The 93,304-nt window shown below is 66.6% G+C and carries 79 protein-coding genes and 2 pseudogenes (1 of these 81 running past the window's edge); 40 read left to right on the top strand and 41 right to left on the bottom strand.

The window, feature by feature from the left end; genetic code table 11:
- The 7 genes from BN973_RS15265 to BN973_RS15235 form a co-directional block, all read right to left on the bottom strand.
- The coding region (locus tag BN973_RS15265) for a PPE family protein (protein WP_156959192.1) at positions 1-254 on the bottom strand (254 nt) is incomplete at its 3' end.
- Positions 255-351: 97 nt separating this feature from the next.
- Positions 352-1,557, bottom strand: coding sequence for a PPE family protein (locus tag BN973_RS15260; RefSeq protein WP_036469084.1), 1,206 nt, complete (start codon positions 1,555-1,557; stop codon positions 352-354).
- Between the two features lie 357 nt (positions 1,558-1,914).
- Positions 1,915-3,150, bottom strand: coding sequence for a PPE family protein (locus BN973_RS15255; RefSeq protein ID WP_036469083.1), 1,236 nt, complete (start codon positions 3,148-3,150; stop codon positions 1,915-1,917).
- Positions 3,151-3,493: 343 nt separating this feature from the next.
- Entirely contained in the window at positions 3,494-4,702 is a 1,209-nt protein-coding gene (locus BN973_RS15250) for a PPE family protein (RefSeq protein WP_036469082.1), read from the bottom strand.
- A gap of 10 nt (positions 4,703-4,712) precedes the next feature.
- Positions 4,713-5,012, bottom strand: a complete 300-nt coding sequence (locus tag BN973_RS15245; RefSeq protein ID WP_036469081.1) for a PE family protein — start codon at positions 5,010-5,012, stop codon at positions 4,713-4,715.
- A gap of 173 nt (positions 5,013-5,185) precedes the next feature.
- Complete coding sequence (locus tag BN973_RS15240; protein WP_036469080.1) at positions 5,186-6,421, bottom strand: PPE family protein; 1,236 nt, start codon at positions 6,419-6,421, stop codon at positions 5,186-5,188.
- A gap of 481 nt (positions 6,422-6,902) precedes the next feature.
- Positions 6,903-7,097 carry a ferredoxin gene (locus BN973_RS15235; RefSeq protein WP_036469079.1) on the bottom strand — a complete coding sequence of 65 codons (195 nt, stop codon included), beginning with the start codon at positions 7,095-7,097 and terminating at the stop codon, positions 6,903-6,905.
- A gap of 223 nt (positions 7,098-7,320) precedes the next feature.
- Between BN973_RS15235 and BN973_RS15230 the strand changes: the two genes are divergently transcribed.
- Entirely contained in the window at positions 7,321-8,496 is a 1,176-nt protein-coding gene (locus BN973_RS15230; RefSeq protein ID WP_036469078.1) for a cytochrome P450, read from the top strand.
- A 30-nt stretch (positions 8,497-8,526) separates the two neighbouring features.
- On the opposite strand, the gene BN973_RS15225 is transcribed toward BN973_RS15230, so the two are convergent.
- Positions 8,527-12,699, bottom strand: coding sequence for a type VII secretion protein EccC (locus BN973_RS15225; protein WP_036469077.1), 4,173 nt, complete (start codon positions 12,697-12,699; stop codon positions 8,527-8,529).
- A complete protein-coding gene (eccB, locus tag BN973_RS15220) occupies positions 12,696-14,216 on the bottom strand; it encodes a type VII secretion protein EccB (protein ID WP_036469076.1) in 1,521 nt (506 codons plus the stop codon). Before eccB ends, BN973_RS15225 begins: the two co-directional genes overlap by 4 nt.
- A gap of 359 nt (positions 14,217-14,575) precedes the next feature.
- Between eccB and malQ the strand changes: the two genes are divergently transcribed.
- Positions 14,576-16,717, top strand: coding sequence for a 4-alpha-glucanotransferase (gene malQ / locus BN973_RS15215; RefSeq protein ID WP_036472477.1), 2,142 nt, complete (start codon positions 14,576-14,578; stop codon positions 16,715-16,717).
- Positions 16,718-16,726: 9 nt separating this feature from the next.
- Complete coding sequence (locus BN973_RS15210; RefSeq protein ID WP_036469075.1) at positions 16,727-17,197, top strand: nuclear transport factor 2 family protein; 471 nt, start codon at positions 16,727-16,729, stop codon at positions 17,195-17,197.
- 38 nt (positions 17,198-17,235) lie between these two features.
- Here the strand turns inward: BN973_RS15210 and BN973_RS15205 are convergent, their stop codons facing one another.
- Complete coding sequence (locus tag BN973_RS15205) at positions 17,236-17,664, bottom strand: type II toxin-antitoxin system Rv0910 family toxin (protein WP_036469074.1); 429 nt, start codon at positions 17,662-17,664, stop codon at positions 17,236-17,238.
- Between the two features lie 141 nt (positions 17,665-17,805).
- Positions 17,806-18,363: a hypothetical protein gene (locus BN973_RS15200; RefSeq protein WP_036469073.1), complete on the bottom strand. Its 558-nt coding sequence runs from the start codon at positions 18,361-18,363 to the stop codon at positions 17,806-17,808.
- Positions 18,364-18,554: 191 nt separating this feature from the next.
- Here BN973_RS15200 and BN973_RS15195 point away from each other — a divergent pair, with 191 nt between their 5' ends.
- The gene (locus BN973_RS15195) at positions 18,555-20,336 is read left to right on the top strand and encodes a DUF4407 domain-containing protein (RefSeq protein WP_036469072.1); all 1,782 of its coding nucleotides are present in this window, start codon (positions 18,555-18,557) and stop codon (positions 20,334-20,336) included.
- A gap of 6 nt (positions 20,337-20,342) precedes the next feature.
- On the opposite strand, the gene BN973_RS15190 is transcribed toward BN973_RS15195, so the two are convergent.
- Positions 20,343-21,557, bottom strand: a complete 1,215-nt coding sequence (locus tag BN973_RS15190; RefSeq protein WP_051641279.1) for a cytochrome P450 — start codon at positions 21,555-21,557, stop codon at positions 20,343-20,345.
- A 191-nt stretch (positions 21,558-21,748) separates the two neighbouring features.
- Here BN973_RS15190 and BN973_RS15185 point away from each other — a divergent pair, with 191 nt between their 5' ends.
- Positions 21,749-22,297 (top strand): TetR/AcrR family transcriptional regulator, encoded by a 549-nt coding sequence (locus BN973_RS15185; RefSeq protein WP_036469071.1) that lies wholly within the window; start codon positions 21,749-21,751, stop codon positions 22,295-22,297.
- Here the strand turns inward: BN973_RS15185 and BN973_RS15180 are convergent, their stop codons facing one another.
- Entirely contained in the window at positions 22,298-23,119 is an 822-nt protein-coding gene (locus BN973_RS15180) for a DAPG hydrolase family protein (protein WP_036469070.1), read from the bottom strand.
- The gene (locus BN973_RS15175) at positions 23,119-24,459 is read right to left on the bottom strand and encodes an FAD-binding oxidoreductase (RefSeq protein WP_036469069.1); all 1,341 of its coding nucleotides are present in this window, start codon (positions 24,457-24,459) and stop codon (positions 23,119-23,121) included. Before BN973_RS15175 ends, BN973_RS15180 begins: the two co-directional genes overlap by 1 nt.
- A gap of 33 nt (positions 24,460-24,492) precedes the next feature.
- On the opposite strand from BN973_RS15175, the gene BN973_RS15170 reads away from it, so the two are divergent.
- The gene (locus BN973_RS15170; protein WP_051641278.1) at positions 24,493-25,272 is read left to right on the top strand and encodes an IclR family transcriptional regulator; all 780 of its coding nucleotides are present in this window, start codon (positions 24,493-24,495) and stop codon (positions 25,270-25,272) included.
- Between the two features lie 148 nt (positions 25,273-25,420).
- Here BN973_RS15170 and BN973_RS15165 read toward each other — a convergent pair whose 3' ends face one another.
- Complete coding sequence (locus BN973_RS15165; protein ID WP_036469067.1) at positions 25,421-25,708, bottom strand: ANTAR domain-containing protein; 288 nt, start codon at positions 25,706-25,708, stop codon at positions 25,421-25,423.
- A 683-nt stretch (positions 25,709-26,391) separates the two neighbouring features.
- On the opposite strand from BN973_RS15165, the gene BN973_RS15160 reads away from it, so the two are divergent.
- The 8 genes from BN973_RS15160 to BN973_RS15125 are packed head-to-tail and all read left to right on the top strand — an operon-like array spanning position 26,392 to position 34,968.
- A complete protein-coding gene (locus BN973_RS15160) occupies positions 26,392-27,255 on the top strand; it encodes a mycofactocin-coupled SDR family oxidoreductase (RefSeq protein WP_036469065.1) in 864 nt (287 codons plus the stop codon).
- Between the two features lie 35 nt (positions 27,256-27,290).
- Positions 27,291-28,229 (top strand): thiamine pyrophosphate-dependent dehydrogenase E1 component subunit alpha, encoded by a 939-nt coding sequence (locus BN973_RS15155; protein ID WP_084163620.1) that lies wholly within the window; start codon positions 27,291-27,293, stop codon positions 28,227-28,229.
- Between the two features lie 4 nt (positions 28,230-28,233).
- Complete coding sequence (locus tag BN973_RS15150) at positions 28,234-29,232, top strand: alpha-ketoacid dehydrogenase subunit beta (RefSeq protein ID WP_036469061.1); 999 nt, start codon at positions 28,234-28,236, stop codon at positions 29,230-29,232.
- Positions 29,225-29,461 (top strand): biotin/lipoyl-containing protein, encoded by a 237-nt coding sequence (locus tag BN973_RS15145; protein WP_036469059.1) that lies wholly within the window; start codon positions 29,225-29,227, stop codon positions 29,459-29,461. The genes BN973_RS15150 and BN973_RS15145 overlap by 8 nt, the downstream gene beginning before the upstream one ends.
- A 16-nt stretch (positions 29,462-29,477) precedes the next feature.
- The gene (locus BN973_RS15140) at positions 29,478-30,350 is read left to right on the top strand and encodes an enoyl-CoA hydratase-related protein (protein ID WP_036469058.1); all 873 of its coding nucleotides are present in this window, start codon (positions 29,478-29,480) and stop codon (positions 30,348-30,350) included.
- Between the two features lie 8 nt (positions 30,351-30,358).
- Positions 30,359-31,882, top strand: a complete 1,524-nt coding sequence (locus BN973_RS15135; RefSeq protein ID WP_036469056.1) for an acyl-CoA synthetase — start codon at positions 30,359-30,361, stop codon at positions 31,880-31,882.
- 21 nt (positions 31,883-31,903) lie between these two features.
- The gene (locus tag BN973_RS15130; RefSeq protein ID WP_051641277.1) at positions 31,904-33,271 is read left to right on the top strand and encodes an aromatic ring-hydroxylating oxygenase subunit alpha; all 1,368 of its coding nucleotides are present in this window, start codon (positions 31,904-31,906) and stop codon (positions 33,269-33,271) included.
- Positions 33,268-34,968 carry an FAD-binding protein gene (locus BN973_RS15125; protein ID WP_036469052.1) on the top strand — a complete coding sequence of 567 codons (1,701 nt, stop codon included), beginning with the start codon at positions 33,268-33,270 and terminating at the stop codon, positions 34,966-34,968. Before BN973_RS15130 ends, BN973_RS15125 begins: the two co-directional genes overlap by 4 nt.
- A gap of 80 nt (positions 34,969-35,048) precedes the next feature.
- Here BN973_RS15125 and BN973_RS15120 read toward each other — a convergent pair whose 3' ends face one another.
- Positions 35,049-35,891 (bottom strand): enoyl-CoA hydratase-related protein, encoded by an 843-nt coding sequence (locus tag BN973_RS15120; RefSeq protein WP_036469050.1) that lies wholly within the window; start codon positions 35,889-35,891, stop codon positions 35,049-35,051.
- A gap of 419 nt (positions 35,892-36,310) precedes the next feature.
- Here BN973_RS15120 and BN973_RS15115 point away from each other — a divergent pair, with 419 nt between their 5' ends.
- On the top strand, positions 36,311-37,669 hold the full coding sequence (locus BN973_RS15115) for a DEAD/DEAH box helicase (protein WP_036469049.1): 1,359 nt from the start codon (positions 36,311-36,313) through the stop codon (positions 37,667-37,669).
- Here BN973_RS15115 and BN973_RS15110 read toward each other — a convergent pair whose 3' ends face one another.
- Entirely contained in the window at positions 37,670-38,227 is a 558-nt protein-coding gene (locus BN973_RS15110) for a class I SAM-dependent methyltransferase (protein WP_036469048.1), read from the bottom strand.
- 191 nt (positions 38,228-38,418) lie between these two features.
- Here BN973_RS15110 and BN973_RS15105 point away from each other — a divergent pair, with 191 nt between their 5' ends.
- Together BN973_RS15105 and BN973_RS15100 are read left to right on the top strand one after the other, a co-directional pair.
- Positions 38,419-39,018: a TetR/AcrR family transcriptional regulator gene (locus tag BN973_RS15105; RefSeq protein ID WP_051641276.1), complete on the top strand. Its 600-nt coding sequence runs from the start codon at positions 38,419-38,421 to the stop codon at positions 39,016-39,018.
- A gap of 34 nt (positions 39,019-39,052) precedes the next feature.
- Complete coding sequence (locus BN973_RS15100; RefSeq protein WP_036469047.1) at positions 39,053-40,726, top strand: acyl-CoA synthetase; 1,674 nt, start codon at positions 39,053-39,055, stop codon at positions 40,724-40,726.
- Here BN973_RS15100 and BN973_RS15095 read toward each other — a convergent pair.
- Positions 40,723-42,483 carry an N-acyl-D-amino-acid deacylase family protein gene (locus BN973_RS15095; protein WP_036469046.1) on the bottom strand — a complete coding sequence of 587 codons (1,761 nt, stop codon included), beginning with the start codon at positions 42,481-42,483 and terminating at the stop codon, positions 40,723-40,725. The two genes, BN973_RS15100 and BN973_RS15095, sit on opposite strands and share 4 nt — an antisense overlap.
- 178 nt (positions 42,484-42,661) lie before the next feature.
- Here BN973_RS15095 and BN973_RS15090 point away from each other — a divergent pair, with 178 nt between their 5' ends.
- The 3 genes and pseudogenes from BN973_RS15090 to BN973_RS15080 form a co-directional block, all read left to right on the top strand.
- Positions 42,662-43,330, top strand: a complete 669-nt coding sequence (locus BN973_RS15090; protein WP_036469044.1) for a TetR/AcrR family transcriptional regulator — start codon at positions 42,662-42,664, stop codon at positions 43,328-43,330.
- Positions 43,331-43,361: 31 nt separating this feature from the next.
- Positions 43,362-43,835, top strand: coding sequence for a hypothetical protein (locus tag BN973_RS15085; RefSeq protein WP_036469043.1), 474 nt, complete (start codon positions 43,362-43,364; stop codon positions 43,833-43,835).
- Positions 43,836-43,934: 99 nt separating this feature from the next.
- Positions 43,935-44,600 (top strand): annotated as a pseudogene (locus BN973_RS15080) (cutinase family protein); the annotation flags it as partial.
- 216 nt (positions 44,601-44,816) lie between these two features.
- Here BN973_RS15080 and BN973_RS15075 read toward each other — a convergent pair.
- The 3 genes from BN973_RS15075 to BN973_RS15065 all read right to left on the bottom strand — a co-directional run bounded on the left by BN973_RS15075 (position 44,817) and on the right by BN973_RS15065 (position 47,525).
- The gene (locus tag BN973_RS15075) at positions 44,817-45,194 is read right to left on the bottom strand and encodes a DUF5073 family protein (RefSeq protein ID WP_036469040.1); all 378 of its coding nucleotides are present in this window, start codon (positions 45,192-45,194) and stop codon (positions 44,817-44,819) included.
- On the bottom strand, positions 45,194-45,979 hold the full coding sequence (locus tag BN973_RS15070; protein WP_036469039.1) for a heavy metal-binding domain-containing protein: 786 nt from the start codon (positions 45,977-45,979) through the stop codon (positions 45,194-45,196). Before BN973_RS15070 ends, BN973_RS15075 begins: the two co-directional genes overlap by 1 nt.
- A 142-nt stretch (positions 45,980-46,121) precedes the next feature.
- Positions 46,122-47,525, bottom strand: coding sequence for a WS/DGAT/MGAT family O-acyltransferase (locus BN973_RS15065; protein ID WP_036469038.1), 1,404 nt, complete (start codon positions 47,523-47,525; stop codon positions 46,122-46,124).
- Between the two features lie 307 nt (positions 47,526-47,832).
- Here BN973_RS15065 and BN973_RS15060 point away from each other — a divergent pair, with 307 nt between their 5' ends.
- Together BN973_RS15060 and BN973_RS15055 are read left to right on the top strand one after the other, a co-directional pair.
- The gene (locus BN973_RS15060) at positions 47,833-48,531 is read left to right on the top strand and encodes an ABC transporter ATP-binding protein (RefSeq protein ID WP_036472474.1); all 699 of its coding nucleotides are present in this window, start codon (positions 47,833-47,835) and stop codon (positions 48,529-48,531) included.
- Complete coding sequence (locus tag BN973_RS15055; protein ID WP_084163411.1) at positions 48,528-51,047, top strand: FtsX-like permease family protein; 2,520 nt, start codon at positions 48,528-48,530, stop codon at positions 51,045-51,047. The genes BN973_RS15060 and BN973_RS15055 overlap by 4 nt, the downstream gene beginning before the upstream one ends.
- A gap of 3 nt (positions 51,048-51,050) precedes the next feature.
- Here BN973_RS15055 and BN973_RS15050 read toward each other — a convergent pair whose 3' ends face one another.
- The 4 genes from BN973_RS15050 to BN973_RS15035 all read right to left on the bottom strand — a co-directional run bounded on the left by BN973_RS15050 (position 51,051) and on the right by BN973_RS15035 (position 54,572).
- Complete coding sequence (locus BN973_RS15050) at positions 51,051-51,656, bottom strand: class I SAM-dependent methyltransferase (RefSeq protein ID WP_036469036.1); 606 nt, start codon at positions 51,654-51,656, stop codon at positions 51,051-51,053.
- Between the two features lie 14 nt (positions 51,657-51,670).
- Positions 51,671-52,240, bottom strand: a complete 570-nt coding sequence (locus BN973_RS15045) for a DUF4389 domain-containing protein (RefSeq protein WP_036472473.1) — start codon at positions 52,238-52,240, stop codon at positions 51,671-51,673.
- Positions 52,241-52,296: 56 nt separating this feature from the next.
- Positions 52,297-53,481 (bottom strand): FAD-dependent oxidoreductase, encoded by a 1,185-nt coding sequence (locus BN973_RS15040; RefSeq protein WP_269147644.1) that lies wholly within the window; start codon positions 53,479-53,481, stop codon positions 52,297-52,299.
- Between the two features lie 185 nt (positions 53,482-53,666).
- Positions 53,667-54,572 carry an SDR family NAD(P)-dependent oxidoreductase gene (locus BN973_RS15035; protein WP_036472471.1) on the bottom strand — a complete coding sequence of 302 codons (906 nt, stop codon included), beginning with the start codon at positions 54,570-54,572 and terminating at the stop codon, positions 53,667-53,669.
- Between the two features lie 457 nt (positions 54,573-55,029).
- On the opposite strand from BN973_RS15035, the gene BN973_RS15030 reads away from it, so the two are divergent.
- From BN973_RS15030 to BN973_RS14985, 10 genes are all read left to right on the top strand, one after another.
- On the top strand, positions 55,030-55,839 hold the full coding sequence (locus BN973_RS15030; protein WP_036469034.1) for a SigB/SigF/SigG family RNA polymerase sigma factor: 810 nt from the start codon (positions 55,030-55,032) through the stop codon (positions 55,837-55,839).
- 106 nt (positions 55,840-55,945) lie between these two features.
- On the top strand, positions 55,946-56,569 hold the full coding sequence (locus BN973_RS15025; protein ID WP_036472470.1) for a hypothetical protein: 624 nt from the start codon (positions 55,946-55,948) through the stop codon (positions 56,567-56,569).
- A 134-nt stretch (positions 56,570-56,703) separates the two neighbouring features.
- A complete protein-coding gene (locus BN973_RS15020; protein WP_036469032.1) occupies positions 56,704-57,411 on the top strand; it encodes a TetR/AcrR family transcriptional regulator in 708 nt (235 codons plus the stop codon).
- Entirely contained in the window at positions 57,408-58,637 is a 1,230-nt protein-coding gene (locus tag BN973_RS15015; RefSeq protein WP_036469031.1) for a cytochrome P450, read from the top strand. The genes BN973_RS15020 and BN973_RS15015 overlap by 4 nt, the downstream gene beginning before the upstream one ends.
- Positions 58,631-59,578: an SDR family oxidoreductase gene (locus tag BN973_RS15010; RefSeq protein ID WP_036469030.1), complete on the top strand. Its 948-nt coding sequence runs from the start codon at positions 58,631-58,633 to the stop codon at positions 59,576-59,578. Before BN973_RS15015 ends, BN973_RS15010 begins: the two co-directional genes overlap by 7 nt.
- Positions 59,579-59,599: 21 nt before the next feature.
- Positions 59,600-63,097, top strand: a complete 3,498-nt coding sequence (car, locus tag BN973_RS15005; RefSeq protein WP_051641274.1) for a carboxylic acid reductase — start codon at positions 59,600-59,602, stop codon at positions 63,095-63,097.
- A 19-nt stretch (positions 63,098-63,116) separates the two neighbouring features.
- Complete coding sequence (locus BN973_RS15000; protein ID WP_036472468.1) at positions 63,117-64,289, top strand: amidohydrolase family protein; 1,173 nt, start codon at positions 63,117-63,119, stop codon at positions 64,287-64,289.
- Positions 64,286-65,518, top strand: coding sequence for a M24 family metallopeptidase (locus BN973_RS14995; RefSeq protein WP_036469028.1), 1,233 nt, complete (start codon positions 64,286-64,288; stop codon positions 65,516-65,518). The genes BN973_RS15000 and BN973_RS14995 overlap by 4 nt, the downstream gene beginning before the upstream one ends.
- The gene (locus BN973_RS14990; RefSeq protein WP_036469027.1) at positions 65,508-66,623 is read left to right on the top strand and encodes a M24 family metallopeptidase; all 1,116 of its coding nucleotides are present in this window, start codon (positions 65,508-65,510) and stop codon (positions 66,621-66,623) included. Before BN973_RS14995 ends, BN973_RS14990 begins: the two co-directional genes overlap by 11 nt.
- A 115-nt stretch (positions 66,624-66,738) precedes the next feature.
- The gene (locus tag BN973_RS14985; RefSeq protein WP_036469025.1) at positions 66,739-68,100 is read left to right on the top strand and encodes an HNH endonuclease signature motif containing protein; all 1,362 of its coding nucleotides are present in this window, start codon (positions 66,739-66,741) and stop codon (positions 68,098-68,100) included.
- On the opposite strand, the gene BN973_RS14980 is transcribed toward BN973_RS14985, so the two are convergent.
- The 7 genes from BN973_RS14980 to BN973_RS14950 form a co-directional block, all read right to left on the bottom strand.
- Positions 68,097-69,386: a hypothetical protein gene (locus tag BN973_RS14980; protein ID WP_036469024.1), complete on the bottom strand. Its 1,290-nt coding sequence runs from the start codon at positions 69,384-69,386 to the stop codon at positions 68,097-68,099. The two genes, BN973_RS14985 and BN973_RS14980, sit on opposite strands and share 4 nt — an antisense overlap.
- A gap of 4 nt (positions 69,387-69,390) precedes the next feature.
- A complete protein-coding gene (locus tag BN973_RS14975; protein WP_036469022.1) occupies positions 69,391-70,155 on the bottom strand; it encodes an SDR family NAD(P)-dependent oxidoreductase in 765 nt (254 codons plus the stop codon).
- The gene (locus tag BN973_RS14970) at positions 70,152-72,500 is read right to left on the bottom strand and encodes a CaiB/BaiF CoA-transferase family protein (protein WP_036469021.1); all 2,349 of its coding nucleotides are present in this window, start codon (positions 72,498-72,500) and stop codon (positions 70,152-70,154) included. The genes BN973_RS14975 and BN973_RS14970 overlap by 4 nt, the downstream gene beginning before the upstream one ends.
- 14 nt (positions 72,501-72,514) lie before the next feature.
- Positions 72,515-73,483, bottom strand: a complete 969-nt coding sequence (locus BN973_RS14965; protein WP_036469019.1) for an enoyl-CoA hydratase/isomerase family protein — start codon at positions 73,481-73,483, stop codon at positions 72,515-72,517.
- A 33-nt stretch (positions 73,484-73,516) separates the two neighbouring features.
- Positions 73,517-74,353 (bottom strand): mycofactocin-coupled SDR family oxidoreductase, encoded by an 837-nt coding sequence (locus BN973_RS14960; RefSeq protein WP_036469017.1) that lies wholly within the window; start codon positions 74,351-74,353, stop codon positions 73,517-73,519.
- On the bottom strand, positions 74,353-75,555 hold the full coding sequence (locus tag BN973_RS14955; protein WP_036469016.1) for a cytochrome P450: 1,203 nt from the start codon (positions 75,553-75,555) through the stop codon (positions 74,353-74,355). The genes BN973_RS14960 and BN973_RS14955 overlap by 1 nt, the downstream gene beginning before the upstream one ends.
- Positions 75,556-75,814: 259 nt before the next feature.
- Positions 75,815-76,522, bottom strand: a complete 708-nt coding sequence (locus tag BN973_RS14950) for a TetR/AcrR family transcriptional regulator (RefSeq protein WP_036472467.1) — start codon at positions 76,520-76,522, stop codon at positions 75,815-75,817.
- A 180-nt stretch (positions 76,523-76,702) separates the two neighbouring features.
- Here BN973_RS14950 and BN973_RS14945 point away from each other — a divergent pair, with 180 nt between their 5' ends.
- Together BN973_RS14945 and BN973_RS14940 are read left to right on the top strand one after the other, a co-directional pair.
- Positions 76,703-77,275: a SecDF P1 head subdomain-containing protein gene (locus BN973_RS14945; protein WP_036469014.1), complete on the top strand. Its 573-nt coding sequence runs from the start codon at positions 76,703-76,705 to the stop codon at positions 77,273-77,275.
- On the top strand, positions 77,272-78,090 hold the full coding sequence (locus tag BN973_RS14940) for a sugar phosphate isomerase/epimerase family protein (protein WP_036469013.1): 819 nt from the start codon (positions 77,272-77,274) through the stop codon (positions 78,088-78,090). Before BN973_RS14945 ends, BN973_RS14940 begins: the two co-directional genes overlap by 4 nt.
- 9 nt (positions 78,091-78,099) lie before the next feature.
- On the opposite strand, the gene BN973_RS14935 is transcribed toward BN973_RS14940, so the two are convergent.
- The 4 genes and pseudogenes from BN973_RS14935 to BN973_RS14920 all read right to left on the bottom strand — a co-directional run bounded on the left by BN973_RS14935 (position 78,100) and on the right by BN973_RS14920 (position 83,253).
- Positions 78,100-79,098, bottom strand: coding sequence for a Gfo/Idh/MocA family protein (locus BN973_RS14935; protein ID WP_036469012.1), 999 nt, complete (start codon positions 79,096-79,098; stop codon positions 78,100-78,102).
- Positions 79,099-79,112: 14 nt separating this feature from the next.
- A pseudogene (locus BN973_RS14930) lies at positions 79,113-80,184 on the bottom strand (IS110 family RNA-guided transposase).
- A gap of 216 nt (positions 80,185-80,400) precedes the next feature.
- Entirely contained in the window at positions 80,401-81,612 is a 1,212-nt protein-coding gene (locus BN973_RS14925; protein ID WP_084163409.1) for an FAD-dependent oxidoreductase, read from the bottom strand.
- A gap of 27 nt (positions 81,613-81,639) precedes the next feature.
- Positions 81,640-83,253, bottom strand: a complete 1,614-nt coding sequence (locus BN973_RS14920) for an arylsulfatase (RefSeq protein ID WP_036472465.1) — start codon at positions 83,251-83,253, stop codon at positions 81,640-81,642.
- Between the two features lie 94 nt (positions 83,254-83,347).
- On the opposite strand from BN973_RS14920, the gene BN973_RS14915 reads away from it, so the two are divergent.
- Positions 83,348-84,367, top strand: a complete 1,020-nt coding sequence (locus tag BN973_RS14915; RefSeq protein ID WP_036469010.1) for a nitronate monooxygenase — start codon at positions 83,348-83,350, stop codon at positions 84,365-84,367.
- A gap of 106 nt (positions 84,368-84,473) precedes the next feature.
- Positions 84,474-85,172 (top strand): hypothetical protein, encoded by a 699-nt coding sequence (locus BN973_RS14910; protein ID WP_036469008.1) that lies wholly within the window; start codon positions 84,474-84,476, stop codon positions 85,170-85,172.
- Here BN973_RS14910 and BN973_RS14905 read toward each other — a convergent pair.
- Positions 85,169-85,996 (bottom strand): class I SAM-dependent methyltransferase, encoded by an 828-nt coding sequence (locus BN973_RS14905; RefSeq protein WP_139830040.1) that lies wholly within the window; start codon positions 85,994-85,996, stop codon positions 85,169-85,171. The two genes, BN973_RS14910 and BN973_RS14905, sit on opposite strands and share 4 nt — an antisense overlap.
- Before the next feature lie 214 nt (positions 85,997-86,210).
- On the opposite strand from BN973_RS14905, the gene BN973_RS14900 reads away from it, so the two are divergent.
- Complete coding sequence (locus BN973_RS14900) at positions 86,211-86,561, top strand: hypothetical protein (RefSeq protein ID WP_036469006.1); 351 nt, start codon at positions 86,211-86,213, stop codon at positions 86,559-86,561.
- 3 nt (positions 86,562-86,564) lie between these two features.
- On the opposite strand, the gene BN973_RS14895 is transcribed toward BN973_RS14900, so the two are convergent.
- Genes BN973_RS14895 through BN973_RS14880 form a run of 4 tightly spaced genes read right to left on the bottom strand, consistent with a single transcriptional unit; the run spans position 86,565 to position 90,620 of the window.
- Entirely contained in the window at positions 86,565-87,833 is a 1,269-nt protein-coding gene (locus tag BN973_RS14895; RefSeq protein ID WP_036469005.1) for an amidohydrolase family protein, read from the bottom strand.
- Between the two features lie 51 nt (positions 87,834-87,884).
- Positions 87,885-88,658, bottom strand: coding sequence for a class II aldolase/adducin family protein (locus tag BN973_RS14890; protein WP_051641273.1), 774 nt, complete (start codon positions 88,656-88,658; stop codon positions 87,885-87,887).
- On the bottom strand, positions 88,645-90,267 hold the full coding sequence (locus tag BN973_RS14885) for a class I adenylate-forming enzyme family protein (protein ID WP_036469003.1): 1,623 nt from the start codon (positions 90,265-90,267) through the stop codon (positions 88,645-88,647). Before BN973_RS14885 ends, BN973_RS14890 begins: the two co-directional genes overlap by 14 nt.
- A gap of 47 nt (positions 90,268-90,314) precedes the next feature.
- Positions 90,315-90,620, bottom strand: coding sequence for a hypothetical protein (locus BN973_RS14880; protein WP_036469002.1), 306 nt, complete (start codon positions 90,618-90,620; stop codon positions 90,315-90,317).
- A gap of 426 nt (positions 90,621-91,046) precedes the next feature.
- Between BN973_RS14880 and BN973_RS14875 the strand changes: the two genes are divergently transcribed.
- From BN973_RS14875 to BN973_RS14865, 3 genes are all read left to right on the top strand, one after another.
- A complete protein-coding gene (locus BN973_RS14875) occupies positions 91,047-91,571 on the top strand; it encodes a hypothetical protein (protein WP_232232090.1) in 525 nt (174 codons plus the stop codon).
- Positions 91,572-91,610: 39 nt separating this feature from the next.
- Complete coding sequence (locus BN973_RS14870; protein ID WP_036469001.1) at positions 91,611-92,492, top strand: alpha/beta fold hydrolase; 882 nt, start codon at positions 91,611-91,613, stop codon at positions 92,490-92,492.
- A 197-nt stretch (positions 92,493-92,689) separates the two neighbouring features.
- Positions 92,690-93,304, top strand: partial view of a TetR/AcrR family transcriptional regulator gene (locus BN973_RS14865; RefSeq protein ID WP_051641272.1) — the 5' portion only. It continues 18 nt past the right edge of the window; only the first 615 of its 633 coding nucleotides appear in the window; the start codon lies at positions 92,690-92,692; its stop codon lies beyond the right edge, outside the window.

Here is a 93,304-nt window from a genome sequence, read left to right as displayed (position 1 = left end):
TCTTCGGCCTGGACCGCGGTGGTCTTCACCCAGGAGACATAGGGCGTCAGCGCCTGGACCGCGGCGGCCGAGGCCGGCCCCAGCCACTCCTCACTGGACAACTGTGAGATCACGCTCTCGTAGCCCAATGCGGCCGAATTCAGCTCCGCGGCGAGCGAACGCCAGGCCGAAGCCGCCGTCGTCATCGACGTCGAACCGGCGCCCGCGTATAGACGCGCGGAGTTGACCTCCGGCGGCAACGCCCCAAAATCAATCGACATGGCTGAGCTCCTGGATGTTGGGCGGACCGCCAAGGTGCCGCGAATCGGTGGTGGATAGCGAAACGAGTGTGGTCGCGGAAGCAGACACGGGTCATCCTGCCGAGGGGGGTCGGATGAGGACGTTGCGTTTGAAGCCGTATTTGTGGGTGAAGCCGGTGGCGGCGCGTCGTCCGGTGCCGGTCATGGGCATGCCCTGCAGGACTCCGTTGTTGGTGGGTCCGGTGGCGCTGGTGGCGTAGTTGACGGTGGTGGCGTGGATGGCTGGTTCCTCCACGGCGGCGGGTGCGGCGTTGGCCCAGGTGTTGGGGACCGACAGACCGCCGACTTTGATCGAGGAGGACAGGTGTGCGGTGGCCGCGATGCCGCCGGGGTGGCCACCGCCCAGGGCGGACAGGCCGGCGAACTGCGGCGTCGGATACCACGCACCACTGGCGCCGGCCGTCGTTCCCAAACCGAATGTCGTCTGTTGCTGAATGGAGTAACCGAAGGAACCGAGACCCGTTCCGAAGTAGGGAAAGCCGGTCAGCTGCTTGAAGAGAACCTGGGGAACATTGGAGCTCCACCCCATGGGGTTGTCCGGAGTGGGGATGGTGAACCACCCCGACCACCACGGCGAGTCCTGGGCGGCAGCCGGATCGCCAGCCGCGGCCGCGTTTGACGAAACCTGTTGCAGCGCTTGCGTGCCGGCGTTGGCCGCCGTCTGCCCGGACTGGCCTGCGGGCTCGGAAGCGGCTTTAGCCACCGCCTGGGCCTGGTTCGTCGTCCCGGCTGGGTCGGTGGTTTGCGGCGACGACGTGAACGGGGTCAATTCCGTGGCGAGCGCCGATGCGGCGGCATAGCCGAACATCGCGGCGGCGTCTTGGGCCCACATCTGCGCGTACTCGGCTTCGGTGGCCGCGATCGCCGGGGTGTTCTGGCCGAAGAAGTTGGTCGCGATCAGGGTCGCCAGCAACACGCGGTTGGCCGCGACCACCGGCGGCGGCACGGTCGCCATGAACGCCGCCTCGAACGCGCCGGCAGCGGCCCGCGCCTGCGCGGCGGTCTCCTCGGCCTGGGCGCCCACCGCACTCAGCCACGCCACATAGGGCGACACCGCTGACACCATCGACGCCGACGCCGGCCCGATCCACGGCGCGCCGCTCAGTTCGGAAACCACCGAGCTGTAGCCGCTGGCCGCGGTGGACAGTTCTGCCGCCAGCCCGTCCCAACCCGCGGCCGCGGCCATCAACGGACCCGACCCCGGACCCGCATACATCAGGGCCGAGGTGATCTCTGGCGGTACGGCACCGTAATCCATGGTCTAGGCGGCGCCCGGTTCGAACGGCATGTGTTCCTCGCAGCTGGAATTGGTCGACGACCTTCACCGAAATTGCTCGGTTGCGAGGCTAAGGTGCGCGGCTGTTCGCCTGTGGCCGCGTGATCCGACCGGGCGCGTGACGGCCGCGCCGACGCGTGCGGTTATCCGACAGAAGTACAAGATGGTGCGGGCGGTCTGCCGCTGCGCGAATTCACACCTTCAACTGCTGGAATGCGTGACCGCTGCGGCGCGGCGACGGCGTCGGCAGCGAGCACTCTCGACTTTTTGACGGGAGCGACGACTTCGCCGCCGGATAAAAATCCGCTCGCGGCTAAAACCGGCGGAGCCGACGTCGGGTCAGCCGGCGAAGGGTGGGCGGGCCATGACGGTGGGCTTGAAGCCGTAGCGGGGGCCGGCGGCGCCGACCCCGTGGGCGCCGCCCATGCCGGCCAACGGCATGCCGCCGAGCAGGTTGCCCGAACCCGCGGCTTCGGGGGCCGCGGTGACGGCGCTGACCGGTACGGCGGCGGCGTGGCTGACTGCGGGGGCCGCCCCGGACCAGACGGCCGGCACCGAGAGCCGGCCGACCGAGGCAGCGTTGCCCAGACCCGCGGCGACCGCCGGCGCCGCGTGGGTAGCACCGCCGCCGAGCATGCCGCCCAGACCGGCCAACCCCTTGGGGGCCGCCGACGCCGCGCTGGCGGTGGCCGAAACGATGCCGCCCGTACTCTTGGCGATCTGCACACCGCTGTTGCCCATACCGACGGAGAAGTACGGCAGACCCTCGGTGTTATAGGCGAAACCGGCGAACGGGCTAAAGCCGTTGACGAACGAGGCGAAGCTGTTGGGCAACGTGGTCTGCCCGGTCAGCAGGAACCACAGTTCGGTGAAGGGGTCGGTGGGCGTTGCGGCGGCGGCAGCGGCCTGCGCCGCGGGCGTCGCCGCGGACTGCAGCGTGCTGGGTGTCTGCTGGATCGCACTCGCTGTCGTGCTCGCGGCGTTGCCCGCCGCCGTGCCCGATGCCGCCGACGTCGCCGCACCCTGCTTGGCCTGGCCGGAGGGGTCGGTGACCTCGGGTGCCGACTTGAACGGGGTCACCTTGGTCGCCGAGGCCGACTGAGCCGCGTAGTTGTACATCGTGGTCGCGTCCTGGGCCCACATATGACCGTATTGCGACTCGAGCTGAGCGATGAGCCCGCTGTTTTGGCCCAGCGCGTTGCTTGCCATCGCCTGGGCAAGCAGGGCACGATTTTGCGCGACCATCGGCGGCGGAACGATCGAGGAAAACGCGGCTTCGAACGCCGCCGAGGCCGACGACAGCTGCTGGGCTGCGTGTTCAGCCTGAGCCGCAGTGGTTTTCACCCACGTCACATACGGAGTCAGGGCTTGGACTGCCTTCGCCGAGGCCGGCCCCAGCCACTCCTCACTAGACAACTGAGTGATCACGTTCTGGTAGCCCATCGCAGCCGAGTTCAGTTCGGCGGCAAGAGAATTCCACGCAGAGGCTGCCGTGATCATCGACGTCGCACCCGCGCCCGCGTACAGGCGCGCGGAGTTGACCTCCGGCGGCAACGCCCCAAAATCAATCGACATGCTTGAGCCTCCTGGATCCCGGTCGGATTGCGCGTGGTGACTAGATTCCATCGCGAATAGCCCTGCGGATCTACGAGTTTCGACTTTTGACGACGCCCGTTGTCGGGTGCCGGCATCCGTTGGCGACGTGCGGGTCGTCCTGGCAGTCTGGCAGCTGTGACTCCGAAGGCGAGCGAGCTCCGACGCCGGACACGACCCGCGGGGTCGAGTTTCCGGTATGTCACGGACAGCGTGAAATGCGCTCGACTACAGCGTTTTTCGACCCCTCAGGCCGGGTTGGGACAAACAAAATGCACGCATGACGGCGTGGCCGTCATGCGTGCATTCGAAGTGAATCCGATGGCTACCCGGCGAAGGGTGGGCGGGCCATCACCGTGGGGCGGAAGCCGTAGCGGGGGCCCGACGCGCCGAAGCCTCCCTGGCCGCCCATGCCGGCCAGCGGCATGCCACCGAGCAGGTTGCCCGAACCGGCCGCCTCGGGAGCCGCGGCGATGGCACTGACCGGTACGGCGGCGGCATGGCTGACCGCGGGGGCCGCCCCCGACCAGACGGCCGGCACCGACAGCCGCCCGACCGAGGCCGCATTGCCCAGACCCGCGGCCACCGCGGGCGCGGCATGCGCACCGCCGCCCAGCATGCCACCCAGACCGGCCAACCCCTTGGGCGCCGCCGCGGCCGCGCTGGCGGCCGCACCGCCGATCGCCCCGGTACTTTTGGCGATCTGCACACCACTGTTGCCCATACCGACCGAGAAGTACGGCAGACCCTCGGTGTTATAGGCAAAACCCGCGAACGGGCTCAGACCATTGATGAAGGTCGCAAAGCTGCTCGGCAACGTGGTCTGCCCGGTCAACAAGAACCACGCCTCGGTAAACGGATCCGTCGCCGTGGCCGCCGGGGCGGCCGCAGCCTTGATCGTGTTGGGCGTCTGCTCGATCGCATCCGCGGTGGTCTTGGCGGCATTGCCCGCCCCGGTGGCCGACGCTTGCGAGGTCGCCGCGCCCTGCTTGGCCCCGGCATCCTGGGTCGACACCTCCGGCGCGTCCTTGAACGGGGTCACCTTGGCCGCCGTCGCCGACTGCCCGGCGTAGGAGTACATCGTGGTCGCGTCCTGGGCCCACATCTGGCCATACTGCGACTCGAGCTGGGCGATGACCCCGGTGTTCTGACCCAGCACGTTGGTCTGCAACGCCTGGGTCAACAGCGCACGGTTCTGCGCGATCAGCGGCGGCGGCACCACCGAGGCGAACGCCGTCTCAAACGCCACCGCGGCCGAGTCGAGCTGTTGGGCAGCCTCTTCGGCCTGGACCGCGGTGGTCTTCATCCAGGAGACATAGGGCGTCAGCGCCTGGACCGCGGCGGCCGAGGCCGGCCCCAGCCACTCCTCACTGGACAACTGCGTGATCACGTTGTCGTAACCCAGCGCGGCCGAATTCAGCTCCGCGGCGAGCGAACGCCAGGCCGAAGCCGCCGTCGTCATCGACGTCGAACCGGCGCCGGCATACATCCGGGCGGAGTTCACTTCAGGAGGTAGCGCTCCAAAATCAATCATCGTGATCCCCTTAGCCGGCCGCGGCCGCGTTGGCCGCTTCTGTCAGCGCATATGACCCCGAGCTCATGCTCAAGGTGTTGACGAACTGCTCGTGAATCGCCGTTGCCTGGGCACTGACCGCCTGATACATCTGGGCGTGTGCAGCAAACTGCGCCGCCGTCAGCGCCGACACCTCGTCGGCAGCGGCCGGTACCACACCCGTTGTCGGGGCCGCGGCCGCAGCATTCTGGGCGGTCAGCGCCGAACCGATCCCCTGCAACGTGCTCGCCGCCGCCGCCAACGCCTCTGGCTGCGTTGTCACAAACGACATGTGATTCCCTCCTCAGTAACCGTCCGGTGCGAACACCGGCGGGTTTTCTTGATGATGACGTTAGTTCGCTCGTAGATGGACTTGCCCTGCCCCTACGAACTATTCAGATCCGGACAACCTCTGTTCATCTGGCAGACACTTCTGTTCCTCGGGATTCCAATTCCACTTCGCCCCTACCCTGCCGAGGGGGGTCGGATGAGGACGTTGCGTTTGAAGCCGTATTTGTGGGTGAAGCCGGTGGCGGCGCGTCGTCCGGTGCCGGTCATGGGCATGCCCTGCAGGACTCCGTTGTTGGTGGGTCCGGTGGCGCTGGTGGCGCTGGTGGCGTAGTTGACGGTGGTGGCGTGGATGGCTGGTTCCTCCACGGCGGCGGGTGCGGCGTTGGCCCAGGTGTTGGGGACCGACAGACCGCCGACTTTGATCGAGGAGGACAGGTGTGCGGTGGCCGCGATGCCGCCGGGGTGGCCACCGCCCAGGGCGGACAGACCGGCGAACTGAGGCGTCGGATACCACGCACCACTACCACCGGCGGTGGTACCGGTACCGAACGTCAACTGCTGCTGCATCTGATAACCGAAGGCGCCGAGACCCACGCCGAAGTAGGCCTGCAGGCCCTGCCGCAACGTGTTGAAGAAGCTCGGGTTCAGTCCCATCGGGTTGTCCGGAGTGGGAATGGTGAGCCACCCCGACCACCACGGCGGATCCTGCGCGGCGGCGTTCGGACCGGCCGCCGCGTTGACCGACACTTGCTGCAGCATCTGCGGCACCGTGCTGTTGGAGGCCAGCTGCGTGCCCGAGTTCGTCGCGGTCTGCCCGGTTTGACTGGCCGGCTCGGAGGCGGCCTTTGCCACCGCCTGGGCCTGGTTCGCCGTTCCGTCGGGGTTGGTGGTTTGCGGCGACGACGTGATCGGGGGCACTTCGGTCTCGATCGCCGATGCGGCCGCGTAGGCGTACATGGTCGCGGCGTCTTGGGCCCACATCTCCGCGTACTCGGCTTCGGTGGCCGCGATCGCCGGCAAGTTCTGCCCGAAGAAGTTGGTCGCGATCAGCGTCGCCAACTGCAAGCGGTTGGCCGCGATCACCGGCGGGGGCACGGTCGCCATGAACGCCGCCTCGAACGCGGCAGCGGCTCCCCGGGCCTGCATCGCGGTCTGCTCGGTGTCGGCAGCCATTGTGCTGAGCCAGGTCATGTACGGCACGACCGCGGCGAGCATCCGCTGCGATACGGGCCCCAACCACGGTCCGCTGGTCAACTCGGACACCACCGAGTTGTACCCACTGGCGGCCAGGGCCAACTCTGCCGAAAGCGCGTCCCAGCCTGCGGCCGCGGCCATCATCGGCCCCGATCCCGGGCCCGCGTACATGCGACCGGAATTGATTTCGGGCGGTAACGCTCCGAAGTCCAACACCGTGTCCTCCTCAATTGGCCGCGATTGCGGTGGCAATCTCGGCTATCGCGTAAGAACCTGTACAAACCATCAGTGGCCGCCTAAGCACCTGCTACCTCCGGACCGCCGACTCCTCGCAAGCCAGTCGCGTCCATATGTCAGCAAACTCAGAGAGCAAGCAATCCGGCAGGATCCGGTGCACCCGTTCGCCAACTTCGGCATGGTGGCGTACCACCATGGTTCCCGGACGATTGGTCAGGAACGTCATGCCCATCCCGCCTTGATTACCCCCGCTATCAGCAACCGAGCGACAGCTCACTTGGGCTGAACTGCCGCTCGAGAAAGACATTAATGGCTTATACCCGCGCCACCGACCGGCGAAGCCAACTATTCACACCAGGCCAACCATTGTTCACTCCCGGCCAACTCACGTTCATTTACGGCGCCCGGTTGTTCACCCTTGGTTCGCTTACCTGTTTCGGGTCGGTCGACACCCGCGGCGTCAGTCCTCGTCGAGGACGAGCGCCATTTCCGGACACGATGCCACCCCGTCGCGGGTCAGTTCCGCGTCCTCGGCGGACACCTCGTGTTCTTCAAGGATCGAATAACCCGACTCGTCGATGGGGAACAGCTTTGGATCGACGGCGTAGCACTGGGCGTGTCCCACGCACTTCGACTTCTCGAGACGAACCCTCACAAGGTTCCCTCCCCCGACGGCTGACGAATGGTAGTTCTGAATTCTAGAAGACCGTTCGACGCGCGGTCGGCCAGTTCCACGGTCCACCAGCCGGATTGGAGCATATGGGACACACGTGCGATATTGATGTGCCACCGGAAAACCAGTGACGGGACATTTCCCAACCTGGCCCGGCTGAGGGCTCCAGGGACGAAATAGCGGACGACAAGCGGAGATAGAGCGCATGAGCACCTCTGGCGAATACCAGCCAGGCGACTTCTATCTACCGCGGCTTGAATACGCCAACCTGCCCATGGCCGCGGACCGCGGTGTGGGATGGAAGGTGCTCCGCGACGCGGGCCCGGTGGTATTCATGAACGGCTTCTACTACATAACGCGGCGCGAGGACGTACTCGCCGCACTGCGCAATCCCAAGGTTTTCTCGTCGCGATTGGCGCTGCAGCCGCCCGGCTACCCGTTGCCGGTGGTGCCGTTGGCGTTCGACCCCCCCGAGCACACTCGCTACCGAAAGATCCTGCAGCCCTACTTCAGCCCGCATGCGCTGAGCAAGTCGCGGCCGGTGCTCGAGCGTCACGCCACCGAGATGATCGCCGCGTTCGCCGGCCAGGGCCAGTGCGAGGCAATGGCGGATTTCGCCAGCCTCTATCCCTTTCAGGTGTTCCTTGACCTCTACGGCCTGCCGCTTAAAGATCGCGACCTGCTGATCAGCTGGAAGGACGCCCTCATCGCGGACAATCCCTATCTGAGCCAGGAGGACCTCAACAAGGGCCACCTGCTGTTCAACTACCTCAGCGAGGTGATCGCCCAGCGCCGGCAGAACCCCGGCACCGACATGCTGTCCCAGGTGATGACGGGCGACGGCGAATTCAGCGATCTCGAACTGCTGGGGATGAGTCACCTGTTGATCCTTGCCGGGTTGGACACGGTGACGGCGGCGATCGGATACGCCCTATACGAGTTGGCGCGCCGGCCGCAACTGCGCGACATGCTTCGCGACAACCCAAGGCAGATCAGGGTTTTCATCGAAGAGATCGTCAGACTGGAGCCGTCGGCGCCGGTGGCTCCCCGGGTGACCACCGAGTTCGTCGAAATAGGCGGCATGACGTTGCCTCCGGGCACTCCGGTGCGGCTGTGCATGGCGGCGATCAATCGCGACGGCACCGACGCGGTGTCCACCGACGACATAGTGATGGACGGAAAGGTGCACCGGCACTGGGGATTCGGTGGTGGCCCGCACCGTTGCCTGGGTTCGCATCTGGCGCGCATCGAGCTGACCGTGATCGTCGCGGAGTGGCTGAAACAGATCCCCGACTTCGACGTGCCGCCGGACTACCAGCCCGAAATCAAGTTTCCGTCAAAGACATTCGCGCTCAAAGCATTGCCGCTGAGTTGGGATTGAACGCGCCAATCCCAACTCAGCGGTGCCGTCCTACTTGTTGACTTCGGTCGCGGCCACCTGGACGAATACACCGGTGTCCTCGGCCATCAGCAGGCCGCGACCACGGGGCAACGGGCCACCCTTCATCTTGCCGCGGATGAAGCCCTCGTCCGGGTCGGCGTCCATCACCAGCAGTGGCGTATTCGCCTGATGCAGGGCCCGCAGAATCGGGTCGCTGCCCGCCGAAGACCAACCGCCGAAGGTGCGGGTGACGAGGACATGCAGACCGACATCGGCGGCCCGGGTCACCCACGGAGCGATCTGGTGCAGCGGCGAATCGAAGCCCGGCGGCAGCTGCTGGACGTCGTCGACGATCAGGAAGATCTCCGGACCGCTCCACCACGACCGCGACAGCAACTCCTGGGCGGATAGACCGGGCGGAGGCTGGCGACCGGCCAGAACCGCCGCCAGCTCCCCCACCAGCGCCTGCACGCCGTCGAGGTTGTAGGCGAACTTCTCCACATACTCGGTGCCCAGTACGGTCAGCAGCTGACGACGCGGGTCGATCAGCCAGACCTGTGCCGAGGGCTGCCCCTCCGGCGGCGTCGGTGCGGTGCTCGATCCCGGGGCATACAGCCGACCGATCTCGGACATGATCGTGGCCAGCGTCGTGGTGCGCCCACATTCGCGTCGGCCGGTCACCATCAGGTGCGCGTTCTCGTTGAAGTTGAGGTACACCGGCGCCAAGTCCAATTCCGAGATGGCCCAGGCGATTCCGCCGACACCAACGCCCTGGCGGTGGTCTCGGGCAGCCAGCTCCCGCACCTGCTCCACGCCGAAGCGTGCCGGCAGCCGGCGCACCGGAGGTGCCTGGCCGCTCGCCAGCCGGCTGACGGCGGCGATCACACTGTCGGATTCGAAGATGTTGTCGGGGGTGCTGGCCAGCGCGGGACGGGCCACCAACGTGTGCAGACCCGCCTGCGGATCGCTGTCGAGTCGGACGTAGTTCACCGCGACCATGCCGCGTCCCGGCTTGACCGGAACATCCTTGGCGAACCGGGACCGCACCAGCTTGGCGTCTTCGACCGCGGCCAGCCGCAGCTCGATGCGGGAGCCGAATCCGCTACGCACCGGTGGCCGCAGCTCGGATTCGCGATCGGCGGTGACCACCACGTGCACCCCGAAGGAGGGGCCCTGGTTGATGATCTGGTTCACCTGCTCGATCAGCACCTCGTTTTCCTCGGCCAGCGCCCGGTAGTTGTCGACCACCAGGTAGACGTCGCCGAAGCCGTCGTTGGGCACCGGGCCGGCCTCGTCGCCGAACTTGCGGCGCCGGAACATGTCCATCGAGGCGATGCCGTACTCGAGGAAGCTGCGCTTGCGCTCGCGCACCAGCGCCAGCAGTTCGGCTACCGTGCGGCGGACGCCGTACGGGTCGGTCGGACCGGCGACCTCACCCACGTGCGGCAGCCGCGCGATCGTCGTCAGCGCGGTCCCGCTGTAGGCCAGGCAGTAGAACTGGATCTGCTCGGGCGTGTGGGTCAGCGCGGCCGCGCAGATCAGCGTCTGCAGGGCCGTGGTCTTGCCCGCACCACCGGCGCCGAGGATCAACACGTTGGCGCCCGGCCCGGAGGTGTCCACGGTCCACGGCGGCTGGTCGTGTTTGAACGGCCGGTCGATGATCCCGATCGGGAATGTCAGATCCCTGGCCGAGCCGTAGTCCTGGTCCCAGGGGCGGCCGAGGAACCGGTTGACCAATTCGTCGATCGCGATGGGCTGCGTCAGCGGCGGCTGCCACAAGCGGTACGGCTCGAAGTCGATCTTGCGCAGCTGGTTGATGATCTCGGTGCCGACCTTGGGCGTCCTGATGCCTTCGTCGTCTTCTTCGCTCTCGGCGCTCTCGGCCTCGAGCACCTCGCCGTTGCCGATGATGGGCGGCGGCTCGATGTCCGGCCCACCGACACTGACCTCGAGCGGGGTGAACGAATTGGTAAACAGCTGCGGTCGAATGTAATCGATGCTGTGTACCAGCACCGGCGCTTCTTCGCCGTCGACGGTGACACCGCGCGAGTAGTAGTCACGCCACAGGAACTCGGCCTGGAACCGGACGATGTCCTCAAGGCTGCGACGGAAGTAACCCAGACCGGCTTGCGCGGGCAGGTTCACGGCGTTGGGCACACCCGCGGCCTGCGCGGCGCCGGCGGTACGCGCTTTCAGCACCAACCGGTAACCCATGTTCTCCATGAGCTTTTCGGCGCGGCTCTCGATCGTCTGCGAGGCCATCATCAGGTGGATCCAGTAAGCGCGGCCCTGCCGGCCGATCGAGTCGAGGACGTCGACCGCGGTCGGCATGATGCGGAACCACTCGTAGAACTCGTCGATAACCACCACGAGCATCGGCAGCGGCGGCATGTCCTGGCCGCGGGCGCGCATCCTGGCCCGCACCGAGTTGTATTCCTTGGCGTCGTCGACTCCGGCGTTGTCACACACCGCCTTGCGCCGGGCGATCTCGCCCCACAGCGCGTCCAGGAAGCGCTCCATCAGCGCCTGGTCTTCTTCGAGGTCGGTGATGATCCGCGAGACGTGCGGCACCCCGGCGAACGGCTTGACCGCCGACCCACCCTTGAGGTCGGCCAGGACGAACTGCAGCTCCTCGGGCGGGTGCGCGAGCATCAGTGACTCGATCACGGTGCGCACCAGCGTCGACTTACCGGAACCCGTTGTTCCGGACATGACGCCGTGCGGGCCGTCGCCGCCTTCGTCCAGCGACTTCATGTCCAGGAAGAGCAGCTCCCCGTTGTCGGAACGATTGCCGAACGGCACCCGCAACCGGGAGCGGCCCATCGTGTCGGTGCGGGCACCCCAAAGCGCGTCGAAGTCGATGTCGCCGGGATCGTCGACGCCGTAGTAGGCCAAGATGTCCCGGGCGCCGATGTGCGCGACCCGCTGGCCGATCTCCTCATAGGCCTCCGCGAGACGCCAGTGCGCCAGCTTCTGGCTGAACTCTTCGGCTTCGGCTGCGCTGACCTGGTCGGTCAGCGCGAAGAACCACGGCTTGTCGTCGATCACCATCCAGGTGTCACGGTCGCGAGGCAGCGCCTCGATCACGCCCTTGTCGTCGAACCGCAGCGTCCGCTCCGGAACCGACGTCCACATCGAAGAACCGGTCAGATCGAAGAACGTGACGCCGTCCACGCCTTCGGCGCTGATCACGTACTCCCATTGGGGGTCGACAGCGTCGGCGATGATCACCGTGTGCGGCGTCGGGGTCTGCGCCGACGAGCTGGCGTGGCGAGGCGTGAACGACCCACGGCCGGCGAACAATTCGGCTTGCTCTGCGGCGAACTCGCGCACCGAGCTGTACACCATGCGGGCATTGCCCGCCGCATCCTGGCGCCGGGCGTCACCGAAGTGCGGCAGCCACTTGACCCAATCCCATTCGTCCAAGTCGGAGGTGACCACGACCATCTGTACGTGGTCGGGGCCGTGGGAGAACGCCAGCTGGCAGACGATCGCGCGCATCAACCCCAGCACCTGCGGGCGCTCACCGATCAGCGCATACCAGGGCTCCACCAGCAGGGAAACCATCTTGGGCAGGTTGTAGACCACGCTTTGGTAGCGACCGAATTCCTGAAGCGCCTTACCGGTTACCGGTTCCAGCTCGATGTCGGTCGGCATGTTCTGGGGTTCACCCCAGGTCACCTCGGGACGCGTCATACCCACGCCGACGCGGACGACACCGAAGTTGAGGTCCTTGCCGTCGGGCTTGCGCTCCCACATCCGCGCCGAGCCCACCGCGGCGGACAGCGTGTCGGGAGCCGGGTGGAACCACCGGTAGTTGGCGTCCATGCTGTCGGCCGACTCGTGGGCGGTCTCGCGCAGCATGTCCAGCATCAGCATGAACTGGGCGCGCATCGAGTCGAGCTTGGGGCGGCTCATCTGCTGCTGCTGACCGCCGAACCGGCCGCCGAACATCATCATCGCGACGCCGCCGATCATGAAGATCGGGAAGATCGCGCCGGCGCCGCCGAACACGTGGGAGCCGCTGCCGAAGACCATCGCGATCATGCCGATCAGCAAGCCGATCACCAGGACGCCGACGATGATCAGCCATACGGGTTTGCCCTCCGGCGGAGGAATGCTCAGCGGCGTCGGCAGGACGATGTTTTCCGGCTTGATTACCGGAGGCTTCTCCGGTGTAGGCCGGGCGAATCCACGCTTCACTTCGGTACCACCAACTCTGCAGGGGACATATCCATCGGGAGGGTGTCGTGCTCCACCAGCGCATCGGCCCGCGACAGCGTCGGGCCTTGCGGAAGGAGCCGCAGCGCCACCCACGGCGCCAGGCTCGCCTGAGTTTGCAGACCCAGCGCCTCGCGCACGTCGCGGGTGTCGTCCACCCCGAATCGCGCACCGGCATCCGTCACCCACCATAGCGATTCGGTGGTCTTGGCACCGGGATCGTTGCCGGTGACGGCGACGAAGTTCGCGAAGTTAGGACCGAAGTAGACCTGGTCGGCAGTGCGGCCGGTGGTGTCCGACTTCACCAGCGACACAACCTTTTTCGTCTCGGGTTGGGACACCGGGATGGTCGGTCCGGACACCACCTGGATACGGGCCCGGTTCTCGCCGCTGGTCTTCTGCCACCACCAGCAGGTCGCCGGGTTCTCCCGAAGGTCCGTGACGTTCAACGGGTTGTCCGGATACGACGACAGGTCCAGCTTGTTGACCACCGGCATCTTGGCCAGCGCCGCGGGTTCCACCGTCACCGGCTTGCTGTTGTTCGCACCGCCGGCGTTCTGCATGATCTGGGCGACCAGCGGCGGCAGTGTCTGCACGCCGTCGGGCAGCACCAGCGAATACTGTTGCGGCCCACTGATCTGCGGCGTGACGAGGATGGTCCCCACCGGGCCGGGAGCACCGGGGAAGGTTGCCGGGGTGCCGGCGTTCTGCACTTCGGGCACCGTCAGTTCGGGACCCACCGGCAACGCGTCGAACAGGGCGCGACTCATCGGCTTAGCCATGCTCACTTGTTCGGGCGTCAACCCGAGCGGCAACAGGACCGAACGGTTGGCCGCGTCGATGCGCGACCGGCGTCCTTCCCGGATCACCCAGGTGTCGCCGCTGTAGCTCAACACGACGGCGTCGGAACCGCTGAGTACATGCCGGCGGTTGCTGAGGTCGGGCGTGCCGTCGATCACCGTCACGGTCACACCCGACGGCGCGCCGACGCCGGTCGAGCCGGCCACGGCATCGCAGATCAGCCACGACGACGAGGGCGGGGTCTTCGCCCCGAAGTTGGACGGCGCACCCGGGATGCCCACCATCGGGCCGCGCGGGATGTTGGCGATCTGGCTGGCCCGGACCAGGTGCGGGTTGTCGGGTCGGCCCGTGATCAACCGGGCCGAGGCCAGGTTCAGTGCCGGGTAGAGCTTGTCGCCGACCCGGACGTACAACGCGCCGGAGTCGCGGTCGGCGATGATCGGGGAATCCCCGACCGTCCCGGCCGGGCTGATGAACGAGTACAGCAGGGCACCCAGGCAGATCACCACCGCCGCCGAGACCGACGCCACGATCGCCAAAGTCTGGCGCCGTCCCGGCTCGACCTCCATCCGGACCCGCCAGCGGGTCAGCGCCATCGAGGTCCGGCGAGCAAGGAACTGATAGCCGGTCACCTGCGTGCGCGTCGATAGCCCGAGGCCGTACCCCGAGCCGCGCTGCCCGCGACTCTCTTCCGCCACTAATTCACCATCCGGTCTGTTGGAACGCCTGGACACCGTCCAGCACGCGAATCACATCGATAACCGTAAGCCACCCGCAATGACCTCGCCATGTAACGCAATGCGGCGTTCACTTCCACGCCTCGTCGCGTCTATCAATCCGGCCGGCGCCAAACGGCAGCACCCGCCCGCACAGCGCCGGCAAGCGCCGCTGAGCTGGCAGTTTCCAAGTTCCCCACTGGATCCCCCGGCCGGACTGTTTCTCTCTCCTATGGGATCGTAGCCGCGCCCGGCCAACCCGTCCTGTCGAGCATTCGCCTGACCTGCTAAGTAATCGGCCCGCGTCGTGCCCGGCGGCGTTTGGCAGCAAGATGGGCGCCATGACTGAGCTCGCACCTTCGTTGGTCGAACTTGCCGGCCGATTCGGCATTGCCACTTGGTACGAGGACTGGACGGGCCGCCAGGTTCAGATATCGGAGAGCACGCTGGTGTCCGTGCTCGCGGCTCTCGATGTCCAGGCCGACACCGAGCAGGCCCGCAACGAGGCCTTGGCCGGTCAGTTGCGCACGTACTGGTCGCGTCAGCTGCCCGCGACCATCGTGGCGCGCACCGGCGCCCCGACCCGGTTCTGGGTGCACGTCACCCACGGTGATCCCGCCGAAGTGTTGTTGCGGCTCGAGGACGGCACCGTGCACGGCGGCGTGCAACAGGTCGACAACTTCACGCCCCCGTTCAACCTGGACGGACGCTGGGTAGGCGAGGCCAGTTTTGTCTTGCCCACCGATCTGCCGCTGGGGTACCACCGCTTGCATCTGCGGTCCAGGGGCATCGAAACCAGTGCGGCGCTGATCGTGACGCCCGACTGGCTCGGGTTACCGGAGCAACTCGGCGCGCGCCGGGCGTGGGGTCTGGCCACCCAGCTGTACAGCGTGCGGTCCGAGCAATCGTGGGGCGTCGGTGACCTCACCGACCTGACGGATCTGGCGGTCTGGTCGGCGTCCCGGCACGGCGCCGACTACCTGCTGGTCAATCCGCTGCATGCGGCCACCCCGACGATCCCGATGGAGCCGTCTCCGTATCTTCCGACGTCGCGGCGCTTCTTCAATCCGCTTTATCTTCGCGTCGAGTCCATCCCGGAGTTCGCCGGCCTGGCCAAGCGCGGCCGGCTGCGGCGGCTGCGCGACGATGTCCAACAGCGCGCCGGGAAGCTCGATGCGATCGACCGTGACAGTGCCTGGACGGCCAAGCGGGAGGCGCTCAAGCTGGTCTATCGAGCACCGCGGTCGGCGGGCCGGGAGCTGGCCTATGCCGCCTTCCGTGAGCGGGAAGGCAAAGCGCTCGACGACTTCGCCGTCTGGTGCGCGCTGGCCGAAAAGTATGGCGGCGACTGGCACTGCTGGCCCAATTTCCTGCAGCATCCCACCGCGATCGGTGTCGCACGGTTCGCCGAAAAGCACGCGGATGCGGTTGATTTCCATCGCTGGCTGCAATGGCAACTCGACGAGCAACTCGCCGCGGCCCAGTCACAGGCGGTCCGGGCGGGCATGTCGTTGGGGATCATGCACGATCTGGCGGTCGGTGTGCACCCGAACGGGGCCGACGCCTGGGCGCTGCAGGATGTGCTGGCGCTGGGAGTGACCGCGGGCGCGCCGCCCGACGAGTTCAATCAGCTCGGCCAGGACTGGTCGCAGCCGCCCTGGCGGCCCGATCGCCTGGAGGAGCAGGAGTACCGGCCGTTCCGGGCGCTGATCCGGGCCGTGCTGCGGCATGCCGGCGGCGTTCGTATCGACCACATCATCGGGTTGTTCCGGCTCTGGTGGATCCCCGAGGGCGCCCCGCCGACCGAGGGCACCTATGTGCGCTACGACCACGAAGCGATGATCGGCATCGTCGCGCTGGAAGCGCACCGCGCCGGTGCGCTGGTGGTCGGCGAGGATCTCGGCACGGTCGAACCGTGGGTCCGCGACTACCTGTTGTTACGAGGCTTGTTGGGCACCTCGCTGCTGTGGTTCGAGCTCGACCGCGACGGAACCGGAGGCCCCCTGCCCGCCGAGCGCTGGCGCGAGTACTGCCTGTCGTCGGTGACGACCCACGACCTGCCGCCGACCGCCGGGTATCTGGCCGGCGATCACGTCCGGCTGCGTGAGGAGCTGGGATTGCTGACCCGCCCGGTCGCCGAGGAACTCGAGTCCGACCGCGCGGAACTTGCGGCCTGGATGGCCGAGCTGCGCCGGGTGGGGCTGCTCGGCGAGCACGACGACGACGCGGAACACATCATCTCCGCGCTCTACCGCTACCTGGGCCGAACGCCGTCCCGATTGTTGGGCGTGGCGCTGACCGATGCGGTCGGCGATCGTCGAACCCAGAATCAGCCGGGCACCACCGACGAATATCCGAACTGGCGGGTTCCGCTGACCGGCCCCGACGGCAAACCGGTGATGCTCGAGGACGTCTTCACCAATCGCCGGGCCGCCGCGCTGGCCGAGGCGGTGCGGGCCACCCTCGCGCCGCCGACCATCTGACCGCGCGCCATGGCCCTCTCACCTAACGACCGAGCCGCCCTCAGCGATGTGGTGCACCGCTATGCGGCCGGCGTCGATGACCGCCAATTTGATTCTGTGGCAAAGCTTTTCACGGCAGAGGCCGAGCTGGTGGTGCCTGAGCCGCCGGCCGTGCTCACCCCGGTTCATTCGCATCGCGGGCGACCGGCCATCGCGACGGCGGTCGCGGCGGTGGCCGCGGTCGCGCGTACCGAGCACGCGATCATCGGTGAGGTGTACGACCAGGGGCCGCGGCCGGGGACGGCACGCGGTCGGATCGCGTGCGTCGCACATCACTGGACGCAGCGCGCCGATGGGGTGATCGATGCGGCTTGGCATGTGCGCTATGACGACGAGTACGAGTCAACGGAGGCGGGGTGGCGGATCGCGCGCCGGTCGTTGACGGTCAATGCGATCGAGACACGGCCGGTCCGTCGGCTGTTGTCGTGGGACCCGGAGTAAGCGCGGCCACTCCTGCGCGCGAGCGGGTTATCTCGCGGCTATTGCATCGCGGCGAGGTTTTCCACCGACCTGCGCACGTCGGACCGGAGCACTCTGGCCACGACCTTGCCGACCGGCCCGCTGAGCACGCCCCCGCGCAGGTCGGCGGTGAGGTCGAATGTCGATCCGGGGTGCATGTCGGTGACCGCCATCGTCACGGTGATCCGGATTCCACCGCGGCCGCGACCTTGCAGCTCAATCGAATTGGGCTCGTCGTAGCGGGTCACCGTCCAGTGGACGACGTTGCGGAACCCCTTCACCTTGATGCACGACGATACTTTGGTGCCCTGCTCGATCGTCGAGGGGAGCTCGCCGCGCCAACCGCCGAAGATCGTCATCCACTCGGCGAATCGAGCAAGATCGGACGCCAGTTTCCAGGCTGCGCTCGGCTCCAGGTCAGACCTGGTCGAAACATCCACTTGTGCCAAGGTTTGTCGCTCCTCTTGAAACCGTGCCGTGAGTCGGGTTCCCCACCGCGTACCCGCGGACGGTGACCCGATAAACCCGCGCGTTGCGTCCGGCTCGTTATTACCCTGTCGGTCAACGTGTTTCGGCTCGGCTCGGCTCGGCTACGGCCAGGCTTCGTTCAGCTTCTCCTCCACGTCGATGATCTGAGCGGCTTGCGATTGCGGTGCGTCGATTTCGTCGGCGACGTATTGGGCGATGAATCGGCGAATCTCGCCGTCTACGCCGGCCAGGATGCGCAGTATCTCGCCGCGGAACGACTGCGACGACACATTGACGGTGATATCGGAGGGCCGCGGCTTCGCGACGTCGACGATCAGCACCAGTGGTTCGGCGGCGCGGGCCGTCGCGCGCAACGCGATGTCCCCGGAGACCTGAAAACGCTGCTTGTCGAGTCGCAAATCCAGCAGCAGGTCGATTGACAGCGGAATGTGAATGACGAAAGTGATGCTGTCGCCCAACCGCCGTGTGACGCGCGGGTCTTGGATCTTGACGTTGGCGCTGACCTTCGCGATTCCGGCGGGTCCCTGCGCAATCGGTTCCATCGCGAATTCGTTGCCGGCGATATCGGCGAATGCGGCGGCGACACGCTCGGGAGTGACGGCGACTTCGAAGAATCGGCGTCCGAACTCCTCGTAGGTGACGTAGTCGTGGTTTTGCATAGGCTTATACCGTCTCACGCCACCTGCCGGAAACTTAGCTGATCTGTCCGCGTCGTAGGAATTTCACCTCGGTGCGGGACGGTCGCGTCGGCGAGGCGGCGACGTGTTGTGAACAACGCCACAGTCGGCGCTTCGATTCGGTGTGTCGACCGATCGCCTGGGAGGCTGGACGGCGGAGGTGTTGGAGTCTGATGGGCGCCCACGAATTGATTGAGCCGCGCTCAGCCGTCTCCCGGGTCGAGGGGGTACTCGCCTGGCTTGGCGGCGGACACTGGCGCGAATTGGGGGAACGTCACGAGCGGTCCACCCACGCCGTCGCGGGCGCGGTGGTGCTGCTCGGAGCCGTGTTGGCGTGGCTGGTCGCGGCCTTGGCCGTCGATGCATCGGCACGCTGGCCGCTGATCGCCGTAGTCGCGCTGACGCTGATCTTCGGTCTGCTGGTCGGGGCGGTGACGCGGGGCATCGCAAGCGGCCCTCACCGCGGTCGGCCCGGCATCGCGGGACGGATCGTCGTGGCGGTGGCGGTCGGCGTCGTCGTCGGCGAACTCGCCGCACTGGTCGTGTTCTCCCGCTCGATCGATCACCGCCTCGAGGATCGCGCGCTCAGTACCGCGGACTCGGCGCCGGCGGTCGCGCAGGCGTCGGCGGCGCTGCAACAGACTCGGTCCGCGCGCAGCGCGCTGGACGCCGCGGTCACCCAGGCCCGCAATGGTCAGGACGACGCGTTGGTCGTGGCGCGTTGCGAATACCACCCCAGCCCGGCGTGCCCGCAGACCCGCATCACCGGCGATCCCGGCGCCGGACCCGAAACCCGAACGGCGAATGAGCTTCTGGCTGATGCGCAGCGCGAGCTCGACACCGCGCTGGCGGCCCGCGACCGCCAGGCGCCCGAATTGGACGCCACGATTTCGCGTGAGCAGCGGGCCGTGGACGATGCCCGCCAACGCGTGCTGGCCGAGGCCGGCCCGGGTGGCGTCGGGGCGCGCTGGATCGCGATGAACGACCTGACGTTCGCCGGCGTCGGGGCGCTGATGCTGCGGTTGCTGACCATCGCGTTTTTCGTGCTGGTGTACTTGCTTCCGCTGATCCTGCGGACCTGGCGCGGTGAGACCACCCAGGATCGCCACGCGACGGCGCGCGCGGAGCGTGAGCGTGCCGAGCTCGATGCGGACACCGCGATCGCGATCAAGCGGGCCGAGGTTCGCCGTGAGGCCGAAATTCTTTGGGCCGAACACCAACTCACTCAGGCCCGCCTGGCCATCGAGGCGCAGACCGAGATCGACCGCGAGCAGCAACGCCGTCGAGTCACCGAAGCCATCGAGGGACCGCAGCCCGCGGCGTCGGTGCGGACTTTCGAACCCGTGCAGGAAGACATCTACCTGCCGATCGCCGCCGAGGCCGAGGCCGCCAGCCGGGCCGTGCCCGAATTGCCCGCCGCTGCAGCGGTTTCCCGCGAGGAGACAGCGCCGGAGGTGGACAACCTGCCCGCGCAGATCGAGCCGGCCGACGAGCGCGCCATGCCGTCGATCCCCTCGATTCCCGACGCGACCCGGGCCGCGGCACGCTGGATTCGTCCGCTGGTGCCGCCCTTCGTCGCGCGGGCCATCGACAACACCACCGCGCCGCTGCGCACCGCGCGCCAGGTGTTCGAAGAGGTCGAGGAGATCACCTTCGCGCTCAGGCGTACTCGCAAGGTGACTTTCGACTCCGAGAGCTCTGAGCCGAGCGAGCATCGGTCGTCGACGACCGATGCGGCACCCACCGGTCGGGTCGCGTCGTCGCGCACCCACCACGAGACGCACGATCACCCACAGGTGGGTCGGCACTCCTCGGTGCGGCTCTGCGTCAAAGACGCCGACGGCCTACCGCTGGGACCGGCGGACAGCGAGCACCCGCGGGAGCTGACGGAGCGCGACGGCCCGCGCGAACTTCGCCCGCCCCAAGGGCCGCGCCAACTTCCGCCCGGGAAGTAGCCGCGGTCAGCTGACGGCCAGCTCGAGTCGTTCGAGACGGCGCACCAGCAGGCTGGGCAGCCACCGCCCCACGTCGGCCTGCTCGATCGTCGTGGTCCGTTCCAGCAGCAGGCGCAATACGATGGTGGCTTCCAGGCGGGCCAGCGCCGCCCCGACACAGAAGTGTGCCCCCTTGCCAAAACTGATGTGTCCCTTGGCTTCGGCGCGATCGAGCAGGAACTCGCCGGGTCTCTCGAAATGGGCCGGGTCGCGGTTGGCCGCGCCCCACAACAGCAACAGGTGCGAGCCGGCGGGCAGCTCGACGCCGGCCAGCACGGTGTCGTTGCGCACGTGCCGGTAGTGGCCCCGGAAGGGTGGCTCGTAACGCAGCGTCTCCTCGATGAATGCCGGTAGCAGCGAAGGGTTTTCGCGCACCTGCTGCTGGATGTCAAGACGGTTCGCGAGTATCCAGGCCGCGCTGCCCAGCAGCGATGCCGTCGACTCTCCCCCGGCGGCGAACAGAATCACCATCATCACCTGGGCGCCGACGCTGTCCAGCTTGCCCGACGCGCAGGCCACCGCGAGCTCGCCCAGCAGATTGTCCTGGGGATCGGCGGCGGCGAGCCCGAACTGTTCGTTGATGTAACCGCCGAGTTCCATCACCGCGACACCCGCGGCGGCCAGCTGTTCCTCGCCGACCAGCCCTTCGACCGTTTGGGTGGCGGCGTAGCCCCATTTCATCAACTGTGCGGCGTCGGCGGTTGGCACCCCGATCAGCTCGGCCACCACCATCATCGGCAGCCGGTTGGCCATGGCGTCCATCCATTCGATGCGTCCGTCGCGCAGCCCCTGGTGCCACAACCGCCCCGCGGTGTCGGTGGCGAATTGTTCGATCGCGCGGATCCGCCTCGACGCCAACTGGCGCACCACCAGCTTGCGGTGCACGGCGTGGGCGGGGTCGTCGGCGGTCGCGAGCACGTGCGTTGGTCCGTCGAGCGCATCCATCTCGAATGGCCTGACGGCGCCCCCGCCGGTGTAGGTCATGGTGGCGGTCAGGTTCGACGAGAAGTCCTCGGGCCGGGCGATGACGTCGTTGACGGCGTCCCAGCCGCAGACGGCATAGAACTCCGAGCCGGCGATGCGGTGCACCGCCCCCTCCGCGCGCATCCGCTCGTACAGCGGGTAGGGATCCTGCAGAGATTCGGCGCCGAAGAACGTGTCGGCCTGGGCTATGACGGTCACGGGTTCAGCGTGAGCAACGGATATCCACACGTCAACGGCGATGCGGAAAATTGAACACGGCTTCCGGGTGATGCCGGCCGAACCGTCTCATCGGGGATTTCGGACCTGCGACGACCGTGAGATAACTGGCGAGTATTGTCTCACCCTGAGATAGCGCCGTTCCAGTTTCTCGCTTCCAAGGGTGGTGGCCGATGACGCGCGACGACTGGTTGGTCGGAGGCGATCGCCGCAAAATCGCCACCGAGCGCATTTATGCGGCCGCCACCGAGATGATCACCCGTGAGGGGACGGATGGCTTCGACATCGACGCATTGGCCAAGCGCGTCCATTGTTCGCGAGCCACCATCTACCGCTATGCCGGCGGCAAGGCCGAGATCCGCGACGCGGTCATCACCCGCACGGCCTCGCGCATCATCGAGACGGTGCGGCAGACCGTCGAGAACATGAGCGGTCCGGAGCGGGTTGTCACCGCGATCACCGTGGCGCTCAAGCTGATCCGGGCCGATCCCCTGTACCACCTGATGAGCAGTCCGGTCCGGGCCGGCGACATCGCCTGGCTGACGGCGTCACCGCTGCTGGCCGGGTTCGCCACGGAATTGACCGGGCTCACCAACGGCGATGCGCACGGCGCGCAATGGGTGGTCCGCGTTGTGCTGTCGCTGATGTACTGGCCCGTCGGCGACGACGAGGCCGAGCGTGACCTGGTGCAGCGTTTTGTCGCGCCCGCTTACGCCGGCTGATTACTCGTCGCCGAAGGCGCCGTAGAGCTCGGGTAAGAAGCCGGCCAGATGGTTCATCTCCTGCGCGCAGTGCACGAGCAGATTCCGGGCGTTGGCCTCCGGGTCGCCGAGTATGCGAGACGCGATGGGGCGCACCGCCATTGAGGCCACACTTGGAGCGTTGCGCACCGCGATATGCGGGCCGCCCATCCAAAACCGGGACCGCATTTCGGACCCGGTCGGTGTCGAGCGGACATGGTGGATGAACCAGCCGACATCGACCGGGGCGTCACTGGCGCCCAGCCGCGCGCAGATCGCCACCGCATCGTCGCTGTCGGGGGGGCAGTCCAGCTGCGCGGGTTCGACGAATTGGATTGCGCCGTTGAGCATGGTCGAACCGATGTACTCGCTGATCAACGACCAGCGGCCGATGTAGCGCCGCGCGCCTTGCAGTCCGGCGTCTTTATCGTCTTGCAAGCCGTCCTTCCAGGCCGCCGACAGATGCGCCCTGGGGTGCCACAGCTTGTAACGGCGGGTGTCGCTGCCATGCCAGCCGAACCACCAGGACCACATCGCCGGCGTGACGCCGGGCATGTCGGTGCGTACCGACACCTGATAGCTCCCGTCGTCGAGAACTCCGTAGCCGTTCTCGGTCTGCTGGTAGCCCGCCTCCGCAACGGTCGCGGCCTCGTCGAATGTCGGCAAGGCCATCCCGCCTTGCGGGCCGTGCTGCAGCGCCTCAACGACATGTGTTGGCAGCGCCGCCATTTCGGGATTGAAGAACTTACCGAACGGCGTTTTCACGTCGTCGTTGCGGTAGCCGAGGTACAGATCGCCGGCCATCAGAGTCGTCCCATCCACGCGTTGAACAGACCATCCGGGTCATAGGCCGCTCGTATCTTGTCCAGCCGGGCCATGGCTTCGTCGCTGGCGAATCGCGCCGGACGCTGACCGAGGTTCTCGTCGGCGAGCTGAATGCCGGTGGCCAGATGCGACATCGCGGCCATGTTGGAGCGCGCCCAGTCGCCGTACTTCGCGTCGTCGGATTCGTTCTTCCAGGCGCCGTAGAGCGCCAGGTAGACCTCGTCTTCGATGCTGTAGGCCATGTCCGGGCGGGCCGGTGACGGCCCCCAGTTCAGCCACAGGAAGTGCGACGGGTGGTCGGGGATCGTGTCGATGATGTCGTGAATGCCCGGCAGCAGGTCTTCGGCGGAGGCCGACGTCCACATGTTGTCGGCCGCGTAGCGGTGGTCGGAGAGATAGTTGCTCATCACGGCGGTATACCAGGTGGGCATATCGGTTGGCATGTAAGGGATTTTGACCAGTGCCTTGTCGACAACGGGCACGGTTCCGAAGATCGCCAGGGCCTGTTCGGCTTCCTTCTCGGTGTCGGCGAATGCCGGCGAGGCGAACGTGATGGCCGGGGTCTCGAGGTTCATGCTCGGGACGCTTCTGCTCGCCACGATTTGCATTTCGACGCGGCGGTCCACCTCAGCGCTGACGTTGCGCGCCCACGTGTAGATCTCGTCGGCGAGTTCGATCGGATAGACGTAGACGCTGGTGCCGCAGGCGCCGGGGCGAGGATACAGCTTGAGGTAGAACGAGGTGACCACGGCGAAGAAGCCGGGCCCGGCGCCACGCGCGGCCCAGTACAGGTCGGCGTGATTGTCTGCGTCGCAGTGGATCTGCTCACCGTCGGCGGTGATCACATCCAGCCCGATGACGTTCTCACAGGCCAGGCCCCAGACCCGGCTGTTCCAGCCGTAGCCGCCCTGCAGCAGGTATCCGCCGAGGCACACGCCCTTGCAGTGCCCGGCGGGAAAGAAGAAATTCTGCGCTTCCAGCTCACCCATCAGGATGCTGCCGCCCTTGCCGGGGCCGACGACGGCAATGCCCTTTTCGGCGTCGATCGTCGCGTGGTCGATCCGGCTCACGTCGAGCAGCACGGCCCCGTCGCGGAGGTGGTTGGCCGCCCAACTATGGCCTCCCGAGCGGATATTGACCTTGAGGCCGTTGGCTTTGGCGTAGCGCAGCCCGGCGACGATGTCGTCGGAATCGACGGCCTGAATGATCAGCTCCGGGTAGCGCCCGGGCACCCGCAGGTTCCATACGGTGCCGCTGCGGGCGGCTTCATACCCATCATCGGTGCGAAAAAAGTGCCGCCCTGCAGGTAGCGCACTCATTTGGAGCTCCTTTGATCCATATTACGGTTCTTGATGATCCGTAATGCGGAACACTATAGTGGAGGTGTGCCGCTCGGGGAACCCACACCGCCCACGAATCGCGACGAAGGCATCCAGGTGCTGCGCCGTGCCGCCGCCGCATTGGACGAGATCGCCGCCGAGCCGGGACGGCTGCGGTTGGTCGACCTCGGTGAGCGCCTCGGGCTGGCCAAATCGACGGCGCGGCGCCTGCTGGTCGGCCTGGTGGAAGTCGGGCTGGCCGGTGTGGATTCGCAGGGCCATTTCTCGCTGGGTGAGCGCTTGCTGGGTTTTGGCAGTGCCGCCGGGCCGCACGTCTCGGCGATGTTCCGGCCGACCATCGAGCGGGTTGCGCGCGCAACCGACGGTGAAACGGTCGACCTGTCCGTGTTGCGTGGCCAGCGGATGTGGTTTGTCGACCAGATCGAATCGTCGCACCGGCTGCGTGCGGTCTCGGCGGTCGGTGTCCGGTTCCCGCTGGAGGTGACCGCCAACGGCAAGGCGGCACTGGCAGCGCTGGGCGATGCCGAGGCCGAGGCGGTGATCTCCCGGTTCAGTTCGCCGGTGGCCGATCGGTTGCGCCGCGAGACCGCCGAGATCCGGCGGACGGGCATCGCGTTCGACCGGGGCGAACACACCCCCGGGATTTCGGCGGCCGCGATCGCGCGACGGACCTTGGGAGACAACGTCGTCGCCATCTCGGTGCCGGCACCCACCGAGCGCTTCCTGGAAAAGGAACAGCGCATCCTCGCAGCATTGCGCACGGCGGCCGACTCACCGGCGTGGACTCGTTGACGAGGCGTGAAGGGGCCGTGAAAACTCGCCGACGGACGGGCGCCGGGGCCGGGCGATTACGGCGTTAGCTCGGCCGATTCCCGGCATGGGTTGGCACGGCCGTGGTACCCCCCAGGGACCCCGGCCGCGCCAAGTTCGTGCTCACTTCTCAACAGCTCAGCGCTGCCGCTCCACTGAACAACTGGCCCCACTCGTGGCGTGCAGCCGACTGCGCCTCGATGAAGCTCGATGTCTTTTCGCCCTCGCCGGCAAGGTGGACGAGCGCCCATGCCATCGCGAACACCGGAACCTTGTGACGCAATGCGGCAGTGTGCAGTTCGTCGAACGCCGTGTCCGAACGGCACCGGCGAAGTCCGATGATGATCCCCCGCGCAGTGTCGAGAATGCGGCTGGAGTTCGGTCCGCACGAAGTCTGTGCGGGAACCCAGTTCGCCATACTCTTCAACCTCCTGTTGCGCCCCCGACGACATCCGCTACTCGCCGTAGCGAACGAGAATCCGGGCGAGAACGCATGACTCGCCATCGTGATTCTCAAAGGCGCACTGTGCCATGATTTGTGGAATGGCGCCGTTACGCCATACCGCCGTACACATCGATATGTGCTTGTGACCGTGTCGATACCGAATTCGACACCAATCGGATTGGGGCGTAACACGGCTCGCAGTTCCGCCCAAATGCTGTGTAAGTGCTAATCGCAGAACGCTTTTGGCGGGCCGAGTGACCCGACCGGATCGCGTTGCGGTCCTTCGAGCAAAAGCGCGCGCCGGGACGGCGGACGCGAGCGGGTCGCTTCGCGGATGAAGCCGCCAGGGCGGCTCCCGCCGACGGGACCTACGACCTTGATGAACAGCGACGCCAACTCGACTACTCGCACCCCTTCGAGGACGCGTCGGGTACGTCGACAACGCCAACCCCTCGGTCGCGACCTGTCCTTGCTATTTTAGATATTCTAGTTACTCTAAGGGATATTGATAGCCCGGCTACAGCCACGCGCAGGTTTTCGTGGAAGAGATGCGATGGAGCCGATCGTTGGTCAGATCCCGATCCCCGGTGTGACGAGCCCCCGACGAGGGTCTGTCGAATGCGCACGGCAATAGGCACCGGAACGAAGGGCGGGCGATGGGCAGGGTAACGGGCAAGGTGGCCGTGATCAGCGGCGCCGCGCGGGGCCAGGGACGGTCACACGCGCGGATGCTGGCCGCGGAGGGCGCCGACATCATCGCGGTGGATCTGTGCGCGGACATCGACACGAACGAATACCCGCTGGCGCGCCCGGAGGATCTGGACGAGACCGCGCGGCTCGTCGAAAAAGAGGGGCAGCGCGCCCACACCGCCATCGCCGACGTTCGCGACCGGGTGGCCCTGTCCGCCGCGATCGACGAGGGCGTCGCCGAACTCGGGCACCTCGACATCGTGGTCGCCAACGCGGGCATCTGCCCGCTGACCGCGGGTCTGCCGCCGAAGGCGTTCGCCGACGCCGTGGACGTGGACCTGGTCGGCGTGCTCAACCTCGTCCACGCGAGCCTCAAACACCTGCAGGCCGGCGCGTCGATCATCGTGATCGGTTCCAACGCGGCATTCATGTCGTCGATGAACACCACCGGCATCGACGGCGGCCCCGGCGGAGCGGGGTATGCCTTCGCGAAACTCGCTGCGGCACATTATGTTAACGACTTCGCTCGGGCACTGGCCCCGTTCTCCATCCGGATGAACGCGGTACATCCGACCAACGTCAACACCGACATGCTGCACAGCCCCCCGATGTATCGAGCGTTCCGGCCGGACTTGAAGGAGCCGACCCGCGAGGACGCCGAACCGATCTTCCCGTTGGTCCAGGCGATGCCAATCCCCTACGTCGAACCCGAAGACATCAGCGAGGCCGTGCTGTTCCTCGCCTCCGACGCCGCCCGCTACATCACCGGACAGCAATTGCGCGTCGACGGCGGCGGCTTCCTCAAGGTCAAGCCGTGGTCGGGCGCGTGAGCGACTCCCCCGATCGCAAGCGCCTCTACGCGCTGATGGTACTGATGAAGGCCGCCGACGACCGGCTGTCCAAGGGCATCGCCACCGGCGAGTTCATGTGCGTGTACTGGCCGTCGCGTGGCCAGGAAGCCATCGCCGCGGCGATGGGGGTGACGCTACGACCCGACGACCAGCTGGTGACCACCTACCGCGGGCTACACGATCTGATCGGCAAGGGGGTTCCGCTCGAGGAGATCTACGGCGAGATGATGGGCCGCACCGTCGGGGCCGGCCGCGGTAAAGGCGGCACCATGCACATCGCCAAACCCGAAGTGGGCGTGATGCTTTCGACCGGCATCGTCGGCGCCGGGCCGCCGGTGGCCGTCGGGCTGGCGATGGCCGCCAAACGCAAGGGCCTCGATCGGGTCACGGTGGTCAGCTTCGGTGACGGCGCCACCAACACCGGCTCCTTTCACGAGGCCGCGAACATGGCGGCGCTGTGGGATCTGCCGCTGGTCTTCGTCTGCCAGAACAACCTCTACGCCGAAATGACGCCGACCCACGACACCATGAAGCTCGAGCGGGTCGCCGACCGGGCGGCCGGCTACGGCATGCCCGGCGTCCGGGTCGACGGCAACGACCCGCTGGCGGTGACAGCCGCTCTCGCCGAGGCGCTGCGGCGGGCGCGCCGCGGCGCGGGCCCGACCTTCATCGAGTGCGTGACGTTCCGTTTCCGCGGCCACTATTTCGGCGATCGGATGCCTTACATCCCCAAGGAACAGCTGGACGCGGCGATGGCCGCCGACCCGGTGCCGCGTTTCCGCCGACATCTCGCCGAGGCCGGCATCTGCGACGAGCAGGAACTCGCCCGCATCGACGACGACGCGCTGGCCGCGGTCGAATCCGCCCTGCAGACCGTGCTGAACGCGGAGTCCCCGGCGGTCGACGAACTGGACCGTGATGTGTATGCCACCCCGATCAAGTTCCCGGTGTAGAGGCATGGACGAAAAAGAGATGACCATGCGCGAGGCACTGAACCTCGCGCTGGATCAGGCGCTGGCCGCCGACGACCGAGTGTTCTTGCTGGGCGAGGACATCGCGGATCCGGGTGCGTCGGGACCGACCGCGGGATTGTCGACGAAGCACGGCCAAGACCGGGTACTGGACACCCCGATCTCGGAGGCCGCGATCGTCGGCGCGGCGATCGGCGCGGCGATCGACGGGCTGTTGCCGGTGGCCGAGATCATGATCATGGACTTCATCGGTATCGCCGCCGACCAGCTGATCAACAACGCCGCCAAGCTGCGGTTCATGACCGCCGGCCGGACGACGGCGCCGATCACCATTCGCACCCAGGTGTATGCCGGGCTGGCCACCGGTGCCACGCACTCCCAGAGCCTGGAGGCGTGGTTCATGCACATCCCGGGAATGAAGCTGATCGTGCCGTCCACCCCGCGCGACGGCAAAGGCCTACTGACAGCGGCGATCTTCGACGAAGACCCCTGCCTGTTCGTCGAGACCATCCGCTTGCAGAGCAAGAAGGGGCCGGTCCCCGTCGACCCCGGGTTCTCGATTCCCTTGGGCCGGGCCGACATCAAGCGGCCGGGCACCGACGTGACGCTGATCAGCTACGGACGCAGCGTGCACGACGCGCTCGCGGCGGCCGCCACCCTGGCCACCCACGGCGTCAGCGCCGAAGTCGTCGACCTGCGCACGCTGGTGCCGCTGGACGTCGAGACCATCGTGGCATCCGCCCGCCGTACCCGTCGAGCCGTAATCGTCCATGACGCGGTCCAATTCGCCGGCCCCGGGGCGGAGATCGCCGCGATCCTGCAATCGGAGTTGTTCGGCGAACTCGCCGCTCCCGTCGAGCGGGTGGGCGCCCGGTTCGTCCCCAACCCGGCCGCCGCCGCGCTCGAGGCGCAGGTGTACCCGTCGCCGGCCCGGATTGTAGCGGCCGCGCAGCAAACCCTGGATAGGGCGGAAGCGCATGGCTGACTTCGTGATTCGGATTCCCCGGGTGTCGGTCGCGGTGGCCGAGGCCGAACTCACCGGCCTGCTCGTCGATGCCGGCGAGCACGTCGAGGCGGGTACGCCGATCTACGTGATCGCCACCGAGAAAGCCGAGCAGGAAATCGAGGCCGGAGCATCCGGCACCGTCCAGTGGACGGGCCAGGTCGGGACGATCTACGACATCGGCGCCGAAATCGGTGTGATCACGTCATAACGAAAGGGCAAAGCATATGGACCTCAACGAGACTCGCGAACGCATCATCTACCAGAAGGATGGTCCGATCGCGAAGATCACGCTCAACTGGCCGGAGAAGGCCAACGCGCAGGACCAGAAGCTGGCCGAGGAAGTCGATGCCGCGCTGGCCGACGCCGACCGCGACTACGACATCAAGGTGCTGGTGCTCAAGGCCAACGGCAAGGGCTTCTGCTCCGGGCATGCGATCGGAAACAACGCGGTCGACTATCCGTCGTTCGTGGAAAACGCGATGGTGACGGGCCACCCGTGGAAGGCGCAGGGGGATCTCTTCGTCAAGCCGACCCTGAACCTGTGGGAGTTCTCCAAGCCCACCATCGCGCAGGTGCACGGCTACTGCGTGGGCGGCGGGACGCACATGGGCCTGACCACCGACATCGTCATCGCCGCCGACGACGCCTACTTCTCTTACCCACCGCTGCAGGGGTTCGGTATGCCGTCCGGTGAATGTTCCATCGAGCCATGGGTGTTCATGAACTGGCGTCGTGCGGCCTACTACCTGTTCACCGCGGAGGTGATCGACGCCAAGAGGGCGCTGGAGGTGGGCCTGGTCAACGAGGTGGTCAAGCGCGAGGACCTGGACGCCCGCGTCGACGCAATCGCCCGCCACATCGCCCAGGCGCCGTTGACGACGCTGATGCTCACCAAGGCGAATCTGAAGCGAGCCTGGGAGCTGATGGGCATGCGGGTGCACTGGCAGAGCTCCAACGACCTCGTCGCGCTCGCCTCGATCAGCAAGGACGTGCAGCAGTTGATCCAGACCGTGTTCAAGGACAAGGTGCTGCCGTCCGAGCACGCCCGGCGCCAGGCCGCGGCCGCCGCCCAGACCGACGGCGCCGCGTCGACCTAGGTCTGCTGGTGAACATCGCCGACCACGCCGCACAGTCGCCGGCCCTGATCGCCGACGGCAGCGTGATCTCGTTCGGCGAGCTGTTCGAGCGGAGCCAACGGGTCGCCGCGGCGCTGCACGATGCGGGCCTGGGCCGCGGCGACGGAGTGGCACTGGTGCTGCCGAACCGTCCGGAATTCTTCGAAATCACCTGGGGCTGCCAGCTTTCCGGGCTCTACTACACCGCCGTCAACACTCACTTCACCGCCGAAGAGGTCGCCTACGTGATCGGTGACTCCGACGCCAAAGCGGTGTTCGTGGACGCGTCGATGCCCGAGATCGCCGCGCACGTACGCGAGGTGAACACCGCGGTCGACGTCCACATCAGCGTGGGCGGTGAGTTACCGGGCTGGGATCGGTACGAGCAGGCGCTGGCCGCCGCGGGCGATGCGCCGCCGATGTCGGACGGATCCGAGATGCTGTACTCGTCGGGCACCACGGGACGGCCCAAGGCGGTGCGCCGGCCGCTGCCCACCGACGGCAACGGCTCCTGGGCGCAGTCGGTGCTCGAGACGGCGCTGATCCACCGCTACGGTATGAACCAATCGAGTGTGTACCTGTCCCCCGCGCCGCTGTACCACGCGGCCGGCGTGAACTACACCATGGCGGCCAACCGGGTGGGCGCCACGTCGATCATCATGAAAAAGTTCGACGCCGAGGCGGTGTTGCGTCTGATCGAGACGCACCGGGTGACCCACGCCCAGTTCGTACCGACGATGTTCGTCCGGATGCTCAAACTGCCCGAGGCGGTGCGCCGCGGCTACAACGTCTCCAGCCTGCGCTGTGTGATCCACGCGGCCGCCCCCTGCCCGGTGGACGTCAAGCATCAGATGATGGACTGGTTCGGACCGATCATCCACGAATACTACGGCGGCACAGAAGGTTTCGCCGGAACCGTGATCGGCCCGCAGGAGTGGCTCGCCCACCCCGGCTCGGTGGGCATCCCGATGGCCCCGGTGCACGTGGTCGGCGACGACGGTCAAGAGCTTCCCATCGGCCAGGCTGGAGAGCTTTACTTCGAGGGTGGACCCGAGTTCGAGTACTTCAAGGATCCCGCCAAAACCGCGTCGGTGTACAACGACCGCGGCTGGCGTTCCTTGGGGGACATGGGATACGTCGATGAGGACGGCTACATGTACCTGACCGATCGCGCGACCTTCACGATCGTCTCCGGCGGGGTCAACATCTACCCGCAGGAGGCGGAGAACCTCCTGATCATGCATCCCAAACTGGTCGATGCCGCGGTCTTCGGCGTGCCCAACGCCGAGTTCGGCGAAGAGGTCAAGGCCGTCGTGCAGCCCGTGGCGGGCTTCGACCCCGGGCCCGACTTCGAGGCCGAGCTGATTGCGTACTGCCGAGCCCACCTGGCCGGCTACAAGTGCCCGCGCACAGTCGAATTCGACCCCGAATTGCCTCGCGATCCCAACGGGAAGCTCTACAAGAGGCGGATCCGCGAGCGGTACTGGCAGGGACGGGCATCACGGATCGTGTGAGCCGACACAAGGGATGACGAGATGGCTGTAGAGACAGGTTCGAGACGAGGCCAGGCGAACTGGTCGGCGTTGCCGGTGCCGTGGGCCGTGGCGGCCGCCGATCGAATTCCCAAGCAGCGCTATTACGACCCGGATTTCTACGCGCTCGAGGCGCAGATGTTGTGGCCGCGGGTGTGGCAGATGGCCTGCCGGCTCGAGGAGATTCCCAGGCCCGGGGACTACGTCACCTACGAGATTCTCCAAGACTCGATCATCGTGGTGCGCGTCGACGCCGAGAATGTGCGGGCCTATCACAACGCGTGCCGCCACCGCGGGGTAAAGCTGGTGGAAGGCAACGGTAATCGCCGCACCTTCGTCTGCCCGTTCCACGGCTGGTGCTGGGGCATCGACGGGCGCAATACGTTCGTGCTGCAGCCCGAGGCTTTCGCCGAAGGCAACATGCACCCGGACGACCTGCAGCTGGTTTCGGTCCGCTGCGAGCTGTGGGGCGGCTGCGCGTGGATCAACCTCGACGACGGGGCGCCGGCGCTGCGGGACTGCATGGAACCGTTCGCGTCAATCTATGACGCCTGGCACGTCGAAACGCTGCGCACCGAGTGGTGGCAATCGTGCCGGCTTCCGGTGAACTGGAAGCTGGCGACGGCGGCCTTCATGGAGGGCTACCACGTTCCGCAGACGCACCCGCAGCTGCTGCCGACGAGCATGCCGAGCTCCTCGAAGCCACCCGGGCTTGCCCGGACCAACCTGTACTTCATGCGCACGCTCGGCGAAGGCATGGCCGGGATGACGCACGCGAACGACATCCGGATCGCCGAGGGCCTACAGAACATCGAGCTGCCGGACGATCCGGCCGCGGCGATGGCCATCTGGCGCAGCACGCTCAACGATGCGATCGTCAGCTGGCATCGTGCCCGGGGCTGCGACATGCCCGACTTGAATGACCTTGCGCGGCGCGGGATCACCGAGGCGATCAATTTCGCCTTTCCGCATTACTTCCTGCTGCCGCAGTACAGCAGCGCCTCGTCCTACCGGATCCGGCCCCTGGGTCCGGAGGAGACGCTGTTCGAGATCTGGTCGCTCACCCGCATCCCACCGGATCAGGTCACGGGCAAGCCGACCCCGCCGGAACCGATGGCACCCGACGACCCGCGCTGGCCGCCGATTCCCGCCCAGGACTTCTCCAACCTGCCACGCCAGCAAAAAGGATTGCACTCCAAGGGGTTTGAGTTCATGCGATTATCCGACCAGATCGAAGGGCTGATCTCGAATTTCGAGCGGGTCATCGACGGGTTCCTCGCCGGCCTGCCCTACGACACGCTGGTTCCCGCTATCCGGAAGACCAACACCACCATCGACGTGCCCATCGCGGACCTCGGCTTCGGCTCATGAGCACTGCCTGGGACCGCTCGGTAGACCTGCTGATCGCGGGCAGCGGCGGGGGCGGCATGGTGGCGGGGCTGGCGGCGCTGGACAGCGGCCTGGAGCCGCTGATCGTCGAGAAGCAGGCCCTGGTCGGCGGATCCACCGGGCTGTCCGGCGGCATCGTCTGGCTGCCGAACAACCCGTTGATGCGCGCCGACGGCATCGCCGACTCACACGAAGACGGTTTGGCCTATCTGGCCGACGTGGTCGGCGACATCGGCGCGGCCTCCTCGCCGGCGCGCCGCGAGATGTTCCTCACGGCGGGCTACGAGATGATCAACTTCCTCGTCCGCAAGGGTGTCCGGCTGGTCCGCTGCGCGGGATGGAGCGACTACTACCCGAACCACAAGGGCGGCAACGAATCCGGCCGCGCCGTCGAGGGCATTCCCTTCGACGCCGCCGAGCTCGGCAGCTGGCACGACAAGGTGCAGCCGCCGCTGGCCAAGAACTACGGGTACGTGGTGCTGACCAACGAACTGCGATCGGTCCAGTACTTCAACCGTGCGCCGCGCGCGTTCGCCGTTGCCACCAAGGTGTTCCTGCGCACCGCCGCGGCGCGGGCACGCCGGGCCCAGATCCTCACCAACGGCTCCTCACTGATCGCGCAGATGCTCAAGGCGCTGATCGAAATCGGCGGCGATCAACCGCCGCTGTGGACGAACACCGCGATGGAGGACCTGATCGTCGAGGACGGCCGGGTCGCCGGCGCTCGCGTCAACCGGGACGGCGTCGCGCTGAACATCGAGGCGCGCAAGGGAGTTCTGTTGGCCGCCGGCGGCTTCGGCCACAACAAGCAGATGCGCCGCCGCTACAGCGGCGACCAGCCCAACGAAGGCCAGTGGTCGATCGCCAACGCCGGCGACACCGGCGAAGTGCTCGAGACGGCGATGCGGCTGGGCGCCAAGACCGATCTGCTCGACGAGGCGTGGTGGCTGCCTTCGGTTTTCATCGCCAACGGGGGCGCCGTCGCCTCGTCGCTGGGCTCGGGGCGACAGCGGCCCGGTGCCATCTACGTCGACTCCACCGGTCGGCGGTTCTGTAACGAGTCGAACTCCTACGTCGAGGTCGGCAAGGCGATGTACGCCAACAAGGCGGTGCCCTGCTGGATGATTTTCGACGACGGATACGTGCGCCGATACGTCACCAGTTCCAATCCGCTGAAACGCAATAAGCAGCTGCCCCCCGAGTTGATCGAAAAGGGTGCGGTGATGCGGGGTGTCACGATCGCCGACCTGGCCCGCCAGATCGATCTGCCCGCCGACGAGCTGTCGCGCACCATCGAACGGTTCAACCGGTATTCCGCCAAGGGCTTGGATCCCGACTTTTCGCGCGGCCAGTCGGCCTACAACGACTGTCTTGGCGATCCGGGATATCGGCCGAACGCCGCGATCGGCCCGCTGGATCGGGCGCCGTACTACGCGACCCGGGTGCTGCCGGCCGATGTCGGAACATGCGGGGGCGTGATCACCAACGAGCACGCCCAGGTACTCGATCAGCAGGACCAGGTGATCGACGGCCTGTACGCGACGGGCAACACCACCGCGACGGTGATGGGCCGCACGTATCCGGGTGCCGGCGCGAGCATCGCCAACTCGATGGTTTTCGGGTATGTCGCCGCACGGCATGCGGCCGGGCGCAAGATCGCCGGCCAGAAGAGCCGCTAGCGGGGAACAGCCGCAGCGGGCCGCCCACCTCACCGAGCGTGAAGCTGGTTTCACGCTCGTCGCCCAGCGTGAAACTAATTTCACGCCGGCGGGGAATCGCCGCGGTCGACGAAATCGCGTGGCTTCATGCCGGATTGCATCAGCTCGGCTCGGCGCGCCTGGACATCGCTTGCCGCGCCCACCATGTTGGTCAGGATGTGGCTGACCTGCAGGTGCACGCGCATCCCCATCAGTTCCCAGGCGCGCTTGACGTTGTTCTTCACCGCCATCAGTGTGGTCAGCGGGATTTGGGCGATCTTGCGCGCCATCTCCTCGACCGTATCCTCGAGGTCTTCTCGCGGCACCACCCTGTTCAGCAGACCCCAGTCGAGGGCTTGCCGTGCGGACAGGGTCGGCGCCAGCAGCAGCCAGTCCATGGTGCGATGCCAGTTCATCAGTAGCCACGGCTCAATCATGGTGTGCCCGCCGGGTTCTCCGAGGCTTTGGGCAAGCGGCATCTGGAAATAAGCATCGTCGGACGCCACACAGAAGTCGGTCAACAAGCCGAGATAGATCCCGCCACCCATGCAGTACCCGTGGATCTGCGAGATCGTCGGCTTGGGGAACTCCCACAAATACAGCGTCGGCCACAGAAATAAATCGGCGGTGCCCTTGTACAGGTCCTCGAACGTGTTTCCGAAATCTGGATAGGGGTTTTCGTCGGGCCCCCAGCGCGCCACATGTCCGCCGCAGAAGCCCTTGCCGTTGGCCTTGAGAATGACGACCTTGATCTCGCTGTCGCGGTCGGCCTCGTGCAGGCAATCGTCGACCTCGGTGACCAGGATCGCATCCTTGGTATTGGCTTTGTCGACCCGATTCAAGATGATCCGCGCAATCGGCGGCTCGCGTTCATAGATGACGGCTTTGAGGACGCGACGCTCCATCTTCGTGACACTACCGGGATACGGTAATACCTGAAACCCCAAAGACACGACCAACTTCTACAAGCAAGCCTGGCAAGCGCTCGACCAAAGTGCTTGTGGCGCAGGGGTACCCGATTCTGACGAACCGCCCGGCCGCAAACCTGAGTGACGGTGTTTAGGCATTTGCAGCCGGTTACGCTAGGCTGGTTGCAACGTTGGCCTCATCCCTTGAATGCCAACACCGTCGTGGAACGCTTCCTCATCCCCGGTGCCGGCCCGAAGCCGTGCTTGACACCGAATCCAGATGATCCGTGCATCCCGCACCAGCTTGTCTCGCGGCGATCGATATTGCCGACCGGCAATCTCGCCACCTAGTGCCTGGACCCCGCGACTCATCCGTCGCCAGCCCGGCACCACCGATGCCTGAAAGGCACCGAAAAGTGAACACCGACAAAACCTTTGCCGATCTCGGCGTGCGCAAAACACTCGTCAGCGCGCTCGCGCAGCGCGGCATCCAACACCCCTTTCCGATCCAGGTCGAAACCCTTCCCGATACCCTCGCCGGCCGGGACGTGCTGGGCCGTGGCAAGACCGGCAGCGGTAAGACGCTTGCCTTCTCGATCCCGCTGGTCAGCCGGCTCTGCGAGGGGAAACGGCGCCCCTTGCGGCCATCGGGTTTGGTGCTTGCACCGACCCGTGAGCTGGCGAGCCAGATCACCGCGACGCTGGAGCCGCTGGCAGCGGCCTGTGAGCTGCGCGTCACCACGATCTTCGGCGGCGTCTCGCAAAACCGTCAGGCAGCCGCCCTCAAGGCCGGTGTCGACATCGTGGTGGCCTGCCCGGGCCGGCTCGAGGACCTGATGAAGCAGCGGCTGATCAGCCTCGAAGCGGTCGAGATCACCGTGATCGACGAAGCCGATCACATGGCCGATCTCGGCTTTCTGCCCGGCGTCACCCGGATCCTGGCCGCGACGCCGAATGGTGGTCAGCGGCTGCTGTTTTCGGCGACCCTGGACAACGGCGTCGACACGCTCGTCAAGCGGTTCCTGCGCGACGAGGTGTCGCACTCCGTCGATGGGGCCGACTCGCCGGTATCGGAGATGACGCACCACGTGTTCCACGTCGCCGATGCGGAGGCCAAAAAGGAAGTCGTGCACCGGCTCGCTTCGGGCACCGGTCGCCGGATTCTGTTCCTGCGCACCAAACATCAAGCCCGCAGGCTCGCCAAGCAGCTCACCGAATCGGGAGTACCGTCAGTCGACTTGCACGGGAACCTGTCTCAGCCCGCGCGTGAGCGCAACCTGGCGATGTTCGCCTCGGGCGGGGCCCGGGTACTGGTGGCCACCGACATCGCCGCGCGCGGCGTGCACGTCGACGACGTCGAACTCGTCGTGCACATCGATCCGCCGATGGAGCACAAGTCCTACCTGCACCGGTCGGGGCGCACGGCGCGGGCGGGAAGCGCCGGTGACGTCGTCACCGTGGTCCTGCCCGAACAGCGCCAGCACACCCAGGGGCTGATGCGCCGGGCCGGCATCAAGGTCGCGCCTCAGCAGGTGACCGCGACATCGCAAGCCGTGCAGACGCTCGTCGGCGAAGTCGCGCCCTACCAGGCCCCGCCACCGGCCAACCTCCGCACCCGGTCGCATCAGCAGCAGCGGCCGACGGCCGGCGGGATACGTCGCCGCAGCGGCACCCGGTCACCGAAGGTCAATGCCGCCCACAGCGAGTCGGCGCGAACCGTTACTGCCGCGCGGCGCAACGATCAACGCCGTCGCTCGAGCCGGGCCCAAGGGTAGCTATACGGGGCCTGCGGCCCGGGCCAGCAGCCACGCTCGGCCCTGGCCTTCGCCGGCGGCAATGACGTCCAGTTCGCCGAACGCCGCCGCGAGCTCCCCGGGCGCGGCGCGAAACGGTCCCGGTTCGGCCCCGACTTCGCTCAGCGCCACCGTGGCCAGCAGTCCGCCCGATGCCAGGCGGTCGATGAAGGCCTGGTCGAGGCGTCGATCGCGGAACTTGTGGCAGACGATGACGTCCACCGGCGGTCCGGGCGGTAGGCCGTCGTCGAGATCCACGACCTCGAAACGGCACCGCTCGTCGACTCCGCTGTGCCGGGCCAGTTCGCGCGCTTGCCCGATCGCCACCGCGGAGATGTCCAATCCGACGACTTCCAGGCCTCGCCGGGCCAACCAGACCGCCGCGAAGCCCCGGCCACAGGCGACGTCGAGAGCCCGGCCGGTGGTCGGGAAAATGTCCGCATAGGCGGCGAAGGCGCCGGGGGGACCGACGGCGCCGCCGGACGCCGGCCCCTGGCCGGTGTACCGCTCGTCCCAACGGCGCTGGTCCTCCCGGGTCACAGCCGTCACCTTACGACTCGCGCGGGCCGAGGCACGCACCCCCGAAAGTTCTGGACAGTTGTCTGTATTTGGCACGAACCGCCCCGCGGTCGGGCGCGGCAGTCGAGACACCGTCGCTGCTGCACCGGACCGTTTGACCGCTAAGGGACGGTGTTGTTGGCCGCAAGCATCCGGTTTCCTACACTGGACGGGTGTCTAGAGAAGTGGCAGCTGCGGCCGGGTCGATAGACGGTGTTACCGGAGCCCGCCGCTCGGATCGCCGGCCCGGCCAAACGATCCGCAAGGTCCTCGACGCCGGCCTGGCGGAACTTCGCGAATCGTCGTTCGCCAACCTGACGATGCGTGCCGTCGCCGCCCGCGCCGGGGTCTCGCCGGCCAGCGCCTACACCTACTTTCCGTCGAAGAGCGCGCTGGTGGCCGCGGTCTATCTGCGTTTCCTGCGCGCGCTGCCGCTGCACACCGATGTCAACGACACCACCAAGACCCGGGTCAGCGCGACGCTGCGGGACATGGCGGTGGCCGTGGCCGACGAACCCGAGCTCAGCGCCGCCTGCGGAACCGCGTTGATGGCCGACGATCCGGCGGTGCAGCCGCTGCGCGAGCAGATCGGCGAAGAAGTGGCCAAGCGGATCGCCGCCGCGTTGGGCCCGGGGTGGCCGCGCGCGGTGAAATCGACCCTGCAGATGACCTTCGCCGGCGCGCTGATGACGGCGCGGTTCGTCAGCTACGAGGAGATCGCCGGGCAACTCGACGAAGCGGTCAACCTGATCCTGGGAGCCTCGGTTGCCTGATCGGCCGACCGCACAACGGAATTCGAGGAGAGCGATGGGTGATAGCGGATTCAGCCTGTCGACGGTGTTTTCGACTCTGGCACAAGCACTTCCCGAGCAACGCGTGCTGTATTGGCGCGGCCGCCAATGGACCTACGCCGAGATGGACGCGCGGGTAGACGGCGTCGCCCACTACTTGGCATCGCTGGGAATGGGCTGTCACACCGAACGGGATCGATTGCAGGGCCATGAATCCGGCCAGGATCACGTCGGGTTGTACCTGCGCAACGGTAACCACTATCTGGAGGCGATGGTCGGCGCCTACCGATCGCGCATCGCACCGTTCAACGTGAACTACCGCTACGTCGACGCCGAGCTGGTCTATCTGCTCGCCAATGCGCAAGCACGGGCCCTGGTCTACAACGCAGAGTTCGCGCCCCGCGTCGCGGCGATCCGCGATCAACTCCCGCACCTGCAGTTCCTGATTCAGGTGGCAGACGACTCCGGTCAGCCGCTGCTACCCGGGGCGGTGGACTACGAATCGATCCTCGCGACCCCGCCGCCGCCCGGTGGAATGCCCACTCCCAGCGGGGACGACCTGTACATGCTCTACACCGGCGGCACCACCGGAATGCCCAAGGGTGTGCTGTGGCGGCAGCACGACGTGTTCGTATCCTCAATGGGCGGGCGCCCTTTCGGCTCCGATGAGGCGATGAAGTCCTACGAAGAGCTGGCCGAGCGCGCGTCGGCGGCGCCCGGGTTCGCGTCGGTGCTGCTGATCCCACCGCTGATGCACGGCGCCGCGCAATGGGGCGCGTTCCAGATCATGACGATGGGCGGCTGGGTCACCTTCCCCGACGACGTGCACAGCATTCGCGCCGACGAAATTCTGCGACTGGTCGAACGCGAACGGGTGATGAGCATCCCGGTCGTCGGCGACGCGATCGCCCGCCCGCTGATCGACGAGATCGAACGCGGTGACTACGACCTGTCGGGGCTGATCAACATCAGCAATGGTGGCGCGGCGCTGACCCCCAGTGTGCGCAAGCGCTTTCTCACCGCGTTGCCGAACCTGCTGGTGATCGATTCCGCCGGGGCCTCGGAAACCGGTCTGCAGATGAGCGCCACGCCGACGCAGTCGGAGCCCACCGCGGTGGCCACCTTCACCCCGGGCTCCGAAACCAGCGTCGTGGCAGCAGATTTCAGCCGAGAGCTGGGCCCCGGAGGTGGCGAGGGCTGGCTGGCGCGGCGCAACACGATCCCGCTCGGCTACCTCGGCGACGCGGACAAGACGGCGCGCACCTTCCCCATCGTCGACGGCGTACGCTGGTCCATTCCCGGCGACCGGGCCCGCTTCCTCACCGACGGACGCATCGAGCTGCTCGGGCGCGACGCCGTCACGATCAACTCCGGCGGCGAGAAGATCTTCGCCGAAGAGGTGGAGGCCGCGATGGCCGAGCACCCCGGCATCTACGACGTCGTCGTCACCGGCCGGCCATCGGAGCGCTGGGGCAACGAGGTCGTCGCGATTGTTCAACTCGTCGAGGGCAAGGACCCCTCCGACGAGGAACTGCTGCAGACGTGCCGGCAACACATCGCCCGATACAAACTGCCCAAGGCCATCATCCGCACGGCCAAAGTCCAGCGCTCGCCGGCCGGCAAGGCCGACTACCGGTGGGCCAAGCAGGTTGCCGCCGAAAGCCTGTCCACCGCAACGGGATCCGGCTAGACCGCCGGTGTAGGCTTCGGCTCGCCGGCGCGCAGGAATTGGCCGAACCGCTGCTTGCCGAGCACCGGTGACGGCTGGCCCGCACCGAACACGAGCTGTCCGGACACCAGCACACTGGTCACGGTGTCGTCGTTGCGGTTCACCATGCGCGACAGCCCGCCGTAAGACTCGACCGGGTGCTCGGCGTAGGCGTCGAGCGACTCGTCGAGCTTGTCGGGGTCGATCACGACGATGTCGGCGCGATCGCCCACCCGCAGGGTGCCCGCGTCGATCTCGTACCAGGCTCCCAGCTCCCCGGTGAGCCGGTGCACCGCCCGCTCGATCGACAGGAACGGGGCGCCCCGCTTCTCGGCGTCGTGGACGTGGCGCAGCAGCCGCAGACCGGAGTTGTAGAACGCCATGTTGCGCAGGTGCGCGCCCGCATCGGAGAAACCCATCTGGACGCATCCGCTTTGCGCCAGCTTCTTGAGCACCTCGGGCCGGTGGTTGGAGATCGTGGTGCGCCAGCGCAGTGCCTCGCCGTGCTCGAGCACCAGATCCAGGAACGCGTCGACCGGGTGCAGGCCGCCGCGATCCAGGCCGACCTGCCCGAAGGACTTGCCGACGACCGATTCGTCCGGGCAGGCCACGATGTCGGCGTCGAAGAAGTCACGGTGCCATACCCGCGGCCCGTATTTCTGGTCGTAGTCCTTGCGGAACTGGCGCCGATATTCCTCGTCGCGCATCAGCTCGTTGCGGGCAAGCTCGTTCTGCAGATGCAGCGCCGCGGCGCCGGAGCCGAACTCTTCGAAGATCACCAGCGAAATCCCGTCGGCATACACCTCGAACGGCACCGGCAGATGCTGCCACCGGAAGTCCCCGCCTAACCGGTTGACGACGCGCGCGAGCGCCTCCATCAGATAGATGACCGGCGGGAGGGCCTTCACATCGGCGGCCGACAGCAGACTCGTCTTGAGGCGTCGGCGCCCCACCCCGAGCGAGGCGGCCAGCTGAGACAGGATCGACAGCGGGTTCTTGATGTCGGGACCCGACTGCAGAATCTTATTGCGCCGCCGCAGAATAGCGTTCAGCCGGCGCAATTCGCGCGACGTGGCATACGTCGACGGCAGCGTGCGCGACCGGCAGACCTCGCCGTCGAGTTTGTCGAAGAGCAACTGCTGCGAGGACATCCCGACGAATCCCTCGTCGAGCGCCTCGGTCAGCATCGACTCCATCCGCGCCAGTTCCGCGGGCGACGGGCGGATGTCCTTGCGGGTCGACCGGTCGAGCCCCATCGTCGCGGCCCGCATGTCGGAGTGTCCGATGAACGCCGCGATGTTGGGGCCCAGGTTCAGCTCCTCGAGGGCGGCCACATATTCCTTGGGGTTGTTCCAACACCGGGCCTCGTCGAGCTGCTCGATGACATAGCGGCGCGGAATAGCCTCGACGCGGCCGAAGATGTCGCCGGCGTCGACGTTGTCCAGGTACACCGTCGACAGCGAGCAAGAGCCCAGCATCACCGTGGTCACGCCATGCCGCAGTGACTCGGAAAGCGCGGGCTCACACAGTGTTTCGATGTCATAGTGGGTGTGGATGTCGATGATGCCGGGGATCACCCATTGCCCCGTCGCGTCGATGACATCGGCGCCCGTGGTGTCCAGCGGGCCGTCGGTGATGGTGGCGACGCGGCCGTCGCGCAGCCCGAGGTTGCGCACAGCCGATGGCGCGCCGGTCCCGTCGAACCAGCGCCCGTTCATGATCACGGTGTCGTACTGCATGGTGGGAGGCCTCCTGAGTTGCAGTGATCATACACACGCCGGATTGTGTCTCGTCAGCGGTTGATCGCGCGGCAGACGCCGATCCGGCCTGCGACGCGCATCGGCCACGATTCATCTAGCTGCGACGATATGATCTAGCCGTGATGATGACCGACGACGCGACCGCCGTCCGCTGACCATGCGCAGCCACGGTTGGGCAGGGAACACGCCGGCCTCCGACGAGGAGGCGATCGAGCGGATCCTGGATGCGGCGGACAGGATCATCGACGAGCGCGGCTCGGCCATGCGGATCGCCGACGTCGCCCGCGCCCTGGGCGTGACCCGGCAGACCGTGTACCGGTATTTCCCGGGAACCCAGGCCCTGCTGGTGGCAAGCGCGATGCGCTCGGCCGACGGCTTCCTCGATCATCTGGCGGCCCACCTCAAAGGCATCACCGATCCCGTGCTGGCGGTGACCGAGAGTTTCGCGTTCGCCGTGGAACAGCTGGCCGCCGACAACCAGCTCGAATTGGTGCTGAATCGACGGAACCGCGGCGGTCAAACGATCTCCATCGTGTCGGACACGGCGCTGGCATTCGGGCGATCGATGCTGCACCGCTTCGATATCGATTGGGAGAAACACGGTTTCGACGATGCGGGCCTGGACGAGTTGAACGAATTCACCCTTCGCCTGCTGCACTCGTTCCTGGCCGACCCGGGACGGCCCCCGCGCAGCGGCTCGGACCTACGGCGCTACCTGATCCGCTGGATCGGACCGGCGATCGCCTACCCGCAAATTGCGCAGGCGCTCGACCCGCTGCGAGCTCCCGAGCCCCGGACCCGCCGTCGGTCGTCGGCGGCTTCCTGATCCTTGGTCAGCTGCCGAAGGAGGATTGGACATGGTCGGACTCGGACAGCTCGCGCTGGACAGCGCGCCCGCCTTCGGTGGTGTCTTGCTGGCGATTGCGGCCGTGCAATTCCGGGGGCCCGACTATCGGCAATTGATCCAGCAGGACATGGACCTGCTGGAGCGGCTCCCCGCAGAGGCCACCGAGAGACGCGACGCGCTGCGCCGCTCGATCGATGCCCGCATCGACGACCTCGTCGACGCCGCGAACCGGAGCCGCGCACTGCGTCGAGCCGCGATGTCGTACCAGGGCAACTGGCGCGATGTGGTGGTGGCGCTCTGCGCGGTGCTCTTCACGATCGTCTGGTGGGGCGTCGACCACAGCCGGGGCAACTGGTTGCCGATGTTCATCCTGCTGATCCTGCTGTGCGTGGTCGCGGCCGCCTACGCGTTCCGCGGCGCCCTGCGTGCGGGCAGTGCGTTTCTGCATCGGCACCGCGCCGGCGAGCAAGATCCGCCAAAGTAGTTGCGCCACAGGGCCGTAGCCACCATCTTCCGGCGGTTGCGACACGACACGAAATTGCATAACAGGCGCTCGTGGTGAAAATGTGACAAAATCCCACGCGTGAAGGCGTACGCCCTCCCGGTTGTACTTTGTGCCGCTACAACGTCCACGTGGGCGGTGCTGATCGCCCCTACCCCCACCGTGTCCGCCGAGCCCTGCCCCGACGTGGAGGTCGTATTCGCTCGAGGCACCGACGAGGCGCCCGGCTTGGGCGAAGTCGGTGAGAATTTCGTCGACTCGGTGCGCGCACACGTCGGCGCAAAGTCTGTCGGGGTGTACCCGGTGAGCTATCCGGCATCCATGGACTTTCCCCGAGCCGTCGACGGTATTGCCGACGCGGGTGCACACGTTGAACAGATGGCGACGAGCTGCCCCAAAACCCTGATGGTGCTTGGCGGTTACTCCCAGGGAGCGGCCGTGATGGGCTTCGTCACCGCCAATCGAGTGCCCGACGGGACGAGCCTCGGACAGAGCCTACAGCCCATGCCCGCCGAGGTTGCCAACCACGTCGCCGCGGTCGCACTGTTCGGGAAACCGTCGACCCAGTTCATGAACTTCATCAATCAGCCGCCGGTCACCGTCGGCCCGCTGTATGCGGCCAAGACGATCGAGTTGTGCGCTCCCAACGACCCGATCTGTTCGGGCTCGGGCGACTTCGCCGCGCATCGGCAATACCAGCAGATCGGGATGATCGATCAGGCAGCGGATTTCAGCGCGAACCGCATTGCCGAGGCGACTCCCCCGACTCCCGCTCCGACGCCGGGTCCGTCGCACAGCCCGACACCGGCGCCGGTGCGTTCGACCGCACCCTCGGCCTCGCCGTCACCGACGCCCGCGCCGGTGGCATCGCATCGTCCCGGACCGCCCCCGGGACCGGCGGCGTGACCTGCCGCAACGGCGACTGAATTCGCGCGAAAAGCATTGGCTCGCCGCGTAGTTCATTCAGTACCCGGGTGTCGCCTCGAGAATCTCGACCGCCGCGTCGATATTGGGAATGATCGTCGGCCCGTAGTGGCCCACCAACTGCCCGAGCGCGCGGGCGATATGGGGACCTACGGCGCCAGCGGCCAGTACCTCCTCGGCCAAGACGATGTCATTGACGATATGGCCGGCGCTCAGGCGACCGTCGGCGGTGAGTTCGTAACGCCAGTCCCCGATCTGGACCCGCTCCGGCGCGGACCGGAAAAGGCCACGCCGCGCCGGGGTCAGGATGACGCCGGGAACGCCGCAAAACACCCGGATGACTTGTCCGACGCCCCCGGGGCCGGTCAGGGCCGCCCCGATCGCGCGGCTGGCCCGCTGATGGTCGTAAGTCGTCATCAATCGCTCATCGGAAGCACGAACGACGGTGTGATGGTTTGCGGCTCGCTGGTGCGGCGTACCGCGGTGCCGGCCACGTAGAACTCGACGGTGTGATGGCCCCAGGCGTAGTTCGAGATGGCGAAGTGCACACCCACGACGCCATTTGCCCCGTCTCGCTCGGCCTCGCTCTGCATGCGCGACATGGCCAGCTCCCGGGCCTGGTAGCTGCCCTGGGTCCACTGCGGCATCTCGGCGTTGCGGCCCACCTGGCCGAGGGTTCGCAGGAAACCCTGGACGGCGATGTGAAACACGCAGTTGCCCATCACGAACGCGACCGGCGCGAACCCGGAGCGCAGCAGCGTGGTCAGATCCTGGCCGGACAGGTGGCTGCTGAACGCCTGCCCGTTGGGCCGTCGAAACGCCCCCGGCTTGGCGACATAGCGCACGGCGGTGCCGACCGCGATGAATTCCAGATGCTCGCCCTCGCCTTGATGACGCCAATCGAGCCGGACACCGACCACCCCGTCGGCGCCCAGCGCATCGGCCTCGGCCTGCATCCGCGACATGGCGTTCCAGCGCGCCCGGTAGGTCGCGTCGGTCAGCACCGGCAGCTCCGATTGCTGCCGGATCCCGGTGAACTGGTAGCCGACGTGATAGACCGAAACCCCCATCACGAGTTCCATCGGCTCGAATCCGGCGCCATGCAGCAGGGCGAATTCGTTGATCGAAAGATCAGACGTCCACAACTTGCCGGCGTGCGAGAGGCGTTCGCTGGCCACGGGATCGAGCGACTGCGGTTCCATTGTCAAAGACCCTCCTGCGGTTCGCAGCCAGCGTAGGCCGCAGTGCCGTGGAATACACGCATAACGTGCGACATTGCCGGGTCGACGGACACAACGGTGCCCCGTCTATCGGCGACCGGGCGCCGACGGTGCGCTCGCGTCCTCACATATCCAGCGGGTAGCTGTCGTCGGGCGCGGTGTCGTCGCACTCCAGCAGCTCTTTGAGCGCATCGGGGAATGCGTCGGCCATACCCCACAGGTCGGGCAGCAGGTCCGGGCAACCGATCAGCCCGATGCCGAGTTCGCCGTGAAGCGACATCACGGTGATGTTGAGTCCGGCGTCGCCGATGATCGGTCCGAGCGGATACATCGCGTCGACCCGGCAACCCAGGAAATACAGCTGGTCCGGCGGCCCTGGCACATTCGACAGAATCAGGTTGAACGCGCTGCGGTTGATCGGAATGCGGGGCAACAGCCGCATCGCCGCTCCGAACATCGTCGGGCCGCCGAACTGGGTCCAGTCGTGCAGCAGGGTGGGACCCAGGGCCGCGGTGTGCTCCTTGGCGGCGCGGTTTCCGGCGGCGACAGCGCGGATGCGCTCGGCCGGATCGCTGATCTGGCTTTCCACCCGGCAGAACATCCAGGTGGTCTGGTTGCGCCCGGGACGGTCGGACTTGCCGTGTACCGAGACCGGCACCGTGGCCACCAGCGGATTATTCGGCAGCTGGCCGCGCTCGAGCAGGAATCGTCGCAACACCCCGGCGCACAGCGCCACCACCACGTCGTTGACGGTCACGCCGAAGCGGTCCTTGACGCGCTTGACGTCGCGCATATCCAGCTGGGTGTAGGCGATGTTGCGGTAGCGCGTGACGGAGCCGTTGAACGGGGACGGGGGAGCCGAGAAAGGCGCGGCCATGGTGCGGCCCTCGCGCGCCCGCAGCGCCGTCTGCGCCAATGTCAGCATCGTTGCGGGCACTACGGTCGCCAGCCGCAACGGACGGCGGGCAAACCCCATCAGGCCGCTGACCGCGATCTGCAACGGGTTACCGCTGCCCGCGCCGCGGACGGCCTTCGGTGCCGGCGCATCGGGCTGCAGGCTGCACAGGTGATTGAGCAGATTGGCGCCCGCGACGCCGTCGACCAGGGCGTGGTGCACCTTGAGCATCACCACGACCGCGTCACTGTTGGCGCCGCCCTGCAGCACCCACATCTCCCACAGCGGCCGATCCCGATCGAGCGGCAGCCCGGCGATGTAGCCGCAGATCTCGGCCAGCTCGCGGCGCCCCCCGGGCGACGGCACACCGACGTGCTGCAGGTGGCGCTCCAGCTGGAACTTCTCGTCGTCCACCCACACCGGGTGATCCAGATTCAGTTGGTTGTCGGCCAGTTTCATCCGGAATTCCGGCACGGCCGCAACGCTCTTCGCTAACGCCGCGCGAAATGCCCCGTAGCTGTAGCCGCCCGGCATTGTCGACGTGTTCAACTCCAACACGCAGCACACGTTCAGTGGTTGTGTCGGCGTCTCCAAGTAGAGAAAGAACGCATCCAGCCCGCTCAGTCGTTCCATGCCGCCTGCCCGACTAGTGACTTGGCAAAACCCCCCGAACCCCTAGGAGTTTAGGTAGCGGAAAATTGCGCGGCTACACCGCGAGCAAACGCTCTTGGTTAAATCTCGATGACATACCGCCACGGTATTCATCGAAATTCGCCCGCCGAAACCCTGGATGAACCGATCACGGTGCGGTCTCGTTAACCGGGTACCAGCGCCTTGGGCGCCGTGCGGGTAACGGCAGACGCGCGCTGATTACGCGCGGAGTCGCAGGAGGGTCATGTTCAGACGAATCGACACCTGCGCCGGTCCCAAGCACAAATTGCTGACCATCGAACTGCGTGATGTGGTGCGCGAATACCAAATCGGTGGACAAACCGTGCGCGCGCTCGACGAGATCAGCCTGCGGCTCGAGGGCGGGCAGTTCGTCTCGATGGTCGGGCCGTCCGGCGCCGGCAAGAGCACGCTGCTGCATTTGCTCGGCGCACTTGACTCCCCCGATTCCGGGTCGATCGAATTCGACGGCGACGAGATCGGCCGCCTCAATGACCACCAGCAATCGCAGTTTCGGCATCATCGCGTCGGCTTCATCTTCCAGTTCTTCAACCTCTTACCGACGCTGTCGGCCTGGGAGAACGTCGCGGTCCCCAAGCTGCTCGACGGCGTGCGGCTGGGTCGAGCCAAACCGGATGCGATTCGGCTGCTGGAACGAGTGGGCCTGGGACACCGGACCGAGCACCGGCCGGCGGAGCTGTCCGGTGGTCAGATGCAGCGCGTCGCGGTGGCGCGGGCATTGATGATGGACCCGCCCTTGATCCTGGCCGACGAACCCACCGGAAACCTCGACACCGCCACCGGCGCTTCGATATTGACGCTGCTCGGCGACGTCGCGCACGAAGCCGGACGCGGCCGGCTGGTGGTGATGGTGACGCATAACCCCGAAGCCGCGCAGGCAACCGACCGGGTGATCATGCTGGCCGACGGGCGGGTCGTCTCCAACGAACGATCGGCGGTCCTGGTGTGAGAGCGGGTTCGGCGATCAGCGCCACCGCCAGCCGGCTACGCGTCTTCAGCCTGCGCGAGCTTGCCGTGCACCGGCGGCGGACTGTCGCCTCGATTGCGGTAATGGCAGTCTCCGCAATGTATTTGGTGGCCGTGTTCGGAATCTTCGGGTCGATCACCGGATCGGTCAATCGGCTCAGCGACGGCATCGCCGGCATCGCCTCGCTGGAGGTTTCCGGGATCACCGACGCGGGATTTCCCGACGCGATCGCCGCCGACGTGGCCGCGGTTCCCGGGGTGGCTACCGCCGCGCCCATGATCCGGACAACGGTGTCCACCTCGTCGGGGCCGGTGCTGCTGTTCGGCGCCGACGATCGCCTCGCGGCGTTGGGCGGCGCGCTCAAAGACGCGTTGAAAAGTGGTGCGCCGGAACAGTCGGCGGCGAATCCACCCGGACCCGCGAACGGAGTTCGCGTCGGCCCGGCGGTCGGTCGTGCCAAAGGCCAGACGTTCCAACTCGGCTCGGGCTCGGTCACGGTGACCGAGGTGCTCGCCGGCAAAGAGGTTGCGGCCCTCAACGGCGGACATTACGTCCTGGCACCACTTACGTTGGCACAGAACATCACCGGCCGTCAGGGTCAGCTCGACTCGATTCTGGTCACGATCAAACCCGGTGCGGAGCTGGGCCAGGTGCGCTCCGCGGTCAGCGCAGCGGTGAACGGACGGGCCATCGTCGCCGACCCGAGTATGCGGGCTACCCGGGCCGGCGACGGTGTCAAGCTGATGAACTACATGGCCCTGATGGGCGCGATGGTGGCGCTGATGGTCGGCGCCTTCTTGATCTACACCACGATGACCATGGCCATCACCCAGCGCCGGCCCGTCATCTCGCTGCTGCGTGCGATCGGCGGCCGGCGTGCCGTCATCGTCCGCGACATGCTGGCCGAAGCGGCGCTCCTTGGGATGATCGGCGGCGCGATCGGGTCGGCGATCGGAATCCTGATGGGCCGCATCGCGATTGGCCGGTTACCGCCGGCCATGACGCAAGGCCTCGAAGCCCGCATCGAATACTGGCTACCCAGCTACGCGATCCCGGTCGCCATCGTGACGACCGTGCTCACCAGCGTGGTGGCCTCGGCGATGGCCGCCCGCCAGGTGTACAAGGTCGCACCCATCGAGGCATTGGCACCCGTCGGAGTGTCGGCCGCCGACCGGGTACCGCACTGGCTGCGGATGGTATGCGGCATCGGAGCGGCCGTGGTTTTCGCTGCGTCGATCGCGGTCGTCATCACCCAGCGCGGCGTGCTGGCGTTCATCGCGATGTCGGCCGTGTTCTCCGCGGAGATCGCACTCGGTTTCGCGCTCACGATGCCCATCGTCAACGCCGCGGCCGCAACGGCGCGAATATTCGGCACCGTCGGCGCCCTTGCCGCCGCGACCATCGAGCGCGCTCCGCGGCGGGTGTGGGCGACGGTGATGACGGTGGTCATCGCGGTCATCACCACCGTCACGATCACCGGCACGAACAACGACATGATCCGCTCGGCGCGTGGCATTTTCGCACCGGTGACCGACACCCCGGTGTGGGTGAGCGCGAATTCTCCGGACACCTACCCCACTGATGCGCTGCCGCAAGGACTTTCCGGCAAGCTGGCTGCCGTGCCGGGCGTAGCCCATGTCACCGAGGGCGCATACGGGTTCGCCGAGGTCGGGGGTACGCGGGTGATGCTCGACGGATTCTCGGCCGGAACCACCGACCCGCTGTTCCGCGCGCTCGACCCACAGGTGCGCGACGACGTGCTGGCCGGTCGCGGGGTCGTGCTCACGCAGAATCTGGGTAAGAACCTGCACGTTCGGGTTGGCGACCCGCTCCGCATGCAAACACCGCACGGTGTGCGGCAGGCGACGGTGCTGGCGCTGGTGCCCTATTTCTCCACCGTCATCGGCACCCTGGGTCTGAGCCTGGATCAAATGCGGGAGTGGTTTGACCGCCCGGTCGCGACGACGCTGCAGATCGCTGCGGTCCCGGGCGTGGATTCCCATCGCCTGCTGACCGATATCCGTGCGGCGGTGCCCGCACCGAACTATGTCTATGACGGCGGAGCCGAGCTGGCGGGGCTCGAAGCGCCGATGCATCAGAGCATGTTCATCGCCAACGCCGTCTGGATCATCGTCGTACTGGTGGCCGCGGTCGCGTTGCTCAACACCCTGACGTTGTCCGTGCTGGAGCGGCGCCGCGAAATCGGGGTGCTGCGGGCGATGGGCTCCAGCCGCCGGTTCACGCTGCGGATGGTGTTGGCCGAGGCGGCCGGAATCGGTTTTGTGGGCGGCGTTTTGGGGCTGGCCTTCGGGTGTGCGGACCAGTGGCTGTTCAGTCTGGTCAGCGGCGACATGATGAATTTCCACGTCACCTTCCATCCCAGTTGGATGGCGCTGGCCTTCACCCTCGGCGCGCTGGCCATCAGTCTGCTCGGCTCGGTGCCGCCGGCCCGTCGCGCCGCGCGATTGAACATCATCGAAGCGATCGGCGTCGAGTGAGAGCTATTCGGTGAGCGTGGCAAATCCCTGCAGATGAGGTTTGCACGGAAACGGCACCGGGGTGCGCGGGATGCTGCGCAGGTTCGCGGTGTCGAATCCGGCGGCCGCAATCGAGTCGACGGTTCGCCGGTTCGGTTTGCAGCCCGCGGCCAACCAGGACCATGGCTTGGCGATCAGGTCCTGGAACCGGCCCGTCGCACCCACGCCGCGCACGTGCTCGAGGACGACCAGCCGGCCACCCGGCACCAGGACCCGGCGGATCTCGGCCAGAGTCGCGGTGACGTCGTCAACCGAGCACAACACCAACCCGATATGAACCGAGTCGAAACTGTTGTCGCCGAACGGTATCGACTCACCGGTCCCATCGACGATGTCGGCCGTGATCCCGTTGCGTAACGCGAGACGAGACGCCATCTGCCGGAACGCGGCCACCGGCTCGACCGCCGAGATCGAGGTGACCGCGGGCGGGACGAACAGCATGTCGGTACCCGGTCCGAGGCCCACCATCAGCAGCCGGCCCGTCGCATGCGCGATCGCGTCTCGGCGATACCGGTTGTAGAAGAGGCGATCGAAGACCGGCTGGCCGAACCGGTATATGTAGGGAAACAACGGATTACCGGGCGTTAGCGGCTACCTAGGTCCATTCGGAAAGGCGGATACTCGTCACGCATCAACGATACATACACCGCCACCCGATAGCGCCATCGCACGATGCCCATCAGCAGATCGAAGATGCCCTGCGGGATCGTCCCGGTGCACAACAACGCCACCGCTGAGATCACGCAGAGCACCTGCAGCAGCGGCTCCATCGCCCAGCACAGCAATACCTGCGGGACCCCCAATAACCACGTCTTCACCAGGACGGCCCAATTCGTCAGGTGATCGGGGTATTCGACCTCGAGCTCGCCCGGATAGTCGGGCCGGGCCGCCAGCGTGAAGGGTGGATATTTGTCGGTGCTGTTCATCGGAAACCGGTAGTTCATGACTCGCCACGACCATCGCAGCACCCCGACATTGAAGTCGAAGATCGGGCGTGGATAGCGTCCGGTGAACAGGATCGCGACACCGGCCACGACCGTCAGGATCGGATACATCAGATACAGAAGAATCAGGATCGGGTAGTGCGGCACCGCCAGCACACACCATTTGACGAGCCATAACCAGCGGGACGGGTAATCGAAATCGCCACGCACGCGGACGGTTTCGACCCGCGCACACGCTGGATGGATCTCGACGACCCGAGGTTCGGTCACGGTGCGCATCGCCTGATCGGACTTGCGGCCGCGAGACCGCGGTCGATCTGCGCCGCCATCCGCGGGTGGCTGGTCATCCGCACAAAGTGGGTCAATATCCAGGTGTGCACGCGATCCGGCAGCAACGCCGCGGGTCTCAATACGGATTCGCGATGGGAGACTTGCAGCGACGCGACCCGGGATACCACGCTCACCTGACGTCGCCGGGTTTTCTCGTACGAGCGCAGCGCACGCGACAGCTCGGTCCGGCTGCTGCCGCCGTCCAGACCCGAAATCGCCTTGCACAACACCATGGTGTCGAGCAGAGCCTGATTCGTTCCCTGCGCGAACGTGGGCGGCATCGTGTGCGCGGCATCGCCCAGCAGGGTCACCGGTCCGGCGCTGAGCGGCGCCGGTACCGGATGCCGGAAATGTGGGTAGGGCGACTGGGCCAAATCGTCGTCGGTCAGTTTCGCGAGCACCAAATCGACCGCATCAGACCAGCCGGCGAAGGTCGACCGGATCGCTTCGATCGGGCGCTGTGGCCGAATGAAATCGTGGGACCACGGCAAGTCGAACCACCACTGGGCATTCGCGCCACCCGCCGGCCAGAGGCCCGTGTTCCCAGCGGAGCCGATGACGAGGAAAGCGGTCTTCCTTTCTGCGATCTCGGGCAGGCTGACCAGGCCCTGCCAGCTGCACCAGCCTGTCGGCTCGGCGGCGGGCGCGCCGACCACATCCCGGATCACCGAATGCAGACCGTCGGCACCGATCAGCAGGTCGCCGTCGACTACGCTGCCGTCCTCGAACCCAACCGCCACGCCATCGGGCATCGTGATGACCTGGGCGGCGCGCGCGTTGCAGCGGATGCGGTCGGCCGGAAAATCCGTCAGCAGCCGTTCCAGCAGCACCCGGCGTGGAATCATCCGGACGGCCGCGCCCAGTCGGCGCACCATCGCGTCCACGTCCAGCGTGGCGACCCGGTGACCTTTCGACGTCAGCAGCCGGACGCTGGACAGCGGTTGACCTGCCCCGTCCATGTCGACGCCGAGCTGGCGCAAGACCGTCTCGCCGTTGGACCAGATGGTGATGGCGCCGCCACCCGCCCGCGTATCGGCACGCTGGTCGAAGACCGTGACGTCGTGTCCGTCGCGCAGCAATCCGCGGGCAACCGAAACGCCGCTCACTCCCGCGCCGATCACCAGGACCCGAAGTGGTCGGCCCGATCGCCCCCGCTGTGATGGTAATCGGCTGATATGACCGCCGGCGCCGCTGCGATCACGCTGTTCCATCCGCCCGCTGATCCGGCGCGGTTCCGCCAGTGGGTGGTCAGCTATCTTGCTTCGGCTCGTCACTCTCCTGGACACGTAAGGGCGCGCGAATCGGTTCAGGGCTGGTTGCCGTGTGTATGCGGTTTCGCCGCGCCAATCATCGTGTGCAGGTCCTCGATCGACCACGGCTCCGAGTCGTGGTGGTCGCGATAACCCAACAGCGACGGCACCGGCCGATCGAAACGCCCGACGAATCCGCCTGCGGCAACCAGGATCTGGCCGGTCACGTCACGCGCCCGGTCGCTCGCGAGATACGCGTAGAGCGGGGCCACAAAACGTGGCGGGGCACTATCCAGCGAGGCCTGCATGGTCACGTCGTCCAGCAATCCGCGGCGGTGCAAATCCGCGATATGCCTTTCGTACTCGGCTCCGGTCGACAGTCGCGTCCGCGCGCCGGGACACACGACGTTGGCCCGCACGCCCGTGGCTTTGAGCTCCGCGGCGATGGCCACCGTCAAGCCGTTGACGGCGCCCTTGCCCGCGGGGTAGCCGGTGCCGCCGTAGTCGCCCAGAAAGGCCACCGAGCCGGTGTTGACGATCGTCCCATGGCCCTGCGCGACCATCGCCCGCGCGGCGACCCGGCAGGTGTGGAACACCGTGCCGACGTGGGCGCTGATCAGCCGATCGAACTCGGCGGGCGTGATTTCCAGGATCGATGAGCCGGGCGGTTCGGCTATCCCGGCGCAGTTGATCAGGATGTCGAATCGCCCGAACGTGTCGCGGCAGCTGTCCACGAGCGCGGCCGCGACGGCCTCGTCGTCCGCGGAACCGACCACCGCGACGGCTCGGCCTCCGGATGCGGTGACGGCCGCGACGGTGTCCGCCACGGCATCGCCGTCACGGCCGTTGACCACCACACCGGCACCGAGCTCGCCCAGCAGCTCGACGACCGCGCGGCCGATGCCGCGGCTTCCTCCCGACACCACCGCCCCGCGCCCGGCCAGTAAGCCCTGGCCGCTCATCACCACCAGCTCCCACCGGCGTGTTCCCGATACTGCTCACAGATGCGCCCCGCGACGCAGGTCACCGACATTTGCCGAACAGTACGCGTTGGGAGTTGATCGGGTCGGGCGGAGGTTGCTCACCGGGCGGTAAAGGGAAACAGCGAGCCATTCATGGCCGGGGGGCGTAGTATCAGGCATTGAGTCCGTTCTGGACACGTCGCCGTTTAGCTAAAAGCGGTCAGCAAGCCACCCGGCTGCTGGGTTAAGGCTCCGGCTATCAACATTTTCCGGTTCCTCTTTGGCGCCCCGGCGCACTGCGAACAACCGATACGTGTCCGACGGACGGTCGCAGCGAGGCGGCGGGCAATCGCCTGCGAAACCTCATTGCAAGCAACTTCGAAGGAAGTGCCGCAATGCAAATTCATTCGGGCACAGACGTTTTCATACCGCCTGCTGCGAGGGGGCGGTTGAGTAGATGACCGAAGTCCTCGCTCCGCCGCGGCCCGCCCGATCGACCAGTACGCACAACGACGATTCCTACGACGACGTCGTCGATATGTTCCGGATACTGAGCATGCTGCCGGTCGAATCGCACGAATACCGCCGCCAGCGCGAGTGCATCGTGCGACGGTGCCTACCGCTGGCCGACCACGTGGCTCGCCACTTCGCACGACGCGGCGAGGGCCTCGACGACCTCACCCAAGTCGCGCGGCTGGGACTGATGAACGCCATCAACCGGTTCGACCCCGCCAAGGGACCCAGTTTCATCGGCTTCGCGATTCCCACCATGATGGGCGAGGTTCGGCGCCACTTCCGCGACTACAGCTGGGGCATGCGGGTGCCACGGCGGTTGCGCGAGCTCCACGTCCAAATCAGTCGGGCGACAGCGGATTTGGTCCAGAAGCTGGGTCGCGCCCCGACCGCGCGTGAGCTGTCGGAGGAGCTGGGGGTCGCGCACGACGAGATCGTCGAATGCCTGGTCGCGGGCGACGCATACCAGCTGGAGTCGCTCGACGCACCGGTGGGCCCCGACGGATCCGGCAAAGCTCGCCTCGTCGCGGATGCGGTGGGTGCCGTCGATCCCCAGATCGACCACATCACCAACCGCGAGGCGGTGCGCTGCCTGATCGCCGAGCTCCCCGAGCGCGAGCGCGAGGTCCTGCACATGCGGTTCTTCGAATCCATGACCCAGAGCCAGATCGCCGACCGAATCGGGGTGTCACAGATGCAGGTCTCGCGCATCCTGGCGAATACCTTGACATCCCTGCGTGACCAGCTGGGATAGCCCGCAAATCGGTGCCGGGCGCTTCCGGCGACACGCGCACTTGTACTGTGCGTTTGGGGTGGAATCGACCCCGTCGCCGGATCCAGCCTGGAAGGAGCACGACGCGATGAGGCTTTCACAACGGGTGGTCGCTGGGGTCGCTGCGGCAACGGCGCTGACGCTGACCGTGGCCGGCTGCGGCGGCAATCAGAAGCCATCGCCGTCGACATCGGGCTCGCCTGCCTCGTCAACCCGTACGAGCACCGCCGCGCCGACCTCCTCGACTTCCGCCGCGCCGGCGGTCGACTACACCGGCTGGCTGATCCCGGTGACCGATATCGACGCGCCGGTGCCCTTCACGGGTACGCCTCCGACGAACAACCCGAATGGACAGCCCGGCGCCACGATCACGTTCAACACCCAAGACAACAGCCACACCATCAAAGACACCATCCAGGTGCTGGCAGACCCCGGTGCCGCGACAAACGCGCTCAACGCCGCGAAGTCGGCGCAGGCTGGCGCGATCAAACATCCGAACACCGAGGCCGTCAAGATCGGCACCGACGGAACAGTGGTATCCGGGAACTCGCCCGACAGCTCCAAGGGCATCGCGGTATTGCTGTTCACCGAGGGCAAGGCCTTTGTCACGCTGGAATTCGACGGCCCGCCCGACACGCTGCCGCCGCCGGAATTCATCAACGACATCGGCCAAAAGCAAGATGCTGCGGTGAAGAAGGGGCTCGGCGGCTGAGTCGCCGTCGCCATCCATAACCTCGATAGAGGCCCACATCCGTTGCCGCCGGCCATGGTTCGACGGCGTGGACGGCGTCGGGGCGCCGGCCGCCCAGCGGATTAAATAAATGGCTTGATTTAATCCGCTGGGCGGTGTTCACTGAGGCGGTGAAAGCCGAGCGGACAGCGCGTACCGACAGGTCGATGGGTACGCGTGAAGCGATCCTCTCGGCCGCCGAGTGGTTATTCGCCGAACGCGGAATGTATGCCGTGTCCAACCGGCAGATCAGCGAAGCGGCCGGCCAGGGCAACAACGCCGCGGCTTGCTATCACTTCGGCACCCGGACCGAATTGCTGCGCGCGATCGAAAGCAAGCATCGCGAACCGATCGAAGAACTCCGTGCCCAGATGCTGGACGACATCGGCGATTCGACCGAACTGCGGGATTGGGTGAGCACCCTGGTGCGGCCACTCACCGATCATCTGGCCGCGCTGGGCACACCCAGCTGGTACGCACGCTTCGCCGCGCAGGCGATGGCGGACCCGACGTATCACCACGTCGTCACCAAGGACGCCCTGATGTCGCCGAGGCTCGTGCAGACCATCGACGGCATCAACCGATGCCTGCCCGACCTACCCAAGCGAGTGCGATCCGAGCGGATCGTCATGGTCCGAAATCTGTTGATGCACACCTGCGCCGAGCACGAAGGCGCACTGGCCGAACACGGGCCGCGGTCGCGTTCGAGTTGGCCGGTCGCCGGCGAGGGATTGATCGACGCGATCGTCGGGTTGTGGCGCGCGCCGGTTCATGTGAATGCGGCGGGCGAGGAGACCACCGGAGACAAGCGAGGAGCACGATGACCGACGTCGCCACCGATGCAGCCACCGACATTCCGGACTTCCCGATGACGCGGGCCGCCGGCTGCCCGTTCGCCCCTCCCCCGGAGTCGTTGGCGCTCAACGCAACCAAGCAGCTCAGCCGGGTGCGGATCTGGGACGGCAGCACGCCGTGGTTGGTCCACGGCTACGACGCGATTCGCTCGCTGTTCACCGATTCACGAACCAGCGTCGACGACCGGTTGCCGGGCTATCCGCACTGGAACGAGGGAATGCTGGCGACGGTGCACAAGCGGCCGCGTTCGGTGTTCACCTCGGATGCCGAGGAGCACACGCGTTACCGGCGAATGCTGTCAAAACCGTTTACCTTCAAGCGCGTCGAAGGGCTGCGCCCCGCGGTACAGAAAATCGTCGACGAGCGCATCGACGCGCTGCTGGCCGGGCCGAAGCCCGGCGACATCGTGAGCACGCTGGCGCTGCCGGTCCCGACGCTGGTCATCAGCGAAATGCTGGGCGTGCCCTACGAGGACGCGGATTTCTTCCAGGAACAAGCGCAACGCGGTACCGGGCGCTACGCGACCGAAGAGGACACGGCCCAGGGTGCCGCGTCGTTGGCGAAATACCTTGCCAAGCTGATTCGGGCCAAGATGGAAAGCCCGTCGGAGGATCTGGTGTCCGATCTGGCGGAGCGGGTCAACGCCGAAGAGATCAGCGTGCGCGAAGCCACCCAGCTGGCCGTCGGCGTGTTGATCGCGGGCCACGAAACCACCGCGAACATGATCAGTCTGAGCATCGCGGCTCTGCTGGAGCATCCCGATCAGCGGCAGTTCCTGGTCGAAACCGAGGATCCGAAGGCGATCGCCACCGCGGTCGAGGAGCTGATGCGGTATTTGAGCATCATCCAAACCGGTCAACGCCGCATCGCCGTCGAGGACATCGAAGTCGGTGGTGAGACGATCCGCGCGGGCGAAGGCATCATTCTCGATGTCGCGCCGGCGAACTGGGATGACCGGCAATTTCCCAATCCCGACCGGCTGGACCTGACCCGCGACGAGGGCCCGCACGTCGGATTCGGCTACGGCCGCCATCAGTGCGTGGGACAGCAGCTGGCCCGCATGGAGCTACAGATCACGCTGCCCACCCTGCTGCGCCGGGTCCCGACCCTGCAGCTGGCCGTTCCGGTCGAGGAGCTCCCGTTCAAGCACGACACGTTGGCCTACGGCGTCTACGAGCTTCCCGTGACATGGTGAAGCCGGAACTGACGCTGGCCGTGCCGGGTCTGGCCGGCAAGCTCGCAGTCGTCACCGGGGCCAACAGCGGTCTGGGATTCGGTTTGGCCAAGCGCCTGGCGGCCGCCGACGCCGACGTCGTGATGGCGATCCGGAACAACGCCAAGGGTGAGGCCGCGATCGCCGAGATCCGCCGCGAGGTGCCCGCCGCGAAGCTCAGCATCAAGCGGCTGGACCTGTCGTCACTGGAAAGCGTTGCGGCACTGGGTGAGGAATTGAGAGCCGAAGGCCGGCCGATCGACCTCCTGATCAACAACGCCGGCGTCATGACACCGCCGCAGCGCCAGGAAACCAGTGACGGCTTCGAGTTGCAGTTCGGTGCCAACCACCTGGGCCACTTCGCCCTCGCCGCGCACCTGCTGCCGTTGCTGCGCGCGGCGAATGCGTCCCGCGTCGTAACCGTCAGCAGTATCGCCGCCACCCAACCGAAACTCACCTTCGACGACCCCAACGCCCGGCACGGCTACAAACCGATGGTCTGCTACGGCGTCGCCAAGCTGGCGCAGCTGATGTTCGCGATCGAGCTGAACCGGCGCAGCGCCCGAAATGGCTGGGGCATCATGTCCAATGCCGCGCACCCGGGGCTGAGCAAGACCAACCTGCTCAGCGGCGCCTCGTACGGCCGGGACAAGCCGACCCTGCAAGCGCGGCTCACCCGGTTGACCTGGCGGCTGCTGCCGTTCATGTGGCTGGACGTCGACGAGGGCATCAAACCGACGCTCTACGCCTCGGTTTCGCCGGACGCCGAAGGCGGCCGCTACTACGGACCGCGCGGCTTCTACGAAACCGCCGGCGGCGGAGTCACATTCGCCGGTGTGCCCCGGCTTGCGCGCAGCGAGATCGAGATGAAGCGACTGTGGCAGCTCTCCGAAGAACTCACCGGCGTCACCTATCCGGATTGACTTGAGGAAAGGCACCGCAATATGGCGTTCGTCGGCCGCTCTGACGTAAAGGATCCCGGCGCCCAGCAGGACCAGTGGGAACGCTTGGCACGCCGGCGCGAACGCCTCTACGCCGAGGACGCGCAATTCGCCGCGACGCGCCCCGACGAGCAGATCGCCGCCGCGGCGCGCGCACCCGGGCTGCGGATCGGCGAGGTCATGGCAACCGTGTTGCGGGGCTACGCGGACCGCCCGGCGCTGGGACAGCGGGTGCGCGAAGTGGTCACGGATCCCGCGACCGGGCGCTCGACACTGACCTTTTTGCCGCGCTTCGAGACCGTCAGCTATTCCGAGCTGTGGGCGCGGATCCAAGCCGTCGCCGGTGACTGGCACCATCACCAGCAGTATCCGGTGCGGACCGGCGATTTCGTGTGCGTGTTGGGTTTCGCGAGCATCGACTACACCGCGATCGAGTGCGCCTGCATTCACCTCGGCGCCGTGGTGGTGCCGCTGCAGACCAGCGCACCGGCCACCCAGCACGCGCCGATCCTCACCGAGACCCGGCCACGAATCTTCGCCGTCGGTATCGACAACCTCGAGATCGCGGTCGAGGCTGCACTGACCGGCACCGCGCCCCAGCGTCTGATCGTGTTCGATTACGATTCCCGCGACGACGACCAGCGGGCCAGCTACCGGGCCGCGCGCGACCGGCTGGCCGCTTCGGGTAGCGGGCTGGCTATCGAAACACTCGATGATGTTGTCGCACATGGAAAGTCGCTGCCGGCCCCGCCGCTGCACGTCGCGCCGGCCGACGAGGATCCGCTGGCATGGGTGTTCTACACCTCCGGCAGCACCGGAACACCCAAGGGCGCGATGTTCACCGAGAGTCTGTGCATCGGCACCTGGCTCGCGCAGTCCGATCAGCCGGTGATCACGTTGAGCTACATGCCGATGAGTCACCTGATCGGCTATGGCTACGTGATTTTGACCCTGGCCAACGGCGGCACCAGCTATTTCGCCGCCAAGAGCGACCTGTCGACGCTGTTCGAGGATCTGGCGCTGGTGCGACCGACGTCGATGAGCCTGGTGCCCCGGGTCTGCGAAATGTTCTACCACCACTATCAGCGCGAGCTGGACCGGCGCGGTCTGGCCGGCGACGAGGCGGACGCCGAGGAATTGACCACCGCGATCCGCGAGCAGATTCTGGGCGGCCGCGTGCTGGCCGTGGGTTGCGGATCGGCGGCACTGTCTCCGGAAATCAAGGAGTTCATGGAGGTGGTGCTCGACCAGCACCTGCTGATCGGTTACTCGTCCACCGAAATCGCCGGCGGCATGATCTTGGCCGACGAGCATGTGTTGCGTCCGCCGGTCATCGACTACAAACTGCTCGACGTTCCCGAGCTCGGCTACTTCAACACCGACAAGCCTTATCCCCGTGGGGAATTGGCGGTCAAGTCGGCCCGCTTCATGGCCGGCTACTACAACCGTCCCGACCTGACGGCCACGATGTTCGACGCCGATGGTTACTACAAGACCGGCGACATCATGGCCGAAGTCGGACCGGATCGGTTGCGCTACGTCGACCGCCGCAACAACGTCATCAAGCTGGCGCAGGGCGAATTCGTGGCCGTGTCACGGCTGGAGGCGTTGTACTCGACCAGCCCGTTGATTCACCAGATCTACATCTACGGCAACAGCGAACGGTCCTTCTTGCTCGCGGTGATCGTGCCCATCGATGCCGGGGTCGGCACGTCGGCGATCGCCGACTCGCTGCGGCAGATCGCGCGCGACAACGCGCTCAACGGCTACGAAATCCCCCGCGACTTCCTGATCGAGACCGAACCGTTCAGCTTGGCCAACGGCCTGCTGTCCGGCGTCGGAAAATTCCTGCGGCCCAAGCTCAAAGCCCGATACGGTGAGCGGCTGGAGCAGCTCTACGTGGCCATGGCCGACGAGCAGCTCCAGCAGCTGCGCGCATTGCGCACCGGTGGCGCCGACCAGCCGGTGCTGGCGACCATCAGCAAGGCCGTTGCGGCAACCCTGGGCGTGCCGGCGGCCGACGTCTCCCCCGAGGCCAGATTCATCGATCTCGGCGGCGATTCGCTGTCGGCGCTGACCTTCTCGACGCTGCTGGCCGACATCTACGGTGTCGAAGTACCGGTGGGCGTGGTGATCGACCCGACCGGGGATCTGCTCCGCATCGCCGATCACATTGAAAGCCACCGTAATTCCGACGTCGTGCGGCCCAGCTACGCATCCGTGCACGGCAAGGCCGCCCATGAGGTGTCGGCCGCCGACCTGCGCCTGGACAAGTTCATCGACGACGACATCGTCAAGGCCTCGATGCGGTTGCCGGCTCCCACCAGCGAGATCCGCACCGTCTTGCTGACCGGCGCGACCGGCTTCCTGGGGCGGTTCCTCGGTCTGGAATGGCTGCAGCGACTGGCCGATTCGGGCGGCACCCTGGTGTGCCTGACGCGCGGCGCCGATGCCGCGCACGCCCGCCAGCGCATCGAGGCGGCGTTGGACTCCGACCCCAAGCTGCTGGATCGGTTCCGGGCCCTGGCCGACGGTCACCTGGAGGTGGTGGCCGGCGACATCGGCGAACCCGGCTTCGGGCTCGACGACGCGACGTGGCAGCGGCTGACCGAGACCGTCGATCTGATCGTGCACCCGGCCGCCCACGTCAACCACGTGCTGCCCTACCAGCAGTTGTTCGGCCCCAACGTCGTCGGTACCGCCGAGGTGATCCGGCTGGCCATCACCGCGAGGCTCAAACCGATCCACTACATCTCCACGCTGGGCGTCAGTGCCGTGGCCCATCAGATCGTGGACGAAGACACCGACATCCGGCGCTCGGTTCCGGCCTGTGTCGTCGGCGACGGCTACGCCAACGGGTACGGGATCAGCAAGTGGGCCGGCGAGGTGTTGATGCGCGAGGCGCACGATCTGTGCGGCCTGCCCGTGGCGGTGTTCCGGCCGGGCATGATCCTGGCCGACAGCCGCTACGCGGGGCAGCTCAACGTGCCGGACATCTTCACCCGGCTGCTGTTCAGCCTGGTGGCCACCGGTGTCGCCCCGCGGTCGTTCTACCACGACGGTGACGCCGAGCCGCACTACGAGGGCCTGCCGGTCGACTTCCTGGCCGAGGCGATCGCCGCGATCGGACCACGGCACGGCACCAGCTTTGCCACGTACAACACCACCAACCCGCACGACGACGGCATCTCGATGGACACGTTCGTCGATTGGATCATCGCCGCGGGATATCCGGTCGAAAAGATCGACGATTACTCGAGCTGGCTGAGCCGCTTCGAGACGGCGATGGCGGCACTGCCCGAGCGGCAGCGTGCCCAGTCGGTCCTGGCGGTGCTGGGCGTCTACCGTGAACCCATGCTCGCAATCGCCGGCTCCCCGGTACCCGGCGCGCAATTCCAGTCCGCGGTCGAACACTCGGGTCGCGCGATCCCGCATGTCTCGCAGCAACTGATCGAGAAGTACCTCGCCGACCTGGAACACCTCGGCGTGCTCAGCAGGTGATCGCAACGAAGGGACGATGATGTCCAGCCCAGCCCACACCCTGTACCCCGACGGCGTGATCGGCGCGCCCAAGCACCGTCACGGTCGCGCCGCGGAATTCAACACCGGCCTGCCGCCCGGCACCGAGGTGTTCTCCGCCGACAACCACATCTCGGTGGCCGACGACATTTTCTACGAGTGCTTTCCGGACGACCTCAAGGATCAGGCGCCGCGGATCTGGTACGAGGACGGCGCGTACCTGCTGGGCCGGCCCGGACAGTCCATGGTGGTCGGCGATTTCAGCGCGGTGCTGATGCAATACGACGATCTGGCCGGCGCGGCCACCAACAACGTCGAAGCGAGAATTCGTGAGCTTGCCGAGGACGGCGTCGACAAGGAACTGGCCTTCCCCAACGCGGTGCTGGCGCTGTTCCACCACCCCGACCACGCCATTCGTGAGCGCATCTTCCGCGTCTACAACGAACACATTGCCGGCGTTCAGGAGCGCTCAGATGGCCATTGTTACGGCGTCGGTCTGATCAACTGGTGGGATCCGCGCGGCGCCCGGCGCACGCTGGCCGAACTGAAATCGCTGGGGCTCAGGACGTTTCTGATGCCGATCAGCCCGGGCAACGACGTCAACGGTCAGCCCATCGACTATTCCAGCACCGCGATGAGCGCGGTCTGGGACGAGATCGAAGAGGCCGGCCTGCCCATCACCCACCACATCGGGGAAAGCCAGCCGAAGTTCCCGAGCGAGGTCAACAGCGTCGCGGTGGCGATGATGGTCAACATCGACTCGTTTCGAGAGATGTTCTCCAAGTACATCTTCGGCGGCATCCTGGACCGGCACCGGCGGCTTCGGGTCGGCTGGTTCGAGGGCGGAATAGCCTGGGTGCCAACAGCTCTACAAGACGCCGAACACGTCCTGGCCTCCTATCAGCACATGCTGGCCCACCTTCCCGAGCACGACATCCGCTACTACTGGGACACCCACATGTGCGCCTCGTTCATGGTTGACGGCCTGGGCCTGAGACAGATCGACGAAATCGGCATCGACAAGGTGATGTGGTCGTCCGACTACCCGCACAACGAAAGCACATTCGGTTATTCGGAACGGTCACTGGCCGCGGTGGTCGACGCCGTCGGCCCCGAGGACGCAGTGCGGGTGGTCGGCGGCAACATCAAGAAATTCCTGGGGATCTCGGCATGACTGCTATTGCTGGCCGCGGCACGGTCCTCGACATCCCCGACGAGCCGGACTGGGCCCGGATGCGCACCGAGGTCGGGGCGCGGTTGCGCTCGGCGATGGCCGAGCACGGCGTCGACGCGCTGATCCTACTGATGAACGGCTATGTCGGCTACGCGACGGGGGCCAGTTGGCCGCTGCTGGACGCGGGCCTCTCGCATGCGGAACGCCCGGTTGCGGTGGTGCTCGCCGATGATGTGCATCCGCACCTGTTCATGCCGTTGCGCAGCGGAGCCGCCGCGGATGCACCGGTGCCCGACGATCATCTGCACGGCCCTGCCTACCTCGAATTCGACCACGGCGTAGAGGATTTCGCGCGGCAGCTGGCCGGCCTGGTCCCGCCTGGAGCGAGTATCGCCGTCGACGAGCTCACCGGGGCGATGCGCCGGGCGGCACCCAAGCTCTTCCCCGCGGGCCCGCCGACAGACGCCGCGATCGTGCTCGGCGCCGCGCAACTGGTCAAGACCCGCGACGAGCTGTCCTGTCTGCGCCGGGCGGCCCGCATCACCGAGCAGGCCATCGTCGACGTGCAGCAGGCCCTGATGCCCGGGGTCCGGCAGATCGACCTTTCGGCCACCTTCGTGCGCCGCGCGTTCGAACTCGGGGCCACCACCAACATGCTCGAAGCGATCTGGCAGGTGATGCCGAGCTCACGGGAAGCCGGCGTGTGGACGACGCACGGGGATCTGGCGCTGCCGCTGCTGCCGACCGATCGCCAACTGGCCGCCGGCGACGTGCTGTGGACCGACATCAGCATCACCTACCACGGCTACTGCTCCGACTTCGGCCGAACCTGGGTCGTCGGCCGGCAGCCCACTGACAAACAGCGGGATCAGTTCCGGCAATGGCGAACCGTCCTGGACGCCGTCCTCGCGGTGACCAAAGCCGGTGCCACATCAGGAGATTTGGCGCGGGCGGCGATCGCCGCCAATGGTGGGCGCAAACCGTGGCTGCCGCATTTCTATCTGGGGCACGGTATCGGCACCTACCCCGCCGAAGCGCCGATGATCGGAACCGATCTCGGTGAGGAGTTCGACGACAACTTCGTCTTTCCGCCCGGCATGGTTCTGGTGCTGGAACCCGTGATGTGGGAGGACGGAACCGGAGGTTATCGCAGTGAGGAGATCGTGGTGATCACCGAGGACGGCTACGCGCCGATTACCGACTACCCCTATGCGCCTTATGGCGACTGAGGTTCTGCCCGACACCCGGGCACTGCGATCCGGGCGCCGGGAACGCGCGCTCGCCCAAATGGACGAACACCGCCTGGACATCCTGGTGCTGGGCCGTCAAGCCAACATTCGTTATGTGACTGGCGCGCCGCAGCTCTGGATCGCCGGGACGCGGCCGTTCGGTCCGATGTGCGTGCTGGTGCGCGCCACCGGCGACATCTACCTCAACAGCACCGACGACGAGGGCGTCCCGGAGGAGATCGACCACGATCACCTCTACGGGCTGGCCTGGAACCCGATGACGCTGATCGACGTGCTCAAGAAGGTCGACGGCGCCGAGGCCGCGCGCCGCGTCGGAACCGACGCGATCACACCGACTTTCGCCGCATTGCTGCCCGAGGCGTTTCCGAATGCCGAACTCGTCGACGCCGAACCGGCGATGCGCGCGGCGCGGCGGATCAAGACGCCCGACGAGATCGCGGCGATGGACAGCGCAGTGCGCATCGCCGAGCACGGACTCGCCACTGCCCTAACCGAATTGGCGCCGGGCGTGTCGGAGCAGACGCTGGCCGGGGTCATGATGGAGGCGATGGCCGCGGGCGGGGTGAGCACGCCGGCCACCCAGGACGCCGCGTGGGTGACCTCGCGGGAACGGCCGTGGCACCGCGGTGCGGCCGAGGCCCGGCCGGGTGACCTCGTCGCGTTCGCCGCCGGGGCGCTGGCCAATGGCTATGTCGCGGAGGTGGGCCGAACCTGGCCGGTTGGCGATGGTGCCGAGGCGCGGGGACTGTTCGGGCGCTCGAATACGTTGTACGACAAGATGGTTGCCGCCTGTCGTCCGGGCGCATCGATCCGCGATCTGCTTGCCGCGTACCAGGCCGCCGGTGAGCCGATACCGCCGATGCCGATCGCGCACGGTCTGGGGCTGGGCTTCGACCCGCCGGTGGTGTCCGAAACGCTGGTGGCCGCGGGCGAGGACGACCGGCTCGACGCCGGCATGGTGCTGGCGATCACCGGCTACGTCTGGCAGCAGGGAATCGGCGCGGTGTTCCGCAGGGACACCGTCCACATCACCGAGGACGGCGTCGACGTGTTGACCACCAGCCCGTCGTGGAGCGGTAGCTGATGCGGCCTTCCTCGGCGGTGGCGGCTCATAGCTGATTCGTAATCCCTTGTGTCACTTTAGATTCAGCTGTCACAAGCAGGCCGTTTTTGTCGGTGGTCGCCGATAAGTTCGGGGTGTGAGTACGGATCGCGAGGCATTGTCAGCGGCTTTCGACACCATTGACGCTGCCTTCGACGAACTTGTCGCACACGACTACGACGCGTTGACCACCCACGAGCAGCTGGCGATGCTCGAGCGTTGCGAGAAGGTGCGCCGCCGGCTGCCGGCCGTCGAGCACCAGTTCGTCAACAACCTCGTCCGGCAGGCCACGCCTCAAGAGATCGGCGGCAAACTGTCGCATGCGATTGCCGAGGCAACCTTGATCAGTCGTTCCGAAGCGTCTCGGCGCATTCGCGAAGCCGCCGACTTGGGGCCGCGGCGCGGGTTGACCGGCGAACCGCTGCCGCCGATGTTGCCGGCCACCGCGGCGGCACAGCGCGCCGGCGAGCTCGGTCCGGGTCAGGTGGCGGCGATCCGCAAGTTCTACCACCAATTGCCCGGCTGGATCGACGGCGCTACGCGTGAACAGGTGGAAGCGAAATTGGCCGCCGAAGGCACCAAATACCGGCCCGAGCAAGTCGCCGATTTGGCCGCCATCCTGGCCGACTGCCTCAATCCCGACGGGATTTACACCGATCAGGATCGCGCGCGGCGCCGCGGCATCAACCTGGGAAAGCAACACGCAGACGGTATGTCGGAACTACGCGGCATGTTGACGCCTGAGGCTCGCGCAACCGTCGAGGCGGTGCTGGCCAAATTGGCCGCCCCGGGTATGTGCAACCCGGACGACGAAAACCCTTGTGTGGATGGCACACCGAGTCAGCAGGCGATCGGCGGTGATCACCGTTCGGCGGCCCAACGTAACCATGATGGCCTGCTGGCCGGGATGCGCTCCTTGCTGGCATCCGGGAAGTTGGGCCAGCACAACGGCCTACCGGCCTCGATCATCGTGACCACTAGCCTCGCCGAGCTAGAGGCCGCCGCCGGTCGCGGCTTGACGGGCGGGGGCACCATTTTGCCGATGAGCGACGTGATCCGGTTGACCCGCCACGCCCGGCACTATTTGGCGATCTTCGACAAGGGCAAAGCCCTGGCTCTGTACAGCACGAAACGGCTGGCGTCACCGGCGCAGCGACTAGTCCTGTACGCCAAGGAGCGCGGCTGCACCGCCCCGGGCTGCACCGTGCCCGGTTACTACTCCGAAGTCCACCACGTCACCGAGTGGGCCACGTGCCACACCACCGATGTCGACGACTTGACCTTCGCATGTGGCGCCCAGCACCGCATGCTGCGACCCGGCGGTTGGACGACCCGCAAGAACAGCAGGGGCGAAACCGAATGGCTCCCGCCCCCGCACTTGGATCGCGGCCAACCACGCGTCAATACCTTTCACCATCCGGAGAAGTTGCTCCAGGACCGAGACGACGACGTGCCCTAGGCGACCCGGCCATCCTCGGCCAGGGCAGCATCGAGTAGATCCCCCACCCGATATCGCTGCCACGCGCTCAGCAGGTTGCACAGCATCTGCAGCGGCGCCCGCACGCCTTCGTCTGCCCGGATGCGCGGGTCCTTGCGGGTCCTGGGCCCATCTACGCCAAACTTCCTGCGTATCAACGCCGGCACGTCCAGCAGCCAGGCCACGCCCATCGCTGCGGCATACAGCAGGGTATGCCGGCGCAACCGGGTCGCATCGAGCCGCGGGCCACCGCTGCGATGGACTTCGCCGACGAACAGCTCCACCAGTTCGTCGAGATGGACGTCCCACAGCTCGGTTTCGGCGGCGGACATCGCGCCCCAGATGGCCATGCCCAGGTTCATCTGGCTGACGCATCCCCAGTCCATCAGGCCGCAGCGCAGCACGCCGTCGGCGTCTCGCCAAAACCAGGCATTGTCGATGTTGGCGTTCCAATGGCACAGCGCGACATAGTCGGCGTCGTCGGCCAATTGGCCCAGAAGAACGTGCTCGTGGTGCGCGAGGCGGGGCACGTCGACACGCAGCCGCGCCAGGAAGTCCGGCGATCGCACACTCACCGGCAGCAGTCCGGGATGGGTGTCGGCGAATTCGGCCAGCTGGTTCAGCCGTCGTTCCAGTTTGTCGACGGACAGCGGCGCCCGCTCTCCCACCGTCGCGGCCCGCACGTCCAGCGGAAAGCCCTCGGCCGCAAGGCGCCCCGAACGATGGGTTCCGGCCAGCCGGGCCAGCGCGGTGAGCAGCGCCCGGTAGTGCTCGAGCGGCTCGGGCATTTCGTAGTCCAGGCACTTGTGATACTGGGGTTCGATTCCGTTGTCGCCGAATCGGATTCGCTCGGTGATCAGTATTCCGGTTCCACTTGAACGGTGATAGTCGCCGAACAGCGCACCGGGTACCGCGATCGGAAAGCCGGGGGCCCGCGACAGCGAGGCGAATCGCACCTCCGCCTCCATCTGCGTCTTGCCCCGATCGCGAATCGGATTGTCGAAATCGCGGGAGAACTTGACGAACAGGTCGGTGTGCAGACCCGTTGCTGCCGTGGCATATTCGACCGACAACCTGACTTTGCGTCCGGTGCTGCCGCCCGGTGTCTCGGTAAACTCCGTTATCCGGCTGACCGCATCGCCGTCGTTGAGCACCCCGCAGGCCCGGAACGCATCGGTGAGAAACCGGGTCCCGCCGGCGCGCAACGCCGCGGGGTCGGCGGGAATCGTCAGCCCGGACTGGTCACCGACGACCCACTGCGAATTCACGCGGTTACCAGGTCTGCTCGGCCGCGCGCACCAGCATGTGGTTGACCGCCACCCGGCGGTCGCGGGTCACCATGAACAGCACCGCGTCCGCGATGTCCTCGGGCCGCATCTTGACCATGCCGGCAGTTTGGCGTTCGAACGCCTCCCGCGAATTGGCGGCCAGATGGCTGAAGATTTCGGTGTCGACGGTGCCGGGGCCCACGACGCCGACCCGGACCCGCTTGCCGAGCACCTCTTGGCGCAGTCCCTCGCTGAATGCGTTGACGCCGAACTTGGTCAACGAATAGACCGCGGTGTTCGGCCGGGCCACCCAGCCGGCGGTGGAACTGACCGTGACCAGGTCCGCGACCCCGCGGGGCGCGTCGGCCGCCGCCTCGATCAAATGAGGCAGTGCCGCCTTGGTGGCGTAGAGGACGCCCTGCACGTTGACGGACACCATCTGGTCCCAGTCGCGCAGCGGCGCCTCGGTCGCGGGCGCCGACTGCATCAGGCCGGCATTGTTCACCAGGATGTCCAGCCGCCCCAACTCCGCGATCGCCCGCTGCACGGCGGCGGCCACCTGCTCGGCATCGGTGACATCGGCGGGCACGACCAGCGCTGTGCCTCCGGCGGATTCGATGTCGGTCTTCAGCTCGGCCAGACGTTCGGCCCGACGCGCCAGCAGGGCGACGGCGGCGCCCTCGGCGGCCAGCGCTTTGGCCGTTGCCGCGCCGATTCCACTGCTGGCACCGGTCACCAGTGCCACGGTCTTCCTCAGAGTCCCCGTCATGACCCGCCCAACGTCGGTGATGCGGCCAGTATTTCGTGCAGAACATAGTCGGTGTCCTCGCCCAGGTCGGGCGCGCCCCGCTCGATGCGCGCCGGCCCGCGCGTCATCCGCCACGCCGGTCCCAGCACCGGGCGCTGGCCTTCGCGGTGATCGGAGACGAAGCGATACAGCTCGCGATCCCAGAGTCGCTGATCGCCGATCACGTCGATTGCGGTCGCGCTCTTGGTGGCGGGCACTCCCGCCGCGCGCAGCCGATGCGCCAGGTCCTCGGCATCGAGGTGGCGGGTCAGCTCCGCGAGGTCGGCGTCGAGTGCCTCGACGTGGGTGCGACGTTCGTCGAAGGCGGCGTAGCGAGGATCGTCGGCCAGCGCGGGGGCACCCAGCGTGTCGCACAGCCGGCGCCATTGGTCGTCGTCGGCGACGGCCACGCTGACCCAAGAGCCGTCCGCGCAGGGAAAGCACCCGTGCGGACACATGTCGGGGTGGTTGTTGCCGTCGGGGCCGAGGCGGCGTCCGGTCAGGCTTTGTTCGAGCAGGCAGTCGCCGATCATCGAGGACAGGGTTTCCACGGCCGAGATGTCGACGAATTGCCCCGTGCCAGTGAGCTCGCGGTGCAGCAGCGCGACCACGGCGGCATATGCGGCCGCGGCACCGACCGTCGAATCGCCGTACCGCATGCTGGTTCCCAGCGGGGGCCCACCCGGATACCCGACCAACGGCGCGAGTCCGGCCAACGCGGCGAAGCAGGGCGCGTACCCGGTCTGGTGACCCAGTGGCCCGTCGTTGCCCCACATTTTGATCGACACCGAGATGATGTCCGGTTTGATCTCGGTGAGCTGCTGATAGCCCAAGCCCTGCCGTTCCATCGCGCCCGGGCGCAGGTTGTTGATGACGATGTCGCTGCGCGCGATCAGCTCGCGCAGCTGCGCCATGCCTGGTGCGGACTTGATATCGAGGTCCACGCTGAGGATCTCGGGATTGATGCTCAGAAAGAACGGCGCATGGTTGATGTCGGTGCCGCCGTAGGCGCGCATCTCCTCGGGCAGCGCCGCCGTCTCGACCTTGATCACCTCGGCGCCCAGCATGGCCAGCAGCTTGCCGGCGTACGGGCCTGCCCACACCTTGGTGAGCTCGACGACTCGCACCCCTTCCAGCGGCCCACCGCGCGGGGTCTTCGGCAGCTTGAGCTGTGCTGCTCGCACCGCGGGCGGTGTGCGTGTCGAATCGAGCCCGTCGAGGATCGCTGCGGTGTGCTGGCCGAGAGTCGGTGCGGTGGAGGTGATTTCGGCCGGGGATGCCCCGAGCAGGTACGGCACCGTGGGGTATGCCGCGTCGCCCAGCACCGGATGGCGGACGTTCTGAAAGAAACCGCGGTGCCGGTACTGCGGCGAATCGTGCAGGTCCGCGGCGTCGTTGACCGGAACCAGCGGCACGCCCAGGCGCTGCGCTTGGTCGGCCGCCGCCTCCTTGCCCAAGCCGCGGACCCATGCCGCGAAGCCCTGCTGGAACGCGGTGACCTTCTCCGCCGTGACCGAGAACTCGAGCCAGTCGTCGTCGAAGTCGTCGAGCCAAACCGGGCGGCCCATCAGCTCTTTGACACCGAGCCAGTGCGCCCGGCTGGTCATGTACAGGTAGACGAAGCCATCGGCGCAGGCGAAGAACGACGCCGGGCCCTGCTGGTCGTAGTCGTCGCGAGTGCCCAGCGCGGGCACTTCGCCGGTGATCAGCCGCCCCAGAATGCAATCGGCGCGCGAGACCAGCACGGCTTGCTGGGAAATGTCGATGGCCTCACCCCGGCCGGTGTGCAGCCGCCCGAACAGGCTGGCCGCCACGCACAGCGCGGCTTCCAGTCCGGCTTCGTAGTCCGCCAGGAACCGGCCCGGCCCCTGCAACGGCGGCTTGGTCGCGTCGGGATGACTGGGGGTGTGGTATCCCCATCCGCTGGCATGGAAGACGTTGATGCTCTTCGCGTTTGCGTATTCGGCGGCGGCATTCTGGCCGAACGGGGTGATCGAGCAGAACACCACGTTCGGGTGCTGATCCGCCCAGCTGGTGGCGCCGTCGTCGATCACCGCGTCGGCGGTGCCGATCACCCGGTGCAGCCGCGGGTCACGGGAATCGAGCTCGACGGAGTGCTTGTTGGTGTTGAGGTAGGCGAACACGACGCTGCCGTCGGTCCCCGCGGCATCGCCCACGATGGGAGAAAACGCCCGGGTGGAACTGCCACACCCGGGCGCCTCGACCTTGATTACCTCGGCGCCGAAGTCGGCCAACAGTTTTCCGCAGTACTCCCCTGCGACCGACTCCGCCAGCTCGACGACTCTGAAACCCGGCAGCGCCGACATGCGCGCTCAGCCGGTCAGGGCTTCGCGCGCCCGGAGCGGCTCAGGCGCCACTCCGGCGGGAAGTTCATGTCGTTGTCCTTCACCACGTTGTTCAAGCCCTTGTTGAAGGTGCCCTCGGTGAGGTCGACCTCTTCCGCGTCGTTTTTGATCATCGGCAGCATGCCCTCGACCATGCCGGTGAGCAGGCTTCCGAAGTACTCACCCTTGTGCTGCTTGTAGAGCTCGAGGAAGGTCTTCTGCACGGCGACCGTGTCGGTCGGACGGGACCGCGAGCAGGCCAGCGCGTACTTGAGGGTCTCTTCCTCCAGCTTCTCCCGAGGCACCACGCTGTTAACGAAGCCGCAGTCGTACATCTCCTTGGCGCTGAACGGCCGTCCGGTGAACAGCATTTCGGAGAACTTGCGCAGACCCATCGTCTCGGCCCACCACCACAGCCGTGGCCCCCAGCCCACGTAGCGGAACGCCGGATGTCCGAACAGGGCGTCGTCGGATGAGATCACCAGGTCAGCGTCGCCGGCCTGGTAGAAGTGCCAGCCGTAGCAGTAGCCCTTGGCCTCGATGATGCTGATCTTGCGGAGCTCCTGCAGCGGACGGTTACCGGCACGTGCCTTGGCGTAGAAGTCGGTGACGGTGGACAGGTACCGGTACGACCCGCCCGGGGGGTATTTGACGTCGTCATCGTTGATCGCGAGCTCGTGGTGCAGCGGCAAGCCGGGGTTCTCCAGCATCGGGCGCTGCTCGGGCAGGTCCCCACCGCTACCGAAATCCTGTCCCTCACCGCGGATCACGACGACCTTGACTTCGTCGTCGACATTGCACTTGTGGATCAGGTCGGCGTAGTTCTGCCGCATGCCCAGGCTGGTGGCGTTCTGCGCGTCGGGACGGTCGAAGGTGATGTAGGCGATCCGGTTCTTCTTGTCCTTCTCGAACTTGATGTACTGCTCGGCTTCTTTCTTGAGCTTTTCGTAGTCGAATTCAGGCATGAGCTTTCTCCACTTCGTTGTGACCAATTGAGGTTATTTGAGCAAGGCGCCCGCGTCGACGGGCAGCGAAACGCCTGTGACATAACGGGATTCGTCGGAAGCGAGGAACAGGACGGCGTTGCTGATGTCGCGGGCTTCCACCCACGGCACCGGCAACGTGTGCGTCATCTGGGAGAACGGCGCGAAGTCGTCCGGCCCGGGGTTTTCCAGGTCCGGCCGAAACAGCTTGAACGTCACCTCGTTCATCGTCATCGGCGTGTTGACCTGGCTGGGGTGCACCGAGTTGACGCGGATGTTGTACTGGCCCAGCTCGACGGCGAAGGCGCGCATCAGCCCGATCACGCCGTGTTTGGCGGCGATGTAGTGGCCGGTGTAGGCCATCGCCTTGTGTGACCCGACCGAACCGGTCAGCACGATGGAACCACCGCGTTCACCGGCGAGGATATGCGGCACACCGACTTTCACGGTGTGCCAGACGCCGGACAGGTTGACATCGATCATGTCCTGCCAGACGTCTTCGCGAATCTTGTGCAGCTTGTTGCCGAAGGTGCCGATTCCGGCGTTGGCGACGATGATGTCGAGGCGGCCGAGTTGCTCCACCCCGCTGTCAACGGCGGCTTTGAGTCCCTCGTAGTCGCGGACGTCGACCTGCGCGGTGACGATGCGGCGGTCGAAGTTCTTGACCAGGTCGGCGGTCTCCGCGAGATCCTCAGGCGTCGAATGCGGATAGGCCAAGTTGTCGATCGGCCCGCAGACGTCGATCGCGATAATGTCCGCACCCTCTTCGGCCAGGCGCACGGCGTGGCTGCGGCCCTGCCCGCGAGCGGCGCCACTGATGAAGGCGACCTTGCCCTCGACCCGGCCGGTCATCAGGGCACCACGGTGGGCAGGGTTTCCCAACCACGCACCGACGACGTCGGGCTCAGGGTGGCGTTGGCCAGATCGAGCTCCCACTCCGGGAAGCGCTTGAGGATTTCTTCAAGGGCGACACGGCCTTCCAGCCGGGCCAGCGCCGACCCCAGGCAGAAGTGGGCGCCAACGCTGAACGTGAGGTGCGGCCGGGGCGGACGATGAATGTTGAATTCGCCAGCGTCGGGACCGAACTGCCGCTCGTCGCGGCAGGCGGACCCGATCAGCATGAGCATCACGCTGCCTTCCGGCACCGTCCGGTCGTAGAAGCTGACATCGCGCGTCACATAGCGGGCCATGTGCGGCGCCGGCGGCTCGAAGCGCAGCAACTCCTCGATGGCCTGCGGGATGAGACCGGGGTTCTCGACGAGTTCGCGGCGCTGGTCGGGATGCTCCGCGAGGACTTTGCCCGCCCACCCGATCAGCCGCGTCGTGGTTTCGTTGCCCGCTCCGGCCACCACGTTGAGGTACACCAGGATCTCTTCGCGTCTCAGCCGGCGCGTCGTCCCGGTCTCGTCGACGAACTCCACGTTGAGCAACTCGGTCATAATGTCGTCCGACGGGTTCTCGGCGCGCCAGTCGATGTAGGCCTCGAACTGCTCGCCCACCGACAAGCCGTGCTCGGCGGCGCTCATTGGCTTGCCGGGCTCGGTGCGTAGTTGGGCGTTGCCGCGGTCGCGGATGTACTCCTGATCTTCTTCGGGAATCCCGAGCAGTGCGCTGATGACCTTCATCGGCATGATCGCGCCCAGGTCCGTGACGAAGTCGAACCGCCCCGATCCCACCAGCGGATCGAGCGATTGCGCACAGAAGTCACGGATCATCGGCTCCAGCGCGGCGATCTTGCGGGGAGTGAACATGCGGGACAACAGCTTGCGGTGCACGTCGTGGATCGGCGGGTCCTCGAAGATCAACATGCCCGATGGGATCTCGAGGTTGGCCTTGATCAGTTCCATGATCACGCCCCGCGCGGAACTGAAGGTGCCGTGGTCGAGAATTCCCTTGTTCACGTCCGCGAATCGGCTCAACGCGTAAAAGTCGTATTCCGAGTTGTAGTACAGCGGCGCCTCTTCACGCAGCCGCGCAAACATCGGATAAGGGTCGGCGATGAGCTCGACGTCGTACGGGTCGAAACGGGCCTGGCTCTCGGTGCTCGTCGTCACGAAATCTCTCCTACCGCTGCACTTTCCGGATGCCGACCCGACAGTGATCGGGGACCGGATCCGGTTCGGGCAATTTATACACTCCGCTTAAATGCGTTTGCTTCGACAAACGCACGGGCTCGGCTGATAGCGGGCTCACCGACGGCCCGTGAACGTCGGCTTACTCTATTCTCGTAGAGAACCATATAGCGGGTGCTGTGGCAAGACCCAAAAGCGCGAAGCCCGGCGCGTCGTCCGTCGGATCCGGCGGTGCCCGCGGTCAGCCCGAAGCGGCGGCACGGCGGCCGCGCGCCGCTTGCCCGTCGCCGGCCTCGGTGAGCCCGCCCTTGTGCGGACTCTTCAGGATGCCGGTGGCGATAGCCGACAGGATCGCGTCGAGTTGTTCGGGGGTGTCGACAATCCGGTCGCCGTGGGCCGCGCGCATCAGCAGCCCGTTGATGAACGTGAGCGTGACGTTGCTCAAATCCTCGACCACCGCCGATTCCAATTCGGCCCCGTGCGGCATCAGCTGCACGAGGATCTCGCGGTGCAGCTTCGTGAAGGCGTCCGTGGCCTGCTGCAGAATCGCGGCCATCGCGGGGTCCCGGGCCGCTTGCATCGTCAGCTCGTAGCGGGCCTTGGTCCACGACAGTTGCGGCTCGGTGCCGGCCTGAATCACCACCTGCGACAACAACGACGGGGTGGGGTTGTCGCCCGTGCTGCCGGCGCTGTCGGCGATGGATTGCAGCCGCTGCAGATCCAGCTCGGCCAGCCGCTCGGCGACGGCGCGCAGCAGTGCGGAGCGGGTCCGGAAATAGAACGAGGTGGTGCCGTCGGGAACGTCGGCCTTGCGGTCCACCTTGAGATGACTCAATCCCTTGGCCCCGTCGGCGGCCAACAGCTCGATCGCCGCATCACACAGGTCGCGGCGGCGCTCCGCCGGATTGGGCTTTCGCCTCTGCACCGACGAGGACGGGTGTCGAGCCATGAACACAGGCTTTCGTGGCAAGGATCTAAAGTGAACTTCCGCTGACGTGCAGCACGACCTTACTCTATGTTCGTAGTGTCCGTAAAGCACGCGTCGCTGCGGCAACGGTGTCATCACGATTCGCGCGAATTCCGCCCTATTGGGCGACAACGGGCATCGGACCTACTTTGCTTGGGTTTGATGTCCGCTACCGCGATCGCCCGGCTGACCAGTGCCATTCTGCTCGGCGCGCTGTCCTGCGGCTGCCATACGACCCAGCACCCGGCCGCACCCACCCCCTCGAGCGCCACGACGTCGACGACCCCATCCGTGGCGCCGGCGCCGAGGATCGCACCGTTGCCGGTTCGGCCGGTCGAGAAATCGCAGCCGACCTCACCCGACAAATGCCCCGCGGTGGATCCGGTCGCGCCCGCACCGCCGGCCAACGTCCTGGTCACCTGCGACCTGGCCCGAACCACGCGCTACACATTGGGACCGGAGACGACGCGACTCGAACTCACCCGCGTGGACGCACCCAAGCCGCTGACTTCCGACTTCTATCAAGTGATTCTGACGATGGACCCGGCCTCGGCGACCGCGTGGGCGGCATTCACCGCGGCACACCCGCACGCCCATATCGCGTTCGTCCGAGACGATCTGGTGCTGGAGGCGCCGATGATCGAAAACCAGGTCACGTCGGGGCAGATCGCGCTGACGACCCAAACGGCGCAGGCCGCCGCCCAGCTGGCCCAATTGGCGGGACGCCCGGCATGACGGAGCTCGCGATCGGCTTTCTCAACGGATTCGGCCTTCCGCCAATAGAGTTCGTCGACCTGGCCGCCGATCTTGGCTGCGGCTACATCTCGGCCGTGGTGCACAGCGCGCCGTTGGTGCCGCTGGGCTATGCACCCTTTTCACTCAAGGACGACCCGGCGCTGCGATCCGACGTGCTCGCCGCGATGCGGCACCGTGGCGTGGCCGTCTCGCTGGGCGACGGGTTTCTGGTGCTGCCGGACACCGAAACCGGGTCATTCGGTGCGGATCTCGACGTGTTGGCCGAGCTCGGCGTACCCCGAATCAACGTCGTCAGCCTCGACCCCGATCTCGGCCGCACCTTCGACCAGTTCGCCGCGTTGACCGAACTCGCCGCCCAGCGCGGCATCCAGACCGTCGTCGAGCCGGTGCCCGGGCTGACGGTGGGTGATCTGCCGACCGCGTTGGCCGCACGAGAATACGTGGGCCGGCCGGACTTTCGATTGCTGATCGACACCATGCATCTGGTCCGTTCCGGGTCCGGCGCCGCCGATCTCGCGGCCGTCGACCCCGCACACATCGGCTACGCCCAACTCAACGACACGACACTGCGGCCACGGCTGGAAAACTACATGGAGGAGGCCATGTTCGAGCGCATGGTTCCCGGCGAGGGCGAACTGCCGCTCGTCGACATCCTGTCCGCGCTTCCCGACGACATCGTGCTCGAAATCGAAGTACCCAGGCGGTCGTTGGCGCTGGCCGGGGTCAGCCCGATCGATCGGGTGCGTCCGTGCGTCGAGGCGGCGCGCAGCCTATTGACGGAAATCGGCCGCTAGCTTCAACTTTCAGCTGGGTTCCCGAAGCGGCAGGCCCGCGGCACGATAGATGTCGTCGATCACGGTCATGTTCTCGATCGCGTCCCGCGCAGTGGTCTTCACCGGCTCACCACGCAGCACCGCCGCGGCGAACGCGTCGAGCTGGTAGGCGTAGGAGGCCCGGCGCGGAAAGCTCTCCACTCGATTGTCGTCCGCGGTCCGGACCGAGAGCCGATGGAACATCTGCGGCATCGCCGGGTTGAGCACATGCAGCCGGCCGCGCTCGCCGACCACCCTGGCACTGATATCGAAAAGCCGCCGCGACCACATCGAGCACCGCACGCGGCCCGTGTGTCCGCCGGCAAACCGCAACTCGGCCGTCATCGCCCGGTCGATCTGCGGATCGTGCAGCTTCGCCTGCGCCGAAACGACTTCCGGAGTCGAGCCGCCGAACGTGCGGACCATGTGAACCGTGTAGCAGCCCGCATCCATCGTCGCGCCACCGGCCAGCGCGTAGTTGTACCGGATGTCGGAGAACTTCGGCAGTGGGAAGCACAGCGTGGCTTCCACGTGCGTGAGCTTGCCCAGCTCCCCGGAAGCGATGATCTCCTCGACCCGCAAGGTCTGGGGATGGTACCGATAGTGGAAGGCTTCCATCACCACTCGATCCGACTTCGCGGCCAGGTCGGCGATCTCGCGGGCTTCGGCGGCGTTCGCGGTGAACGGCTTCTCGCACAGCACGTGTTTACCGGCGGCTAGGGCCGCCCGGGTCCACTTGCCGTGCAACCCATTTGGCAGCGGGTTGTAGATCGCGTCGAGGTCCGGATCGGCGATCAGCGCGGCGTAGTCGTCGTGTGCCCGGGCAATGCCGTGTTTGGCGGCGAAGGCACGAGCGCGCGCCCCCTCGCGCGCGGCCACCGCGGCGACCACGACGTCGGGATTGTCCTTGGCGGGTTTGACGAGCGCCGTGGGTGCGATCGCGGCGGCACCCAGGATGCCGATCCGCAGCGGGGTTACGTTTCCAGACACGGGTTTCTCCTATGTCAAGCCGCTGCCGGTTGGCAAGGCTGATTGCGGGTTTGGTCGTCGGTGTGGAGGTGGTGGAACACCACGCGGGCCAGGCGGCGTTTGAGGCAGCGCAGGGCCTCGGTGCTGGAGTCACCAGCGGCGAGCCGGCCTCGGTAGTAGGCCCGACCAAGGCCGTCGAGGCGGATTTGAGTGACCGCGATACGGTGCAGAGCGGCGTTGAGTTGACGGTTGCCCGAGCGGGTCATGCGCACGCGGCCGGCGGTGTTTCCCGACCAGACCGGGATCGGGGCTACCCCGGTGTGGCGGGCGAAGGCGGCCTCGCTTTTGAATCGGGTGACGCCGGCGGTTTCGCCGACCAGTTTGGCTGCGGTCAGCTCGCCGCAGCCGGGCATCGCCAAAAGCGCCGGAGCGATCGCACGGACGCGCTCGCCGATACGTTTGGTCAAGGCATTGATGGCTTCGGTGAGTCGGGTGATGTCGGCCAACTCCTCGCGGGCCAGCTCGGCGACCAGACCACGCTGGGTAGCCAACCAGTCACCGAGCAACCTGCGGTGCTTGCTCAGATCCAGCGACGCCGGTTTCGGTGCTCGGCCCGGATCAAGTTCGTGCACGCGCCACAACAACCGGTTGATCGTCGAAGTACGTTGCCCCACAAGGTCTTCACGGCGGTCCACCAGCAGCTTCAGCTCCCGCGACACCTCGTCGTGGGAGGCCACCGGAAGATCGGGGCTCACGCAGGTAAGCTCGCGCGACGGCCAACGCATCGATCGGATCAGACTTGCCTCGGGTACGCGCCGAGGCCCGGCTCTGAGCCATCAACTTCGATGGAACTCGCACCACCTTCTGATCGGCGGATAACAGGTCGCGCTCGAGGCGGGCTGACAAGTGTCGGCAATCCTCGATCGCCCACACCAGCTCGACCCCGAACTGACTGCGAGCCCATCGCACCACCTGGCGATGACCTGAAGTCGTGGCTGCAACGACCTTCTCGCCGACTTTGCGGCCCACCTCGTCCACGGCGACGAACGTATGCGTGCGCTTGTGGACATCGGCTCCAACAACAACCATGGAGGTTGCCTCCTTCACTGTGAGGTGACGGTTGGGCCGGTCGGCGGACACATCTCAGTCGGGGGCGACGCCACGCTCCTATCAAGTCACGCCGGCCGGTCCTTCACACCTGATGCCGACAAAACCCATGAACGCCAACCCGAGGGCGGCAGCGACGCTACGAGCCAGACACCAGGTGATCAGGATCCAACCACCGCTCTACGCGGCAACCTCACCCTGACACTGAAATCGACGCTAGCGACGGGCGAATGCCGGGGCGCGCTCGGGTCGTACCCCGACACCGATGAAATAGGCGGGCACAAAGGACAGCCACGGCAGTCGCTGCAGCACTCCCAGGAACGCCGCCGGCGGGGTGAGGTCGGCGCCGCGCAGCAGCGGCCCGAGTCCACGCTGCAGGAACCGTTGCACGCCTTGGGTGACCGCGGTGGGAAACAGCCGGCGACGCCGCACGGCCGCCAGGTCCCGATCGGTGACGCGGTGCTGTCGCAGCGGCTCGGCCAGGATCGTCGCGGCCGCCACGGCGTCCTGGACCGCCAGGTTGATGCCGACACCGCCCAGCGGGGACATCGCGTGCGCGGCGTCGCCGATGCACAGCAGTCCGTCGGTGTGCCAGCGCAGCAGCCGGTCGACCCGGACATCGAGGTGTTTGATCTCGTCCATGGACTGCAGCGTCGCGACCGCGCCGGCCGATTCCGGCAGCAGCGCACCGATGTCGCGGCGAAACTCTTCGATGCCCTTGGCCCGCAGCTGCGCGTCGGTGCCCTTGGCACCGAGGTAGGCGATCTGGTTGTAGCCCTCCCGCGGAATTACCCCGAGTGCCTTGCCGGGGCCGACGCGCGGCAGAAACGAGAACTCCTGGTCGCCGTCGCGCGGCAGCCTGAACCACCACACGTCGAAGTTCACCGGGTATTCGCGGCTCCGCAGACCGGCCGCACGGCGCGCCATCGACCACCGGCCATCGCACGCGACGGTCAGCTCCGCCCTCAGCTCGCCCGGCCCGTCGGGGCCCCGATAGCGCACCCCGGTGACCTTGCCGCCCTCGCGCATCAGGTCGGTCGCCTCCGTTTTCATCCGCAACGTGAAAGTCGGTTCCTCCTGCGCGGCATCGGCGAGCAGATTGAGCAGGTCCCACTGCGGCACCATCGCGACGAAGGGATGGGGTTGGCGCAACCGACTGAAGTCGACATACGTCACCGACCGGCCGTCGGATTCAAACCGCGCGCTGTGCACCTCGCTGTGCGGTATGGCCGCAAAGCGTTCCCAAAGACCCAGCTCGTCGAGCAAGCGCATCGTGGTCGGATGCACGGTGTCGCCGCGAAAGTCGCGGAGAAAGTCGCCGTGCTTTTCCAGCAGCGTGACCTCGATCCCCGCCCGGGCCAGCAGCAGCCCCAGTACCATTCCGGCCGGTCCGCCGCCGATCACCGCGCAGGTTGTCGTCTCCGTCATCACTCCCCCGATTGCCGCATGACGTCCTCAGCCCAGCAGTTGTGGGTCCACGTCGTACACCGAAACCGGTTCGGTGAGTACCCCGTTTTCTTCGACGTAGCGATCCCACAGCCCGAGCAGCTCGGCGAGCTTGTCGGGATGGGTGGCGGCGAGGTCGTGGATCTCGCCCCGGTCGCGGGAAAGGTCGTAGAGCTGCCAGGCGCCGGGGCCATAGGGCGGGGGCAGGTAGAGAGCCTTCCAGTCGCCTTGCCGGATCGCGCGGCGGCCGAACAGTTCCCACCCGGTGCCGGTCTCGCCCGGGTGCACCGCCTCGGCGGCGCAGGACAGGTACGGCACCAGCGATCGGCCGAGCATCGGTTCGACGTCCCGGTCGCGGTAGCGGGTGCCGGGATGTTCGACGCCGGCCAGTTCCAGCACGGTGGGCATGATGTCCATGACGGTCGCGAACGCCGTACCGATCGCGTTCTGGCGTGCGAAGCCCGGCCAGGTGACGAAGCCGACCACCCGGATCCCGCCTTCGGTGGTGAACGCCTTGTGCAACCGCGAGGGCGCCGTGGCCGCTTGTGCCCAGCGGGGGCCGTACCAGATGAACGAGGTGGGCCGCCCGAGGTTTTCCAGGCTGTTGTCGCAGTTCTTTTCGATTTGCGCGACGATCTGGGGACCGCGCAGTGGCATCGCCTCGACGATCGCCCCCTCCGCGCCGTTGTCCGACATGAAGATCACCACGGTGTTGTCCAGCTCGCCGGTCTCGGCCAAGTAGTCGATCACCCGGCCGATGTTCTGATCCATGCGGTCCACCATGCCGGCGTAGACCTCCATCGAGCGCGCCGAGATCGCGCGCTCCTCGTCTGTCATGTCGTCCCACTCGACAGCGCCATCGGCCACGACCGGATGCGGCTCGACATCGGGCGCGCACAGACCGAGCCGCTTGAGCGCCGCCAACCGCTCCTCGCGCAGCGCATCCGGGCCGGCGTCGTAGCGGCCGCGATATTTGGCGATCGATTCGTCGGGCGCCTGTAGCGGCCAGTGCGGCGCCTGAAACGGCAGGTACGCGAAGAACGGCCGGTCGTCGTCGGGGGCGCGGTCGCGGAAGTAGCCGAGCAAGGTGTCGGTATAGGAATCCGACGAGTAGAAGTCCTCGCCCACCGTGACGAACTGGTCGTCCTCGGTGTAAAGCGTTGGCACCGGCGAGAATCCGCGTCCCGCGGCACCACCATAATGGCTGGCCCCGGCCGGCAGCAGCGCAAACGAGCGCTCGAATCCCCTTGCCCACGGCGATCTTTCAATTGTGTGGCCCAGATGCCATTTGCCCGACATCAGCGTGAGATAACCCGCGTCGCGCAACAGCTCGGGCAGCGCCACCACCCGGTCGTTGAGGTAACCCTCGTAACCGGGCGCACCCGCAAATCCGGGGGCCGCGACCTCCAGCATCGTGCCGATGCCGGCGACGTGGTGGTCGGTTCCGGTCAGCAGCATCGCCCGGGTGGGCGAGCAGGCCGGTGCGGAATGGAAATCGGTGAGTCGGATACCGGCGTGCGCGAGCCGGTCGAGGTTGGGCGTCTCGATCTCGCCACCGAACGCGCCGATGTCGGAAAACCCGAGGTCGTCCGCCAGGATCACCAAGAAGTTAGGCCGCTTCACGGTCAAGCATCCTGTCAGGTCCGGCACCCGAATGGAACGTTCGGGAACTGGCTAGGCTCGATTCACCGAATACACCGATCCCCGGGGGCGCCCGATGTTGGCACAGTTCGAGATGTCGATTCCGCTGGTCGCCGCGCCGATGTCGGGCGGCCCGACGACGCCGGCGATGGTGTCGGCCGCAACCGCGGCCGGCGGCCTGGGCATGCTCGCCGCGGGCTACAAGACGGTCGAGGCCGTCGAGGCCGAGCTCAAGATCGTTCGTGCCGAAGGAATCCCGTTCGGCATCAACCTGTTTGCGCCCAACCCGGTGCCGGTCGACCCGGACAGCTACCGGGCGTACGCCGCGATCATCCAGCAAGAGGCCGACCGGTTCGGCCTCGTCCTGCCGGCCGATCCCATCGAGGACACCGACTGGTTCGACGAGAAGATCGCGTTGTTGCTCGACGACCCGGTGCCGATGGTGTCGTTCACGTTCGGCATCCCGCCGAGCAGCGTGATCGCCGCCCTGCAGCGGGCCGATACCGTCGTGGTCCAAACTGTGACGACGCCTGACGAGGCGGCACAAGCCGATCAGGCGGGTGTCGACATGCTGGCCCTGCAGGCCGTCGTCGCCGGCGGGCATTCCGGCACCCTCTCGCCGCGGCGACCATTGCAGCCGGTTCCGCTCGTCGATCTGGTCAGGCAGGTCACGGCGGCGGTGCCGCTGCCGGTGCTGGCCGCCGGTGGGCTGGCCACACCCGACGCGGTGTCCGACATCATCCGGGCGGGCGCCGCCGCGGCCGTCGTCGGCACCGTGCTGCTGCGCGCCACCGAAAGCGGCGCGTCGGCGACCCATCAGGCCGCGCTGACCGATCCCGCTCGCACCGAGACGGTGCTCACGCACGCCTTCACCGGACGCCCCGCCCGCGGGTTGCGCAACACATTCATCGACAACCACGAGGCCCAGGCACCGTTCGGCTATCCGGCAATTCACCACCTGACCAGCCCGCTGCGCAAAGCCGCTGCGGCCGCGGGGAAGCCCGACTACGTCCACCTGTGGGCGGGGACCGGGTACCGGCACGCCACCGCCGAACCCACCGCGGACATTCTGCGGCGGCTCGCATCCGGTCTGTGATTATTTGCCAATGCCGACCGGAAATCAGCAATACGCGAGATGAAACAACGGTGTATAAGCGGTAGTTCAGACATGCGCTGACGCCCACCACCGTTAAATTGTGCAGATGGATACCGCGCCGGCCGACGTGACCAGAGTCCGGCAGGTGGCCGAGCTATCTCCTGCCGAACAGCAGAATGCCGTGAATTCCGAATCGGCCACCGCACAAATTCGGCTCGCCCAACCCACGGGGCGTTTCTGGACCAAAGAACTCGTTTTGGCTCTCGCGGGAATGCTCGCCACGCTTATCACCGCCGTCGTCGCCTCGTATTTCAACTACCAAACCAGCGTTGCTGCAGCGGAAAGCATTCATCGACACAGCGCGTCCGAATCAGCGCGAAATGAGCGCAAGAGTACCTACACCGAACTTCTGGCCAAGATGCAGATCATGGTGGCCCTCGAGCAAGAGGTCGACATTTCTCGATACAACCGGGCGGCGGATCCGCTTACCCAGCCGGCCTTCCTCGAGGAGATAGGCAAATGGGAAGCCGCGAGCCTCCAATTGTCCAACGCCGCGGCAGCGGTCGACTTGGTCGGATCGGCGCCGATGCGGCTTCGGACGCTCGCGCTGCGCGAGGCCAACAACGCCCTCTCCAGCGCCTACGCGGCGCTGAATACCGAATATCTGCGCGACCCGACGAATCGCGAGAAAATCGCGGCAGCGATCCGGGACTTCGATTCACGACGCACCGCGATGATCCGGGCACGAGTGGACCTGATCGATGCAGCCCGCGCGGATTTGGGGACGATGGGTAACCAGCCCTAGCTGGAGAACGTAAAGCGGTTGAGTACGTCGTAAGGGCCGAACGGCGAGGCCCGCAAGATTCGGTATATCCACCGGACGACGGTGCTGTCGATCTTTTCGTAACCGGCCAGCGCCGGCGTCCGTTCGACGAATCTCAGCCTCGGATTCCAGGCTTCGATCTCGCGCGCGTTGCCGATGCCCCACTTGATGATGCCCCGGGTGAGCACCTTCGACAGCAACGGCGCCAACGCCGCGAGGGTGTCGAATTGCAGCTCCCCACAATCGAATCGGTCCAGCAGGCGTGCGAACAGCTCGCGCACTCCACTCTCGTCGACATACATCAGCAGGCCCTCGGCGACGACGAGGGTCGGGTGGCCGGTGGGTATCTGATCGATCCAATCCAGATCGGTCACCGACGAGCCGATCATCCGGTAGTGCTCGGTCTCGTCGTACAGTCGGCGGCGAAGCTCGATGACACTTGGCTGGTCGAGGTCGAACCAGCGCACCGCGGGCGGCACGTCGAGGCGGAAGGCACGGCCGTCGAGGCCACAACCCAGGTGCAAGACGACCGCGTCGGGGTGGCGGGCAAGGAAGTCAGCGCACCACCCGTCGAGCTGTTTTGCGCGCAACGCGACCAGATACTGGTTCGACGCCGGAAATGAGCTCCGGTGGATGCGTTTGAAGTCGTAGTCGATCCGGTCGACCGCATCGGCGGCGGCATGGTCACCCAGAATCGGATGCGCCGAGCGGCTTTCGTGGGCACGCAGGTACAGCGTCACGAGGTTCGTCCACTCCACCGAGCCCCAGCGGACCGAACTGAAATCAACCTTGCCCGTCGTCACTATCCCCTCCTGGTTGGGCGACAACTACTACCGACAGCGAAGCGCATCCGGGGCCACGATGGCCACCCCGAAATTGTCCGCGGCCCAAACGGGCAGGTCACGTCGGCGCTGGCGGCTCAAATCGGTGGGCGCCCATCCGACGGACGCTGTGCTCCGAAGAACTATCGAGCAACGGTTGTGGCGGGTGACACCGCTAGGTCTAGAAAGGGGCCTCTCGATGCGACAGGTGACGTTCAAGATGGTTGCTGCCGGCGACGGGGCACCACCGACCTCAACCGGATACTGCTACTACCTGGTAGCCCACGCGGTCGCGACGGTCTTGCTGCTGATCACCCTGGTCGCCGCGGTTTGGCAGTTCATGGACTGGGTGGTGACGCCGTCTTGTTTGGCAGCCAGTTCGGCGTCGCCGTCAGCGGTCGCGGTGGCTGCGGGGACCACCGCGCCGCTGACGGCGCAGCCGGCACACACCGGCGAGTGGGTGTCGTACCGCGACACGGCAAGGACCGAGGCTGCGGCCGGCTTCAAGGCCGACTCCGGTGACTGCCCCTGCCCGAAGAGCGGCAAGTGAGTCTCAGAACGCCTCGGGATCCTGCTGTACCGCGGCGGGCACCGGATGCTGGTACAACCGCGACGCGTTCTCCCAGGTGAACTTGCGGATCGCGTCCGGCGGAAGACCGCCGATTTCCTCGTGGATCGTCTGTTGGGTGTGCGGCCAGGTCGAGTCGCAGTGCGGATAATCGGCCTCGAGCATGATGTTGTCGATCCCGATTCGATCGCGCTGCACGAACGAAGACTTGTCCTCCACCGCGCAGAACCAGAAGTTGCGGGTGAAAACCTCTGCGGGGGTGAGCTTCTCCCCCAGTGCCTGCCACGTGCCATACATCGCGTGATAGCTGAGCATGTGGTCGAGACGATCGAGCAAGCCTGCCACCCAGCCGATTCCGCCTTCGGACAGGCAGATCTTGAGATCCGGGAATCTGCTCGGCAATCCCGAGTACAACCAGTCGACGGCCGCCGAAATCGCGTAGGCGAAGAACAGCACACCTTGCACATCGGGTGGCGCGTCCTCGGTGGTCGACGGCGACGATCCCGACGACCCGATATGCAGGTTCACCACCGTTGCGGTCTCGGCACACGCGGCCATGATCGGATCCCAGTGTCCCGAATGGATACTCGGCAACCCGAGCATCGCGGGGTTCTCGCTGAACGTGACGGCGTGGAAACCGCGTTCGGCGTTCTCGCGGATCATCTCCGCACCCAGTTCGGGGTCCAGCAGCCAGGGCAGCTGGCAGGGAATGATCCGGTCGGGATACGACCCGGCCCACACCTCGAGATGCCAGTCGTTCCAGGCTCGGACCGAGGCCAGCGCCAGATCGCGATCCTTGGTGACCTGTTGCAGCCGCTGGCCGGCAAATCCCGGCAGGAACGAGGGAAAGTTGAGCGACGCGTAGATGCCGTTGAGATCCATGTCCTTGATGCGTTCATGGATATCCCATGCGCCCCTGCGCATTTCGTCGAATCGGACGGGTTCGAAGCCGTACTCCGCCACCGGTCGGCCGACCACGGCGTTGAACCCGACATTCGGCAGCTCCTGATTGTCATAGACCCAGGTCTGTCCGCCGCTGTCGGTGTCGACGACCCGCGGCGCGCGGTCGGCGAACTTACGTGGCAGCCGGCCGGTGAAGGTGTCCGGGGGTTCGACGATGTGATCGTCGACCGAGATCACCGTGTAGCGGCGCGGGGCCCGCGGCGGGTCGGGCAGAAACGTCACCGACCGTTCGTCGCCGGTTTTGGCCGTGGTGAAACTCAAATCGGAAGCCAGCTCGTCGATCGATTTCATGTGCGGCGATGCCCTTCTGCGTCGACGGTGTGGTGACGGATTCCAGTGCGCTCAGGCGAGTACATCGGGATCCGCCTTGATGGTCATCCGCGCCGCTCCCGCCCAATACACGTCGGCGGCCCGCTCGATCAGCGATCGCTGCATGCCGGCCATGTCGGACCAGTTCATCGCGACCGGCTCCATGCCGGTGAGCATCACGTCGTAGGCCAGCTTGCAGACCCGTTCGATCGACGCCGCCCGGTACACCGCCTCGGCCAGATTGCGACCCGTCGCGATCACGCCGTGGTTGGCCAGAATCGTGAGGTTGGCACCGCCGATGCGCGCCGCGAGATCGGCTGCGCGATCGGGGCTGTCGATCTCACCGTCGTATTCACCGACGAGGCACAGGTCGTCGAGGAACAGCGAGCCGGTCTGATGCACCAGTTGCGGTAATCTGCCGAGCGCGGCGAGCACGCAGACGTAATACGGGTGATTGTGGATCACCACCCGGGCGTCCTCGCGGACCCGGTGCAGCTCGGTGTGAATGTGGATCGCCGGGGTGACATCCCACCGACCGCGGATGACCCGAGCTTCGCTGTCCACCAAGCAGATATCCGATGCGGTGAGCTCCTGCCACCACAGGCCCCACGGATTGACCAACATGTCGGTTTGTCCGTCCAGCTGCCAGGTGATGTGTCCGGCCATGTTTTCGGAGAAGCCGATGCCGGCCAGGTGGCGGAAGGCCACCGCCAGCGCCTGCTCGTTGGACAGCTCGACCCCGATCGGGGGCATCACCGACGGCGCCCATACCTGTAGACCACCTCGTCGTGGCTTAGGCGGGTTCATACTCGGCCTCCAACCTTGCTCGAATATCTTGGCGGAGATTGCCTTTGGCGATCTTTCCGCCGGACGACCGGGGTATTTCGTCGACAATGATCAGGCGCTCGGGCAGCAGCTCCTTGGAAACCCCCAGCGCCAGCAGATGGTCGACGAGAGCGGGCAGGTCGAGGCTCGCGGAGTCGGTGAGTTCGGCGTAGAGGCAGACCCTTTCGCCCAATACCGGATCGGGCATCGCCACTGCCGCCGCCAGGGCGATCGCCGGATGCGTCATCACGGCATCTTCGACCTGTGCGGCGCTGATGTTCTTGCCGGCGCGCAGGATGAAGTCGGATGTTCGGCCGGTGATGGTCAGGTAACCGTCCGCGTCGAGCTCGCAGATATCGCCCATCAGCATCCAGCCGTCGCGGGTGAACAGCTTGTCGTGGTCGGTACCGCCGAGATAGCCGAGGCTGGTCGCCGGGCCCCGGCACGCCGGCTGGCCCCGCCCCGTCGCGGTGACGTCTCGATCCCCGTCGAAGAGCCGGACCGCCATTTCCGGAACGATCCGCCCGCCGGTGCGCAGCCGACGATCCAGCGGGTCGTGCACCGTCGTCGCGCTGAGCAGTCCGGTTTCATTCGAGCCATAGAATTGCAGGATCTTCGCGCCGGTCAGCTGTTCGAATTCGGCCGCGGGGCGGTACGGTATCGCCTCGCCGCCGGTGAAAACGACACGCAGCGAGCTCAAGTCGTAATCGCGGGATGCCCGGTCGGCCATGATCATCGTCAATTGCGAACTGACACAACATAGTACGGTGACTTTGTGCCGGGCTATCGCTTCGCACGTCGCGGGCGCGGTGAAGCGCTCCAGGATCACCGAGGCGGCGCCGAGGTAGATCGGGGTGGTGTGGCTGGTCCATATTCCGAAGCCGAAAGGCGTGGGGATGACCGGCAAGAACACGTCGTCGGTGCTCAGCTGCCCATTGGCAACCGCCTTCTGGTGAAAGTAATGCCACCGGTTCTGGGTGTGCACGACACACTTGGGCAGGCCCGTGGTCCCAGACGTGGAGTTGATCAGGAAAACGTCGTCCGGGCCAAGTTGTGATTCGGCCGCGACGGCCTTGGGCTGCGCGTCGCTGTCCAGGCGCGGCTGGCCCGCCTGCTGACCCAGGATAGCCAGGGACACCGGCGATTCGGCCGTGACCCGTCCGGCGTCATCGGCGTGCTTGGGGTCAATGATCAGGATCTTCGGCTGGGTGTTGCGCAGCAGCGCGCTCACCTCGCGGGTACCGGCGCGGGCGCCGATGCCGACGACGACTGCGCCACAACGTTCGATCGCGACGAATGCCACGTGGATCGCGGCGGAATCGCCGTGCCACACCGCAACTCGGTCACCGCGCTCAATGCCGAGGCCGGCCAGCTGGCCCGCCAAAGCAGTTGCCACGGAATCGAATTCGCGCCAGGTCAGGGCAATACCGGGCTGGTCGGTGTAAGCGGGCCGGTCCGGTGACTGTTCGGCGTTGTGCCGCACCGCGTCTGACAAGGTCGAATCGGACCACCATCCGGCCGCGCGGAACCGGGCCGGGTCCTCGTCGGTGAAAGCCGGCGAGCCCACGGTGTCGAGTTCACCGGCGCTCATTATCAAATGATAGGAAAACCGCGCGGGATTCGGTCGGCGGGTCGGCGCTATGGGTGCTGAGGCATCGGCGCGCCCTGATGCGGGCCGTGCGGAAGACTCGGTGCCCGCCGCGCCGGCGGGGGCCGCGGTGGGTTGATGGGCCCGCAGTTCAGGCCGAGGATGCAACCGCCGCCACCGCCGGCGGGTTTGACCCGTAGGGCGCCGCCGCTATCGCCCGGCGGCGCCGGAACCACGCTCGACGCCGGAACGCTTGAGCCGCCCGGCGGCTCGTCGACCGGGCCGATACCGCCGAGCGCCACGGCAAGCACGGTCGCACCGCCGCCCAATGCGGCGACCGTCGTGCGAATTCCCATGACATCCCATTGTGCCCGAAGACCCCGCCTGATTGAGCGGGCAAACTACAGCCCGCTCACCCCGCTGGAAGTCGCGGCGGGTTGGTCACCGGTGGCGGCCGAGACGGGTTGACACGCCCACAGTTCAGACCGATGATGCAGCTACCGCCGCCCCCTTCGGGGTGGATCGTCAGGCCCATCGGCTGCGATGAGTCGCTGGCCCAACAGCACGGCCCGGGTGATGGGGGCGGGTCCGCGGTCGCGTGCGGCGCGGCAGCAACGCCGACACCGCCCATCGCCAAGGCGAGCACCGCAACACCGCCGTAAGCCGCGGCAATCGTTTTTCCGGCGCGATTAAGCACGCGTCGAATTCTAGTTTCCCGGTTGCGGAATGGGTAGAGCCGCAACGCCGCACAATACCGGGATGGCGCGCCTATCATTGCCGGGGTGTGGTCGGGACTGCAGGGAAGACGCCTCTGGCCTGGGGTGTTGTGCGGCGCCGCCGCGGGTGCCGCCGGCACCACCACCCTGAATGCCATCACCTACCTCGACATCGCGGCGCGCGGCCGTGCGACGAGCAGCACACCCGAACGCACCGTCGAAGCGATGGCTAGGTTGTTCGGCCTCACGATTCCCGGCAACGGCGACGTGCTCGCCAACCGAATCTCGGGCCTCGGTGCGCTCACCGGGTATGCGGCCGGCATCGGGATGGGCATCATTCTCGGGCTGGCGTACGCGCTGGGCTGGCGGCCGGGGCTACCGGTCGCCACCCTGGTCGCGTCGGCCATCGCGCTGATCGGCACCAACGGACCGATGACCGTTCTCGGGGTGACCAATCCGCTCACGTGGAGTCTCGTCGACTGGATCAGCGACCTGATTCCGCACCTGGGCTACGGCGTGGTCACCGCCCTGGTGCTGCACTACCTCGCGCCGCTGTGCCGGCCTCCGGGCGAGACACTCCCAACGGGATAGCGGTGGAAGCTTTTCCCGTGGCGTGGCGTTCAAGTCGGCATGCGGACCGCAAAGCCGAATCGGTTGCTGGACCGGTATCGGTCATCGGGCCGTTTTTTCAGCGCCGCCGGGATCAAGTCCTTTGTCCTTGACGACGGTCCCGGCGACGCGCCCCCGGTGGTGTGCGTGCACGGTGTTCCGTCGTCGGCTTACCTGTATCGCAAAGTCGTTCCCGCGCTGGCCGGAACGGGTTTACGGGGCATCGCGATCGACCTGCCCGGGCTGGGGCTCGCCGAACGGCCCGCCGATGCCGACTACACCTGGACCGGTCTGGGCCGCTGGTTGCTGGCAGCGATCGACGAATTGCGGCTCGACCGCTTCCACCTCGTGCTGCACGACATCGGCGGGCCGATCGGCTTCGAGGTGGCCGGCGCCGTACCCGAGCGGGTGCTGTCGATGACGCTGCTGAACACCATCATCGAAGTGGAGTCATTTCACCGGCCGTGGCCGATGGAGCCTTTTGCACACCGGGGCATCGGAGAAGCGTGGCTGGCAGCTTTGCGTATGCCGGGCGCATTCCTGTCGATCATGCGATTTGTCGGGGTAAGCCGCCGGGTGCCCACCGCGGAAATCGCGTGTTGGCTACCGCTGCTGTTCGGGGACGACGGCGGCCGGGCGTTTTTGAAGATCATGCGCGGCTTCGAACTGACCGCCGGGAAAGAGCGTCACTACCTCGACGTGGTCCGTGACGGCCCGTTCCCCGTGCAGGTCGTGTGGGGAGCACGGGACAGGATGCTGCCGTGGCGGCGGTGGGGCGTCGCGGCGCAAAGCGCCGCCGGTCTGCAAGACCCAATCAAATTGCCTGCCAAGCACTTTCTGCAAGAGGACTGCCCGCAAGAGGTCGCCGAGGCGGTATACCGCTTCGCCACCAAGCACGACTAGCCCCGCGAGGGTGGGACGGATGGTGACGGCTCCGGTCTCCACGTCGTCGGGCTGCGCGACCGCGTCCGGCGGACTATCGAAGCCAGTCATCGTGCTCCGGATCTGTTCGCGCAACGCGACATCCCCGATGGAGCTGTCCGCGCTTTGCCCTAGACGGTCGTCTAGAACTGCGGGCGCCGCGCGTATACCCTGGTGCGATGCCGTCCTCCAGACAGCCGGCCGCGCGGCTTGGTTCCGCCGCGCGGACTGCCTCGCAGCTGCGCACCCTGCGCGCGGCGATGGAGCTGTTCGCCGAGCACGGCGTGGGGGCAACGTCCTACCAGAGGATCGCCGACGCGGTCGGAGTGACGAAGGGCGCCATCTACCACCAGTTCAACACCAAGGATGAGATCGTCATCGCCGTCGCGGAGATGGAACTCGCCCGGCTCGAAGACGCGCTGGAAGCCGCCGGGGCGCTGGATTGCCGCATCGAAGCTCGCGAATTGCTGCTGAATCGGGTGATCGACCATGCGGTGGAACATCGCCGCGCGGCCAACACCTTGCAGTTCGATCCGGTGATCGTACGGCTGCTTTCCGAACACCAACCGTTTCAGCGTTTCATCGAGCGGCTGTACGGAATGCTCGTCGGCGAGGAGCCGGGACCCGATACCCAGGTGCGGCTTGCGGCACTGACGTGCGTCATCGGCGGCACGGTGTCGCATCCGCTCGTCGCCGACCTCGACGACGACACGCTGCGTAATCAGCTGCTCGACATGGCTCGGCGAATCGTCGACCTCCCCGATGTGGCCCCACGCCGCATCTCCCGCAAGGCG

This window comes from Mycobacterium triplex, from assembly GCF_000689255.1.
Classification (GTDB): domain Bacteria; phylum Actinomycetota; class Actinomycetes; order Mycobacteriales; family Mycobacteriaceae; genus Mycobacterium; species Mycobacterium triplex.
The sequence above is the reverse complement of the archived record's forward strand: the minus strand, read 5'-3'. Positions and strand labels throughout refer to the sequence as shown.

Bases quoted from the DNA above. Each gene is read 5' to 3' on its own strand.
- malQ (WP_036472477.1), top strand. From the start codon at position 14,576: ATGACTGAGCTCGCACCTTCGTTGGTCGAACTTGCCGGCCGATTCGGC.
- BN973_RS15170 (WP_051641278.1), top strand. From the start codon at position 24,493: ATGATCCGTAATGCGGAACACTATAGTGGAGGTGTGCCGCTCGGGGAA.
- BN973_RS14940 (WP_036469013.1), top strand. From the start codon at position 77,272: ATGACGGAGCTCGCGATCGGCTTTCTCAACGGATTCGGCCTTCCGCCA.
- BN973_RS15010 (WP_036469030.1), top strand. From the start codon at position 58,631: ATGGTGAAGCCGGAACTGACGCTGGCCGTGCCGGGTCTGGCCGGCAAG.
- BN973_RS14915 (WP_036469010.1), top strand. From the start codon at position 83,348: ATGTTGGCACAGTTCGAGATGTCGATTCCGCTGGTCGCCGCGCCGATG.
- BN973_RS15090 (WP_036469044.1), top strand. From the start codon at position 42,662: ATGCGCAGCCACGGTTGGGCAGGGAACACGCCGGCCTCCGACGAGGAG.
- BN973_RS14965 (WP_036469019.1), bottom strand. From the start codon at position 73,483: ATGCCTGAATTCGACTACGAAAAGCTCAAGAAAGAAGCCGAGCAGTAC.
- BN973_RS14975 (WP_036469022.1), bottom strand. From the start codon at position 70,155: ATGACGGGGACTCTGAGGAAGACCGTGGCACTGGTGACCGGTGCCAGC.
- BN973_RS15070 (WP_036469039.1), bottom strand. From the start codon at position 45,979: ATGGAACCGCAGTCGCTCGATCCCGTGGCCAGCGAACGCCTCTCGCAC.
- BN973_RS14960 (WP_036469017.1), bottom strand. From the start codon at position 74,353: ATGACCGGCCGGGTCGAGGGCAAGGTCGCCTTCATCAGTGGCGCCGCT.
- BN973_RS15165 (WP_036469067.1), bottom strand. From the start codon at position 25,708: ATGGCGAACTGGGTTCCCGCACAGACTTCGTGCGGACCGAACTCCAGC.
- BN973_RS15140 (WP_036469058.1), top strand. From the start codon at position 29,478: ATGGACCTCAACGAGACTCGCGAACGCATCATCTACCAGAAGGATGGT.
- BN973_RS15150 (WP_036469061.1), top strand. From the start codon at position 28,234: ATGGACGAAAAAGAGATGACCATGCGCGAGGCACTGAACCTCGCGCTG.
- BN973_RS14970 (WP_036469021.1), bottom strand. From the start codon at position 72,500: ATGTCGGCGCTGCCGGGTTTCAGAGTCGTCGAGCTGGCGGAGTCGGTC.
- BN973_RS14945 (WP_036469014.1), top strand. From the start codon at position 76,703: ATGTCCGCTACCGCGATCGCCCGGCTGACCAGTGCCATTCTGCTCGGC.
- BN973_RS15175 (WP_036469069.1), bottom strand. From the start codon at position 24,459: ATGAGTGCGCTACCTGCAGGGCGGCACTTTTTTCGCACCGATGATGGG.
- BN973_RS15200 (WP_036469073.1), bottom strand. From the start codon at position 18,363: ATGCAAAACCACGACTACGTCACCTACGAGGAGTTCGGACGCCGATTC.
- BN973_RS14880 (WP_036469002.1), bottom strand. From the start codon at position 90,620: ATGGGAATTCGCACGACGGTCGCCGCATTGGGCGGCGGTGCGACCGTG.
- BN973_RS15145 (WP_036469059.1), top strand. From the start codon at position 29,225: ATGGCTGACTTCGTGATTCGGATTCCCCGGGTGTCGGTCGCGGTGGCC.
- BN973_RS15130 (WP_051641277.1), top strand. From the start codon at position 31,904: ATGGCTGTAGAGACAGGTTCGAGACGAGGCCAGGCGAACTGGTCGGCG.
- BN973_RS15100 (WP_036469047.1), top strand. From the start codon at position 39,053: ATGGGTGATAGCGGATTCAGCCTGTCGACGGTGTTTTCGACTCTGGCA.
- BN973_RS15255 (WP_036469083.1), bottom strand. From the start codon at position 3,150: ATGTCGATTGATTTTGGGGCGTTGCCGCCGGAGGTCAACTCCGCGCGC.
- BN973_RS15030 (WP_036469034.1), top strand. From the start codon at position 55,030: ATGACCGAAGTCCTCGCTCCGCCGCGGCCCGCCCGATCGACCAGTACG.
- BN973_RS15260 (WP_036469084.1), bottom strand. From the start codon at position 1,557: ATGGATTACGGTGCCGTACCGCCAGAGATCACCTCGGCCCTGATGTAT.
- BN973_RS15095 (WP_036469046.1), bottom strand. From the start codon at position 42,483: ATGCAGTACGACACCGTGATCATGAACGGGCGCTGGTTCGACGGGACC.
- BN973_RS15245 (WP_036469081.1), bottom strand. From the start codon at position 5,012: ATGTCGTTTGTGACAACGCAGCCAGAGGCGTTGGCGGCGGCGGCGAGC.
- BN973_RS14885 (WP_036469003.1), bottom strand. From the start codon at position 90,267: ATGAGCGCCGGTGAACTCGACACCGTGGGCTCGCCGGCTTTCACCGAC.
- BN973_RS14900 (WP_036469006.1), top strand. From the start codon at position 86,211: ATGCGACAGGTGACGTTCAAGATGGTTGCTGCCGGCGACGGGGCACCA.
- BN973_RS15250 (WP_036469082.1), bottom strand. From the start codon at position 4,702: ATGATTGATTTTGGAGCGCTACCTCCTGAAGTGAACTCCGCCCGGATG.
- BN973_RS15025 (WP_036472470.1), top strand. From the start codon at position 55,946: ATGAGGCTTTCACAACGGGTGGTCGCTGGGGTCGCTGCGGCAACGGCG.
- BN973_RS14950 (WP_036472467.1), bottom strand. From the start codon at position 76,522: ATGGCTCGACACCCGTCCTCGTCGGTGCAGAGGCGAAAGCCCAATCCG.
- BN973_RS15230 (WP_036469078.1), top strand. From the start codon at position 7,321: ATGAGCACCTCTGGCGAATACCAGCCAGGCGACTTCTATCTACCGCGG.
- BN973_RS14925 (WP_084163409.1), bottom strand. From the start codon at position 81,612: ATGACGGAGACGACAACCTGCGCGGTGATCGGCGGCGGACCGGCCGGA.
- BN973_RS14990 (WP_036469027.1), top strand. From the start codon at position 65,508: ATGGCGACTGAGGTTCTGCCCGACACCCGGGCACTGCGATCCGGGCGC.
- BN973_RS15180 (WP_036469070.1), bottom strand. From the start codon at position 23,119: ATGGCCGGCGATCTGTACCTCGGCTACCGCAACGACGACGTGAAAACG.
- BN973_RS15125 (WP_036469052.1), top strand. From the start codon at position 33,268: ATGAGCACTGCCTGGGACCGCTCGGTAGACCTGCTGATCGCGGGCAGC.
- BN973_RS15015 (WP_036469031.1), top strand. From the start codon at position 57,408: ATGACCGACGTCGCCACCGATGCAGCCACCGACATTCCGGACTTCCCG.
- BN973_RS14895 (WP_036469005.1), bottom strand. From the start codon at position 87,833: ATGAAATCGATCGACGAGCTGGCTTCCGATTTGAGTTTCACCACGGCC.
- BN973_RS14870 (WP_036469001.1), top strand. From the start codon at position 91,611: ATGCGGACCGCAAAGCCGAATCGGTTGCTGGACCGGTATCGGTCATCG.
- BN973_RS15035 (WP_036472471.1), bottom strand. From the start codon at position 54,572: ATGAGCGGCCAGGGCTTACTGGCCGGGCGCGGGGCGGTGGTGTCGGGA.
- BN973_RS14910 (WP_036469008.1), top strand. From the start codon at position 84,474: ATGGATACCGCGCCGGCCGACGTGACCAGAGTCCGGCAGGTGGCCGAG.
- BN973_RS15000 (WP_036472468.1), top strand. From the start codon at position 63,117: ATGTCCAGCCCAGCCCACACCCTGTACCCCGACGGCGTGATCGGCGCG.
- BN973_RS15075 (WP_036469040.1), bottom strand. From the start codon at position 45,194: ATGACGACTTACGACCATCAGCGGGCCAGCCGCGCGATCGGGGCGGCC.
- BN973_RS15185 (WP_036469071.1), top strand. From the start codon at position 21,749: ATGACGCGCGACGACTGGTTGGTCGGAGGCGATCGCCGCAAAATCGCC.
- BN973_RS15120 (WP_036469050.1), bottom strand. From the start codon at position 35,891: ATGGAGCGTCGCGTCCTCAAAGCCGTCATCTATGAACGCGAGCCGCCG.
- BN973_RS15210 (WP_036469075.1), top strand. From the start codon at position 16,727: ATGGCCCTCTCACCTAACGACCGAGCCGCCCTCAGCGATGTGGTGCAC.
- BN973_RS14890 (WP_051641273.1), bottom strand. From the start codon at position 88,658: ATGAACCCGCCTAAGCCACGACGAGGTGGTCTACAGGTATGGGCGCCG.
- BN973_RS15160 (WP_036469065.1), top strand. From the start codon at position 26,392: ATGGGCAGGGTAACGGGCAAGGTGGCCGTGATCAGCGGCGCCGCGCGG.
- BN973_RS14995 (WP_036469028.1), top strand. From the start codon at position 64,286: ATGACTGCTATTGCTGGCCGCGGCACGGTCCTCGACATCCCCGACGAG.
- BN973_RS15085 (WP_036469043.1), top strand. From the start codon at position 43,362: ATGGTCGGACTCGGACAGCTCGCGCTGGACAGCGCGCCCGCCTTCGGT.
- BN973_RS15155 (WP_084163620.1), top strand. From the start codon at position 27,291: ATGGTACTGATGAAGGCCGCCGACGACCGGCTGTCCAAGGGCATCGCC.
- BN973_RS15195 (WP_036469072.1), top strand. From the start codon at position 18,555: ATGGGCGCCCACGAATTGATTGAGCCGCGCTCAGCCGTCTCCCGGGTC.
- BN973_RS15065 (WP_036469038.1), bottom strand. From the start codon at position 47,525: ATGGAACGACTGAGCGGGCTGGATGCGTTCTTTCTCTACTTGGAGACG.
- car (WP_051641274.1), top strand. From the start codon at position 59,600: ATGGCGTTCGTCGGCCGCTCTGACGTAAAGGATCCCGGCGCCCAGCAG.